Here is a 115,343-nt window from a genome sequence, read left to right on the forward strand (position 1 = left end):
TTAGACGCGACAGGAAATCCAAATGGAACGACAAGTTTCAATGGAGATACAGAAGCTGTGATCTGTTTAGATTCACAAGCTGATCCAATAGTTGTGGTACACGAGAATGATGCACCAAACTTATCATACAGATATGTAATTACAGATGCAGCAACAGGATTGATCTTAAACGTAGTTGCTACCAACAGTATTGACTTAAACGGAGTAGCTGCTGGTGTATGCGAAATCTGGGGATGGTCTTACAGAGGTGTTCCTGGAAATGGATTAGATCAAATCGGTGAGCCACTTTCGGCGCTTGACGATTTAGATTGTTCAGATATTTCAGACAATGCAGTAACGATTATCAGAGAAGCTGCTGATGGAGGAACAGTATCAATAGATTTAGACGCGACAGGAAATCCAAATGGAACGACAAGTTTCAATGGAGATACAGAAGCTGTGATCTGTTTAGATTCACAAGCTGATCCAATAGTTGTAGTACACGAGAATGATGCACCAAACTTATCATACAGATATGTAATTACAGATGCAGCAACAGGATTGATCTTAAACGTAGTTGCTACCAATAGTATTGACTTAAACGGAGTAGCTGCTGGTGTATGCGAAATCTGGGGATGGTCTTACAGAGGTGTTCCAGGAAACGGATTAGATCAAATCGGGGAGCCACTTTCGGCACTTGACGATTTAGATTGTTCAGATATTTCAGACAATGCAGTAACGATTATCAGAGAAGCTGCCGATGGAGGAACAGTATCAATAGATTTAGACGCAACAGGAAATCCAAATGGAACGACAAGTTTCAATGGAGATACAGAAGCTGTGATCTGTTTAGATTCACAAGCTGATCCAATAGTTGTAGTACACGAGAATGATGCACCAAACTTATCGTACAGATATGTAATTACAGATGCAGCAACAGGCTTAATCTTAAACGTAGTTGCTACTAACAGTATTGACTTAAACGGAGTAGCTGCTGGTGTATGCGAAATCTGGGGATGGTCTTATAGAGGTGTTCCAGGAAACGGATTAGATCAAATTGGAGAGCCACTTTCGGCACTAGATGATTTAGATTGTTCAGATATTTCAGACAATGCAGTAACGATTATCAGAGAAGCTGCAGATGGCGGAACAGTAAACGTTGACATAGATGCTACAAATGAAATTGGAGAAGATACAACTATCATAACAGGAGAAAATTCTGTAACTATTTTAGTTGATGATGGTGTTGCAAACCCAATCGTAGTAGCACACGAAAATGAATCTCCAAACTTATCATACAGATATGTAATTACCGATGCAGAAACTGGATTAATATTGAATGTGGTTAACACAAACACCATTGATCTTGAAGGAGCAGGAGTAGGTACTTGCGAAATCTGGGGATGGTCTTACAGAGGTGTGCCAGGAAACGGATTAGATCAAATTGGAGAACCACTTTCGGCACTTGATGACTTAGATTGTTCAGATATCTCTGAAGATTTTATAGAAGTAATACGTACCGATGTACTTTCAGTAGAGGATAATCAAATTGATGTTGAGTTAAATATGTATCCAAACCCTACAACTTCGTTCTTAAATATCTCTTTAGGAGGTGTGAATAATGGATATGCTATAAATGTATATTCTATCACAGGACAAGTGGTAATGAGTGAGACATACACTACTCAAGATAACACATTAGATGTGTCAAGACTAAGTAATGGAATGTATTTACTGGAAGTGATTGATGAAGCTTCAAGCACAAGAACAGTAAAGCGTTTTATAAAGAGATAACGAATTAAACGTAATAAGGATTCGTAATGAATTCTTGTTTATGATTGGTTGGGGAAAGGTCGTCAAGAAATTGGCGACCTTTTTATATCAGAATAATTGTAAATTAGAGAATCTTAAATAAATTTCTATGAAAAAGAATATAGTAAATATTGATGTGCAGGCATTACCAAAAAAAACTTTGAAAATAATTTTGGGAGGCAGTACTGGGAGTGTAAATGGTTCTACTGATGGTACTATTGATGGCTCTACTGAAGGTTATGATATTGGATACGATGAAGGTTTTGATGATGGATATGACGCAGGTCTAGGAGGATAGGAAAATATCCCTTAAGTATTGTTTTGTATACTTAGAAAGTATATAATAACGATTATATTATTTAGCAAATAGTTGGCTGTCGTCTTTAAAGGCTTTGAATTCAAGCGCATTTCCACAAGGGTCATAAAAAAACATAGTGGCTTGCTCACCTACTAATCCTTCAAATCGAATATAAGGTTCAATCACAAAAGTGATATGAGGTGTTATCGCTTTCGCGAAAGCGTGAAAATCATCCCACCCAAGTACAACACCGAAATGAGGTACGGGTACAGCCTTACCATCTACTTCATTGTGATGGTTTTCTTCTGTTTTGTTTTTCTCTTTATAATGAATAACAAGTTGGTGACCGAAAAAATTAAAGTCAACCCAATGGTCACTACTTCTTCCTTCTTCTAGTTGTAGAATATCTCTATAAAATACTCTGGCTTTTTCTACATGATCCACTGGAATTGCTAAGTGGAAGGGTCTTACGTTGCTCATAGGTTTTATGTTATAAATTCGATAATGTGATTACGTACTTCATCTTGGTATAACGAATGTCCAAGACCAGAAGTTTCTATATAGGTGCTGTCTTTCCAATTTTTATGAATCCCTCTAGAGGCTTCTACTGGAGTGATTTTGTCATAAACATCATGTATAATAAGCCCTGGAATGTCTATTGATTGTGCAAAACTATATCCAGAAAACTCTTTAATAGCAAATCCAAAACGTTGTTGGATTAAGCTGTCTAGCCCTCTCATCACCATATTATTCATACTAAGAATCTTTTGGTAGTCTTTCATAATTTCCGAAAGCTCGGAAGGAGCGCCTAGGCTTACTAGCTTTTTTATATAGGTAGGTTGGTGTTTATAATAGTGGAAAATGGTGGTTAATGCTCCTACAGAATGCCCAATATGAAATTTAGGTTGATAATGTTGCGAGACTATTTCTAAACTTTCTGTGTATAAAGGAACATTTAAAATCTTACCCGTAGAATTTCCATGAGCAGGGGCATCAAAACTAACAATATTGTAATGATGACTTTGTAATACTTCTATAAGACGCCACCATCTATGAGCATTACTTTCCCAACCGTGTATTAATAAAACGGTAGGACCAGAGCCTTCCCATTTATAGGTTTGAACAGTTACCGTGTCATTGATTTTTAATTGTTCGTCTTTAGCAGCGTTTAAGAATTCCTTTTGATCTTCTTTAATACGTCCTCCTCTAGGAGTACAAAATATTAAAAAAGCTTTGCGTGCGGCAGCTTTTTTTGACCATAAAGACATGGCATTAATTTGAGTGCCTATAATCTTAGGTAATAATTTAATAAGGATTTTTTTCAAACCTAATCTTCTCTATGAACAGTATCTGGTGAAAAAGCAGGTGTGCAAATAGCTATGTATTCACAAGCTTCATCAAAAGGATTACTGTATTGAATTCTTGTATTTTTATTAATCTTGATAGACTGACCTGCTTCTAATATAACGGTGTCTCCATCAATAATAAACTGCTTTTTCCCTTTAATGATGTATGTGTACTCATCAAATTCTGGCGTTTGGAAGGGTTCGCTCCATCCTGAAGGAGCAACCATATGTGCAATACTAATTTCTTGATTACCATCTGTAGCACGACCCCAATGTTCTTCTATAACTTTTCCATCTGTAGTAGGTACAACAAAGGGAGCATTTTGTATGTGATATGATTTTTTCATCTGGTTTTGAGATGTCTAGTATATGAAATATGCAGTAATCAAATCATTATTTCAAAGGCCATGTAAACATAAAATGCTTAATAGGAGCTTCTCCAGGTACTTGTACAGGTTCTAATTTACTTGATGTGCTAAATCGTACTTCTGACGATAAGTGTTTCTTATCTATGATAAAGTAGACCTCACTCTCTTCAACAAAAACAATAATAAAGTCAATCATATTGCTAATCTTCTTAATGGTATACGCATTTTTGATATCCTCAAATGTGCTTTTTAAAGAAATACCATTCTCAGTAGTATAGCGATCATCAAAAAACTGAATATGATCAATGATATCGTTATCATTTTTTTTAGGAGATAGTTTCATTAATTTATTTCCTCCTTTTTCATATAGCACATAATTTGCAGATGCTGTTTTTACTAAACTATCATTAGGTCCTTTAAACAAGGCATCTAAGTCACTTGTTTTAGTTGCTTTTGTAATAGCTCCTACCGCTTCATTGGTTACTGAAAAAGTAGTGTCTTTTTCAGTACAAGAAGTAATACATAAGGTAAGTATGAGTAATGTGATATAAATACGATTCATGGGTATAGGTATATTTTAATATGATTATTTAAGCATTTTTCCTAAGATTCCAAACACACCACGTATAACTGTTGCGCTGGTAAGGACTTTAATAATTGCTTTTGATGTAGCACTTTGTGCAGGTTTTCTTGAAGAACCTCGTCTACTACTAGAGCTTGATCTTGAAGCTTTAGCACGCTCTTCTTTTGCTTTTGCTTTGACCTCCTCTTCGTTTGCTTTTTCTATTTTTTTATTTAGTAATTCATAAGCACTATCTCTATCTACAGTTTCGCTATATTTTTTAACGAGTTTTGAACTTGTATTAATACTATCAAGTTCTTCTTGCGTTAAAATATCCATACGTGACATGGGAGCTCTAAGCATTGTAGCTGCTAGTGGTGTAGGACGTCCTTTTTCATCTAGAGCAGAAACTAGCGCTTCTCCTATTCCTAACGAAGTTAATACTGTTTTGGTATCATAATAAGGAGAGTCAGGATAATTTTCGGCAGTCAATTTTATGGCTTTACGATCCTTAGCTGTAAAAGCACGTAAAGCATGTTGAATTTTTAATCCTAACTGACTTAAAACACCTTCAGGAATATCGGTAGGGTTTTGAGTTACAAAATATAATCCTACTCCTTTCGAACGAATTAGTTTTACAATACTTTCTATTTGATTGTGAAGTGCTTTTGATGCTTCTTTAAATATAAGATGTGCTTCATCCAAAAAGATCACTAATTCTGGACGATCACTATCCCCTTGCTCTGGGAATGTACCATATATTTCGGCTAATAAACTCAACATAAAAGTTGAGAATAATCCAGGTCGATCTTGAATATCAGTAAGGCGTACAATATTAATAATACCACGGCCATCATCTGTAATACGTGTTAAATCTTCTGTGTCAAATGATTTTTCTCCAAAAAAGATATCGGCCCCTTGTTGTTCTAGCTCAACTATTTTACGAAGTATAGATCCTGATGAAGCCGGTGAGATACGACCGTAACTTTCTTCAATCTCTTTTTTCCCTTCACGGGTTGCATATTGCAAAATCTTTTTAAAATCCTTAAGATCTAATAGCGGCAATTTATTGTCATCACTATACTTAAATAATATAGACACAATTCCTGCTTGCGCTACCGTAGCATCAATAATACGAGAAAATAATACAGGTCCAAACTCGCTTACAGTAGCTCTTAAACGTACCCCATCTTGCTCAGACAGTGTCAGAATTTCTACTGGGAAGTCCTTGGCTTCAAAAGGTATCCCAATTTTTTCGTGACGTTCGTCTATTTTAGGATGTCCGGGACTTGCTTTTGCAATCCCTGAAAGGTCTCCTTTCATATCCATCATCAAAACAGGAATACCTTGGTCAGAAAGGTTTTCTGCAAGTACTTGCAATGTTTTTGTCTTTCCGGTACCAGTAGCTCCCGCTATTAATCCGTGGCGATTTAAGGTTTTTAAGGGTACTTTTACATGAGCATTTGTTATAGTTTCTCCTTCTAGCATAGCTGCTCCCATCGTAATAAAGTCTCCTTTAAACGTATTTCCAGCATTTATAAAATCAAAAAATTCTTGTTTAGTATCCATAATATATTGGTTGTAAAGCGTATGTGTTATATTGGGTATTTGTAAGCATACGCTTTCGCGAAAGCATAAAAATAAACAATCCCTTAAAAAAGCGACAATTATCTGTTACATTTATCTTCTCTAAAACAATGTATCTATGAAAACGAACCTTTTATCTGCACTTTTACTAACTATTTTCTTTTTTTCATGCGAAACAAAAGTAACTACTTCGGTGGGTGGAGAAGATGAAAAAGCAACTGCAAAAGCTCCTATTGAAGTCACATACCATGCCTCTCATGAACCTAAGAAAGCAAATGCTCCTTTTTCTGATGCTGTACAAGTAGGGGATCTATATTTTTTATCTGGACAAATAGGGATGGACCAAAGCACCAGAACATTAGTAGAAGGTGGTATTGAAGCCGAGACAAAACAAACATTAGAAAATATCAAAGCCGTTTTGGCGCAGCATGATATGGATATGAGTCATGTAGTAAAATCTCTTGTTGTTCTTGATAATATTGAAGACTTTGCTGCTTTTAATGAAATTTATAAAACGTATTTACCTCAGAAACCTGCACGTACTACATTTGCTGCCGAAGCTCTAGCGGCGGGCGCAAAAATTGAAATTGAAGTGATTGCTGTAAAGCGTTAATGGTATAAAACTAAAAAGAGCTACCTAGGTAGCTCTTTTATATATTATTTGTAATTTAATTATTTTACCACTTTTATATCTGTAAAATAGAGTTTTAAATCTCCTACTTTATCCGTATGCGATGTGGAGATATTAAGACCTTCAAATTTTTGATAGTCAGAAAATGTAGTCATCATAGAAGGTTCCGGCGCATTACTTTTTCTAAAAACCCACTCATCTATAATGTAATCATCGGCATCATAATAAAAGTCATAAGCATCACCAGGTGTGTACCCGCCTTCATTACCGTAAAGGATCGTTAATTTTTTAGTTTTCTTTTGTGAAATAGGCGCTGTAGCAGTATCCTGAACGGTTATGCTAGTGCCTTCATCCCATACTAATTGATAAGGTGCTAATAACCAAAACTTATCATTAATAAAACCTTCGTCAGTGCCTGGAGGGACACTATCCATAGAAGCTCTATTGTATGCTATTACTTGCTCTCCAAGAGTCATCGTCACATCATTTGTTTTGGGTTTCCATGACCAAGAGCGTTTTGCTACATTTTGTCCTTGACGATCTACATTAAACGTAAAATCTATTTGAGAAACAGCGTCCCAATTTCCAAATCCGTTTGCATTTGCAATTTTTTCAGCTTCGGTAAGTTCTTTCTTTTCTGTTTGATTTTCTGCATTTACTTCGGGTAATTCAGACTCTTTTTGCTGTGGTGTTTCATTTTTACAACTTAGTGATAGAAACGCTATACAGGCAATTAAATAGATGGTTTTCATTGTCTTTTATTTTGTGTCAAAAGTACTGAAAGTATCATAAATATCTTGTGTATATACATAAAAAGACCGCCTATATAGGCGGTCTTTTTAGAGTGTAAGTAGCAATGTGAGTTGTTACTTTACAATAAGGACATTATCTGTCGAAGTTGGGTTAAGCGGACAGAAGTATACATATTCTCCTTTTGCTAGTTTTGTAGGGTTTGAATGCCCTGTTGTATTGTTTTCTACAGCTGCAGTTACATAAGCAGTTTTGATATGGTTTTCAGGATTAGAAACATCTTTTCCTTTTTGTACTAATACAAATCCTACCTTGTGTCCTACATTGTTATTATCAATTTCAAAAACGTATGTTCCTTCAGAAACAGTGATTTGTTTTTGAGTAAATTCGCCTTTAGTTTGCTCTAGTGTGATTTTTTTTGCTGGAGCATCTTTCATCATTTTGTCTTGTGCTTGTGCTGCGAATGATACTGTGAATACTAATACGAATAATGCAATTACTTTTTTCATTTTTTTAATTTTTAGTGTGTTGTTTATATAGATTTTGAATTAAGCTACTACGCTGTTTAATGGTTGTGCTACTGGAAAATCAATAGGCACTTGAGTTGTGTTGTGGATGTAGTTTGAAATTGTTTTCTCTCCTACTAATACGATGGTGTCTATTAAGTTTTCGTTAGTCCATCCTGCATTTAAGAAGTTGTCTACTACTGTTTCTTCTGCACGTCCTCTATTTTCTGTAATGTTTTTTGCAAGTTTTGCAAGTGCATCAAGTTTAGCATCAAAAGGAGCATTTCCAGCTCTTAATTCTAAAATTTGATCATCGGTAAAACCGTTCATTTTTCCAATAGCTGTGTGAGCAGAAAGACAGTAATTACATGCGTTTACTTCGCTTACTGCAAGGTTTACTACTTCTTTTTCTTTTGCTTTAAGTGACGTTGGAGCATTTGCAAATGTTAAGTAGTTTGCTAGTGCATTATCAGAATGTGCATAGGTTGCATATAAATTAGGTACAAATCCTAACATACCTTCTAATTTGTCAAATATTGCTTTGTTTGTATCGTTTACTTGGTCTTTTGTTGGAACATTGAATGTGCTCATAATTTCTATTTTTTATTTGTTTGATGTTTTGTTTTGAATTTATATTGGGTGTACTCAGTGTACGTGATTTTTAAAGTTTAGAAGGAAGCTTCTTGGTCACAATAGTAATCGTGTAAATGTTTTTGAGAACAATACATTTTTGGATTCATCGATTCTATGAATTTTGCTTTCCCTTTTCTGAAAATCTCTATAAGATTTAATACGGATATATGTTGTTTTGCCATCGTTGATTTTAATTTTATTTGATGACTTTGTCTTAGGAGAAGCGATGATCTTACAGCAAATGAGTTGCCATATATTCCTGAGTAGATGTCAATATTACCTATTTGAGATAAAAATGACTGTTTTTTGTATAAAACCGAAAAAAAATAAACAGATAACATCTAAAAATCATATCTGTACGTATATGATTATATGTAGACTTTCTAGTAAATGGTTAAGTTAAATATATATAAGTCTACAAAGCATATTACTCTTGATATGTCTTTCCCCCAATTTGATGCTGGGAAACCCTAGAAAGTTATTTTTAGGGTTTTCTTTTTTTAGGGATGTTTCCTATGAGAGGGCTTCCTGATTTTAGTAGTGTTACAAGAGTATGTGCATCTTCTTCAAATGCATCGTGATTTTCAGGAAGTACAAGCCATGTTTTTATACCTATAGATATGAGAGGTCTTATGCTTGTGAGTTGGTGTTTTAATTTTTGATGATGTTCTTTTTTTGTGGCAATCCAAATACCATAGTCTTTATGATACTTTTCGTTTTTACATAAAGCAAATACAATACGTTCTTCTAGATAAAACGCATCGATACCAAACATTTTTTTATGTCTTAGATGTAATGGATACAACCATTCTATAAAAAACTCAAAGGGCATATTACTTTTTTAAAATCGTCCTACAATACCCATGCTTCCAACACCAAAATTAATATTCCAAGTAATCCCTTTTTTACGATCGTCTTCACCTGGGTATCGTTTTTTTGCATTTAAGTAATTATCTATAGCATCTACAGTAACAACACTTATAGCAATACTCAATGCTACATCTGTAAGCCAGTGAGCTCCATTTACGATACGTGATATTGGTGATATCATCCCCACAGTATAGATACCCGCTTTTACCCACGGGTTATCAAATTGTTTTGAAATAGCATATGCTGTTGTAAATGATAATATAGTATGTCCAGATGGAAAAGATCTAAAACCTGCTTCACCACTAAAGGGTTTAAAAGCAAACTTACCTTCGTTATTTTGAGGTCTGGATCTTCCGACTGTAGTTTTTAGTACTGTTTGAATTAGGCCTACCGCTGTTGCCGAAGAAATTAATAATACACCGGTTTCTCGTACTGGCTCATTTTTGGTAAATAACCCAAATAGATATACAGATCCTGTTATACCATAGGTTACTTGAGGACTTCCAAAACGTTCTCCAAATTCTTTTAAAATAGTAGGAGATGAATCTTCTTGGTTTCTAAAAAACTCACTGGTCTCATCATCTACAAAATATAATAAAGCTGTTCCTCCCGCTACAAATCCAAAGGTTGCCCAATCATCCCCATCCCAATGTATGGGTCTGCTATAAGCATGAAACAACCCTCCTAAAGCCGAGGCTCCGTCATATTTTGCAAGTTGCCAAATGTTTAAACTATCCTGTTCTTGAGATGTTAAAGACTGTCTTTGACTATAGGACGTTAGTGTTAATAAACAACATGCGATAAGGAATATATACTTTTTCAAAATGTATGAATGTTTAGTGTTAAATATGAAGCTGTTTTTGCAATATACATTATTTGCCAAAACTGGGTGGTTTTGGTAATGGTACATATGATGTGTCATTAGGAACTTTAGGGAATAAACCAGTTTTCCAAGCTTCTTTTGCATGTTCAATTTTTTCTTTAGAATGGCTTACAAAATTCCAGAAAATATGACGTTCTTCAGGAAAAGGCTCACCTCCAAATATAAGTATATGACTATCAGGAGAAATCTGTACTGTACATACATCTTCAATTTTACTTACGAGCATATTGCCAGCAGTGATGGTTTGATCACAAGCTGTAATACTACCACTTACAATGCAGATGCCTATTTCACCTTTTATATTTCCTTTTGCTACAAAAGTATGCGCTGTTGTAGTGGTAATAGCAATCATAAATAAATCTGAGTGAACAGGAACGGGTGACATTTTATTAAAAGCTTGACCAGCTACAAGGGTATATTGAGCGCCTTGATCTGACCAACGGGGAAGCGAAGTAGCTTCAATATGGTGAAACTCTGGAGTAATATCTTCAAGGTCTTTTGGAAGTGCTACCCATATCTGATAGCCATGCATTGTAAAAACTTCTTTATGGAGCCTCGCTTCTTGTGGTGTACGCTCTGTATGGGTACATCCTTTTCCTGCGACCATCCAGTTTACAGATCCAGGCCGTATTACTTGATGCGTACCCATACTGTCCTCATGGGTTATTTTTCCTTCTAAAAGATAAGTCAGTGTCGCAAGTCCTATATGTGGATGCTGATCTACATCCATATAATGATTTGGACCTAATTCTGTAGGTCCCATATGATCTATAAAAATAAAAGGACCCACCATTCTTTTTTTGCGAAATGGTATTAAACGTCCTACTAAGAAGTCACCTATATCTCGACTTCGTTCTTCTATGATCAACCCTGTATTTGACATATATATGCATATTTCTTTGTACTAGAAAAATACAAAGAAATATGATATAAAATAGAAACCAGTATACTTATGCAGTAACGAGTTGTTTTGTTTTATTTTTAAATGCAGATGGAGATTCTCCTGTTTGCTTTTTGAAGAGTCTGCTTAAATGCGATGCATCTTGAAAGCCTACTTCAAAAGCAATTTCTTTTGCAGATTTATCTGTATATGTAAGTAGCCTTTTGGCCTCAAGCACAATTCTATCATGGATAATCTGTAAAGGAGTCTTATCAAATTTTGAAAAATAATTTGAAATTGTTTTTGGAGATTTATTGAGTTGGGCAGCATAAAAAGATACAGAATGCTCTTTTCTAAAATGCCATTCAACTAAGAATGTAAACATACGTATGATCTCTAATTTTTCATCATGTACTTGCCCATAATGTCCTTGAGATTTTATGAGACGTGTAATTTTGATAATAAAACGAGCCATTAGTAAGCGTAGCATTTCTGCCTGAATACTATCCTTTGTCTCTAATTCCTCTAAGAAAACTTCATGTAACATTTGAAGTTTACGTTTTTGATCTTCTTCTAAGGTCACTACAGGTAATTCTGAGTTTCCATAAAACAAAATCCCAACACAACCTACTTCTTTATCATGATCTTTAATACAGTAAAATTCTCTATTAAATTGATACACTACAGCATTTCCTTCAATATATTGTAGATGATGTAGTGGTGTAAGAGCTATGATTTGACCAGGTTCAAGTGTAAAATCAACTTGATCTAGTTTTAAAGAAACAGGATTTTTTTGTGCCCAAATAAATGTAAATAATGATAAGGGCTTAGATTCTAAATAGGGGGATAGGATTTCTTCATCGCCATAATAAAAGACGGCACTAGTAGTAAATTCTGAAAATTGCTTCTTCATAACAACAATTGTCTATTTTTCTTTTAATAACTTACAGTAAACTTCATTTTTTTATAACATTATTTTTGCAGACTGTATAAAATGTGAAATTATATGTCACTGTATATAACTTCTTTTTACAAGTCGTATATGATATTCTAACAAAATCAATTTCTATAATGCATTGATATGTTAGCTTTTATAAAATTAAAGTGGGAGGGTAAGCAAGTGTCAATTTTGCTGTGTGATAGCAATATTCCATTGTCTATACATCTTCTTAAATTTTAAAATTTCTGAAGATAATACACGCATATGTTCCCTATTGCGCTTTGAGATTTTTCGAAGCTTTTTGCAATTAGCACGTATTCTATCTATATGATGTATAATACTATTGGTAGAGTCTAGTCGTAGACCTATGTTTTTTGTAGTCTGTGCAATGGCTATTTTTGATGGTAATGTCACTGCACTAATTACAATTTCTTCTAAGGTATTTTCAGATTCATTGTCAGATGCATATAAGGTACTTACAGTCTTATTTTCTGTTAAGTGTGATGTAATAGACCTAGATAAGGTATAAATATCTAATGCCTTGTTATAGAGTAAAGTATCTTTAACAGGTATTTCAGGTTGTGATATGTGATTATATGCTTTTGCCATTTCTTATGAAAACAAAGTTACAATCATAAAAGGAGAGTCTAACTTTTGATTTTAAAGCAAAAAAGAGTTTTGTCTTTAAAAATGATGTATTTTTGAAAATAAAATTTAAAATTTATGGTAGATGAGCTAAACCTCAAAATTTTAAAATGTTTGCAAGAAAATGCAAGACAATCTAATGCCGAAATAGGGCGTAAAGTTGGAATTACATCACCTGCAGTTTCAGAGCGTATTAGGAAGATGGAAGATATGGGAGTGATTACGGGTTTTAAAGCTATCATCTCTCCCTTAGAAATGGGATATCAATTTAAAGCCATTATAACCCTTCGCGCATTTATGGGAAAACTAAAACCATTCCTAGAAAAAGTAAAAACTTTTGAAGAAGTTGTGAATTGTTATCGTATTACAGGGAATGAAAATATTGTGATGGAAGTAGTTTTAAATAATCAATACCACTTAGAAAGATTTATAGATCAAATTATAAGCTATGGAGAATCTAAGACACAAATTGTACTCTCTCAGGTAGTGCAATTTAATCCTATTTTAAAATTGAATAAGTAATAAGATGTATACGCTTTAACGCTACGCTCTCCCTTTGGTCGTGAATCTCACAAGTTCGATTTCGCGAAAGCGTATATCTAAAAAACATTATCTAACCTTATAGTGTGATTAATCTTCATCACTATCAAAATCTTCATACAGGTGATTATTGTCATAAGGCAAATCATCTCCTGGCATTTTATCATTATAATCTACACCCGGAGGATTAAAGAGTCCCCAACGATCTATAATATAATTATAAGGATTAAAGGTTTTAACCCACTCTGCAAATAACGGGCGTAATACTTCGATTTCTCTACGTAATAATTCTAGATATTCTATTTCTCTAAAGCCTGCAATTTGTAAACCTCTTAAATTTGTAATGATTTCTTGTGCAGCTTTTCTTATAATGACTGCATTTTCCATTTTTATATCATAGAGCTCTACACCATGAATTCCAGCAATCTTAGCAGGGATAATAAGTGCATTTTCCATCATACTAGCCGTATGGTAGTCAAATAGCGAATGTTCATACACAGAAGAAGCATTGCTTTCTTCTTTCGGAATACAATCTACTATATGCTCTACTAATTTTAAGATAACCTCAGCCTGAATGAAAACAGGTAACTGCCTCCAAGAGTCTATATCATAATTGTGGTTATCATCATCGTCATCATACATATTAAGTCGGGTTTTACTTTTTAAAACTAACTATTCGGGCATATAGTTATTATAAAAGTATACTATTTATAACGGTACACATACATTTTACGTATATGATTTTGATATATTCGACAAGTGATATAAAAGTCTCGATGTTTGGCTTTCATTTCCCAATTCTTTTATCAAAAAAAATCCTTTTCGAATTGAATATTGTAAAAAAATGAATCATTTCGTAATAAAAACAAACGGTTCTGTTTAAAAATAATTAGGAATACTATTATATGGCTAGTTACAAATTGGATGAGTATGGTTATAACCTCTCTAAGATTTATTATTTTAGACCTTTTATAATAGTGTAATCATTAGATCAAAAATTATGAAGTACATAAACCTATGCATCGTATTGTTTTTAAGTAACTTACTCTTTGCACAAGAATACAAAGCTTTTGAAGCGTTAGATGTTTTTGAATTAGAGTATGCAGGTGATCCTCAAATATCACCAGATGGCACAAAAGTAATATACAGACGTACGGGTTTTGATATTATGAAAGATAGGAGTAGAGGTAATTTATGGATGATTCACTCAGATGGAACAAACCATCGTAAACTCACACAATTTGACGGCAATGAATTCCAGGCACGTTGGTCTCCAGATGGGACAAAGATTGCCTATATTGCGAGTACTTCCGAAGGAAGCGAACTTTTTATTTATTGGGTAGCTTCAGGAGCTACAGCCCGATTGAGTCAATTAGAAAATAGTCCATCTGGACTAAGCTGGTCACCCGATGGAAAATGGCTTTCCTTTAGTGCAATGGAATATGTGGCACCTCCAGTCATAGCAAAAATGCCTAAGAAACCAAAAGGAGCTAAATGGGCAGCAACTCCTAGAATTACAGATCGTTTTAAGCATGAAGCAGATGGTCAAGGTTATTTAAAGCCTGGATATCGTCATATATATATGATCCCGTCAGAAGGAGGTACAGCACGTAAAATTACTTCTGGTGATTTTAATCATGGAGGTTCATTAAGTTGGTCTCGTGATGCACAGTATATTTATTTTTCAGCAAACCGAAATGAAGACTGGGAATATGATTTTCGCAATAGCGAGATCTATAGTGTACATACGCAAACAGGAGCAATAACAGCATTAACAGATCGCAATGGTCCCGATAGAAATCCTATCGTATCACCCGATGGGAAAAAGATTGCTTATCTAGGGTTTGATGATAAAGTTCAAACCTATCAAGTAACTCGTTTATATATGATGAATATTGATGGGACAAATAAGAAAGAAATAAAAACCAATTTAGATCGCAGTCTTTCTAACATTCAATGGACATCAGATAGTAAATCATTCTATTGTACGTATGATGATAAAGGGAATTCTAAAATAGCACAGGTTACCCTTTCGGGAAAAGTAACGAAGCTTGCAGACGATCTTGGAGGAACCACATTAGGGCGTCCGTATGCGAGTGGCAGTTATACAGCCTCTACCAATGGAACGATTGCATTTACCTATTCTCAACCCGATCGCCCAGCAGATCTCGGTATTCTATATCAAAAACAAAAAGAACCTAAGATTCGTACCCAACTTAATGAAGACCTTTTAGGATATCGTACTTTAGGAAAGGTTGAAGAACTATGGTACACCTCTTCTTATGATGGACGTGATATACAAGGATGGATTGTATACCCTCCATTTTATGAAAAAGGAAAGCAATACCCATTATTGGTTGAAAATCATGGAGGCCCTATTTTAAATTACGGAGATCGTTTTTCTGCAGAAATACAACTCTATGCGGCTGCGGGATATATTGTATTTTATCCTAACCCTAGAGGCAGTACTAGTTATGGAGAAGCATTTGGGAACCTACTATACAATAACTATCCGGGACAAGATTATGATGATGTGATGGATGGAGTAGATGCATGCCTGGCTAAAGGAATCACTTCTGAAGATCAATTATATGTAACTGGAGGAAGTGCAGGAGGTATTATGACCGCTTGGATGATTGGAAAAAATAATCGATTTGAAGCGGCTGTAGTTGCAAAACCTGTGATGAATTGGATCTCAAAAACATTAGTAGCCGATAATTATTATGGGTATGCAAATTCTAGATATCCAGGACAACCTTGGGAAAATTTTGAAGGTTATTGGAAATTCTCTCCTTTATCATTAGTAGGAAATATAGAAACACCTACCATGGTAATGGTTGGGATGAACGATTTGCGTACCCCTCCTAGTGAAGCCAAACAATTATACCACGCCCTAAAAATTAGAAAAAAAGAAACCGTACTCGTAGAAATTCCTGAAGCCTCACACGGAATTGCTGCCAGACCAAGTAACCTTATTACAAAAGTGAACCATACGTTAGCTTGGTTTAAAAAGTTTACCAAATAATCATTTTTAGCGAAACTTTATGAAAGAATGTTAATTGTATTTTAAATGTGACTACATTCGTAAAATAGTAAACACCATAATCCAAATACGGTCGTTATACGTATAACCATTAAATATAAATTTTAAAACCATGGAAAACGAGAAGAATAATAACGGAATAAAAATCATTACGGGAATTCTCGCTGTATTATTAGTAGTTGCTGGAGCATTTGCTGTAAAATTATATAACCAAGAAAAAGACACTAAAGCAGAGCTTACGAAAGAAAAGAATCTAGTGATTGCTAACCTTAGAGAAATGAATGACAAATATGATGTTGTTATTGAAGAAAATAATCTAAAGGATACAGAACTTAATGAAGCACGTGATAGAATTCAAGCATTAATAGATGATATTAATGAGAAAGAAGTAACTATTACAAGTTTAAGTAGGTATAGAGGTGAGGTATTTAAACTCCGTAAAGAGCGTGATTTCTTATTTGCACAAAACGATTCATTACGAGGTAGTAATAGATTATTAGCTATGCGTGTAGATAGTACTAGTTATGAATTAGAAGTACAGCGTGGGGTAGGAGACTCTTTATCTTTAGAGAATGACAAATTAGCAGAACGTGTAGAAATAGGAGCCGCTCTTGCAGCAAATAAGCTTAAAGCAGTTGGTGTTATTGAGCGTTCTTCTGGAAAACTTGTAGAAAATGCACGTGCACGTAGAGTAGATAAAGTAAGAGCTTGTTTTACAGTACCTCAAAATAGACTTGCCGAAGCAGGAGATAGAGTATTATATGTACAAGTAGTAGATCCTTCAAATAATATTTTAGGCGCAAATGAACGAGTTACATTTGAAGAAGAAACAATCACCTATAGTAAGGTTTCTAAATTTTACTATGAAAATACCGCCTTAGACATTTGTGAAAATATACCTCCAATAGGCGATAGCTTTGAGGCGGGTGTATATAAAGTAAATGTATACGATCAGGCGACGCTTATAGCTCAAACCAGCTTTACACTTAAGTAAAGAAAGAAACACTTTAAGTAGGAAAGATTCCGTGATGTGATTTGTAAAAATCCTCACGGAATTTTTTGGTTCATAGTGTATCCTGTTTTTGAGATATGTTTATTTTGAGAACCATTTTTTCTTGCAGTATCTTTGAAAGAAATGGCTAGAATCACAAAAAGAGTTCTTATTGTCTTGTGCTGTATCATTTCCTTTGATGCGGTATATGGTCAATTGGGTTTTTGTGAAGGTGATCTAGGAGACCCTATATTTACAGAAGACTTTGGAACGGGTACTACCAATGGCCCTCCTTTAGATCCTAGTGTCACTACATATACCTATGTAGATAGTGGTCCAGAAGACGGATTCTATACCATATCATCACAGTTGCAACAACTAGGTGCTTTTCATTCGGGATTAGATAATACCCCTGGCGATGTGAATGGGAGAGCATTTATTGTAAATGCTAGTTTTACAGCAGATCAGTTTTATAACAGAACCATAGAAGGGCTTTGTGAAAATACTTCCTATGAGTTTTCTGCTTTTCTTCAAAACCTATATGATATTGATTCTGGCGTGTGTGATAATACAGGGATTCCTGTAAATGTTAGGTTTCAAATATGGGATAGCACAGATACGATATTATTAGCCTCTGGAGATACTGGCGATATCGATGGAACATCTACACCCATTTGGACACAATATGGATTGGTTTTTGAAACAGGTGCAGGACAAACAGAGGTGATTCTAAAAATGATCAATAATGGTAATGGTGGTTGCGGAAATGATCTAGCAATAGATGATATTGTTTTTAGGGCTTGTGGCGATATTACAACCATAAGCTCAGATGTTTCTGGAGAAGATGATATCATTGTATGTAATAATCAAACAGCTTTAAATACAACACTTACCGTATCTGTTGCATCTAATATTTTTATACAATGGCAAGAGAGTACAGATGGTGAAAACTGGAATAATATTCCTGGAGCAACTTCAGTAACCTATGTCACTCCAGGGATTTCAACCTCCACTTTTTATAGAGTAAATACTGCTACAGATACCGATAATTTAGGAAATGTATTTTGTTCTTTCTTTTCTAATTCTTACAGCATTGAATTTATTGAAGGTCCAGATGCTCCAGTAAGTGATGGAGATATCATGTCTTGTGATAATGAAAGTGTCCCGGCACTTACTGTAATGTCTTCTCCTGATGTAGAAATACGATGGTATGCTAGTGAGTCAAGTACAGAGGTACTAGCTACGGGATCTAGTTATACCCCTGAAGAGGCAGGAACATTTTATGCACAATCATTTGTAACAGGAACCGATTGTGGTAGTACTTCTAGAACCCCAATAACACTTAGTTTTCTAGAAGCACCTTTCTTTACAAATCCTCTAGAAACCTTAGAGATTTGTAATGGGCAAGAGATGAAAACCTTATCTGCTGGAATATCAAATGTACAATACGCATGGTCTACGGGAGAAATTACATCTTCTATACAAATAGAAATAGGAGGTGTATATACCGTTACAGTTACTAATGATGTAGGATGCAGCGCTACCAAGACATTTCAAGTTGAAGGATTAGCTCCACCCGTAATTTCCAATATCTTTTCTGAAGGAGAAAGTATTATTATCGAAACAGAAAACGAAGGGAATTTTGAATATTCATTAGATGGTATTTTTTATAGAAGCACTCCAGTTTTTAGAAATGTACCAGGTGGGTTAAAGGTCATATTTGCTAGAAATGATACAGGATGTCCTCCTATACTTACAGAGTTTTATCATTTTAATATTCCTACGTTTTTCACACCGAATAACGATGGGATTAATGATTTTTTTAGACTCCCAGATGCTTCGTTCTTTTCGTCCAGTTTTATCAGAGTATTTGATCGTTTTGGGAAGTTGCTCATAAGTGGTAATGGAGCTTCATTTCAATGGAATGGTGTGTACAATGGAGAAGAATTACCTCCTGATGACTATTGGTATGAAATCACTATAGAAGATCGTATAGTGATAGGACACATCTCTTTGTTAAGGTGATATACGCTTTCGCGAAATCGAACTTGTGAGATTCACGACCGGAGGGAGAATGAAATGGTAAATCGAGCCTGCGAGACCTGCCTACCGGCAGGCAGGTTCACGACCAGAGGGAGAGCGTAGCGTTAAAGCGTATAATTATTTTATTAATTCATACGTGATAATTTGTAACCCATTTTCATATAAAGTACTTTCTGTTAGATTCATGCGTGCATTGGTTTTTGAATTTCCAAAAAGGGAAATTCCATCTCCAAGAATAATAGGGTTTATTTTTAGCTTTAGAATATCAATTTGCCCATGGTCTAAAAGCCAACCTGCAAACTCTCCACCACCACATAGATATACATCAGTGGAAGAATGCTCTTTGATCTCTTGTATACGTCCAATGTTTAGCTTTTCAATATGTAATAGATCATGTGTACTGTCTAAGTGTAACGAATCTGAAAAAATATAGTGTTGCATATGGGGATATGCAAGTTGTCCAGGCTGAAGACCAAATTGATATCCAAATTCGTAGGTTCTACGACCCATGATTACCGTTTTGAAACTTTGCAAATCAGATAGATACTTTTCTACACCCTCTCCGTCTGGTATAAACATACTTATATCATCATTGACGCCAGCAATATAACCATCTAGAGAAATTGCTACATAGTAAACTATCTTTTTCATTTTATGAAGACTAATTATACGTGTTTTATAATAGGAAGATACGTAAACGATAGTACTTTAGAAGATTCAATCCCAAACAAATCGCCAAGTACCATCAGCTTGTCTACGCCATACGGTATGAAAAATACCTTTATTTATCTTTTTAGTACCTAATGAATCTAGGGATGTAAATGTATAATCACCATAGGTAAATGCCATGTCGCCTGCATTGCTTACCTCAATATAGGTAGGAATCCAAGTAAGTGTCTCATTAGGTCGTACATCTTTTTTATACCAATCTGCAATAGCTTTTTTCCCTTTGATGACTTTCTTACCACGTCGTATTACACCATCTTCAGCAGCATAAAATTCAAAAGCTTTGATAAGACCTTCTTTTTGAGCCATATCATTGAATGCTTTTTCAACATTCATAACCTCAGCTTTCCATTTTTCAACATCTTGTGACGTGTCAGCATGTTGACATCCTATCATGCAGAAAGTGAATACCAGTAGAAAAACACCTGTTCTCATAATTTACTTTTTAGCATACCAATCTAATTGCACCACATTAATAGCAGGATTTCCTTTATTGACAATGGTTTTAAAATTGGCGACATCACTCAACCCTTCAGTACCTCTGTAGTGATATGGATACATAGTTTTGGGAGCGAATTCTAGAACCGCATCGGCAGCGCTTACTTCGGTCATCGTGTATGGTAAATTCATACATACAAAAGCAGCATCTATATTTTTAAGAGCACGCATTTCAGGAATGTCTTCAGTATCTCCAGAGATATACACTCGGGTGCCATCTTTTTCAATCACATAGCCATTACCACGTCCTTTGGTATGAAATTTTAATGCCTCTTCTCGTAAGTTGTACATTGGGATGGCTTCTACAGAAAAGCCAAAACGCTCTTTACTATCCCCATTATTTAATACATCCAGTTGAGGAACAAAAGCTTCAGGCATCTTATCGGCTACGGCTTGTGGCACCATGATTTTTGCCTTTGAAGTATCAAGTCCTTCAATAGTTTTGACGTTTAAATGATCTCCGTGTATATCGGTTACTAGGATTAAGTCTGGTTGTGGGTACGCTGCAAATACCTCAGCACCACCTACAGGATCAATATATATGGTAGTATCTCCCCATTGTAAAACCATGGTCGCATGGCTTATAGGATGTATTTTAAATGGAAGTTCCTTGTTAGTTGGTGGTGTTACAACCTCTGCTGTTTCTGGTAGTGCAGTAGCAGTTTCAGTTTGTTTTTCTTTACAACTTATAAAAGTGATGCAGGCGAATACTAAGATACCAAGATGTCTCATGTCTAATTTTATTTTAAGATTAATTCCATTTTTATATTAGCTCTGTCGTAATTTGATGTGGTCTCTAGCGGGATTTCAACAAATCCCCATTTTTTATATATATAAATAGCGTTTTCAAGAAGGGTATTGGAGTATAAAACAAGTTTTGGAGCATTTTCTGCTTTCGCGAAAGCAATACAATGCGCCATCAATTTTTGCCCAATTCCTTTACCACGTATGGTCGTATTTACCGCCATTTTTGTGAGTTCGTAGACGTTTGCTTCTTGCATAGGCATTAACGCTACAGTACCCACAACATTTCCATCAATAAGCGCGAAAAAAATATGACCTCCTTTTGAAATAATATATTTTTCAGGATTACTTAATACTTCATTATCATAAGGTTCTACATAAAAGAAGGTTTCAAGCCACTCGATATTAAGTGCTTTAAAATCGGAAGCATATATAGGATCATAAGTACTAATCTGCATGATGGGAACGTATAAAATCGGTGACAAAATAACTAATGGCTTTTCCTACCTGTCCAGCTTTTTTTCTTCCAGGGGATGCTTCACAGATATGGAAATAGCGACAATTTTTTTGAGAAGCTGTATGCATAATAAACTGCCTCACATCATTTAAATATAAACCACTAGGCGTGCGAGCACTACTTGGGAAATTGGTAATAGCATCACAATCTAACTCTAAACCAAAAGTCTCTTGAGAAACAAATTGTAATGCCTTAGCATATTGTTGGGCGATAGGAGTATCTACTTCCCATGTATCTTCTAGAAAGTGATATTGTAATCTGTTTTTGTGTTTTTTGAAAAGATCGAAAATATATTGTGGTGTATAGTTTTTATGCAATCCAAAAACAGTGTATTTATTTAAAGACGCATTTTCGGGTGTATCTAAAGAAAGTGCGTATGAAAACCCATTGCCACTATGTCTATAATCTGTTGTGCGTAAATCTGTATGTGCATCTATATTCATTACATTAATAGTGCTTCCTAATGCTTGACTTGTGCCTGTAATATTTCCATAGGCATTATTATGGCCGCCACCAATGATAATAGGTATTTTACCAGTAGCAACAATAGCCTGTACGATATAAGCAACCTTTTTGTCAATACGTTTTACGACGTCTCCTAAAATAGGTTTTGGTGTGGTGTATTTAATATCATCAGGAGTGACAGAAATATATCCTAATAATAACATGTCTTCTCCTTTGTTATAGTCGTTTTCTTGAATATTGACAAAGGTTTTTAAGAATGCATCCCAAGCATTTGCAGTACCTCGTTTTCCATAATTTGCACGAACTCCATAGTCTTCGGCTATTCCAAAAATGACATACTTGGCTGAACTTTGTTCAATAGCTTCTAAACTATAACAATACTGTAATTTTTCTCCAATTTTTGTTTCACCATCTCTTTTTGAAATGATTTCTTCTAGCGTTTCTTGCGATTGGATATGAAGCTGAATCATCGGATTTATTTTTTTGCTAAAGCCTGAATACAAGCTTCCCGAATATGCCACATTTTATCAAGTGTATAAGGGATATTATCTCGTTGTATCCAATCTTTAAGAATAGATTTATGATAAGAAACTTTATAATCAAGAATTTGATCAGGATCGATGGTTGTCTCAATAAGAATATCTGGTTCCCATAATTTTTCAGAATTCCCAGGAAATGTAAAATCATACCGTTCATTATCATAGCTTAAGAAGGTATGTGCTTCTAGAATATAGGGTAGTGCATATGCATCAAGTATTCTTCCTACACCTGGTGTATTTTGCTCGGTCATTGAGAAAATACAAAGATTAAGGCTTATGCTATGAATCTCATTTTCTTCAGCTAGTGTTTTTAAGCATGCATTTTTTGTAGAGCAGGTTCCTACACCTTCTCGTATAATGCTCGCAATATTACGCGGGTTTTTGTTACGTCCATATGGAAGGTTATGGATATAACGTACCGCATCATGAAAGGTTTTAATCTTTTTGATTAAAAATTGATCTGAAACGGGATTTCCTCCTGTTAAGTTAAAGTTTGGTAAACTCATAGTCTTTTTCCGTTTAGGATGAGTTGTTCAATTTGATGGTGTCCAAACCGATATGGAATGGTGTTGTAAGACTTTTGAGGTGTTGTAATGATGAGGTTTGCTTTCTTTCCTTTGGTGATACTTCCAGTTTCTGAGGCAATATCCATAGCAAATGCGCCATTAATAGTAGCTGCAGTAATTGCTTCTTCGGGTGTCATATTTAATTGTATACAGGCTTGCGCCACTACAAAATTCATATTACCGCTAGGTGCAGATCCAGGGTTGTAATCTGTAGCAATAGCTAGGGGAAGTCCTGCATCTATAAGTTGTCTAGCTGGGGTATAGGGAATACTTAAGAAGAAGGAACACCCTGGTAATGCTACAGGTATAGTATTGCTGCCTTTAAGAGCATCAATATCTTCAGTCACCAATTCTTCAAGGTGATCTACAGAAAGAGCGTCGTATTTTACAGCAGCAGCAATGCCTCCAATAGCATTAAATTGATTTACGTGAACTTTAGGGCGTAAACCATGCGCTTTACCGGCTTCAAGAATAGCTTCCATTTCTGCGACTGTAAAATAACCCGATTCACAGAATACATCTATAAAATCACATAAATTGTCTTTCGCGAAAGCGGGAATCATCTCTTTTATAATAAGTTGTATATATGCCTTTCGATCATCTTTATACTCAGTAGGAATAGCATGTGCTCCTAATAAAGTTGCCTTTATAGGGATGTCAAAATGTGTTTTAAGTCGTGCAATGACAGAAAGCATTTTCTTTTCTGCGGCTACCGAAAGTCCATAACCACTTTTAATTTCGATGGCGCCTGTTCCCAATGAAATAAGATGTTCTAATCGCTTTGTAGCATCTTCAAATAAAGCATCTTCACTCATAGCTCGTAAACGCGCAACGGAGTTTAAAATACCACCACCACGCTTAGCAATTTCTTCATAAGACAACCCATTAATACGGTCTACAAACTCATCTTCACGCCCTGTAGCATATACAAGATGCGTGTGTGAATCACACCACATGGGGAGTACAATCTTACCCGTGGCATCTATAATTTCTACATTGGTAATAGCAGGAATATCTTGCATAGCCCCATAGTCATGAATACGATCTTCTTTAATAAGAAGATATGCATTTGAGATGTACGGCATTTGGGACATGGCTTTCCCGCGTACTGGTGCCTTATATTCACCAGTAACTAATAATTGGTGTATGTTGGTGATGAGTTTCATTAAAAATTAAAGGTAGTTACTTTATTGCTTATATAATAAAATAAGGAATTGTTTTTTGTACTTTTATGTGATAAAAAATAAGGCAAATGAATAATCAGAAGAAAGGAGTAAATACCATCTGCACGCATGTAGGTGAAGTAAAAGACGAACAGTTTCAAGGAGCCGTGTCTCCTATTTATATGTCTTCATCTTATGCTTTTATGGATGTAGATGTAAAGCGATACCCAAGGTATTTTAATACCCCAAACCAAGAGGCATTATGTAAGAAAATTGCAGCCCTTGAAGGAACGGAATCAGCTATGATTTTTGGAAGTGGTATGGCAGCTGTCAGTACTACATTACTTGCTTTTTTAAGACATGGGGATCATATTGTACTTCAAAAAACCTTATACGGAGGAACTTATAATCTAGTGGTAGAAGAGTTTGAGAAATACGGAATAGACTATACGTTTACAGATGGTTTGGATAAGCACGCTTTCGCGAAAGCGATTACACCTAAAACAAAAGTACTCTACATAGAAACACCATCCAATCCTTTAATGACCATCACGGATATGCAAATGGTTTCTGATCTAGCAAAAGAAAAAGGAATTGTCACAATGATTGATAATACGTTTGCATCTCCAATTAATCAAAATCCATTGAAATTTGGAATAGATATTATGATTCATAGTGCGACCAAGTATATGGGAGGACATAGTGATATTTGTGCTGGAGCTGTTGCTGCGAGTGAAGAACATATAGATCGTATCTGGAATTTAGGGAAGAACTTGGGAGGAAGTTTAAGTGATATGACCGTATGGTTATTAGAACGTAGTATGAAAACGATGGCTATACGTGTAAAAGCACAGAATAAGAATGCAAGAAAACTAGCTAAGTGGCTTGATAAGAATGAGCATATCAATCGTGTGTATTATCCAGGATTAAAATCGCATCCAGATTATTTATTGGCAAAAGCACAAATGCGAGGATACGGAGGAATGCTTTCTTTTGAACTAGCCGAAGGATTAGATCCAGAACTTTTTCAGAAATCACTACAACTTGTAAAACCATCTATGAGTCTTGCAGGGGTAGAGAGTACCATGCTTTCACCAGCGCAGACATCTCATTTATTATTAGGAGAAGAAGAAAGAGCACGCCAAGGAATTGCCGAAGGATTGATTCGTTTTTCTGTAGGTATTGAAGATAAAAAAGACATTATTGCAGATATAGAGCAAGCACTACAAGTAGTTACTGCTCGAGTAAAAGTTCCCGTGTTATAAAACAACAATTATTACGACATAGAACGCAACGACTAAAAAATCATTAATGAAATTAGACATACTCGCCATAGGCGCACATCCTGATGATGTAGAATTAGGATGCGGTGCAACCATCGCTAAAGAAATAGCAAGAGGTAAAAAAGTTGGAATTTTAGATTTAACCCGAGGAGAATTAGGAACTAGAGGAACCGCAGCAACTAGAAAAGAAGAAGCGGCTAATGCTGCTAAAATTTTAGGAGTGAGTGTACGTGAAAACATAGGTCTCGCCGATGGGTTTTTTCAAAATGATAAAGAAAGTCAGCTAAAGATTATCGAAGTGATACGAGCATATCAACCAGAAATAGTCTTGTGTAATGCGATAGAGGATAGACATATAGATCATAGCAAGGGAAGTAAACTAGCTAGTGATGCGTGCTTTTTAAGTGGTCTTGTCAAAATTGAAACTAAAAGAGATGGGGTTGTTCAAGAAAAATGGCGACCAAAAACCGTATATCATTATGAGCAATGGGCACATCTCAAGCCAGATATTGTAGTCGATGTAAGTGGTTTTATAGATAAAAAATGTGAAGCAGTATTTGCTTACAAAACACAATTTCACGATCCAACTTCTGACGAAGGAAGTACACCTATTTCTAGTCTGACATTTAAAGAAAGTGTGAGTTATAGAGCAAGAGACTTAGGGCGCTTAATAGGTACAGACTATGCAGAAGGCTTTAATGTAGAGCGTTACCCAGCAGTAGACAGTCTTTTTGATTTGATATAGATTCTTTTGGACCTTTTATGGATGAAACTATTGAGGTAGAAGATTTAGATGACTTAGTTAAAACACGGTTTAAAGAAGTTTTGGATACGTTAAGTCCAAATGAAAAGAAATATTTTAACCCTGAATCCATCAAAAATATTATTTATCATCTGATAGATAATCCTCAAATACATCCAAAAGGCAATAAAAGATTACAAGAGCTTGGAGAAATTAGAATGAAAAAGCATTTATTAGAGTATTTTGAAGCGATACATAAGAATGAATTAAATAAAGATACTTCTGCTAATTTTTATAAAGAATATTTTATAAAAATAGAAAGTTTTATGGGGCGGTATTATGGATTTTCTGGAGGAGGAAGTGTATCTATTCTTATAAGTGTCTTTTTTATATTCTTTACTGGAATTATTCTTGACCTTATTTTAAATGCAATTAATTGGACAAATTTCCCTTTAATGACATCTATGTTATTTACCTTATTTATAGTAAGAAAATTAATTAAGTATAATCATCGAAGAGTGAGTGGAATGTTTTATTAAAAGTCAATGCTCTAAATTGTTAAAAAACATTCCTTTAACATTATTATAAGTGACAACCTTCTATCTTTAGGACTATGAAAATGACACTAACTCTTTTACTACTGTGTTTTTGTACATCTCTTTTTGCCCAGAATAGCGATTCAAAAAAAGATGAAGGCTCTACCTTTGCTCCTTTTGCATGGTATACAGAACAAGAGGAAAGAAAAGAGGCTTTTTTGAAAGATTATTTTAAAAGTAATTTAGAAGACTTTGGTATACTTCCTAAAGTTACTAGTGAAACAGAAGAGGAAGTAGTAGCTCCAAAAATGCCCATATACCCAGTGCCAAAATCGAGATTATCACCTATGCCAATTATACCTTCTGATACAGTTATAAAACAATATTTAAAAGTATATCCAGTAAAAGAAGAGTAACATAATCAGTTGTGCATTTTGAATGGATTTCTTGATTTTTCCCCCTCCCTGAAGGGTGAATCGAAGAAATCTTCATTACTTCCTTTAGGATCTGAGGAAAATAATGAAGATTGATAGTATATATAACAGTTGTTTGTCAAAATGCAAAACGGGTAAACATACTATTTTACGATACGAATTACTAAATAGTAGTTAAGGTGATTGAGTGATTTGCTGGAAGCAAATTGTATCGAAATCACTTCAACTCATAAAATAACAAACGGCTCTGCTTATTCATAGGTAATAACAATAAGTTTTTCTCTTTGATATAAGCAATGTCGCCTACACTTTGTCCTACAGTAACCACTTCTTGTGTTGTACCGTCAAAATTCATGAGATGTACTTTTCCACTACGCCAATCTGAAATGATGAGATGGTTTTTATCATAAGGACGAATACCATCAAGATTACCAATAATATCAGTCACAGAAGTAATTTTCTTTGTATTCATATCAAATTTTGAAACTCGTCCTCCTTCTGGAGCACCTCCCCAAGAAGCAACATACATAGTGTCTCCCTGAATTAACAACCCATTTGGATTATCCAATTTTGGATCGGCGAGCCAAAAATCAAAATTCCCATCTTGATCTAATCTATATATTTTTGAAGTACGTGTATCTGACACATAAATAGCACCATCTGGCGCTATCGCTACGTCATTTAAAAACTCGATACCTTCAGCAGTATACGTATTTAAAACTTTCCCAGTTTTAAGATCAGCCTCTACGAGTTCAGTTACATCAGAAACATACAATTTATCTTTTGTAATCGCAATACCTTTAGGGTCATTGAGACCAGCTACAAATTGTGCATTGATTAATTTTCCATCAACACCTACCGTAGCAATAGATCCATTTCCTGGTTTTCTATTTCCTATTAGAGAAGCATAAATCACATCATTGTTTTTGTCATATACCGCAGACTCGCAATGTGTTAATTCTAAAGTTTCTGTTATAAAAGTTGCTTTAGAAGGTGTCGCTATTTCAACAACCTCAGCAACAGCAATTTCTTTTTGGGCAGTGTCTTCTTTTTTAGTATTACAAGAGATACATAATATACTTAGTACAAATAGTGATAATAAAGTTTTCATAGTATGATTGATTAATGAATATTAAAAATAACAAATGGTCTACAAAAGCTTTCCTATGGAAGTGTTAAATAAGTCTTTGTTTATTGGCACCGTCAAAAGGTTTACTATCCCGAGGCTTGCTTCGAAATTAAAATTTGTTTTGTTTGAATGCCGAGAGGTATTGCTCCAAGGTAATTTTCTAGAGACTTTCTATAGTTTTGATAAGTTTTTCTTGTATGCTTACAAAATGCCAATTATTAGCACTGTTATCTAGGAGTACCAAACAGGTTTTTGAAGCTGTATTTCTGTATATAAAGGTACGTGCTGCGAGCCAACCTCCAGGATGCTGCATCACATCTCCTTGTAATGACCAACCAAAACCATATTCAGACAAGGTGTTATTTGTAAGCGTAGGTGCTTTAAAAGCTTCTTGTATCTTTTCCTGAGGGAGTAGCGTAGTACCATTACCATACCAAGCAGCATCCCAAATAACAAAATCTTCTATACTGGCAAAGACACCTCCATCTCCAGAAACTCCATCTATAAATGTAGGATACATAGGGATATATTGATCTCCTTGTTTTTCAAAACCAAGCGTTTTATTGGGGAAACTTTTTGTTACTGAAAGTAAATTCCATACCCGTGCATTATGCATTTCTAAAGGATCAAAAATGGCTTCTTGCATATAGTTTTCAAAAGATGTTCCAGATACATTCTCAATAATACCCGCTAATAAAATATAATTAGAATTAGAGTAGTTAAACCAGCTGTTGGCTGGTGCTGCTTTTGAGGGATACTCGCAAAGTAAAGTAACCGCTTCTTGAATGCTTAATTCGGTTCCTAACTCGGCTTTATGTTTTTCGGCGAGTTGTAAGTAACCATCAGGAATACCTGAAGTCATATTGAGTAAATGTCTTACGGTGACACCATCATATGGAAATGACGTGATATAGGTCGTAACAGGTGCGTCATAATCCAAAAGCCCTTTATGTTCTAATAACATAATACCCATCGCGGTAAACTGTTTTGATACGGACGCAAGTCTAAATGATGATTGTGTAGTGAGGCGTTTTGTGCGTGTATGATCTGTATACCCATAGGTACTCATAAAAATGGGTTTCCCTTCCTTTATGAGTAAAACCCCTCCATTAAACTTACCTTCAGATTCTAATGTAGATAACCAAGTGTCTAAAGCTTCATTGCCTTCAGGAGAAGTAACAGAAGTTGTAATTTCGAGATCAGGAACAGCCGTTTTTGTAGCTATTACTATTTTGAGCGTTCCCCAGATGAGTAGTCCAGCGATGACTACAATACTTGTGATTTTAAGAAATGTATTCTTCATAAGTACCTGCAAGATATTTATTTTTTTAATGCCATGTAAATAACAAGCAGGTCCTCTTTTGTGAACTATTCTTTATACGCTTTAACGCTACGCTCTCCCTCTGGTCGTGAATCTCGCAGGCTTGATTTACCATTTCATTCTCCCTCCGGTCGTGAATCTCACAAGTTCGATTTCGCGAAAGCGTATAGAGCAAGAAACCTATTTAAAACTAATCATAGGTGTTTGTTCTAACGGAGCTATTTTATGCCTAGTGTGGTATATAAATAGGTCTCCTTGAGCGTATTCTATATCTGTCATCTGAAGATATAGTATCCCGGCTTTAGTGATTGCTACATAATGTTGGTTTCCTATATAATAGATTGGAGCAGACGAAATAAAACCAATGGTATCTACAGTTAACATTCCTTGATTTCCTTGATATCTAAATTCTCCAGAGTGTTGCGTCACCTCATTATTAAGTCTTGATGTTAGGGAAACTTTTTTATGGACATCAAGAGGCAAATCTGTTGAGGTATTGTGATTCCGAATTAAATAAGCGAGCAAATGTGCGGTCTCCTCAATAAGAATTTGACTATCTGCATTAATCATAATAGCAATATTTAAATTGTCTTTTGGATAATGCACCACAACCGTTCGTGTACCTCGCCAACTTCCAGCATGTTCTATTACTTTATAGCCAAAAGCATCTACAGAAGATCGCCAGGTAATGCCCACTTGTGTAGTCGTCCCATCTTTAAGTTGGTGACTTTTAAATAACGTCTCCTTTGCTTGAGGTGTAATAAAACCATTGGTGTATCCATGCATCATCTTGACAAGATCTGTGGGCGTACTTCTAAACCCAGCTCCAGCTAGTTTATAACTAGCATTGGTAAGTTTTTCTTTCACTAGTTTTTCCTTTTTATGATAATACAATTGCGCATCTTTTTCAGAAAGTTGTTTAATGTTTTCAGGAAACGTCTGTTGCATTCCTAAAGGGGTAAAAACATGTTCCTCTAAATACGTATCAAAAGGTTGTCCGGAAGAACCTTCTATTGCGGCAGCTACCAAATTAAAAGCATGTGTAGAGTATTGATACTGTGTGTCAGGTTCAAAAAGCAACGGTGCTTTTAGTAACTGAGTACTCTCTTTAATACTTGTGTATTGCTTTTTCTTATACGCATTTCCTTTAGGACGATGCGCCATACCAGAAGTATGACCTGTAAGTTGTCGTAAGATGAGATGCTCGTATTGTGTATCTATATATGGCACATAGGTTTTAATAGGAACATCCAGGTCTATTGCACCTTCAGAAAGTAATTTTCCCAGCGCTGTTGTTGTAATAACTTTAGCAACAGATGCAGTACGTAATTGCATATGAGGTGTCATAGGGATCTTATTTTCAAGATCGGCATACCCATATCCTTTAGCATAGATAAGTTGCTCATCTTGGCTCACAGCTATAGAGATGCCAGGAAGATTAGCCGTTTCTAAAAAAGATGTGACTATAGTATCTAGTAGCGGGTATGCTTGCTGCGCCTGTAGGGTAGTTGTACCGCTTATAAGAAGTATGAGGAATATATGGAAAGCTATTATTGATTTCATAACAGAAGTATTGATGTATACAGTGATTATTCTTGTGCGCCTATACTTTTAAGATAGGCTACGACGTCAGTGTGCTGACCTCTTATGGCCATTTTGAGAGCATTTCGTTTTTCGGAAGAGAGGTAATACCCATCGCGAACAGTTTTATTAACCTCGGCTCCTTGACCCACTAAATATGTGACGACATCAAGATGTCCATTCCAAGCAGCTTGTATTAGTGGTGTTTCATCGCCTTTTATATGCGCATTTACATCGGCGCCAGATGCTACAAGAAATTGAACAATCGGGAGGTTTCCTATTTTAGATGCTGCAATTAATGGATTCCCATCTCCACGACTACTTTTATTCACATCGGCTCCAGCTTGAACCATAGCTTTGACCATCGCTAGATTTCCTCTAGATACTGCTTGAATGAGCCCTGTGCCATCGCCTAAAGATTCCTTATCCATAGTAGGATTGTATTGTAGCAATAGTTGTAGTATCGCTGGATTTCCAGATTTTCCAGCCATAATTATTGCATTTCCATCTCCTTTTACATTGGTATTAGGGTTGGCTCCTTTTTCTAATAATAATTTTATAATACGTAAGTCTCCGCCTTGTATGGCTGCCATAAGCGGTGTTCCGTCGCCATCAATTGCTGCATTGATATCAGCTCCTTTTTCGATAAGATAGGTAGCAACATCAAGATGCCCTTGTTGTGTAGCAATCATTAAAGCACTGGCATCGCCACGACTTTTGTAATTCACTCGAACGCCAGCCACAAATAATAATTGAACGATTTCTAGATTTCCTACATAAGATGCAACACCTAATGGAGATCGTGGTTCGCCATTGCCTCGATAAGAGCAATTAGGATTGGTGTTTTTTAAGAGTTGCGTAACCGTAGTTACTTGTTCGTTTTTAATAGCTTGTAATAAAGCTTCGCATGAGGTTGATTGCGCTTTCGCGAAAGCGGAAACACATAGCATAACTAGTAAAAAGATTCGTTTTTTCATGATGTGATGAATTTTAAATTTGACTCAAAAGTATGGGCAAGAAGGAAGCAATCTGTAAAATATAGACCAACATAGGTTTGTGGAAGACAGAAGGAGGTTTGTTTGTGAATTTCTATTTTGTAGGTAGGAAATAGATGTTTAGATGTTGGTATATGAGATTCGTCTACTTGAAGAAAGAAACGAATAGATATTGTGTATTTTAGATTCGAATTATGAGTACTAATCTTCCATTTGTAGATAGAATTGTCCAAAACAGTGTGTTATCACATATATTGTTTTGGTGTTCATTTTTACTCATATTTACGTTGTTAGGGTCTCTTAACTCAGGATCTTTTTCAAGCCATTTAATTAATTATTTGGCATTATTACCTTCACAATTAGCAGCAGCTTATTTTCTAAACTACTACCAGATTCCTGTATTGTTTTTAAAGAAACGATATGTGCGTTTTGTGATTTCTTTTTTAGTGTCAGGCTATGTATTTGTAGTCTTTGCAAGAATATGTACGGTACATATCGCAGAGCCATTAACCAGAGAAGGAATGTTTGAAAAAGAAACATTCTTAGAGATTTTAGCCGATCCTTTTTATTTGTTTTATGTCTATTTTCCTGCAGTGTATGTGATTGTCTTTTTAATGATGGCGATCAAAAGTATTAAAAGAGGTTTTGAAGAAAAACACCAATTAGAAGTATTGCAAAAAGAAAAAGCCAAAACAGAATTACAGTTTTTAAAAGCACAAATCCACCCACATTTTTTATTTAATACCCTTAATAGTATTTATGCATTAACCCTTACCAAGTCTGATGCTGCTCCAGAAGTAGTTTTAAAACTCTCTGAGATGCTGGATTATATATTATATCAATGTAATGAACCTACCATCGCACTTCACAAGGAAATTACACTTATTCAAGGGTATATTGATTTAGAAAAAATAAGATATGGAGATCAACTAGATTTAGAATTTATACACGAACTGTCAGATAAACAAAGACCCATAGCTCCTCTCATATTATTAGGATTTATAGAAAATGCCTTTAAGCATGGAGCAAGTAAAAACCCTATAAACCCTAAAATACATATACAGCTTCAAGAAAAGGAATCGCAGTTATATTTACGCGTATACAATACCAAAATCTCTGTCAAAAGTGATGTAACTTCAGAACAAACGAAAGGCATAGGGATTACTAATGTAAGTCGTCAATTAGAATTGCATTACCCCAACGCACATACCTTAAAAATTGAGGACACCGAGACAAGTTATGAAGTGCAACTTACGATAGATTTAACAAATAAATAATGAAGATACCTTGTATTATTATAGACGATGAACCCCTTGCTATTCAAGTAATACAAAGCCATGTAGCACAAATACCAGACTTACAACTTGTAGCTACATTTCAAAATCCTGTAGCAGCATTTGAGTTACTTAAAAAAGAAACGATAGCCCTTATTTTTTTAGATATCGAAATGCCACTGCTTACAGGAATAGACTTCGCAAAAGAGCTACAGGGAACACCTAAAATTATTTTCACGACGGCCTATCGTAATTACGCTATAGAGAGTTATGAACTTGATGTGGTAGATTATTTATTAAAACCGATCTCCTTTACTCGCTTTTTTAAAGCAGTAAATAAGTATAAATCGTTATCAAATCTTTCTCCAGTGATAGATATTCCTGAAAAAAAGGAATTTGTAAATGATCATATCTATGTAAATGCAAATAAGAAGTATATCAAAGTTTTATTTGCAGATATACTATATGTAGAGAGTGTCAAAGATTATATACGTATTCACACTGCTGAAGAACGAGTGATAACGAAAGATACCCTTAGTGACTTTGAAGCAAAACTTCCTGCGTTCTTTCTGAGAATACATCGCTCTTATATTGTAAATACCTCTAAAATTACGGCGTTTACAGCAGTAGATGTAGAAATAGCAACCAAAGAAATTCCAATAGGCGCTAGTTATAAAGAGCACGTACTTGCATTTTTAAAACAGTAACTAATAATACTTCTTTATGTACTATTAAGTTTCCCTTCTTTTGGTTCGGTTTTCTTTGGACAAGCAAAGAAAATGAACAAGATGATTGATTATTTATTTCACTAATAAGATATAATAAAGACTATCTATTTATATATTCTGAACTCGAATTAATTCTTATCTCTTTTGTAAGTTTTATATGCTTTAACGCTACGCTCTCCCTCTGGTCGTGAATCTAATAAGTTCGCTTTCGCGAACCTGCCTGCCGGCAGGCAGGAGCGTATATAGTCTTTACCAATATTATTTAGGTAAGGCTATAAGCTTTATCAATGCGTTGATAAATCAAATAGATAAACTTTATACTAGTTTTATGTATGATAATGGTAATTTTACGTACAGATACTTTAATAAACCTAAAAGCATACATATAATGGATAATCATCATCAAGGAGGCGACATCAGTCAATGCCCAGTAATGGGAGGCGCTCATAAGAAAACCGCTGGAAATGGTACAACCAATAGAGATTGGTGGCCTAACGAATTAAAGCTAAATATACTAAGACAAAATGCAGCAAAATCAAACCCAGTAGGGGAAGACTTTGATTATGCAGCTGCATTTAATAGTATTGATTATGCTGAGTTAAAGAAGGACTTGACAAATTTTATGACAGAGTCACAAGATTGGTGGCCTGCAGATTATGGACATTACGGAGGATTGATTATACGTATGGCATGGCACAGTGCAGGTACGTATCGTGCAGGTGATGGTAGAGGAGGAGCTAGCTCAGGAACATTGCGTTTTGCGCCATTAAATAGCTGGCCAGATAATGGAAACCTTGATAAGGCACGTTTGTTATTATGGCCTATCAAAAAGAAATATGGAAATAAAATTTCTTGGGCAGATCTTATGATCTTAGCAGGAAATGTTGCTATTGAATCTATGGGGCTTAAAACTTTTGGTTTTGGTGCCGGTAGAGAAGATGTATGGGAACCAGAACAAGATATCTATTGGGGATCAGAAAAAGAATGGTTAGGAAATGATGCACGTTTTTCTGAAGGACGAGATACATTGGAAGCACCATTAGGAGCGGTACATATGGGACTTATTTATGTAAATCCTGAAGGGCCAGATGGGAAGTCAAATCCATTAGGATCTGCATATGATATGAGAATTACCTTTGGTCGTATGGCAATGAATGATGAAGAGATTGTAGCACTTACAGCTGGAGGACATACTTTTGGTAAAGCACACGGTGCTGCAAATCCAGATGAGTATGTAGGAGTAGAACCACACGGAGCTCCTATTGAGCAAATGAGTACAGGTTGGAAAAATACCTATGCTACAGGTGTATTAGATGATACTATTACAAGTGGATTAGAAGGGGCATGGACACCAAATCCAGACAAGTGGGATCATGATTTTTTCAAGGTATTACTAGATTTTGAATGGGAACTAACAAAAAGCCCAGCGGGAGCAAGTCAATGGACTCCTAAAGCTGATTCTGGAGCGCCTACAGCACCTACCGCTGGAGATGCGAGTAAGAGACAAGCCTTGATGATGACAGATGCTGATATGGCATTAAAAGTAGATCCAGAGTTCAGAAAAATATCTGAGCACTTTAAAGCAAACCCAGATGCATTTGAAGATGCATTTGCACGTGCATGGTACAAACTTACACACCGTGATATGGGACCTATATCACGTTACTTAGGACCAGAGGTGCCAAGTGAAGAATTAATCTGGCAAGATGGCGTTCCAGCGGGGCATACACTAAGTGATACTGAAGTAGCAACGCTTAAAAGCGCGATTACAGCTTCAGGACTTACCGTATCTCAATTGGTATCTACTGCTTGGGCATCGGCATCTACATTTAGACATACCGATAAAAGAGGAGGAGCAAACGGAGCACGTATTCGTTTAGAGCCACAAAGAAGCTGGGAAGTAAATAATCCAGAAGAATTAGCAAAAGTGCTAACGGCTTATGAAAAAATTCAAGGTGATTTTGCAGGTACCGTTTCTATAGCAGACCTTATCGTTTTAGGAGGTAGTGTAGGAGTAGAGGCAGCTGCTAAAAATGCGGGTCACGATATTACCGTTCCTTTTACAAGTGGTCGAGGAGATGCTTCACAAGAACAGACAGAAGTAGAATCCTTTAAATTCTTAGAACCACAAGCAGATGGGTTTAGAAACTTTGCAAAAAGTAATCAAACAGCTGCTGCCGAAGAATTATTAATAGACAGGGCGCAATTATTAGATCTTTCTATTCCAGAAATGACAGCGCTTGTAGGTGGACTTCGTGTATTAGGAGCCAACTATAATGGTTCTAAAGTGGGTGTGTTTACAGATAGAGCTGGACAATTAACAAATGATTTCTTCGTAAATCTTTTAGATTTCACATATACATGGGATGCACTTTCTTCTGATGATACACTATTCTCAGGAACAGATCGTCGTACAGGAAATATGACCTTTACAGGATCACGTGCAGATCTTATCTTCGGATCAAATACAGAACTAAGAGCTGTATCTGAAGTATATGCTGCCAATGATGGTGAAACTCGTTTTGTAAATGACTTTGTAAAAGCATTTGTAAAAGTGATGAATGCAGATCGTTTTGATATCGCATAATATATAATTCCCCCTATGGTTTTATAGGAAGCACCCTAACCGTTATGGCTAGGGTGTTTTTTTATAAGTATAATTCTATATTTTGATTGTGATCCTTATGAAGTTCGCTTTCGCGAAATCGAACTTGTGAGATTCACGACCGGAGGGAGAGCGTAGCGCTAAAGCGTATAAAGAAACATTCGCGGTATGTGTAATAGTTTTAGTGTCTATACATCTTAATGTATGCTCTTTAATGAGCTTATCAGTGTTTTTGTAACCAAAGCGTTTTTTTTGTTATCTCCAGCTTTTTTCCCTTCTTCTTTTTATAATACACGGTCAATACAATAATGAATGCTACGGTTAGTAATCGAAATACATTTGAATACATACCTCCAAATGCATTGTCGCTTACAGAAAACAATTCCCAAGACAGATTCATAAGCATATGCAAGAAAATAGGAACCCATATATTAAAGTTCCATTCGGCATATACCCAGGCAAATAAAACACTTCCTAAAAAGGTAACTAAGAAAATTCCTAATAATTCGGCAAGTTCAGTACTTTGATATAAGTGTAAAAAACCAAAATAAATTGAACCAAATAAAACAGAAAGAATAAACCCAAGCTTGGTCTTTTTAAATAACAATCCAAATAAGAATCCTCTAAAAAATAATTCTTCAAAAAAACCTGCCGAAACTACTGAAATCAAAAATGTGTTAAGCGATATTTCTGAGTTGAAATTAAAAACAATACTAAAACCAATATACATAGGTAGAGTACAAATAAGCGCAAATAGGAAGCCTTTGGTGATTGACTTGTCAAGTCCTAAGTTTTGAAAAAAATCAGTTTTACGTCCTATAAAGAGCACTCCTATAAAAAGTGGGATTCCAGAAATTATATATGTTACTATGTGACTTACTCCTAATTGATTTGTTACTTCAAACAACCATTTTCTAAGAGTCTTGAAGTATAGATCATCAAAAACAAAATAGGTTCCAAATGCTATGATAATAATGAGCAACACTTTGATTGAATTCTTCATATATACGTAATTGTTGGTTTCTATATATAAAGACGTTCATTTCTGACAAATGGTTGCCTTAGGTACATACATTAAGTTTAGAAGGGTATTTTTTTATGTTCTAACCTACTGGTAGACTCGCTTTCGCGAAATCGAACTTGTGAGACCTGCCTGCCGGCAGGCAGGTTCACGACCGGAGGAAGAGCGTAGCGCTAAAGCGTACTCAAGAATATAATTAGTAGAAATAAGGCTAAGTACCCTATTTTATAGAAATTGCTCTCCAAACACCTCCATAAATCTCATCTTCAGTACCAAATGAAAGGGTCGCATTTATGTTTTTACTTGGTCCAGAAAGGGCTTCAATTTTAAATCCAGAAACGGGAACCCATTTCGAGAAATCGCTATAAATGGTGAATGGCTGTTCTTTATTAGAATCGTTTACGTGTCCTAATTGATAAATAACCGAATAAAATGGCCCTACATCACTCGTGTCTTCAGAAGCTGCGGCCCATATGTTGCCTTCAGCATCAATATGAAGGTCTGTAATATCTCTTTTGTTTTTTAGATATGTCCAATGACCAGGCGCATTTACAGTAATTCCTTTTATCCCAGCATCACTAAATTGTAGTTGGTGTGTCATTAAATTATAGATGCCCCATTTGATATTCCCTCTTGGATTTATCTCGGATCCTCCACGTTCTCCCAAAATCAAGATCCTTTCTGTTTCACTGTATGGCAAACATGCCATAGACTCGTATTGATCCCCAACAAGTTCTGGCGTATTGAGATTCTTAAATGGAAGTTTTGTAATCCCTAAAATAGTAGCAGAATGTTGTGTTGTATCTATTCTGATATGAAAAATACGACCTAAATTTCCTTTCCAATTCCCAGATTCTGCGATAACATATTCATTTGTTTTTCCAGGTATTTTACAAATACTCTCTAAATCACTTGAGATGCCTTCATCTCCCCATCCAGAAATTGCTATTGGAGTCACTTGGATGGTTTCATCGGTAACATGTATCAAGGCGAGTCGTGTACCTTCCTTAAAGTTTTTTATATCATATACCACGACATACGATTGATCATCTAATTGTTCCATGCCGCTGGAACCACCACTTAATTTTAAAGGATCAATGTCTTGCTGCGTACTAGCTACTAAAGATTGGGATGTCTTACACGAACTCATTTGAAAAATGATCATGGACATCAAGAGGAAGCGCACTAATTTTTGTAAACGTATCATGCTGAGGTATTATGGATGTAGTTGGGAAGTTAACGCTTTATTTCCAGTACCTACTAATCGTTGGTTATATAAAAAACACCCTAACTGTTTATAGTTAAGGTGTTTTTTATACTTTAATTTTAGGAGTGAACCTTCCGACAGGCAGGCAGGTTCACAGGTTTGATTTACCATTTCATTCTCCCTCCGGTCGTGAATCTCACAAGTTCGCTTTCGCGAAAGTTTACTCAAGAATTAATTCAGTAGCTCCTGAAACCAAATTAATATGACAGCAATCTGTAGCGACCATATAATTGCTAGTGATGACTTCTACATCATTGATAAAGCCTCTTATTTGTAGTTCAGCTTCTTGATTTACAGGAAATGTGCCATCACCAGCTATAGGATATACGCCTGTTTGTTGTGCTGCTTCAAAATCGGCATCAGAAGAGAACGTAGGGAGATTTTCTCCATTTTCTAAATTAATGACCTCATAGGCATCTAATGCCACAGGATTCCCATCTGCATCTTGTATAAACACCGTAATAGATCTAAGCTCTAATGTGCAGAATCTCTCACCACACTCTGAACTATCGTCACCGTTACAAGCTACCTGTAGAATAGATAGCGATAGTAGCAAAAGAAATGCAAGTTTGGATATATGTTTCATAGGCTTTAAAATGAATATCAAAATTTAATTTAAACGCCAACCTGAACTCGTTTCAGGTTCTCATTCTCTATGGTTATAAGGTGATGAGATCCCGAAATACATTCGGAATGACTATACTGTTTATTATATAGACACTAAAACAATGATTAGGTTGCGCTATGTGATGTTAAGAAAGTGTTATCTGTAAAATTATTCTTGATCTAGGAGAAGAATAGTTTGTAATAACACATTGGCGCCATTTGCCATGTCTTCAGCAGAAGTATATTCCTTTGGAGAATGGCTAATCCCATTTTTGCTAGGAACAAAAATCATTCCCGTAGGTGCGATGAGTGCCATATCCTGTGCATCATGTCCTGCGCCACTTTGCATTTGTATTTGTGATAACCCTAAAGCTTTTGTGGCTTTTGCAATTTGTTGTTGAATACGTGTATCTGTAAGTGCTGGCTTTCCAGTAGTAGAAAGTGCTGTAAAGGTGATTTTGGTATTCGTTTCTTTGGCAATTTCTTGACCTCTCTTTTCAATAGCGGCATATACCTCTTTAATTTTTTTCGCCGAAAGGTCACGTATTTCCAAACTTAAGGTTACTTTTCCAGGAATTACATTGGGAGCGCCAGGTGCTGCGTTGATACGACCTACCGTACCGACTTGCTTCCCTTCAAAGCTATTGGTTGTTTCATTGACCGCAATGATAAATTGTGCTGCTGTTAAAAGCGCATCTTGGCGTGCATTCATTGGGGTTGTTCCCGCATGATTGGCAAATCCTTCTATCGTAACATCCCACCAGTTTAAACCTACAATTCCTTCTACGACTCCAATATTGACTTGCTCCTGATCCAGAATGCCACCTTGTTCAATATGTAATTCTAAAAAGGCAGCAAGCGATCCTTTTTTACGAATCACCTCTTTAAGTTTTGTAGGATCTCCTCCTAACACCTTGATTCCGTCTCCCATAGATATTCCTGTGCTATTGATAATCGTTAAAGCATCAGCCGGTAATTCTCCTGCCAAGGCACGACTTCCCATCACACCGCCTTCTTCATTAGAAAAAATAATCAATTCTAAAGGATGTTGTGTTGTGATATTGTTGTCTTGTAAGGTCTTCACCACTTCAATAGCCGCCATAGATCCTACACAACCATCATAATTCCCACCATCAGGAACTGTATCAGTATGTGAACCAAAGGCAATGGGTTTTTTGGATGGGTCTGATCCCGCTTTTCTACCAATAATATTCCCTGCATAATCAATACTCACTTCAAGTCCAACATCTTTCATTAGTGCTATCAAATAAGTACGGCTTTCAATATCAGCTTGGCTAAAAGCAACACGACTGGTTTCTCCATTTTCCTTTTTTCCAAACTCAGCCAGCTCAAAAATGGATTTCTCCAAACGGTCTTGATTTACTTTTGGTGTTTGTGCATACGTAATGGATAGAATCAAAAAGAAGGAGAAAAAAGAGAGTGTTGTCTTCATGGGATGGTTGGTTTGCTATAACTACGATCGTTATTGTGTTATGAAGAAAAAGGTACGATAAAAAATAATAGCTACTTTATTTAATGCTCATCCAATAATTTTTGAAATCGCCAATATGCCACTTTTCGGATACGCATCATTCTGTCTGCTATTTCAGGATTATAGGAACATCTAGATTCATCAAACCCTATCCAGTTGGGAAAATATTTTTTAGCCATTTCAAAAATATGCTTATCAAATTTTTTAGAACGCATCACCCCAACATCGTTTTCAGGTCCCACAACTAATGTCATACGATGATGAATTACATATTTAAATGCATCTATCAGATGATGACTCCTAACCTCCCACAAGCCTTCATCTTCCCAAATAAAGGCTCCAGACATACCTTCATGCTCCATTTTTGGATGAATGATTTTAGATTTTGTAGGTAATGAATTTTTGTTCTTTAAGAATGTTATCCATATCCATATTTTTAAAATCAAATTCATAATCATTTAGTGAGACTTGGTAAATGTTAACGGAGGGTGGATGGGTTCGTACAACCGAAGGGAGTATGACGTCATCCATAATGTTGTATGCCGTTTTTATTTTATTCATTTCATTTTTTAGCGTTTGTGCAAGCATACTCTTTGACAAGTTTTGGCTCGTGCCGTTGGTTATTGAACCACTTGACAATGTTTATGATTGCTTGCGTCAGGTGTTCTTGGTGTTAATAACTCCTTTTAATTCTTCTTTGTCAAAATAGTAAGCTCCACTGATTTCTAATCTTCCTAGATAGTCAGTTCCAAAAGATCGTCCTCCAATTATTTGCTTTTCTCCCAATACTGTCCAAACAACTTTTAAATTATTTTCATTAAGAAACTTCAAAAAAGAAGTCTTTCGGACAAGCAGATATGATTTCGAATTATGATAAACATTTGGTGCAAAGCATTGTACTACTTTAGAGTCGTCAACAAATTCCCCTTCTCTTGGACTATATTTTAAATCCATACCCTTATGAACAACGGTACTTGGTTTTAAAAAACTAATGGTTTCTTCTTTTGATTTATCAAACTCTTCCTCCCATAAAAAACCTTGTGCAGTTACATTGACTTCTGCTACATACTCCCCTGATTTCCTGTCATGAACTTCTGTCCATTCAGTGCCTCCATAATAATCAGACATAAAATAGTCCTGAGCTGGTGACCAATAATATTCTCTGCTGAACATTTCGTATCTGTCACCACTTTCAGGCATCCAACGCCCCATGAATTCCTGTTCGATAGCCCAATCTTTAAATGAGTCATATTCATCATCTTTAACTAGATAACTTCTAATGTGACACCAAAGCTTTTTATGTGGTTGATCCCATTTTTCTTCACCAATTTTTTTCGGTTCTGACCAAGATGGATATCCCTCCAATACCAACCATTCTTCTCCCAGACCATCTTTAACCTGGATGATTTCTTCCATTTTAGGCAATTCATTTGAGTCATTTACCCAGCTTTCGTTTGTACAGTCCCAATTAAATATTTTGTTGTTAACCCACCAGAAATCTTGAGGCTCGTCATCATCATAACTTCCTGTTTCACTAATAACCAATGTTGGATCAATATCTCTTATGTAAGGATCCCAAGGGCCTAGGTATGGCACTTCTTTTTCCTTTTCAAAACTCCATCTTTCATATTTCTTGAAATTGTCCGAAACTCGCGCTACCATTTCGTAAAGAGCAATCCACTGGTACTTTTTGCCAATTCTTTCAATCGTAGAAGCTCGCCTATTATATGAATTAGTGTTTCTGTCATATTCTCCATGTTTTTCTACGTCATAACCATATTTTTCAAAAATCCACTCAATAGCAAGATTACTTAGCTGGTTTGTATTAACATCCCATGACCTTAAAGCACTTTCAAAAGTGTATCTTCCAAAATCTCCGTATCCACCAGTACCTCGACCGTATTCGGTTGTCATTGAACTAAGAATCGAATTCTGAGACCAATAATGCTTTTTGAAATCCTTGGCGTCATAATCGAATTTGTATTTTTTATCGATTTCCTTATTAGTCATGGTTTTGTGAGGAAATAAACTTTTGTACGGAGGTCTTACATCTTCAATATCAAAAGGTAATTCAATACCCGAGAAACTTGTAAACTCAATTACCCCTCTAGCATAATCACGGAGTAGAACATGCGGATAAACTTCATCTTTATCCTTAAATATGGTTTCGTATATATAATTACTTAGGACTGCTAATTCCTCTTTCTTATTTGTTCTCACTGCACAACCGTAAGCAACTGCAAACAAACGATCATAAACGTAAGGGTCATTTACCGTTTCAAACTTTTGAAGGAGTTCAATAAGTACCTGAACTCTGTCTTGAAGCAAGCAAATCATTGCTTTTGTGGAACAGTCTCGAAGTTCTCTATTTGTAGAAGTATGAAACCATGATAAGGTAATGCTCGAAAGTAAAACTGATTCATCCGAGATGTGCGATTTGTCTGTTTCATTCCATGCCCAATCAATAAGCCGTTTTACTGATGATTCATTATCATATTTGTATTTCAGCAATTGAGTCCAATTTGTATCTCGGTCAGCAAGTGAGAACTTGAGTAAATGATTATGTAAAGAGTGGGCATTGAAGAAATGGTTAGGTATTGCTGTAACCGCAAGAATAGTTTCCCAGAAATAATCATGTGTACCTTGGTAGGATAATACATGTTCATTTACATATTTCTTTGACTCTTCATTAATGGTATCTACCTTTCTCCAAAGTAAACTTTCAACAAAAGACTCAACAATTGGATATTTATCCTTTAAGTCAGGAATAAGACTATAAAACTCATAACCTTTGATTTCAGGAATCTGAATTGAAAAGGCCTCAATTAGTCCTTTATACCTATAAACTGCGTTTTCATTTTCTACATATTTGTACAGTTTGCCATTTTCTTTGAAATCTTTCTCAAATTCAGGATATTGTTCAAGCAAGCATTGAACAGCTAAATGGTCTTCAAATCGCTCGTAGGTTAAATAAACTCCCTCTTCATAATCATCCGCTTCTTTCCAAAAGAGGTTTTTTGATAGTACACCTTCTGTAATTAATTCATCTATAAATCCTTTTTTGTTGATAAAACTTGAAATAGATTCATTGACGACTTCATAAGCTTGTTCATATGGCACATACCTAAGTTCATTGTCAACTTTGCACTTTATTAAAGCATTAATGGATTTTTGTACTAGGTTTAAACTATCAGAGTACCCAACTCTTTTTGGTTTCGATAAAACAATATTAACGTTTTTGACGAAAAAGTTAATAATTGAAGTTATGCCTTGAAGACCATCTGGGATACGGGTTAATCCTGCTTTGTTTATTCCTTCACAAAATAATTTTAAGAAGAGTGGGTTTTGAAATTCTGGGTGCAACAGAGGTACATTAGGCAGTTCAATGCTGTAATTGTCAAAAAACAATTTGCTTGCTTCATATTCGATATTCCTAAATCCATAATGATGATGTTCTACTATTTTTAGACTAGATCTTTCTTCTTTAGGAAAAATTAAGTTTTTGTAGGAAGTTCTTATAGTGAATACAAGCCCAAGCCATTCATATTTCTTTATCTCATTAATGAAACTTTTTACAAACTCGTTCCAGAAGTAGTTTCCTTTTCCTTCATTAATCGCATCAATAAAAAGAACTATTCTCTTTCCGGATTCTTCAGCTTTTTGATTTAATTTTCTAAGAAAATCTGAAGACTTAGAATTGATTTGAAGTCTTTTAAAAATTTGTGTCCACGGGTCTTCCTCCGTAACAAAATGCTGCCCCAGAAGAAAAACACTTTCATGTTCTTTTTTAATTCTCCTTGAAACTATATCTCCAATCAAATGTGATTTCCCAATGCCAGCTTCACCATCTAGTAATAAAAAAGGATTATTAACAAGTTTAAATGAAGAGCTATGAATTAAATTTTGAAAAGTAGAAAGCTCGTGTTCAAACTCTCTAATATTTCTTAATTCAGTACCGTGTTTATGATAATATTGGTAGTCATTTTTTTCTTTTTGTACTTTACGTTCTTCTGTTATATAGTAGTCATAAACACCTTGAACAGAGCTTTGAGACTTGTTCAATAAGTCTTCAAAGTCATTTACTGGAATTGATGCAGTTCCTAAGAAATCAGTATTATGAAACAAAGTCTGTAATTCATCAAAGGCATTTTCTAAACTCTCAAGACCTTCTTTAACTTCAGGTTGATTCTTTAATACTTTTTTTCCTTTTATCAGAAACTGATCAAATTGCTTTGTTACTTTCCTTTTAAATTGTTCGGTTCTTCCTAGGCCTTCGAATATTTCAGATACTTCAAGTTTTACATTTAGCTCAGGAGTGTACCTTTTTCCAAGGTCATCAATTGATGATTTACATTGCTCCTTGAACCAATCTTGATCTGGTTGAAATGTCGTTTCGGAGTGAAGAGTTTGGACAGTAGAACCTATTGTGTCAAGTTTTCTTTCTATCCTATTGATACTTTCACCTAAATCAAAGATTTTGCCCTTATAATTTTCTTCAATAAATAACTTCTTGAGTTTACTGTCATAGCTCATCTTTTCTGTGAAAATCCCATAAAATGCTTCCAATTCACTAGTGCTAGGAATCAAAATGTTGGAGTTAGTTTTCAATAATTCAATGACAGATCCATAATCGATTTGTGAATTGTTGAATAGAATATACTTGTTTAGTTCATCAAATAATATTTGGGAATGATAAAAAGAGAACTTGTCGGAAGCGATATCTGCTGTGTTTTTTTTCTCATATTCCTCAACTGTTTCATATATTACTTTAACTAGTCTATTTTGATACTTTTTTGTAGGAAAGAAAAGTTTTTTAAGCCTTCCGTAACCTTGTTCTTTTATAAATTGATCAACAAACTTTAGAGATACGTATGTTATTATTGTAATTGATACTGGCTCCATATTTTAATAAATATTGTCATTTCCTAGCTAAGAATAGCTCTTTGGGTTTGCGTGGTGACAAAAGCCAAATGTGCTATTTGTGCGGTGGCTTTTTCATTTTCCAATGGCATACAACGGTTAATATATGAAAAGTAGGCGATTTCTAGGTACTAAACTTTTGGTTAAGCACAAAGTTTGAAGTGAGCCAAAACCTCCGAATTTATCACTTTTCCGTCTGTTTTTTATATACATTGTTATGTTTTCGTACTTTATTTCACTTTGTCTATTAGGTTTTTCAACTTACTATGATACTCTTCATTTCCAAAGTTTATTATTATCAAATTCGCTCTACTTCTAGTAATTCCTGTATACAAAATTTCATCAAAAGTCATTTGCATTTGGGAATACTTCTTTTCAAGAATTAGGAAAAGTGTTTCACTTTCCCAACCTTTAAAGCTGTGAACTGTAGATATTTTAACAGTTCCACTATTCATATAGAAATGTATTTTTTTATTATTTCTAATCATTTTCAGATTACTGGTCTGTCTCTTTGGACCAAAATCCTTTATAAAATCATTGATTTCTGATTCATACTTTTCTCTAAATGCTAGATAATCTTTTGTTGTTGTCTTAAATTTTGTGGAATAATAATCAAGTTTGTCTTTGAACTTATCGCCATATTCTTTATAAAGGTCATAGATTGTAAACAAAACACTTAATTGATTAAAAGCATTGTCTGCCTTATAATCATTTTGACGTTTTATTAATAGTATTCCATCTTTTAACCAAGTTGGTTGATTGTTTTTCTTTATGTAATTCAGTCCCATTCTGTAAACCATTTCAAATGTTTCAAACATTGTATTTGTTTTTTCATTTGAAGAATATCGGTAATAGGCATCAAACTTTTTAAGCAATGAAATTGAATGACCTAAAATGGTTATGTCATTTGGTGGAATATCCTTATTTATTGCGTTTGCGTGTATTATTGTATAAAGACTGGTTACATTATCTGTATTTGTTAAATGAATATAATTTAGAGTGCCTTGTTGATTTCTTCCAAAATCAAACTCCAAATTATTCTGTTTAGCATTAAAATTGTCTATTTCATACTTGTCTTTAAAAATGTCTCTTTGATAATGTATCGCCAAGTCCTTTATTTTAAAGTCTGAACGGAAACAATTTTTTAATTCTGTCACACCTCTAACATTTGTAGAAACATCTTTTCCGTCTGTTGTATTATTGTATATATTTTGCTTTACGTCTCCGAATAGTACATATTCTCCATTTTCACTTAAAAAACATTCTTTTACTATTTCCATCCAAGCTCTTTTGTAATCTTGAATTTCATCAATTAGAATTACATCATAGGTTTTAATATCGTCTTTTCGTTCTAGAAAAAGTTTCTTGTTTGAATAGTATTTATTTTCAAAAAAAGCATCCTTGTCAACATCACTTAATTCGTTAAAATCTTTAGGTACTTCAACTGGAATACCAAGGTTGTTCAATTGAGAATTAATAAATAAGTGATAATTTAATATTACAAAGTTTTCCCAAGGAAATTCTTCTCTAACATCACTAATTTTGTCTTTAATGTAGTTTCGTAACGTAATATTGAAAGTCAAGATTAAGACATTTCCATTTGTTCGTTTATGTGCTTGAACTGCTCTTGCAGCAAGAATTGTAGTTTTACCTGAACCTACAACACCTTTAATTCTTTGTTCTTTTCTTGTGGAATCATAAATGATTTCCATTTGTTTTTTGCTGTACTTAATTTCTTTTCCTTGTTCTTTTATATGGATTGGTGGTTTTAAAAAACGCTTAAAACTTTCATAAATATCGTCTGTAAATAGAAAAGAAGTTCTGTCCGATTTTAAATATCTTTTTTTGAGGATTTTGTTAAAATCAAGTTCATTAAGATTATCTCGCCCGATTAGGTCAATGTTATATTTTAAGAATTTTTGATAATTGAAATTTTCTTCAAATGGATTAATCATTAACTCCTTTATTTTCTCTGAGTTAGCCTTATGAAAGTAAACAGCAGAAGTTACAATATTGAAGTTTCTAATGTCCTTTATCTTTTTCTCTAATAATTTGTCAATGTGTAACTCGTAAAGGTTGTCTTTGTACTTTAATACTTGTGAAATTGGTGATTTATAAGTTTTTGCCTTATTACTTTTAACAACAAAGTTTTTTCTGTCATCAAGTTCGTACAAGTCCAAATTATAGTCTTTGACCTCAATAATCATTACTCCATACCCTTTCCGCATAATTACTATGTCTGGTCTATCTCCATTCATATATGGATTGAAGTAAATCTCAAATGATGAATCTAGTTCTTTGTCTAAAAATTTTAACAGATATAATTCTCCTTCTTCTGGTTTGACTTTCATTGTCAAAACTTTTTCATAAGAAGGAATCAATGTCGCCATTTATATTTTTAGTTTGAAGTTGTTTTTGTATGAAACATAACAACAATATATAATACATATATCCTTTACGTCTCTTATACGCTTATTCACAAATCTAACGAAATATAAATGATATACTATTGATATTTTGAGAGTTAAGTATTTTTTGTTTCCGTTAAATACTATTCCTAAACCTACCCATTCCCAAGCATTCTACGTTACGGTTTCCCGTAGACCCAAAAAATAATACACCCATAGTACACATTAGAAAATCTATTCCACCTTTGTACTACTGCAAATACGAACGCTATGCTGTATTTTTTAATTTCATCATAGCGATGCTATGCAGAAATTAAGAAAATCCTAGTATTTATTGTATTTCAAATGCTCATAACGAAGTTCTAATGTATACTCTGGGTTACACAAAAAAAAGCCAGACACGTACACATATGTCTGACTTTTCAAGAAACCTAGCATTGCTGCTATGGCTAAAACTATTTTTAGATAATCGTGCTTTGTCCCACAAATATGTTTTCAAAATTTCTATTTGGATCTTCAGGATTCATGATAAAATCAGCAATAAAATCACCTACTTTTGAGGTGCCAAATGGATTTTCAGCATTCAGATCTTCAGTTGTAAAACCGAGTTCTAACGATTTTTCAACGGCCTTTTCTACCAGCGCGGCTTCTTTGTGCAAATTCAAATGACGTAATAATAGCGCGGCACTCAAAATACTTGCTAACGGATTGGCAATATCCTTCCCGGTCGCTTGCGGGAAACTCCCATGAATAGGTTCAAATAGTGCATTGTCTGTCCCAATAGATGCCGAAGCTAATAACCCGATAGAACCGCCTATCACGCTCGCTTCATCAGAGATAATATCACCAAATAAATTCTCTGTTAAAATCACATCAAACTGCTTCGGATTGAGGATCATTTGCATGGCCGCATTATCAACAAATAGAAAATCCAATTCCACATCTGGATACTCTTTTGCTATTTCTGTCACGGTTTTACGCCATAAACGCGATGTTTCCAACACATTTGCCTTATCGACAAGGGTGAGTTTACGTTTTCGCGAAAGCGCTTCCTTAAACGCCAAATGCGCAATACGACTAATCTCTTCTACCGAATAGGAACACCCATCGGATGCTACTTGACCATCGTCACTTAAGTGTTTTTCTCCAAAATAAATACCCCCTGTGAGTTCGCGATATATAGAAATATCGGTTCCTACAATACGATCCTTTTTCAAAGGCGAACGTTCAATAAGTTGATCATAGGCTTTTACAGGTCTGATATTACAGAAAAGTCCTAGTGATTTACGAAGACGTAATAACCCTAGCTCAGGACGCACCTTTGCATTCGGATCATTATCATATTTTGGATGTCCAATAGCACCAAATAGAATAGCATCTGCGGCTTCACAAATATCAATAGTCTCTTCTGGTAATGGATTTCCTGTCGCATCAATAGCACAAGCACCCATTAATGCAGGTGTATATGTAAAATGATGATCAAACATATCTGCAATAGCATCTAACGCTTTTTGAGCCTGTGCTGTCACTTCTGGTCCTATCCCGTCTCCAGGAATTATTGCGATGTTATAGTTCATAATTCATGCCTCGTCTATGTACGAGGATCTTTTTTAATTCGTTATATACTTCCTTTTAATAAGGATTGTTTTTAACACCTCCCTCATTCCCTCACTTCGACAAGCTCAGTATGACACCTTTCTAGGAGGAGGTAATTTTTCTTATTCAGAAATAGAGTAACACTCTATTTTAGAGTAGTACTCTATTTTGATTTTCGTATTTCGTATTTCCAACTTCGTATTTCAAAACACCATTCGTTCTTTTTCAAATGCTTCGATGGTATCTTTTTTACTCACTAAAAAGTCAATATCATCATATCCATTAATCAGGCATACTTTCTTGTACGGGTCTATCTCAAATTCCGATTTCGTACTTCGACCTTGCTCAGTATAAACTCCAGCATATTCTACCACCTGATTTTCCAAATCGACTGTGATTTTTGTTGCTGGATTTTCTTGAACACTCGTAAGTAATTGTTTTAAAAAATCGGGAGATACCTGAATAGGAAGCAGTCCGTTATTGAGTGCATTTCCTTTAAAGATATCGGCAAAAAAGCTTGAAATCACCACCTTTAAACCGTATCCAGCAATCGCCCATGCGGCATGCTCACGACTCGAACCACAGCCAAAGTTGTCACCAGCAACGAGGATTTGAGCCTCTTTGTATTGCGGTGCATTTAATGGGAAATCCATATTGAGATTTCCATCACTATCATAGCGCCAATCTCTAAATACATTGTCTCCAAATCCCTTCTTATCGGTTGCTTTTAAGAAACGCGCAGGAATGATCTGATCGGTATCTATATTTTCAATAGGTAACGGAATGGCTGTTGTCGTTAATTTTGTAAATCTTTCCATTACGTAAGTATAGTTTTAGTGATATCTACTATTTTTCCTTCTATGGCAGTAGCTGCTGCTACCAGCGGACTTGCCAGTATGGTACGAGAACCTTGTCCTTGACGTCCTTCAAAGTTTCTGTTGGACGTAGAGACACAATACTCTCCTGCAGGAATTTTATCGTCATTCATCGCTAGACATGCAGAACATCCCGGTTCTCTAAGCGTAAACCCTGCATTTTTAAACACCTCATCAAGACCTTCTTCTTTCAGTTGTTTTACAACCTGTTGTGATCCTGGTACCAACCAAGCGTTTACATTGGGTGCTTTTTGTTTTCCTTTTACATAGCTGGCTGCGACTCTAAAATCTTCAATACGAGAATTGGTACAACTTCCTATAAATACATAATTAATTGTGGTGTCTAGTAATTGAGACCCGCCTTTAAAATCCATGTATTCTAATGCTTTTTCAAAGGTCATATCACCTGTTTCTGGAATATGCTCATTTATTTTGATGCCCATACCAGGGTTGGTTCCATAGGTAAGCATCGGTGCAATAGCTGCCGCATCAAAGTGATATTCTTTATCAAATGTAGCATCGGGATCGGTAGGAAGTGTTTTCCAGTAGGAGACCGCTTTCGCGAAAGCGTCCCCTTGCGGCGCAAATTTCTTTCCTTCTATATAATCAAATGTTGTTTGGTCTGGTGCAATCATGCCGCCACGAGCCCCCATTTCGATACTCATATTACAAACGGTCATACGGCCTTCCATAGACATTTCTTCAAAGACATTTCCTGCATATTCGCAGAAATAACCCGTACCTGCATTGGTGCCTATTTGTGAGATGATATATAAGATCACATCTTTAGGCAATACACCAGGCGCTAAGGTTCCATTGACGCTAACGCGTAGACTTTTTGGTTTTTTAAGAAGCAGACTTTGACTCGCAAATACTTGTGCTACTTGGCTGGTGCCAATTCCAAAAGCGATACTTCCAAAAGCACCATGAGTACTGGTGTGACTATCACCACATACCATAGTCATACCGGGTTGTGTGATGCCCAATTCTGGAGCCATCACGTGTACAATACCATTGTATTGATGTCCTAACCCATATAGTGTAATGCCGTGTTTGTCACAGTTTTTAGTGAGCTGCTCTAATTGGTTTCGCGAAAGCGGATCCTGAACAGGCAAATGCTGATTTACGGTAGGTGTATTATGATCTGCTGTGGCTACGATTTGATCTGGACGTGCAATAGGAATTCCTCTTGCTTCCAGCTCATTAAAGGCCTGCGGACTTGTGACTTCGTGAATTAAATGTTTGTCGATATATAAAATCTGAGGCCCATCGGGTATGGTATCTACCACGTGTGCATCCCAAACTTTATCAAATAATGTTTTTCCCATGTGTACGCCGTTAAAGCTGGTATTAAAATTTGATATTTAACTGATATAAAATTAGATATTTCTAAACGTATCTAATAGATTTTTAATTGTTTATACTGAAATGACTGAATTTTGATTTCGATACAATTTAAATACTTCGTTATCACTTTGTATTTAAATCACTCAATCATCTGTTTTTATTGTTATGTTTTAATACTCGGTGATTTCGATATTATTTTAAACCTTCATTTCATTACGTTTTAAAATCACTCAATCACCTGATCTTATTTATTTATTTATTTATTACTATTACTTTAAGGTCACTGAGTGATTTTATAAGATTTTTAAACGTTTAGTGAAAAGATCTTGTAAAATTGTATCGAAGTGCCCATGTTTATGCTAAAACCCCCGCCTGAATATTAACGGTTTCCATAATTTTATGAATGTCCTGATCTTGCACTTCTTTTTGACGATCGGCAATCGATAGGAAATTAGTATACGCAATATCTAATTGGTCTTTCGTCAATTCATATCCTATTTTTTTAGAACGATACGCAAGTGCAGCACGACCACTACGCGCGGTCAATACAATAGCACTTTCGGTGACGCCTACATCTGCCGGGTCAATAATTTCATAGGTCTCACGATTTTTAATAACCCCATCTTGGTGAATCCCAGAACTATGGGCAAATGCATTGGCACCTACAATCGCTTTATTAGGTTGTACAGGCATTCCCATTTTTTCACTCACCATCTGGCTTGTGTCGTATAATAATTGGGTGTTGATCGTGGTATCTAGGTTTAAATACGGGTGTTGTTTTAGTACCATGACCACTTCTTCTAAGGAAGTATTTCCTGCCCGCTCTCCGATACCATTAATGGTGCATTCTATCTGTCGGGCACCATTTTGTACGCCAGCAATAGAATTTGCGGTAGCCAATCCTAAATCATTATGACAATGACATGATAAGATGACGTTTTCAATGCCTTTAACGTTCTCACGTAGGTATTTCATTTTTGCACCATACTCATCAGGTAAACAATATCCTGTTGTATCTGGAATATTTAAAACAGTAGCTCCAGCTTTGATGACAGCTTCTAGTACTCGGGCTAAATATTCATTGTCTGTACGTCCAGCATCTTCTGCATAGAATTCTACATCTTCTACAAAGCTTTTTGCATAGGCAGTTGCTTTTACAGCACGCTCTATGATCTTTTCTGGTGTACTATTAAATTTATGTTTGATGTGTGAAGCACTAGTTCCGATACCTGTATGAATACGTGGGTATTTAGCATACTTTAAGGCTTGTGCAGCAACTTCAATATCTTTTTCGACGGCTCTAGTAAGACCGCATACGGTTGCATTCTTAACAAGTTTTGCAATTTCTTCTACAGATGTGAAATCACCTGGACTAGAAATTGGAAATCCAGCTTCAATGACATTAACGCCCAGAAGGTCCAGACGCTCAGCAATAATTAATTTTTCTTTTGTTGCTAGTTTGCATCCTGGTACTTGCTCTCCATCTCGAAGGGTAGTATCAAATATTTGAATTTTATCTCTGGACATGATTTGTTTTTAATTACGAATATATATATTGGAGACAGCTAAGCGATGTCGAAAACATGGATTATTACGATGTTAAATTGCTTTTTAATTATTTTAAGTATCTGTATTATAGATTTTTATGAGAAAAATCATTACAACGCCAAATGAAGAAAGTGACGCTCTTTTTGTGTTGGTAAAATCGTTATCTAAAAGCGAGAAACGACAATTCAAGTTGTATGTAGGAAGATTAGAACGAAATACAGATGCAAAATTTATGGCACTTTTTGACGTACTTGATAAAATGTCATCTTATGACGAACAAGTCATTATTAAAAAAGGCGTTGTTACCAAATTACAGTTATCAAATCTCAAAGCCCATTTGTACAGACAAATTCTTGTAAGTCTTAGACTCACGCCATTGCATAGAAATATTAGAGTACAAATACGAGAGCAGTTAGATTTTGCAACCATATTATATCAAAAAGGCCTCTACAAACAAAGTCTTAAAGTATTGGATAAAGCCAAACTCATGGCGATTGAAAATGAAGAAAAGAATATAGCGTATGAAATCGTAGAGTTAGAAAAAGTAATTGAAACACAGTATATCACAAGAAGTATATTATCGCGTGCTGATGAGCTTTCTACACAGTCTAAGGAATTGAGTGAAGCCAATGTGATGACAAGCAAACTTTCTAATATATCGCTAGAATTATATGGAATGATGTTACGTACAGGCTATGTAAGAAGTGATGAAGAACGACAAGAAATCAAAGATTATTTTGATAAAACAATGCCTGATTATGACTATGATAGTTTAGGGTTTAGAGAAAAACTTTGGTTATATAAAGCACATTTGTGGTATAATTTTCTAATACAAGATTTTGTATCCTGTTATAAATATTCAAAACGATGGGTATTGCTATTTGAAGATAACCCTACGATGATACAACGGAATCCAGTATTCTTTTTAAAAGGGCAACATTACTTATTAGAGTCTTTGTTTTATTTGAAGTTGAGCGCCAAATTTGATGAAGCATTACAACGTCTGGAAGGGCTTCAAGAAGATTCAAATTTCCCGAAAGGGGATAACTTAGACACCTTACTATTCTTATATATCTACAGCAATAAGTTGAATCATCGCTTTATGGTGGGTGATTATGAAGATTTTGAAGGATTAATTACCGAGGTGATGGACGGGATTGCCTCTCCAAAATACCGTATAGATGAACATCATATTATGGTATTTTACTATAAAATAGCCTGTCTTTATTTTGGATCAGAAAATTATACGAAATGTATTGAATACCTTTCTAAGATTATTAATGCAAAGAGCTTAAAAACACGACAGGATTTGATGTGTTTTGCGAGGTTATTAAATCTTATTGCACATTATGAAGCGGCAAAAGATTATCATTTAGAATCCTTACTTCGCAGTACCTATAAGTTTTTATTAAAGATGGATGATCTCCATGAGGTGCAGAAAGAGATGATCAATTTTGTACAAGAACTCAAGAATATTTATCCGCATGAACTCAAAGGAGCTTTCAAGAGATTGTATAAGAAACTAAAGGTCTATGAAGATGATCCATATGAGCGTAGAGCCTTTTTATATCTGGATGTATTGTCATGGCTGGAAAGTAAAATTCAAGACAGGCCTGTTGCCGAGGTAATTAAAGAAAAAGCAAAAGCCTTGATGCGATAAATCATTGTTTTTCCGCTTTCGCGAAAATACACTTCGTTTCAAAACAATCCCTATACTTCTAGTTACCTAATCGATATCTAATGTTTACTCATTGGTTGTTTTTTGAAAATAATAGTGCTTTTATTTTTGAGAAGAATAATCAATCCATGAAATTGCACTATGAGAATTTTACTAGTAGCCATTACAATGTTAGTTACCACAACTTGTTTTGGGCAGAAAAAGAAAATCAAACGTTTAAAAAAAGAAACCATGGCCATTGCTATGGAACTCTATAAATCTGAATTGGCATCTTGGCATAGTACAGACGTATTAGGAGATGAATTGCGTGCTACTCCTAATCTTGGTGGATACTTATCATACACAGATGGTGATGAGACAATAGCTATCTATTACGATCAGTCTGAAGATATAAATATACTTTATGAGTTGAAGTATTCTCAAATTTTAGAATTAAAAGAGGTATATACACTGGATACAGTACCTAGAAAGGCGACAGTACTAGAAAAGCGATTGTTAAAAACTAGAAATCAAGCAAGAGATTTAGTTCAGAATAATGAAGACCAATTTTTTAGTTTCTATGAAAATGTAGGTTGGAATTTTGTTCCTATACTAATCGATAATAAAGTAACAGTGTATAGTATAGCAGGGCCTCAATTATCTGGTCAAGTACTTATAGGAAACGATTACAAATTTGAATTTGATAAAAAAGATACATTAATCTCAAAATCAAAAGTTCATAATTCATTACTTGTTTATTCTTATGGGAGTGAAGAAAATAAGACAGAACAAGTAATGCATAATCATATTGTAGAAGAATATCCTATTATTTCAGAAACCGATATTTGTACTCTAATGCTTTATGAACCTTATGTGACTTGGAAGCAACATACCGTTATTTCTGATTCTTATGTGAGTATATTTATCCTGAAGGAAAAGCAATTAATAGTTATGACTAGAAAAGCATGGGATAAAATATATGCATCTGATAAAGATTAAATTTATAGAAATGAGTTTTTTTCCGCTTTCGCGAAATCGAACTAGTGAGACCTGTCTACCAACAGGCATATTCACGACCGTATGGGAGAGCGAAGCGATGCATAAAAAGTGAATAAAATACGACAGAGTAGTTGATGACTAAAAAAACAACCTTAGGTCCTATACTAGAAATTAATCTGGCCATGCTATTTATTAGTACGTCAGGTGTTTTAGGACGATACATACAACTCCCTCCAGAACTTACGATTGCCTTACGGGGTATTTTTGCAGCAGTATTTTTAGGGCTCTTTATTTTGTGGCGTAAATCTTCATGGCATATTGATACTAAGGATCGTAAAGCCATTTTGATTGGAGGTATATTATTAGGAGCACATTGGGTTTTATATTTCTATGCCTTACAGTTATCTAACGTAGCGATAGGTATGCTTTCCATATTTACCTATCCCGTCATTACAAGTTTATTAGAACCGTTAGTTCTCAAAACAAAATTTCACCCCATACATATTTTTCTAGCCATTTTAGTATTGTTTGGATTGTACTTATTGGCCCCCGAATTCAGTTTAGAAAGTGATGCAACATTGGCTATTATTTTGGGAGTGATTTCAGCGCTTTGTTATGCTTTGCGTAACCTGATTATGAAAACCAAAGTACAGAAATATGAAGGCACTATTTTAATGTGGTACCAAATTATGATAGTATCGGTGTTATTGATTCCTGCACTATTTATGGATGTCAATTGGCCTTCGGTACAAGAACAATTGCCATATCTAGCATTACTAGGGTTACTTACCACGACCATCGGGCATACCTTATTTCTATCTAGTTTTAAACATTTTTCAGTCACTACGGCTAGTTTAATGAGTAGTGCGCAACCTATTTATGGAATCATATTGGGTATTTTCTTTTTACAAGAAATACCAGGCATCCGAACCATTATTGGTGGTGCACTTATTTTAGTGAGTGTAGTAGTAGAGAGCCGAAGAGCTGTGAAATGACTTTTGAATTTTAATTATCTACTGAAATTATTGAAAAATAGGTGTATATACGCTGTTTTTCAACGGAATAGTGGTGTAGTTTAGTCTTCTAAACTATATAACCATGGAAATTTGGCAGTACATTCTAATGCTTATTGGAGTTATTACAGTAATTTTTATAGGATATTATCTTATAAAAAAACTAGTAAAAGAAATTGAAAAAGTACATCATTTACCCATTAGAGAAAAAGGATTAACGGCAATGCCGGCAGTTCCTTTTATCATTTCTGAAACCATCGAATCCATCATAAATTTAGGATTACGAGGAGAACAATTTAAAATGGCAAAAGCGGGATTGAGTAATGATTATACCATACAAGGTGTGACGCAAAGCGCCTATACCTTTATGTATGATACTCAAGAAATAGATGTCTCAAAAGAAGATAGAGAAGAGCTTTTAGAACGATTACGAAGTTCTGATGAAAAAGAGTTTTTAAATAAAACACTTCTAGATGCTCATTTAGAAAAAGCATCTTTCCCTAAACATGCTACTAAAGAAGAAGCCTTCACTTCTTTTTTCTTAGACAAACCGGAAGATTTCAGTCTCTCTTGGACGAACTATTACAATGTCCATAGAGAAGGGCTTAAAAATCACCAAAAAGAATATGCTGCTATTTTAAAAGATGCTAAAACCGCCACAAAACAGTTTTGGCCTATGATTGCCGAAAATGGATTGGCTTATAATTTATTAATTCTTCAAAAGGTAGCAGGAGCTACTTTAGAAAAAGTAAAGCGCGTATTCTCTAATCAATGGGATGATCTTTTAGAACCTATTCATGCAGATGGATTATTATACGCAATAGACTTAACGATTTTTAATCAGTTTGAGGCAAGTCAAGTAGAAGGGTTTGATAGATGGACCCCTGGCGCTTTTGTACTTTTAAAACAAGATAAAAACACGAAGGAATTAACACCTGTTTGTGTTCAAATCTCAAAGAAAGACACAAGTGCTTCGCAAATATATACACAAGAAAACACTACAGATGCCACGTGGATTTATGCACTGTCTGCAGCAAGAACAGCGGTGACGGTTTATGGTATATGGTTAGGCCATGTATACCATTGGCATATTGTATCTGCCTCTATGCAAATGACTATGTTTAATAATGTATCCAAAGATCATGATCTTAGAAAATTACTAGATCCGCAGTCTAATTATCTCATAGGTTTTAATGATGCGTTGTTCTTATTATGGAAAAAAATAGGACCTCCTACGTCATTTGCAACCACCGATTCTTTTTTACAACTCACCAATGCTTTTGCTACAGGAAGAGAATTTTTTGATGATGATCCTAAAGTGACGCTAGCGAAGTTTGGAATTCATAAAGAAGACTTTTCTGATAAAGAAGATTGGGACCGTTTTCCAATTGCAGGTTTATTATTAGAATTGTGGGAGACTTCAGATAAAATGGCAACTGTATTTGTAGAGACTACCTATGCTACCGATGAAGATGTTTCTAACGATCAAGAACTTCAAAATTGGATAGAAGCTGCTTCAGATCCTGAAGAAGGAAATATAAGAGGTTTACCCATGATGAGTAGTAAAAGAGAACTAAAAGCAGTACTCGTTAGTTTAATATATAGAGTAGTAGCCCATGGAAACTCTAGACAAATGAGATCATTAGGACCTGCCTTATCTTTTGTATCAAATTATCCGCCTTGTCTTCAAAAAACAGCTATCGTTGCACCAGATGATAAGAAATTTACCACAGAAGATGTATTACGTTATTTGCCTAATACAGGCACCATAGGTTCTATGATGACCTTCTATTACATTTTTATTTTTTCTGCTCCTTATGAACCATTATTACCATTATTTGGAAATGATACCAACCTATATTTTCCAGATAAAGATGACCCTAGAAATAAAGCACTAGAAGCATTTAGAGGTGATATCGGTGAGTTTATTGTAGATTATAGTGATGGAAATTCACCTTTAATTCATCAATGGCCTGCTAGTATAGAAACGTGATATTATAACGTAACTACATAGCAATGGCTACATGCTAATGTTTTTTATACGCTTTCGCGAAATCGAGCCTGTGAGATCCATGACCAAAGGGAGAGTGAAACGTTAAAGCGTATACTTGTAACACTTCATTTTATAACTTAAGAAGAGAATTTTTGTAAAAAACTATAAAATGAAGCAGAATGTTGTATTCATGTATAGGTAGATTTTAAGGGAAACGGGTGCTATTATTGTATCTTTCTCCTTCAGTAATTGAGATGCTATGAAAACCTTTATTCTTCTATTTTTTATAAGTTGTATGAGTCTACCTATGTTTGCACAAGGAGGCAATTACGAATTGGTATGGTCTGATGAGTTTAATGTTGCGGGACCTATTGAGGCAACAAAATGGCACCATCAAACTCTGTTACCTAATGGTAATAGTTGGTATAACGGAGAGATACAACACTACACCAATCGTATAGAGAATTCTTTTGTGAGTGATGGTACTTTAAAAATAGTTGCCAAAAAAGAAATATTTACAGATCAAGGATCTACCAAAACCCATACCTCAGCACGATTAAACTCTAAGTTTGCATTTACCTATGGTTATGTAGAAATACGTGCAAAACTACCTATAGGCATCGGTACATGGCCTGCCATGTGGACTTTAGGACAGAATATTACAGAACCTGGTGGTTACTGGTATGAAACCAATGGAGAAGTATCCTGGCCAGCTTGTGGAGAGATCGATATCATGGAGCATTGGGGAACTAATCAAAACTATGTGCAAAGTGCTATGCATACGCCTTCTAGCTTCGGAGATACGGTAAATAAAGGAGGACAAACGATTGCTACCGCTTCCTCTGCATTTCATATTTATGGATTAGAATGGACTCCAGATCGTATGGTATTTAGTGTAGATGGTACAACGCATTATATCTATGAACCGTCCGTGCAAAATGCCAATACGTGGCCTTTTGATGCCCCTCAATATCTTTTATTGAATGTTGCGATATTACCAGAAATTCTAGACTCTTTTACAGAAAGTGCTTTAGAAATAGATTATGTACGTGTCTTTCAAGATCCTACCTTGTCTATAACAGAAGAAGCAATAACGACGCGTATACAACTTTCTCCAAACCCAGTAAGAGATACATTATCATTACAGGTTGCACCTACTATTATAGGCGCCAAAGCCACTGTATATAGTATGACAGGACAAAAAGTATATACAGCTACTATAGAAAGCGGAAATACGTTGGTAGATGTATCTGGCTATACAAAAGGAGTGTATTTTGTAACCATAGAAACTGGACAAACTAGCGTTACAAGACGTGTGATTAAACGATAATTAGCGTTTACAAAATGTATTCTTTATATCTTTATGAAGATGGTACGAATCTTTATAGATGCTTAAAAAGTATATTTCTTTACATATATATCCAAAACTGGCTTTATGGATCTTACTTGGATTTATAGGGTTTACGATTGTTGGTACGCTTACGCATGAGTTGGGTCATATCGCTTTCGCGAAAGCGTTTGATTATAAAACCCATTTGGGATATGGGTATATGAATTATTACGATAGTCCTTTCTCTATAGAATTTGATACTATTGCAGCTCGGAATCAGGAGGCGATCGCATCTAATCGTGATTTTCCAGAGAAAGAACGCTTAGATACACTTGTTGAAAAACTTAAAATCAGTTCATTTCTCATTACCCTTGGAGGTCCTTTACAAACTACTATTTCAGGGACTGTTGGTTTTGCTTTTCTATGTAGTTGGAGAAGGCGTATAAGAGAATATGGAATGAAATTAAAGGACTGGATCTTTGTATTTATTTCTTTGTTCTGGTTGCGACAACTCGCAAATCCTGTGACTGGTTTGATGCGATCTATAGCTAAAGGCGGTTTTAATCCTTTTGGAGGTCATAGTGATGAACTTGTACTTTCCAGATATTTAGGTTGGTGGGAAGGAAGCATTTCTTTACCATTAGCGCTTATTGCTTTAGGAATTGCCACCTATGTAATTTTTAAAATACTTCCTACACCCGTACGATTCACTTTTATAAGCGCAGGATTTATAGGAGGTGTATTAGGCTATATGATTTGGTTAGTTTGGATTGGGCCCGTTTTAATGCCTTAACCTTCACACGCTTCCCAAACGACATCATCTTTAGGTACAGGAGCTACAAATGTCATTTCTTCTTTTTGTACGGGATGTACAAACGTAAGTTTACGTGCATGTAAACTAATACTTCCGTCTTTATTAGAACGATCAAAACCATATTTCAAATCTCCCCGTATGGGACTTCCTATAGCTGTCAGTTGACTTCGTATTTGATGATGTCTTCCAGTGTGTAAATCAATTTCAAGAAGCGTAAAAGTTTTTAGTTTTTTGAGCACTCGATAGGTAAGACTTGCTTCTTTTGAATCTGGCACCGCTTTCGCGAAAGCGTAACTTTTATTCTGCTTTGTATTGCGTTTTAAATAATGAGTCAGCGTTGCTTTTTCAGGCGAAGGGTGCTTTTTGACCAATGCCCAATAGGTTTTTTGTGTCTTTCGTTCGGAGAATAATTTATTGAGACGTGTGAGTGCTTTACTGGTGCGAGCAAACACCACAATTCCACTCGTAGGACGATCTAACCGATGTACAACTCCTAAAAAAACAGCGCCAGGTTTGTTATATTTTTTGGCAATATATTGCTTGACAACCTCGCTTAATGGTGCATCACCCGTTTTGTCACCTTGTACAATATCTCCCGCTCGTTTATTAATCACAATCAGATGATTGTCTTCATAAATCACTTGTAAATTTGTAGGTGTAGAATGCGTATGTGTCATAAAGTATTAAACTGAGGTTCCTGTAGGTTTTACTTCATATTCAGGACAATCTAAACGAATTTCGTGATGTTCTAGAGGCTGTTTTAGATAGTTACAATAATGCCCCTTTCCTTTTTTCTCATAAAAAGCACAGCTATGGCAATTACGTTGTACACTAAGAATCCCCGTTTTATTAAGTCCGTAAATTAATTTGGTAATGGTATGGTACAGTTGTTTTACCTCATCCTCATCTATATGCTCTAGTTGATGCTTAACAGGAAGTGCAAAATTTTCTATTTGCAGGAGTAGTTCGTTTCCTTTTTTAGTGAGCGCAATGGCATAACTTCTACTATCTGTAGAGGCCGTTTTCTTTTGAATGAGCTCCTTTTTGAGTAAGGCTTTTACGGCATCACTCACTGTAGGTTTTGTAATATTAAACTCTTGCGCAAGATAACTTACGGTACACATCTCTAACTTGTGATGTGCGACAAACAGTACGATTTGTATTTGAATAGGGCTTAAGCCTACTACTTTTGCGTGTTCCCAAAGCAATACTTTAAATGCTTCAGAAATACGTTCTAATCCTACCACGACCTTATTAGCAATGTCGTCTTGATATGCGGTGTTAAATATTGTTTTTTTCATAAGCAAACTTTGCCTATAATGATGTATGTGTTATAGGCAAAGTTAGTAATCCTAATTATATGATGCGATATTAATCACAATTTTGTAATTCTATAATGTGATATCCCTTTTCTTGAATAGAAGTGATCACTTGAGGCGGTGCTGTTTCCATATGACATAAACGACACTCTGAAGCACTCAATGATTGGATATGCACATTTTTGTCACTTAGATAGTCATCACCATATTGGAAGACGGTATCTTCTTCTGAGGTTTCTATGGGAACCAGAATATCAAAATGCATTAAGGTTCCATTTTTTTTAAGGACATAGGTATCCCAAACGTTTACTTTCATACGATTAATTTTGAGTTACTTTATAAGGTAAAGAGAGATCTCCGCTGGCGACACCATATACTTCATATACCCCTAATAAAGGTTTGTCTTCTATACTGGTGTTTACCTTCATAAGGGAAGTAACGCCATCATATGAAAATGTAGTAGTACCGATTCTATAATCAGGAATCATTACTTTGATGGTATTTCCGGTAGTGATTACTTGATAGCCTGGCGAATCCATATACATAGGCATTCCTGGATTGGTAAGAGGGAGGATCACACTCGTATCTCCTTTTTTAAATTGTTTTACAGCGAGACCACCTTCTACACGATCGTCTGGAACTAAGACTACCCAATGTGGATGCCATATAATTCCGTCATTATCAAAAATTTTATCTTTATTTTCATCCCATAAAGGGGTGTCATCAAAATCAGGATGTGAGGTAAGACCTAGTGCTACAATCCCTTCGGTGTCATTAAAACCAACATCAGTTGGCTTTAATGTAGTAGGAAATACATAGGCTAATACAGGAGCTCCGTCCAATTGTCCCACAGGAATAGGAGTGGTATGCCCAGCTTTTCCTTTTACCGTAATTTCCCATACAGTCATTTGTAAATCGGTATGATGTGTGACAGCTACGTTAGTAATTGCAAAATCATCATTTTTATAAGGTTCTTTTTTATCTGTACATGCAAATACAGATATGCCGACAAAGAATAAGGCAATACATACTGAAGTTGTTGTTTTCATAATGATACATATTCATAGTTAGGATTCTTTTAGGTAGGAATCCTAACTATATAGTTTAAAAATTAACCAATTACATCGGCCATAGAAGCACCAAAATTGATGTGTAATACATTTCCATTAGAAGTTACTAATGCAGGTACAGACTGTACACCTGCGGTTTCTGCTTCTGGAATTCTACTTCTGTCTTGAGCGATATCTACAATATTTAGATTTTCTTCTCCAATTAAGTTAATAACATCGCTCTCTGCACTAACGCATACAGAACATCCTGCGTGATAAAAAGTGGCTTTACTCATTTGTATTTTAGTTTTATAATTAATAATGGTACAAAGATATATTATTTAATTAGGATTCCTAACTAAATGATATAAAAAATAAGATATTAATAAGATTTTATATACACCCAGGCTTCTTTTCCTGAGTGTAATGTTGTTTTTATGCGCTTATAATCAGCTACTTCATACGTATCTGCATGCTCAAGTTCTTGTACAGATATTTTAAAACAAAGACCATGGATAAGATCTTTTTTAGTTCCTGTAGGTATTGCAATAGGGTGATAAGGTTCATTACTTAGAGCAACAACGTTAGGATCTTTAATCAGTACTTTTTCTAATCGAAACCCTACGAGTGCATCTTCAGTTCCGTGTAATAATCTCCCAAACGTTTCTAATTGGACCTGTTCTTTTTGAAGGGTTCCGTAAGAAAATAGATAGTGATTCATAAGTAATTATAAATACTCTTGGTTCTTGCATCTTTTGAATCTTGTTTCTTTTTCGCGTAAGCGGAAAAAAATCAATATTGTTCAGATTCATTAGGGAAGTCTTGCGACTTGACATCGGTAGCATATTGTTTGAAAGCCTTTGTCATTTCTGCATGCATGTCTAAGTATCTTCTTAAAAAACGAGGATTAAATTCGTGAGTCATTCCAAGCATATCATGCGTAACAAGTACTTGTCCATCTACACCACCACCAGCACCTATTCCTATAATAGGAATGGTTAAACTTTCTGCAACTTCTTTTGCAAGTTTTGCAGGCACCTTTTCAAGTACAATAGCAAAACATCCTGCTTTTTCAAGCATTAAGGCATCTTCTTTCAATTTTGCAGCTTCAGCCTCTTCTTTTGCACGAACGGTATAGGTTCCAAACTTATAAATAGATTGCGGCGTTAATCCTAGATGTCCCATTACAGGAATCCCAGCATGTAAAATACGCTTTACACTTTCTTTAATTTCTTTACCTCCTTCTACTTTGATAGCATGACCACCACTTTCTTTCATAATACGTATAGCAGAGCGTAATGCTTCTTTCGGATCACTTTGATAACTACCAAAAGGAAGATCTACAACCACCAGCGCACGATCTATAGCACGTATTACAGATGAAGCATGATAAATCATTTGATCTAGTGTAATAGGAAGCGTAGTTTCATGACCTGCCATTACATTAGACGCACTGTCACCCACGAGTATGACATCAATTCCAGCACCATCTACAATCTTTGCCATGGTATAATCATAGGCAGTAAGCATGGATATCTTTTCCCCACGATTTTTCATCTCTGTAAGAGATTTAACAGTAATACGTTTATATTCTTTTTTTGCGACAGACATTTAGTTATGTTTTATCCTACAAAAGTAGTAAATTACATAGCTATATTAATCATGATTCTTATGAGGGGGAAATATATTATTGGAGGAATGATTTTTGGGCTTGTTTTTTTCGCTTTCGCGAAAATTACCATAGCGCAAAATCAATCACTTACAACAGAAGAGACAAAAGTAAAACATCTGGTAGAACGTTTTTTTGAAGGTTTTCATAAACAAGACTCTATTATTATTAAAAGTGTCGTTCATGAAAAAATACTTATGCAATCTATTGGAAAGAATAGAACTGGCGAAGTTGTATTAAGCAAACAAGACTTTAGTGGCTTCTTAGCATCTATCTGTTCTATTCCAGATGAAACTCAATTTGAAGAGCGTATTAAAAGTTACAAAGTGCAAATTGACGATAATATGGCCATGGCAAATGTATGGACACCCTATTCCTTTTACGTAAATGGAGAATTAAGCCATTGTGGGACCAATAGTTTTCAGCTTTTTAAACGAGATGGCGTTTGGAAGATCTTTTATATCGTAGATACAAGAGATCGGGAAGGCTGTGGTATTAAACGTGGCTAAAACATCACTTTTTCTTATTCTTGTATATAGATTATCTATAAAATTGACGTTGCTGTTTTAATTTCTGTAAGATAGCTTACACAACTTCATGAAGCTTTTACACCTTTAAATTGTTAAAATGTGTTAAATTTTTATTTTAAAAATGTCAATACGTCATTTCTTAATGACTTCATTTTATTTTTCATTTAATTGTAAACACTTGGTTATTAGTATTTTATATAAATTTTAAACTGATCTAATCTCATAAATAGTATTTTTTCATTTTTTGATACCGTAAGTAGGAAAATCTTCTTAACACTAATTTAAGAGCAAGAGACAAACGTTTTCTTGTGAATGTTTTATAGTAGTTCTGGCCAAATTTTACTGTAAAATAAATCAACAAATCAAAAATTAAAATACTAAGAAAATGAAAAAGATCAATATAATGCTTATTGCATTTTTAGCACTATCTATCACTTTTGTTTCATGTAATTCTGACGATGATAATACTCCTATTGTTATTGGAGAAGATGATAATGATGATGACAATGATGATACAGCAAACTTTGTAGGAGCCGTCTATGCAATGACTAATGGTGATGGGCAAGTAGCAGGAAATGTACAAGGCCCTAATACAATTATAGCCTATGGAAGAGCAGATGATGGTTCGCTTACACCTATTGGACCCTTTGCTACAGGAGGTAATGGAGGTGATTATGATGGAGGGGAAGGACTCGATCCATTAATTTCTGCTTATGCACTTACCAAAACAGATGATAATGAAAATTTACTTGCTGTAAATGCAGGGAGTAACACAATTACTTCTTTTAATATCGCAGCCGATTTTTCTTTAGAAGCAGCAGGCGATCCTTTAGATACGGGAGCTATAGGACCTAATAGTATTGCAACAACAGGACAAGTAACAGTTGCGGGAACCAAAGGACTCGTGTATGTTTCTAATATTACACGTCCAGAGTTTTTAGCTGGAGGAGAACCTATGCATCAAGGTACTGTAACTGGATATTGGTTATTAGAAGATGGATCATTACAAGCGATACCAGGATCGACTAGAGATCTTCCTGTACGCCCATCTGCAGTTCAGTTTTCACCAGATGGACAATGGTTATTAGTAGCGGCGATCAACTCAGGAGCTTCAGCCTTAGGATCAGGAAGTGAAGATGAATTAACAGTATACAGTGTAGGAGGAGATGGAACATTAAGTGCATCTTCGGTAGCGACAGCTACTTCTACATTACGAAATAATACAGAAGGTAGAAATTTACCATCTGCTATTGGGTTCCAAATCGTAGGAAACAATTATGTGGTAGTTACAGAAGCAAGAGAGTTTCAACCAGATGGAACACCACCTGCATTCCCAGCATTACAAGATGGCTCAGTATCTACCTGGCAAATACAAGGTGATGGTAGCTTAACACCTATAAGTCTTGATGTAGCATCTGGAGAAAATAATACAGGAAGAACTGCTTGTTGGTTAGACTTTACAGCCGATGGAAATACGTTCTTTGTATCTAATGCGATTGAAGCAGGTCTAGCAGCATATAGTTTTGATAATGGAGTAGTGACGTTACTAGATCAAACGGCAGCACAAGGAACAGGAACTGGAGGAGCAGATAATGGCCCAGATGCATTTGCAGTTACAGAAGGATGGATTGATATGTGGATTTCTGATGATGGACAGTTCTTATACCAACTCTACGGATTAGATGGAACCATTGGAATCTATAGAATTAATGGGCAATCGTTAGAACTTATATCAGAAGAGTCAAACAATTTGCCTGATACAAATACACAAGGTATTGTAGCAATATAATATTTTGAAGTTTGTTTGATTTTGATAGAAAGCTAAGGAGTGTATATTCCTTAGCTTTTGTCTTTTTTACGCGTTGTAAAGTATAGTCTAAATGAGAGATGAACTTCTGCGCCTACAGATACGCCTTCTTTAAGAAAATATGGAGTTACAAAGCTATCAGAATCATTAGATTGGGGATTCAAGATATTCGAATATTGATTGTCTTTTATACGTATCCCAATACCTGCACTAGAGCGTAATCCTATCCTATCTGAAAATCGAATATAATCCCCGTAGTTTATGGTGAATCCATATTTTATTCTTCTATAATCTGCTTGATCAAAACCAATAGTATTTTCATCAAAACTTGGACCTATACCTATAAGTGGAAAATCACTTTCAGGTCTAAACCTACTATTCTCTCTAGTTTCTGTATGGTTAATGTAAAAGAGTTCTAAAGAGAAAAATGCTTTAACACGCGTACCTCTTTTTAAGTGATAAATAAGTTGAGGTCGTATTTCCCATAAGCGATAATCATCTTTTCTAACCTCACTATAAATAGAAAATTGCTTTGCTCCGTACCCTACAGAAGTACCAATACGCCATCGGTCAGATTTTGAAATGGGCATAAAATACCCCACATTAAGCCTAGGTAAGGGAACAGGAACAAAGGTATTTATAGGGTCAAATGTAAAATAAGCATCGGGATACGTAAATTTACTAGAAGTGTCTTTTGTATCTTCAATATCTTCTGTTTGAGCAATTAATGAGTTACTCAATAGGATGGTGAGTACAATGGTGAAAAATGTAGTTTTCAAATGGTGTGTTTATCTCTAGATGTCGAATAGATAAATGGGTTGCGCCATCTAGATATAAATTAACAATTTAGCAATCTGCCATTCCTACATTAATAGCAAGTCCTCCTTCACTAGTTTCTTTATATTTTGTATTCATATCCTGTGCAGTTTGCCACATAGTTTCTATGACTTTATCAAGAGGTACTTTAGCATTGGCAGCATCTGTATCTAATGCCATTTCACAGGCATTAATCGCTTTAATAGCTCCCATGGCATTACGTTCTATACAAGGTATTTGTACAAGACCTCCTATAGGATCACAGGTAAGACCTAAGTGATGTTCCATGGCAATTTCTGCAGCCATGAGTACTTGCTCTGGTGTTCCTCCCATCAATTCTGTAAGCGCTCCTGCTGCCATAGCACTAGAAACGCCTATTTCTGCTTGACATCCACCCATAGCGGCAGAGATGGTAGCTCCTTTTTTAAAGAGACTTCCTATTTCTCCAGCAACAAGTAAAAACTTACGAATGTCTTCAAAGTTGGCATCGTGATTTTCAATCACCATATAATACATCATTACAGCTGGAATAACACCTGCACTTCCATTGGTAGGCGCTGTGACAACACGTCCTAAGGAGGCGTTTACCTCATTTACAGCTAAAGCAAAGCAAGACACCCATTTTAAAATTTCGCGAAAGCGTACTTCTGTACCACGAATGGCTTCGATCCATTCATATTTATCAGTATATGAAATACCTTTTTGTAATTTTTGATGACTGTCATAAGCGCGACGGCGTACATTGAGTCCGCCTGGAAGGGTTCCTTCTGTATGACATCCTGTATACATAGAATCTAACATTACATCCCATATCTGTTTGAGACGTTCGTTAATTTCTTCTTCGGTGTTGAGATATAATTCGTTTTCAAAAACAATTTCTGAAATCGATTTGTTTTCATTTTTACAATAAGCGAGAAGATCTGTTGCTAGCTCGACAGGTCTGGGAAAGCATTGGAATTGATGTGTTTTTAATTCGGAACGTTTTCGTTCTTCTTGTACAACAAAACCACCTCCAATAGAGTAAAAAGTCTCTTCTATGATTTGTGTTCCTATATATGCTTTAAATGTAATTCCATTGGGATGAAATGGTAAAAATTCACGATTGAATTTTATAGATTCAGAGGGATCAAAAGGAATGACGTGTTCTCCATTAAAAGCAATTTCTTTTGTGGTCTTGATGTTCTCAATCGTTGTAGGAATGGCATCAATAGCACACGTTTGCGGGTCGGTTCCCAGAAGCCCCATCATTACCGCAACATCTGTGGCGTGTCCTTTTCCTGTTAAGGACAAAGACCCATATAAATCTATATGTAAACGATCTACACTGTCAAACAGTTGCTCTTCCTTGAGCTTTTTTATAAAGCGACGTCCTGCACGCCAAGGGCCTAATGTATGAGAACTGGAAGGACCTACGCCTATTTTTAGCATATCAAATACAGAGATACACTCTATTTCTTTTTCTTTCATGTAAGATCATATTGCATGATGTAATCTGTCTGAATTTCGGCAATCATATCATATTGATGTGTGCCAGTGATCTTAAAACCACACCTTTTATAAAATCGAATTGCATCTGGGTTTTCTTCCCAAACGCCTAACCAAATGTAGTTTTTTTCCAGTTTAAGTGCTTCAGAAATCGAAAAATCTATTGCTTTTTTTCCAAATCCCTTACTTATGTATGGAGAATCTATATAAATACGTTCAATTTCAAGTCCGTTTTTATCCTGAAATTCTGTTTGTGCATTCCCTACATTTAGTTTGAGATAGCCAACAATCGTATCTTTTTGTTTCAAAAAATACCAATAAGAATCTGGTGCTAAAAGTTGTTTTTCTAAATGCGCTTTCGCGAAAGCGTATACCACATATTTCTCTAACACACCAGGTTTGTTTTTATGAGCAAAAGCGTCTGTATATGTACGTATAGCTAATGAACGTAGGGTATCAATATCTTGTAAATGGATAGCGTGAAATTGCATCTTATAAAGATAAGGCAACCTGAGATAATAGACTTGTTTTTTCACTTGCCCATATCCCGATTCCTACTACAAAGGCATTGTTCATAAAATGGAGCCCCATAGACCAAATGAGTCCTTGATTCTTAATCTTGATCCAACCCATCATAAATCCTGAAATGATACGTGGTACAATAAGAACAAATAAGGCTAGATCAATCACAAAAGTGTCTACATAATTATTAATATGTACAAGCCCAAAAATGATAGAGACAAACACTAACATGACGGTTAGGTGTTTATGAAGAAAATTACGTAATCGTACTGTTTTTTGCTCTGTAATCAGGTGTTTTAAAATATAGTATATCGTAAAGAGAAGTACGGCCCCAAAGGCAAGTATGATTCCCCAATGGATATCTTTAGGAAGAAAACGAAGTCCTATAAAAACGGGCCACGAGCTTATAAATAATATAAGATCTGTATGCGTAGGTTTAATGAGTGTGCGGAACATCATTTCTTCTACGATGGGCGCAAAAATACAGGCCAACACAAAAAGTTTAAAAGGGTTGTTTTGTAAAAGATCATTTAGGGTTGAATCTTCATAAGTATCTGTTTTGAGCTCAGGAATCCAAAAGCTACATACGCCAATAATGATAAAAAAGAGGATGTATAATCCCCACATTTTTAAAAATGTTTTAAAAAGAAGACGTGTTTTTTGGCTAGAGGTCATATAGTTACTTTGATTGTAGCATTAGTATACGAAAGTATCAAAATGTTACTAATGGAATTATTCTTTATTATTGGAAAATTTCCATATTTTTACATCATGGAAATTGGAGCATCAGGAAAAGTTAAGCCTACGAAAGATCGTCATGAGGCAGAAGTGTCAAAACAGACAGGATTTCCTAGTGCAGCTACTCATTATATGGAAGCTCCTATTGATCTTAATGAAGAACTTTCTATTCATAAAGATGCAACATTTTATGTACGTGTACGTGGAGATGCTTGGAAAACGTTTTCCATTTTAGATAAAGATGTACTTATTATAGATAGATCATTACTACCCAATTTTGATGATTTGGCATTAGTTGTACAAGACGGAGGGTTTAAGGTGATACGTATTCCTTTTGATAAAACACAAGAGACGTTTGTTTTATGGGGTGTCATCACGTATATAATACATCATGTACGATGATAGCGATGGTAGATTGTAATAGCTTTTATGCTTCATGTGAGCAGGTGTTTAGGCCTGATTTATGGGGAAAACCAGTCGTTGTATTAAGTAATAATGACGGGTGTATTATTGCAGCAAATAAAGAGGCAAAACAACTGGCTCATATTCCTATGTTTGAAGCCGTTTATAAAATCAAACATATTCTCATAGAAAATAAGGTAACTTTTTTTTCTTCCAATTATACCTTGTATGGAGAAATGTCACAACGAGTCATGAATATATTAGAGACATTTTCTCCTTCTGTAGAGGTCTATAGTATTGATGAGGCTTTTCTGGATGTAAAAGGATTATCATATATAGATATGCGTATGTATGGATTTGAGATTAAAGAGCGTATCTATAGGTATACTGGTTTGCCGGTAGGTGTAGGGATTGCTCCTACCAAAGTATTAGCTAAACTGGCCAATCGTATGGCAAAAAAAATTCCTAAACATGAGCATGTGTATGTTATGGATACCGATGCTAAACGTATAGCAGCATTGGAGTGGGCAGATATAGGTGATATATGGGGAATTGGAAGAAAACATGTAAAACGATTGCAAGCCATAGGTGTTTTTAAAGCGATAGATTTTGTCAAATTACCACTAGCTTGGGTACGTAAAGAAATGACTGTAGTTGGAGAACGGTTATGGAAAGAGCTAAGAGGGGAGTCCTGTTTGGAGTTTATGGCAGTTCCTAATCCTAAAAAAGCGATTGGCACCGCAAAGTCCTTTGGTCAAAAATTGCCTGATTTAGGAAGAATAGAAGAGGCGTGTGCGTATTATATCACAGAAGTAGCAGAAGTATTACGAGCACAAAAATCATGCGCTACCTATATACATGTAGCTGTGTATACAAATTATCATAGTACTATAGATAAGCAATATTCTAATCGTATCACAGTAACGATGCCTATTCCTACTAATGATACATTTGCACTGATTGCACAAGCACGTAAGGCATTACATCATATTTACAAACCAGGATTTCGATATAAAAAAGTTGCTGTAAACTTGACAGGATTAATTCCAGAACATTATGTACAGGGAAATCTTTTTGAAAAGCGTTCTAAGATTTCAGACAGTAATCTGATGCATACGCTAGATGTATTGAATAGAAAATTTGGGAAGACAACGGTTTCTTCTGCCATGATTGGAACCCGTGTCGAAGAGTGGGAACTGATTAAAAAGGAGCGAAGTCCTAGATATACGACACAGTGGCGAGAACTGATGAAAATAGGCGTATAAAGGGATAAAACGATTTTTAAGATTGTTTTTTCTGCTTTCGCGAAAGCAAAAAATGACAGCTTGTCAGCTTATAAGCAGTGGCATAATGATTGACTATTGTGTAGTGTAGAAAAATTTAAATAACACTTAAACACTATAATATAATGAGTAAAATCATAGGAATTGACTTAGGAACTACCAATTCGTGCGTCGCTGTTATGGAAGGTAACGAGCCTACAGTGATCCCTAATGCTGAGGGTAAACGTACGACACCATCTGTAATTGCGTTTGTAGAAGGAGGAGAAATTAAAGTAGGAGATCCAGCAAAAAGACAAGCTGTAACAAACCCAACAAAAACCATCGCTTCTATCAAGCGTTTTATGGGAAATAAATACAGTGAAAGCTCAAAAGAAGCAGAACGTTCTGCTTATAAAGTAGTAAAAGGAGATAACGATACACCTAGAGTAGATATAGATGGTCGTTTATATACACCACAAGAATTGTCTGCAATGACACTTCAGAAAATGAAGAAAACTGCAGAAGATTACTTAGGACAAGATGTAACACGTGCCGTAATTACAGTACCAGCTTACTTTAATGACAGTCAACGTCAAGCAACAAAAGAAGCTGGAGAGATTGCAGGTCTTAAAGTAGAGCGTATTATTAACGAGCCTACAGCAGCAGCACTAGCATATGGACTTGATAAAAAAGATAGCGATCAAAAGATTGTAGTATTTGACTTTGGAGGAGGAACACATGATGTATCTATTCTAGAATTAGGAGATGGTGTATTTGAAGTACTTGCTACCGATGGAGATACACACTTAGGAGGAGATGATGTAGATCAAAAAATCATTAATTGGTTAGCAGAAGAGTTTAAAGCAGATGAAAGTATGGACCTACGTGAAGACCCAATGGCTTTACAACGTCTTAAAGAAGCTGCTGAGAAAGCAAAAATTGAACTTTCTTCTTCTACACAAACAGAGATTAATTTACCATACGTAACAGCTACGGCAAGCGGGCCAAAGCACTTAGTACGTACATTAAGCCGTGCAAAGTTTGAAGCACTTATTGATGATTTAGTAAAAAGAACCATAGAGCCTTGCCAAACAGCACTTAAAGCGGCAGGATTAAGTACAGGAGATATTGATGAGATCATTCTAGTAGGAGGATCTACTCGTATCCCAGCAGTACAAGAAGCTGTAGAAAAATTCTTTGGAAAAGCACCTTCAAAAGGAGTAAACCCAGATGAGGTTGTAGCGGTAGGAGCTGCTATACAAGGGGGAGTACTTACAGGAGATGTGAAAGATGTATTACTTCTTGATGTAACACCACTTTCATTAGGTATTGAGACAATGGGGAATGTATTTACAAAACTTATTGAAGCAAATACAACGATTCCTACTAAGAAATCACAAGTATTCTCAACAGCAGCAGATAATCAGCCATCAGTAGAGATCCATGTATTACAAGGAGAACGCGCTATGGCAGCAGATAATAAAACTATTGGACGTTTTCACCTTGATGGAATTCCACCAGCACAACGTGGTACACCACAAATTGAAGTAACATTTGATATTGATGCAAACGGAATTATCAAAGTAAGTGCTACAGATAAAGCGACAAACAAGTCTCAGGATATTCGTATTGAAGCATCATCAGGACTTACTGAAGATGAAATCGCTAAGATGAAAGCAGAGGCTGAAGCAAATGCCGATGCAGATGCAAAAGCAAAAGAAACTGCAGATAAGATCAATGAAGCTGATGGAATGATTTTCCAAACAGAAAAGCAGTTAAAAGAATTTGGTGATAAATTATCTGATGATAAGAAAAAACCAATTGAAGATGCTCTTGCTGAATTAAAAACAGCTTTTGAAACAAAAGATGTAGATACTATTCAACCAAAGCTAGATGCTATCAATGAAGCATGGAAAGCAGCTTCTGAAGAAATGTATAAAGCACAAGCAGAAGCGCAAGGAGGAGATCAAGCGCAACCAGGACCTGATGCACAAGCAGGAGGAAATGCTGGAGCAGGAGATGAATCTAGCGATGTAGAAGATGTAGATTTTGAAGAAGTGAAGTAAGTAGAGAACCACTTTCGCTTTAAGCGAAAGTGTGTGAATCACTTATACCCACGTAGGTGGGTATCTTCACAGATTATGTATATAAAGCCTCTAGGTAGTATTAAACTATCTGGAGGTTTTTGTTTTCGCTTTAAGCGAAAATAAATGAATTGATCTCCCATGTGTGGGCTGATCTTTGTAAGCTATAATACCTCTAGGAAATATTTTTCTGGAGGTATTTTTTGTTTTCAGCTTTCGCGAAATGGTATACTTTGATTTTACCTCTCTAGAGTGACAATGTGCTTCTTTATTTTCGCGCTAAGCAAAATTCTTTTTTATCAAAAAAACTTTGTGTAAATATCTAGCGTTTTTTATTTTTTTTATTAATTTAACTGTCTAGTTTGCTGATAACTAATCCTACTAAATAAAATTATGAAAGTACATGATTTGGAAGTTTAATCATGGAAATATGATTTAATAGGATAGATTTATGAAGTATTCTTACACTACTTTTTTATTTTGTTTGTTATCGTCTTTATTCGGATATAGTCAAGTACTTTTTGAGGAGGTTTCGGAAGATGTAAATTTTAATTTTTCAAATGCTGTCTTTTTTGGAACTGGAGTTTCTTTTTGTGATTTTGATAATGATGGATGGGATGATATCACAGTATCTGGAGATAATGGAGATTCTATAGGTTTTTTCAAAAATATAAATGGAATCTTTGAAGAAGTTACCTATGAATTAGATCAGCTCCCTATGTCTTTAAAACAAGCTGTTTGGATTGATTTTGATAATGACGGAGATAAAGATCTTTTTGTAGCTAGTGAAGAATATAAAAATAGACTCTACAGAAATGATGATTTTATCTTTACCGATATTACAGTAACGGCAGGCCTTCCTGATGTTGTTCTTCAAACAAATAGCGGTTCTTGGGGGGACTATGATAATGATGGTGATTTGGATCTTTTTTTGAGTAATAGAGATTTAGATCAGGTCATACCAAATATGTTATTTAGAAATAATGGAGATGAAACCTTTGAAAATGTCAATGGACTATCTGGAATTGGAGATGTAAGTATGATTACGTTTCAAGGGACATTTTTTGATTATAATAATGATGGATGGTTAGATATTTTCCTTATAAATGACAGAAAAGTTACTCCTAATATTTTATATCATAATAATGGTGATGGAACATTTACAGATATGACCCTACAGGCAGAAGCAGGATATGTAATGGATGCTATGTCTGTAGGATTAGACGATTATAATGCAGATGGCTTTATAGATGTATATATAACGAATACTGCTTATGATTCTAATTTTCCTGTTCCTGCAAATGCATTGATGAAGAATGACGGTGATGGTTCTTTTTCAGAAATAGCAACTTCATCGGGGGTAAGTTTTGATAGAATATCTTGGGGAGCAAGTTTTATAGATATGGATAATAATGGAAGGCTTGATTTATATGTAAGTGGTGTTGATGATACAAATGACAATGGAGAGGTGTCAGCTGCTTTTTATTATCAAAATGAAAGTGAGTTATTTACAAGAGTCTTAAGCTATGGTTTTGAAACAGATTTAGCGCATTCTTTTGGAAATGCTTCAGGCGATTATAATAATGATGGATATTTAGATCTTGTGGTAGCTAATAGAGAACCGTATACGTTTGACTTATGGAATAATAGGTATCATGAACTGGTACCTAATAATTGGTTAAAAGTACATCTTGAAGGAGTAGAGAGTAATCGTGATGGGTATGGATCTAGAATCGAGATTAGTGTAAATGGAGAAAAACAATATAGAGTCACTGCTAGTGTAGAAAGCTATTTAAGTCAAAATTCAGATACAGAGTCTTTTGGTGTGGAAGAGGCTAGTGTTATTGATTATGTAAAAATCACATGGTTAAGTGGTCATGTAGATTTTATAGAAGATGTAGAGGTAAATCAAACACTTACGATTACAGAAGGAGAGTTTCCTTTGTCTTTAGAAGACCTAGAAAATAATTTTAAATTACAAGTATATCCGAATCCTACAAGTGATATGGTTACTATAAAAGTTCCTAAAATTATTGGAGATCGTGATGAGATTAAAGTATATAATATCCTTGGGCAATTAATAGCATCATACCCTATACAAAGTAATGAGATACAAGTATCTACTGACAACTTATATAAAGGGACTTACTTTGTATCCTACTTCACTAATAATCAACTTACGCAAACTACAAAGTTGATTAAATTATAATGAATTATACACTATACTAGCCCCATGAATACATACTAATACGTATATAATACGTGCTAGTACGTATTTCGAATAAAATAAATGCAGAGTAATTTTACAGTTTGAAAATATGTCATCAAAATACATATTTAACAACAAACTAATAAATTATGAAATTAGCTAAATTTTTTACATCTCTCTTTTTATTGGGAGTACTTTTTTCTTGCTCAAAGGAAGAGTTAGTAGTTGAAGATTCTTTGATAAATGAAAATACAGATCTTGCAACAGATTTTGGTAGATATCAAGGAACATCTTTAGGAATGTATAAAGGAGTTTTTTCCACTTCTGATAGTGAAGAACGTGGTGTCGTTGAGATTAAAATTATAAATTCTCAATATGCAAAAGCTACCTTAGAAAAAATAGATGGAACTGTAGAGGAATACAAAGGTATTATTCATGGGACAAGAGCATTAGGAGGAATGGATATCTCTTTTTCTTCTGATCATTCTTCATTTAATTTTAGGGTTGATGAAGATGGAAGTAACCCTATAATAACAGATGCCATTGATGAGGACAAAGCAGCACTTATTAAAGTAGTAAAAGAAGATGTTAGAGGAGCAGTAGTTCCTCTCACTGGAAGTTTTACTTCTGCAATAGGAGGATCAGGTACTTGGAGTATTATTTTTAATACAGGTGATGGATCAGGAAATGATACAGACATTACGACACAGTCTATATTTGATACTGTAGATTATGGATCTGCAACGGGTAATGAGCAAAGCGGATGTAATACAGTAGATGATGTAACTACTTGTACAATAGGAGGTGCATATATGTCACAAGGAGTTGCTATTACTTGGACAGGATCTCATACGTATTTAGATATTTCAAATTGTTCTGCTGCATCTGGAACTTGGACGGCAGGAGTATCTTCTGGAACATGGACAACAGATAATGTATGTACGACTCCGGGGGATTACATACAAACAGCAATTCCTATTACACCAACAGCAGAAGGAACAGCTGCGAATTGTATTTCGCCAAATTTCACACTAGATATTTCGGAATTTACAGATAGTGGTCTTACTGGAGACACAACGTGTTCTTCAACGACAACAGTAAGAGATGTTTTCTATAGTTGGACAGCAACTTCTGATGCTTTAGTATTTAGAGCTGAGCAAATAAGTAACGAAGCCAATGAAGATATCATTATTAGAGATAGTACAGGAGCATTTATTGCATGTGCAGAAGGAAGTTTCTTTGGAGGAACAACCCTTTCAGGATGGTCAATAGGAGATGACTTAATTATCCAAATTATCAATAATATTTTTGATGAAAGTACAGGTTTCTGTCTTGCAGAAGCTTCTGTACCGACTGTTCCTGGAAATGATTTATGTGAAAATGCATTTGCTATAACTTGTGGTGAATCCGTTTCAGGAAATACATTATTAGCTACAGATACCACAATGAATGATGGACCTGATGTATTCTATACATTTACAGGAACTGTAGAAGGTCAAGCAGTAACAGTTTCTACGTGTGGTTCTGGATTTGATACTCGTATACGAATTTTTGATTCTTGTGACGGTGCAGAAATTACTCAAAATGATGACAACGCTGCTGCATGTGGACCAGGAGGGAACTCACAACTTATATTTATAGCATCATTGGGAGTAGAATATATTATCTTAATAGAAGGATTTTCTGATGATGATTTAGGACCCTTTGAGCTTGCTGTTTCCTGTGTAGATCCCGCACCAGTATGTGGTGGTACAATAACCGATTTTGCTGGAGCATCAGGTGATGTAGGTAATTGCCCAACAGGGAATGACTTTGTGGCTACATCTACGGCAACAGGTACTATAGGAACAGATGCAGATATTGATAATGTGAGTGTTGTATATATAGAAAGTGCTTTTTCTAGCCCTTCTGTAAATATAACATTAACATCACCAGAAGGTACTTCTTTACAACTAGCTAGCGCTGCAGATGCGTCCAATGGAATTAATGCTGTATTTCGTGACGGAGGAGATCCAATAAATGTAAATGCTCTCGAAACACAGCCTTTTGGTGGTACATTTGCAGCTGCTTTTGACGGAGAAACGGTGACTGGTGACTGGACACTTTCTATTTGTGATGAGAATAATACGGCTGGTAGCTTAAATTCATGGTCTATTGGTTTCTGTGATGGAGATATTCCGCCTCCTACATTTATGCCAGTATCAAATGATGCCGCTACTAGAAGCAGCATTATTAGTGATGAAAGAAATCTTCGTATGTTGAAAAAAGAACGTTTATATGAAAAACGTAAACGCAGATGGATAGAAGAGAATGAAAAATAATAATTAAGGTAATGATGAAATTTAAGCCTTGGCATATATGTCAAGGCTTTTTCTATTTATTATACGTGTTATTACTTATAGAATACGTAGTACTACGTATTCTATCCTATGTTAAAAACAGAGTACTTTTATTATTATAAAATCGCTAGGATATTTAAAGATAATCCTTCACAATACAAAATAAATATCTTTCATATGAAATGTAAAAATGTAATTATTCTGTTATGTGGTCTGTTTCTGATAGTATCTTGTTCAGAAAACCAAAGTGCTGTCCTTAAGGATGGTACATATACAGATGGAGCAAAGACGTTATATACTAAAGTAGAAACAACTACGAGTAACATATCTTTTAAAAATATAATAAGAGAAGATTTAGGATATAACTTTTTAAACTACCCATATTTATATACTGGAGCGGGTGTCGCAGTAGGAGATGTAGATAATGATGGCTTAGATGATATTTATTTAACTGCAAATTTTGGACCTAATAAATTATATAAAAATAAAGGGAATTTTCAATTTGAAGATATTACAAGTCATGCGCAATTAACAGATGAAATGGGATTTACTACAGGGGCAACCATGTTGGATATTAATAATGATGGCTGGTTAGATATTTATGTGTCAAAAGCAGGTTCCCTTGACAATGATGATGCAAGAAGAAATAAACTCTATGTAAATCAAGGAAATGGAATCTTTAAAGAAGAAGCAAGCAAATGGGGAGTTGATGATCCTGGTTATAGCACGCAAGCCTATTCCTTAGATTATGATAATGATGGAGATCTAGATTTATATGTTTTAAATTATAGATATGATTTTAAGAATAATGTAGCAATCAGTGGAGCGATTCAAAGAGCCAAAGAAGAGATTACTAGTGATCAATTATATCGTAATGATGGAACTCACTTTATAAAAGTTACCCACCAAGCAGGGATTTATAATAAAACATGGGGCCTCTCTGGTGCTGTAGGAGATTTTAATAACGATGGTTGGGATGATATTTATGTGTCTAATGATTATTTAGAGCCTGATATGATGTACATCAATCAAAAGGATGGAACATTTAAGAATGAAGCGACTATAAGAGTAAATCATATTTCTTTTAATAGTATGGGATCAGATTATGCCGATTTAAATAATGATGGTTTTGAAGATCTTGTAACTGTTGATATGCTTGCCGAAAACTATGCAAGAAGTAAAGAGAATATGAAGTCTATGAGTACTGAAAATTTTAATACGCTAGTTCGTGTCGGCTATCATCATGCCTATATGGCTAATATGCTTCATTTTAATGAAGGAAATGGGAAATTTAAAGAAACAGGACAATTAAGTGGTGTTGTAAAAACAGATTGGAGTTGGGCTCCATTACTCGCCGATTTTGATAATGATGGCCTGAAAGATATTTTTGTGTCTAATGGTGTCTATAAAGATTATCATAATCAGGATTTTAGAAATCAGTTAGAGGCATTAGACCAAGAAGGAAAACCAGTGTCTTTACAATCAGTCTTAGATATGATGCCTTCTGAAAAGTTGGACAATTATATTTATAAGAATAATGGAGATCTTACATTCCAAAAAGTGATTAAAGAATGGGGATTAGAAGATCCAAATTTTTCAAACGGAGCGGCTTATGCCGATTTTGATAATGATGGGGATTTAGATCTTATCGTTAATAATATAAATGATGAGATAGGTCTTTATAGAAATAATGCCAATGTAAATGCAATCCAAATTATATTAGATGGACCAGCTACAAATAAGCAAGGAATAGGAGCTGAGGTATACGTGAAAAATGGTGAGCGTGTACAGCATCAAAAAAAATACATCACTAGAGGATTTCAATCTTCAGTGACCCCAACCTTGCATTTTGGTTTGGATGATTATACTATAGTAGATGAGATTGTAGTACAATGGCCAGATGGTAAAAAAACAACCTTGAATCAGGTAGATGCCAATAAAAAAATTACAATTGCATATGCAGGTGCGATTCTTGATGATGCTCCCTTAAAGCAATATGAGTCTATTACTGCAAAAAAAGATGCTTCCTCATTAGGACTTAATTACAAACACATTGAAAATAATTTTAACGACTACGATAAACAGTTGTTACTTCCTCAAAAACAATCAACAAAAGGTACTGGAATTGCCAAAGGAGATATTAATAATGACGGATTAGAAGACGTGTTTGTGGGAAATGCACTAGGAGCAGAAGCTGCTCTTTTTGTGCAAAATAATAATGGCACTTTCGTGAAAACAAACCAAGCCTTATGGCAAAAAGAAGCAAGGTATGAAGATGCTAATGCACTTTTTGTAGATATAGATGGAGATCAAGATCAAGATTTGTATGTAGTAAGTGCTGGGTATGAGTTATCAGAAAATAGTCCCTTATTACAAGACCGTTTGTATATTAATGACGGGAACGGAAACTTTAAAAAAAATTCGCAAGCCTTACCTACAATGCGTACTTCTGGTAAAAGTATTATTGCAGGTGATTATGACAATGATGGAGATCAAGATTTATTTGTAGGAGGAAATGTTATTCCAGGGAAATATCCTGTATCTCCAGAGTCATATCTTCTTAAAAATACCAATGGGAAATTTACAAAAGACGCAAATGCAAGTATTGCTTTGTCTGAAATAGGAATGGTGTCTGAAGCTATTTTTACAGATTATGACAATGATCAAGATTTAGATTTACTTGTTGCAGGAGAATGGATGCAACCTACATTCTTTACAAATAATAACGGCAATTTTGATAAAGACATAACCATAGATGGGTTAGAAAATACTGAAGGTTGGTGGTTTAGTGTTGTAGCAAACGATTTTGATAATGACGGAGATCAAGATTATGTACTTGGTAATATTGGGAAGAACAATAAATTTCACCCTAGTTCTAAAAAACCGATCACGATTTATGGAAAAGATTTTGATGATAATGGAAGCTTTGATGTAGCACTTAGTAAAATAGCAAATGGTAAAGTAGTTCCTGTACGAGGAAAAGAATGTAGTTCAGAACAAAACCCTTTTTTATTAGAGAAAATAGGGAGTTACAAAGAATTTGCAAATTTAGGAATCAAAGATATATATGGAGAAGATAGACTCAAAGGAGCATATGAATTAAAAGCTCATATATTTGAATCTGTTTATCTTCAAAATAATGGGAATGGGTATTTTGATGTAAAAGTACTACCTAACCAAGCTCAAGTTGGACCTACATTATCTATGCTAAGTAAAGATTTCAATAACGATGGATTTCTAGATATTATAGGAGTAGGTGCTATTTATGATGCAGAGGTAGAAACCATACGTTATGATAGTAACTATGGCTATGTATTATTAGGTGATGGAAAAGGAAATTTTAAACATACCAAAAAGTATGATCCTTTTATAGATAGAGATTCTAAGGACATTGAAACTGTTATAATAAATGGTAAAGAGCATTATATCGTTGTAAGTAATAATGCATCGCTTGATGTATTTACTTTCTAAAGAAAACAATAGTTAAGAACTAAAAAGGCTATCACCATTTGTGATAGCCTTTTTGATGTTATATAACGCAACCTTTTTTTATTTTAGAGACATAAAGGTGTATTCATTTATGAAATCAAAACATCTTTTTATGAGAACAACTACTACCTATCTATCGTATGTGCTTCTAGCTTTATTTGTATTAATTCCTTTGTCTAATAAAGCGCAAAGTGTTTTTATAAAAAGAGAATCAACACTCATTACGGGTGATGGTGCTATTTATGGAGATGATACTACCTATGGTGCTGGAATATCTTTTTATGATTTTGATAACGATGGTTGGGATGATATTACACTACCAGCATCAACCAATAAAGATTTTCAGTTTTTTAGAAATATAAATGGAATCTTTACTGCTATTGAATTACCTATTACGAGTAATGGTATCCCTGCAAAGCAAGCTATTTGGGTAGACTTTGATAATGATAATGACGCAGATTTTTTTGGAGTCAGTGAGGAAGGTGCTATTTGGTTTTATAGGAATGATGGAAATTTCAATTTTACGAATATTATAAATACTGCTGGTTTTACTGGAGTTGCACAAGAAGGATTATGGAGCTCTTCTTGGGGGGATTATGATAATGATGGCTTTTTAGATGTATTTCTTAGTATGATGAGCAGTACATTACCCAGTATGTTATTTCATAATAATGGAGATGGAACGTTTACTGATGTGAGTATGGAAGCAGGTCTAGAAACAGAAGGCTATAATACGTTTTGTGCTTCTTTTTTTGACTATGATAATGATGGGGATCTGGATATTTATTTAGCAAATAATTTTTGCCCCTGGGAAAATATTCTTTATAGTAATGATGGTGATGGATCATTCATAAATGTTAGTAATGAAGCGGGTGTAGCTTTAGAAATGCTAGCTATGTCTACAACCATTGATGACTATAATGATGATGGCTATTTAGATATTTTTGTTACTAATTGGAATGGAACCTGTGAAGGATATAATACGGTGCCAGGGAGTGCTTTTTTGACTAATAATGGGAATAATACTTTTAATGAAGTTTCGGTAGAAAAAGGAGTGAGTTTTCAAGGGGTAAGTTGGGGAGCTACTTTTTTAGATGCTGATAATGATGGGGATAAAGATTTATTTGTAGCATCTAATGGAACTCTTTCTAACAGTTCTCAAATCACTACATATTATGAACAAAATACAAATGGTTCTTATTCTATTCCTAGTGATACAGGCTTAGAAAATGATCAAGAATGGAGTTATGGTAATGCTATAGGAGATATTAATAATGACGGTTATCCAGATGTAATTGTTCTTAATGCAGTAAATGATCCTATTTATTTGTTACAAAATATAGTTGCTAATGATAATTCTTGGCTTAAGGTTAAATTACAAGGGACAGTGAGTAATACCATGGGAATTGGCGCCGTAATTAAAGTGACTGCAAATGGTGAGGAGCATTATAATTATACGCTTTGTGGAGAAGGATATATAAGCCAAAATAGTGGTACAGAGTTTTTTGGATTGGGAAGCGCTACAAATATTGATGCAGTAGAAGTGTATTGGCCAAGTGGTATTATTGATCGTGTTGAGAATATAACTATTAATCAGGCTATCGAGATAGAAGAAGGACAACATCCTTTAGCAATAGAAGAAGAATCTATTTCCCATATAAAAGCGTACCCTAATCCAGTAGATGATTATCTTAAAGTTTCTAATATGCAAGAATTTATAAATGGGAAGTATGAACTATTTGATAGTTCAGGAAGACTTATACACAAAGACATTATTAATACGATACATATAGATATTAATTTCTCATCATTTGAGTCTGGGTTATATTTTGTAAAATTTACTAATGGAAGTAGTCAATTTGTTCAAAAAGTTATAAAAAGTTAAGGTGCATTTTTAAAAATTAGAGTTTATAAACGTTTCATTCACTTCATGTATCCCATCAAAAACTTCCACTTGAAGTCTATCTCCAAAAAGTGCAGTTCCTTTTAATTGTTGTTCTGTTTTACGAGCCTCATTGATATATTCATCTTTATCTCCATAGAGATACGTAACCGTAGCAGTAGGAGAGAGGTATTCAAAATCTGATGGTATTAATTCATGTGGAATCGCACCAGAGTGTAACAAAAGATGTTTACAATCTATATTTCTACTACTAGCCCATCGTGTGACAATAGAAACTCCTTGAGAGTATCCCATAAGGATGAGGTTTACTGCTTGTCCTTCCCACTTTTTAGATTCAGCTTCCCAAACCGCATCTATATAATTGAGAATATTTTCTTTTTCTAGTGCTGTATTTTCTTTGGTGAGCCAGCTAGCACCTACATATTTAAAACGCTTGTCTTGGTAGTATTTGCTAGGTGCCTGGGGAGCAATTATATAATTCTCTTCTTTATCCAGACCTTCAAAATGTTTTATAAAATACTTGGTAAGATATCCCATGCCATGAAAAACCAACCAAACATTTTTGGTTGCGGCCGTAAAGGAGTTAAGTGTTGTGTACGTGTTTGTATGTGTGTATGAAATTTGATTTTCTGTCATTCTGTATACATTTTCGCGAAAGCGAATAAACCATTATAAATAGTATATATAAAGGCTTATTTTTTCTTAATATCTTTAAAAATAGTGTCTTTGATAGTAGGCCATTCCTCCCGTAAAATCCCATAACAAGCAGAACTACGCCTAAAATCTTCTTTTGTAATAATATTCTTGCGTAAGATGCCTTCCAGAACACCTCCTATTTTTTCGACAGCACGCCTAGAGCGTGTGTTACGTTCATCAATTCGGAATTCTACCTTTTCATAATATAGTTTTTCAAAGGCATAATGAAGCATTAAATATTTGATATGATGGTTTAAACCGCTTCCGCGAAAATCGTCTCCCAACCACGTCCATCCTATATGTAATACTTTGTTCTTTTTATCTACATTTCCAAAACGAGTACTGCCTGCAAAACGTTCAAGCTTTTTATCATATATAATAAAAGGTAACGCAAGTCCTTGTTCCTTTTTATCAAAGGCTTCCTTCATATATTTTTTTAATTTTTTGGGCGTAGAAATATCTGATGATCCAAATTGGTATAAATCTACTTCTTTAGAAAGAGGGAGCAAATCTCTATAATGAAAAGGTTCAAGAGGGAGTAATTTTGCACGCGTATTTTCTAAGGTCTTTGCTTTCATATATCGTATCTTCGTTGTATAAAAATACGGCAATGAATTTGACTAAAGAACAAATACTTGAAAGACTTGCTCAAAGTTGTAAAAACACGTTGATGGAAACACTAGAAATCAAGTATATTGATTTTGGTGAAGACTATCTTGTAGCACAAATGCCTGTTACTCCTAGAGTACATCAGCCAGATGGGGTATTACATGGCGGTGCTATGGTTGCACTGGCAGAAAGTGTAGGTAGTGCCGCAAGCTTTATGTTTTTAGATGGAGAAAATATGTATGTAAGAGGTATTGAAATTTCTGCAAATCATGTAAAAAGTAAGCGAGATGGGATGGTATATGCCAAGGCTACCTTTATTCATAAAGGGCGTACAACACAGGTATGGAATATAGATGTTGTAGATGAAAATGAGACCTTAATTTCTAAAGTAAAACTTACTACAATTGCATTACCTAAAAAATAATGACGGACGTTTCTTTTTTTGAACATATTACACAACAATTTGATGATGCGCTTCCTTTTGTAGCTTATAGAAAGCCTAATAGCAAACAATTACGAGCTTTCTATCAAGAAGAAAATAGCATACATTACAACAAAGATTTTACCGAAAGTGGTTTTGTATTTGCTCCTTTTGATAACACCCAAAAAAGTATCATTATTCCCGATACGCATAGCATAGATTGTAACTTTAGTACAGTTGGAGTCACGCATAATTTATCAGAAGTGATACTTCCAGATGAAGATACTCTTGAGAAGGAGAAGCATCTTGAATTAGTTCAAAAAGGAATATTAAAAATAAATGAAGGGGGTTTAAAGAAGGTTGTGCTTTCGCGAAAGCGTACTTTTCCAGATACCTTGACAAATCCTATTACAATTTTTAAAAAACTATTACAAAGATATACCACCGCTTTTGTCTATATATGGTATCACCCTAGTATTGGATTATGGTTAGGCGCTACTCCAGAAACTTTATTGGAAATAAAGAATAGAACTTTGTATACAATGTCTCTTGCAGGCACGCAACGATATACTCAGGATGATAAAATCATTTGGGGAGCAAAAGAAAAAGAAGAGCAGCAACTAGTAACAGATACAATCGTTACTCGATTACAGCCACTTACCAAGAATCTTTCGGTTGGAGCTGTAGAAAATCACAAAGCTGGTAACTTATTACATTTAAAGACTCCTATTTCTGCAACATTAGATGAGACAGAAGTATCTTTAAAAGAAGTGATCAATGCATTACATCCTACGCCTGCTGTATGCGGACTTCCCGTAGAAAAAGCAAAAGCGTTTATTATAGATCATGAAAACTATGACCGTTCTTATTATACAGGTTTTTTAGGTGAACTTAATTTAAAAAACGAAACTCATCGTTCTACATCTAGACGTAATGTAGAAAATCTAGCCTATAGAAGTGTCAAAAAAGGCACTCATCTTTTTGTGAATTTGCGTTGTATGGAACAAACGGTAAAAGGAATGCAAGTCTATATAGGAGGTGGTATTACGAGTGCTAGCATCCCGGAAGCAGAGTGGGAAGAAACTAGACACAAACTGGAAACCATGGGGAGTGTGTTGTTTTAACATATTATGTTGAATTATCACTAGAGAGTCGTATTTTTACAATACCAAATGAAGCACTCTAAAATACCAGTTGCACAATCTATTGTTAGTCTTTGCTTAAGTAAAGGAATAACACAAGTTGTGATCTCTCCAGGATCACGTAATGCTCCATTAACAATAGAGTTTACTAAAAATCCAGCTATAAAAGCATATAGCATTGTTGATGAGCGTTGTGCTGCTTTTTTCGGATTAGGGATTGCACAACAAATACAAAAACCTGTAGCTCTTGTATGTACTTCAGGAAGTGCATTACTTAACTATTATCCCGCAATAGCCGAAGCTTTTTATAGTGATATCCCATTAGTAGTAATAAGTGCAGATAGGCCTGTAGAGCGCATTGATATAGGCGATGGACAAACAATACGCCAAAAGAATGTGTTTGAAAATCACATTATGTATTCGGCAAATTTATACTCTGAAATTGTTCCTGTGGAGACAATTACTGACAAACACCTCAAACAGAAAATAGTAGAGAGTAGACGTCATAATGAACAAGAGATTAATAAAGCGCTCAATATGGCAATAGCGTATAATGGTCCCGTACATATTAATGTGCCTTTTTATGAGCCATTATATGAAATGGTTGCAGAAAAAACAGTAACTCCGATACAAGTAGCGCCACGACCAGTTGAGCAAGAAATCAACGAAGCAGCATTAGAACCTTTTGCAGATATTTGGAATAAAGCAGCGCGTAAAATAGTTTTAGTAGGCGTTAATCCACCTCATGTATTAGATCAAGAAATTATCAATTGGTTAGGAGCAGATCCTTCTGTAATTGTTTTTACAGAAACAACCTCAAATATTGAACATCCTGATTTTGTTACACGTATAGATAATATGATAGGATCTTTGGATGATGAAGGTTTTAAACAATTGCAACCAGATATTTTACTTACGTTTGGAGGGATGGTTATTTCAAAAAAGATAAAAGCCTTTTTACGAAATTATCAACCAAAACACCACTGGCATGTAGATGTTAAAAAAGCATACGACACTTATTTTTGTTTGAATAAACATTTTGAATTCTCTCCAAATACTTTTTTTTCGTGTATTATTCCCAAATTAAAACAAGGAGTTAGTGATTATAAAAAGCACTGGTTATCTATACGTACTAAGCGTAATAAATTACACATATCATATATAGAACAAATGCCATGGTGCGATTTTAAAGCATTTGATCATATACTTACAGCAATTCCTAATAACTCTATGTTGCAAATAGGAAATAGTAGTGCTGTACGTTATGCGCAATTATTTGATGTAAATAAGACCCTCTCTATATATTGTAACAGAGGTACAAGCGGCATAGATGGAAGCACTAGTACAGCTATTGGAGCTGCTGTAGCTACGCAACAACCTACTACATTTATCACAGGAGATTTGAGCTTCTTTTACGATAGTAATGCGTTATGGAATGATTATATCCCTAAAGATTTTAAAATTATAGTCATTAATAATAGTGGTGGAGGTATTTTTAGAATTCTACCTAATAGAGATAAAAACACTGATAATTTTGATGCATTTTTTGAGACAACACATCAATTAACGGCAAAAGAATTGTGTAAGATGTATGGATTTAACTACCTAACAGCTAATAATGAAGCAGAATGCCTTATAGCTAAAGATAAATTATATGCATTGAATGATCAACCTTCACTGCTGGAAATCTTTACACCGCGCAAAATCAACGATGAAGTGCTTTTAAATTACTTTAAACACATCAAATAAAAAAATATTCGTTAAGTATTAGAAAATATTTTATCTTTAAGAACAATAAATTTTTAAACCAAATAAGTAACTTTATCATTATGAGCAAAAGAGACGATCTCATCGCAAAATATGCAGATGACTTAAAAAACAAGTGTGGAATGACTCCTGACATGGATCTTCTTACAAAAGTAACTATCGGTTGTGGACCATCTATTTATAACGCTGATGCAGCAACTGTATCTGGAAGTGATGAGAGTGAACTCGCTACGGTAAAAAATAATTTTTTAGTAAAAAAATTAGGACTTAGTGACGGACCAGAATTAGATAGTGCTATTGCTAGTGTACTTGAAACTTACGGAAAATCTAACCGCAATAAATACCGTGCAGTTGTATATTACATGCTAACAAAGCATTTCAAAAAAGAATCAGCATATAATTAATATATAGGCTACTTAACTAACCAATCATTTAAACGCTTTAACTATAATACTTAGTTAAAGCGTTTTTTTGGTATAAGTAATTGTATTTTTGCAACTTTATATATAGCGTATGTTAGAAATTGGAAAATATCATAAAATGAGAATAGATAGAGAGACAGAACCAGGTCTCTTTTTATCTAATGAAGCTGGAGACGATGTGTTATTACCTAATAAATATGTCCCGTCTGAATATAAGATATGGGATGAATTAGATGTATACGTATATCTAGATCACGAAGAACGTCCAGTCGCAACAACCTTAAAACCATATATTGAATTAAATAGTTTTGGGTATTTGCGATGTACTACAGTTTCAAAAATAGGTGCTTTTTTAGATTGGGGGTTAGAAAAAGAACTCTTTGTTCCTTTTGCTCAACAGGCTAGACCTATGAAAGTTGGGAGCTGGTATATTGTATACATGTACCTAGATGAAAAAACAAATAGATTAGCAGCAACAAGTAAGACTATAAAGTATTTGTCTAATGAGGGAATAGAAGTTAAAAAGTACGACAAAGTAGATTTACTGATCTCTCATATTACAGACCGTGGAGCAAATGCTATTGTGAATTCTAAACATAAGGGACTTATTTATAAAGAAGATATTTTTGAAGATATACGAACAGGAGATCAATTAGAAGGCTGGGTAAAAAAAATTCGTCCTGATGGTAAAATTGATATAGTACTTCAGGAAGAAGGATATAAGAGTATAGAACCTAATGCACAGTATATTTATGAAGAATTAACTGCAAATGACGGGTTTTTACCATTACATGATAAATCCGACCCAGATGATATCCAATCACAATTAGGTCTTAGTAAAAAGAGTTTCAAAAAGGCAATAGGTACTTTATATAGAGATCGTAAAATTCTTATCAAAGAAGATGGTATCTATACCATAGCTTAAATAAAATACTAATTTCGAGCATTATTAGCCGCATAAACACCTGCACAATATGTAGAAAAAATATTACCTCCATTAGAAGGTTTATACGCTATATTTTTTACTGCAGTACCATTATCTCCAAATGCATATTGATTATTTTCACTTAATGGAGCTATAGTTATTACTGGGTTTTTAACATTAGTCGTTATAAAATTACTCCGTACTACATCATAGATAAATGATTGACTTGCATTATAGATTTCTTGTCTAGAACGAGTGTCAAACTTTTTAATTCTGGTAGGAATTTGTTCATTTTCAAGATCATATGAAAGTAAAGCTCTAGTTCTATTTGTAAGTGTTACAGCTTTAATTTCAAAACTAATGGTCTCAAAATCTAATCCCTGAGCAAAACCTGCTATTGGAAGAAAAAGCAATAAAAAAAGTATTTTTTTCATAGGATGTAGTTTTATTAGCAATCTAATAAATTACATCAAAAATCACACCATCTTTAACATGCTTTTGTAAAAGATAAAAGCAATGTATGGATTTCTATTTTAAATTAGAAACTAGTTACATTAGGATATACTTACTAAGCGACCCGTAAGATGATTAATTGCTTTGTCTAAAGAGTCACATAAGAAAGCTTGGCAGTTATACACTTTTTTCTCAAACATAAATGTGTTTTTGCCTTCATCATCATAAGTAACGACAGCCGTCGGATATATTTTTTGAGTCAAAGATTTTGTCCTCATAAAATCTGTCACTTTTACAGTGTATTTATGAACCCTATTGGAAATATAGCCAAACGATTTTTTGTTTTCACTATAAGAATTAAGATAATGATAAAGCTGTACAAAACAATCAAAATCTATAATGGCATCTTCTTTAAATTCAGAAACCAAAAAATCATCAAAAACATAAATAGTGCCATTTGGAAGTTTATGGACTTTTTTCACTTCTCTGTTTATAGTCGAATTTTCTAAATACATACCCCAATATTTATTAGGATACAAAGGTACTATCTATTTATTTTATTATGCGCGCATAATAAAATAAAAACACCAAAATCGACAAAAAGCATTATATATCGATAAAATGCTTAAAATCAATATATTTTTTAGCAGGTTGTATTATTTTCTAATTTTTTTAGAAATATTTTTAGGCAAACCATCTCTATGCATAAGGACTGAAATAGCTTTTAATCGTATGTACGAAACACTCATATATACATAGCCATCATACGCAGTACGATCTGGGTTTGTTCCCCAAGAATTTTTTACTTTATAATAGACAGTCCCATTTTGATCTTTTGCTTTTCCTGTAATATGCATTAAATGATCATCGGTGGTATTATAATTTTCAAATTCGTCCTGACGGTATTGTTGTGTAATTACCTTTTCTTTTTCAGGGCCTAATACAGCTAGTTTTGCATTTTCTTTCTGGTCAGGAATAACAGCAACTCCTTGTTTTGAAGAAAATGATAACTCGCTCACATCGCAATCTAATGTAATTGTAAAACCATTTTCTAATGCATGGTCTATACTTTGAATAAACTCATCAAGAGAAACATTATAAAAAGAACCGTTTGAAAAATTGTCGGGTATATTTAAAATAAACGAACTGTAGCGTGGAGCATGTGTAAAGGAGGTAAGTGAGATATATTCACTAGGATGAATACGCATGGCCTTTGCAAATTCTTTTGGGGTATATTCATTATTTTCAAATGAAAAGCGTGTTACTTGCGCTCCTAAATAAGTGTCAAGTACAGCATTTACTGCAGGTTTCCATTTTTTACTTAACCTACGTCCAGGATTATCTATATAGGTGTTAAGCATAGCTTCTATAACAGCTACCATTTCTGCGTGATTATGCGTATTTTCTGTAGGTGCTAGTCCAGTATATGCATCTAAAGGTACAAGACCATATCTAGCCACACTATTGATTACATCATGCGCAAGTCCGCCTTCACTAAATTGTGCTTTCCCTTGTCGCATCACATAATTTTCAGCTTTCATAGGATACGTATTCCGTACTGTATACATTTCAGAAAGGTCTACTTTTTTACCAGTAATTCGTGTAATCTCACTCTCTAAAAATGATGAGGTAGAAAAACTCCAACATGTTCCTGTATTTCCTTGACTTATTACCGGAGTAGTTTCTAGATCAATGAGATCCGTAAAAATATATGAGGCATTTGTTTCCTGTGCTAATACCGCTTTCGCGAAAGCAAAAACAAGAATAATACTAAAGGTGAACTTTTTCATTTCTATGAATACGAATAAAGGGTTATTTTTACGCTAAAATAAGGTTTATGACACACCCTGAATGGAAAACTGCCAAAGAATATACAGATATAACGTATAAAAAAAGTAACGGAGTTGCTAGAATCGCTTTTAATAGGCCTAATGTGCGTAATGCATTTAGACCCAAAACCACGAGCGAATTATATGATGCATTTTATGATGCCAATGAAGATACTTCCATAGGAGTTGTATTACTTTCTGCAGAAGGTCCTTCTACAAAAGATGGTGTATATAGTTTCTGTAGTGGGGGCGATCAAAATGCCAGAGGTAAAGAAGGTTATGTCGGAGAAGATGGTTATCATAGACTTAATATACTAGAAGTGCAACGCTTAATACGTTTTATGCCTAAGGCAGTAATTGCTGTGGTACCTGGTTGGGCAGTAGGCGGAGGACACAGTTTACACGTAGTGTGTGATTTGACTCTTGCAAGTAAAGAACATGCTATTTTTAAACAAACAGATGCAGATGTAACGAGCTTTGATGGAGGTTATGGATCGGCATATTTAGCAAAAATGGTAGGGCAGAAAAAAGCGAGAGAAATATTCTTTTTAGGTCGTAATTATTCTGCACAAGATGCCTACGAAATGGGAATGGTCAATGCCGTAATTCCTCATGATGAATTAGAAGCTACGGCTTATGAATGGGCACAAGAAATATTAGCCAAATCTCCTATTTCTATTAAAATGCTCAAATTTGCCATGAATCTTACTGATGATGGAATGGTGGGACAACAGGTATTTGCTGGAGAAGCGACACGACTAGCCTATATGACTGATGAAGCAAAAGAAGGAAGGAATGCATTTTTAGAGAAACGTGCTCCAAACTTTGATAAAAAATGGATTCCTTGATTGGTACCGCCAAAGGGTTTAATACTTCGAGGCTTGCTCCGAAGTAGTTTACTATTCTAGCTCTTCTAGTATGGTATTAAGACGCTTGGTAAATTTTTCAGCACCTTGAGGACTTAAGTGGTTATGATCTCTATGATCTTTTAGCATATAATCATTAGCTGAATTGGCATCGACATAATGCACGTTATATGTTGATCTAATCATAGTCAAGATACTATCTTTTCTACGAAGCACTTCCGGGATTCTATGCTCTTTAAAACGTGTTGTAGTAGGTGTTTCTAATAGAATTACTCGATATTTTTGTTGTCCACAAAATGCTAATATATCTTCTAATTTTTGGATGTTTTCTATGATATATTCTGGGTGAGGAATCGTAGGTGTAATATGTACTGGTTGTTTGCTTATTGTCAAGCTATCATAGTCAAATGTGTAAAAAAGTGCTTTTTCTATATTTCTATTATAGCCATATTCATTACAATCAAGATGTAGTAATCCTTTTTTTTGCTCGTTGATCTTTACGGAATAATAATCTGGAAAGCTTATGTATAAGAAATTATCTTTAAAATAGGTAAACTTATCTGAGACGGTGGTTCCAAAGTAATGTCTATACATACTATTTTTCCAAGTATCTTTTTGATTTGGAGCTGTTTCAAAATGCCCATATGAAATAGGTATAATAACAGTCTTTAATAGTGGTAGCGTAGGCCCTACTTGTTCTAATAATTTAGAACTTACGTAATAATCTTGATCTGGATATGCAAGATTGAGAGCTTTGTGAGAAAGAAATTCAGGATTAATAGCATCTCTGTTTTGGGAAGCTCCTAATACTAAAACTTCAATATCCTGTATATTGTTTTTATAAAATTCAGATTTTATTTTTGGTGTAAGTGGCAAGTTGCGACTATAATTCTCAACAATAGCATACCCTATGATTACTGGAATCAAAAAAATACATACGTGTATGAGAAATTTTTTAATCATTAAAATTGAAAATAAATAAATGCTTCTTGAGGCCTTCCATATCTAATAATAGCAAATATCAAGAAATAATAAATACCCCATCGAACTACTTTTGGCAATATACCTTCTAAGTTCATAAAAGGGTGTGTGTATCGTTTTCTCCATACTTCTGCAATAATCATAATTACTAGAAATCCTATTTTTCTACCAATAATAAGATCAAAATTATAGAATGCAATATTTTGAGTAACAATTTCCTTAAGCATGATAACAGCTTTATCTAATGTACTTGCGCGAAAAAAGATCAAGGACACCACTAGAAATGTTACCGTATAAAATTTTGACCAAAACACACCTGTTTCTAACCACTGGTGTAATTTCATTTTCTTGCCCTTACTAGTCATAGTAGTTCCTTCTATGACTATTAGAACTCCGTGCAATAAACCAAAAGCAAGATACGTCCAATTTGCTCCATGCCATAAGCCAATTAATCCCATGGTAATGAGAAGACTTATTGCCTTTCTTGATGACTTAGAAAAAAAGCCTAATGCTTTTCCTCTAGCTAGTGGTACATATACATAATCTTGAAACCATTTTGATAAGGTAATATGCCACCTACGCCAGAAGCCAGTAACGCTATTTGCAAGGTATGGGAGTTTAAAGTTTGTACTTAAATCAAATCCGAATAGCTTGGCAGTTCCTATAGCAATATCTGAATATCCAGAAAAATCTGCATATAATTGAAATAAGAATAAAAAAGCTCCATAGATAATGGTAAGAGAGCCATACTCTTCGGGATGATTATATATGGCAAATACAGCAACCCCAATATTGTCTGCAACGACTATTTTCTTAAAAAGTCCCCAGAGTAATTGACGTAATCCATCTTTTGCTTTATCATAGGTAAAAGAACGTTCCCTGCTAAATTGAGGTAATAATTTACTTGCTCGCTCTATAGGGCCCGCTACGAGTTGTGGAAAGAAACTCACAAAACATAAGAATTTTAGGATGTCTTGAGTTGGCTCAATTTTTTTGCGATACACATCTATCGTATATCCTATTGTTTGAAAAGTGTAAAAACTGAGACCTACAGGAATAATAATATCTAGTGTTGTAAAAGTATTTTCTGGAAGCTCAAATAGTGTTTTTAAGTTTTCTAGAAAGAAATTGTAATACTTAAAGACAAATAAGACTCCGAGATTCCAACTAAGACTGCTATATAACCAGAGTCGTCTTTTTTGTTGTGTTTTGGCTTTACTGATATATTTTCCAGCATAAAAATCTACAAGAGAGCTTGCAATGATAAGTAGTAAGAAACGCCAATCCCAAACACCATAAAAAAAATAGCTAGCTATTAATAATATTGCATTTTGACCTTGTATGCGTTTACGGCCTACTATCCAATAGAGAATAAAGACAATAGGTAAAAACAATCCAAAATCAAAGGAATTAAATAACACAGGGGTTGTTTGAGTTTACAGGCGAAGATAAAAAATAGAATGCTAATGTCTATTTCTTATGTGAATAGTAATGACAAAAAATAAAGGCTATCAAATTTTTGATAGCCTTTATACATTTATAAATTATATGATTAGTTTCCAAATATTGTCAAACTATCTATAGCAATATCTTCTTCATTACTCGTTAATGCTTCAAAAATAACGCGCACACTTATGGTGTTAATACTACTTACATCTACATCAATAGAGGTATACTCTGTAAAGGAATTTGTGATTATTGCCCCATCTCCAACACCATCAAATGGAGAAGAATCTATTTGAGGAGCTGTATTAGAACCAGAAGATTCAATAGCTAAAATAGTAATCCAATTCACATTATCTGTAGAATATTCAATACGTGCAGAGCTTGTTGGGTCCCAAGTTTCTCCAGCTCCATTACTCTCTGCAAAAAATGCAGATACATTCATGGTTGATATCGAAGATACATCACGATTAAGCCAATTAATAGATTGATTATCAAAACCTGTACCATTTGGATTATCAAAACCAGGTTGGTTACTCTGATCAGGATCCTGTACTCCAAAGAAACGGGCACCTTGTATATTGTTAAAGAAGATAGGAGTAGCACTAGAATCATCACCATCAAGTTCGGCTAACGATACTCTACCAAAATAATCTGCAGAAGCACCAGGTCTATTAATATTAACTTCTACAGCACTAGTGTTCTCACTTTCATTACGTACTGTATATCCAGTAATAGGTGTAGTGCCTATGGCATTATTAAAATCTTCAAATAAAATTGTAGTAGGAGGAGGAGGGCAATCATTCATTGCATCACTAATAAATGAACCACCTACAGTACCTATTGTACTAGACGCCCATTGCCATGTACCTGACATCGTTGAGCAATCATTTGCTCCTGAAGGGCCATTGTCAAATGTATGAGTTCCGCTCCAAGTAACGTCTCCGCCACCAGGATTAAAAGCTACACCAGTTACTCCAAGCATAGTACCACTATTTAGATTACAAGTTGTTTGATCTCCACTTGCTACACATCCCGATTGTGTTGCCACTCCTGCATACATAGTTCCGTTTAATGTAGTTTGAGATGTCACACTAGTATCGTTTCCACCAGCGTTTGTAAACATAAGATTGAATGATTGTGTAGACATATTGTCTAAAGGTGCTGGACACATTGTACACGTAAAAGTTCCTGTAACTGTAGTTAAAGGAGCTCTATCTGTATTTCTTCCTGCTATAATAGAACTTTCAGAACCTCTAAAGTTTACAGCATCTATTTGCATTGTTTCTCCTTCTTGTCCAGTAGTCATGGTAAAAGAAAGATCATTTGATGTAAAAGTCATCTCTTTTACATTTCCTAAATCTGTTACTTGATCAGTAAAAATGTCTATGACTTCTCCAGTAGCTAATCTAAGACTTCCAATAGCAGAGCTATTATCTTCAGAAAGAGTTACTTCAAGTGTTCCTCTGTTTTGCCCGTCTAGAGTTGTAAATATCCCTTTGTAATTTTCTAGAACTACTTCAAGGTTTGTCCCTTCGTCGAGTGTTGTTTCTTCCTCTACACTACATGCTATAAATAGCATAAGAATAAAAGCAAATACGGATAATTTTTTCATGGTGAATTAAAAATAGGTTAATAGTTAAGCGCTAATGTACTTTTTTTTATTTATATATCATATTTTCAGTATTTTATAGTTCGTTGTTTCTTGTGTTTTTTGAAAAAACTAGCTATAAATTGAAAAAACATATAGTTGTAGTATATAAGAAGTGAAGAATTAGGGTATACGTATAAACCTCCCCCAAGGATTACACATTCCTATTACTGTAGCAAAAATAGAAAGGGAATACCAAAAAAAAACAGGTAGAAATACCTGTTTTGTGATGTGTGTTTATGATATGTGTTTTATCATAATATCTAATAGTCCGATGGCGGCTTCGCTTATTTTAGTACCTGGTCCAAAAACAGCAACGGCTCCTGCATCAAATAAAAACTGATAATCCTGTTGAGGAATTACACCTCCTACAATCACCATGATATCAGGGCGTCCTAGTTTCGTCAATTCTTCGATAACTTTTGGAACAAGTGTTTTGTGACCTGCAGCTAATGAAGAAACTCCTAAAATATGGACATCATTTTCCATGGCTTGTTTGGCAGCTTCTTTTGGGGTTTGAAATAAAGGACCAATATCTACATCAAAACCTATATCTGCATATCCTGTTGCGACTACTTTTGCACCACGGTCATGTCCGTCTTGCCCCATTTTTGCAATCATAATACGAGGACGACGACCATCTAATTCTGCAAATTGGTTTGCTAGTTGTTGCGCTTTCGCGAAAGCGGGATCTTTTTTAATTTCTTTACTATACACGCCACTAAATGATTTTATCGTCGCTTTATGCCTCCCGTACACTTTTTCTAGGGCATCAGAAATTTCACCTAGTGTAGCACGTTCACGGGCAGCGATTACAGCCAAAGCTAATAAATTATTTTTACCAGACCGAGCAGCTTCAGTGAGATCTGAAAGTGCTTTCGTTACCTTTTTTGTATCTCGTTTTTTCTTAATACTTTTTAACCTTTCTAATTGACCATCTCGAACTTTTGTGTTATCTACTTCAAGAATATCAAGAAACTCCTCTTCTGTAGGGCGATATTTATTGACGCCTACAATAATGTCCTGACCGCTATCAATACGAGCTTGTTTACGAGCGGCAGCTTCTTCTATACGTAATTTAGGAATACCTGCTTCTATGGCTTTGGTCATGCCTCCTAAATTTTCTACCTCTTGTATTAATTCCCAAGCTTTATGAGCAATAGCATCCGTAAGAGATTCTACATAATAACTACCAGCCCAGGGATCGACAGTACGTGTGATTTCGGTTTCTGTTTGTAGGTATATTTGTGTATTACGTGCAATACGAGCAGAAAAATCTGTAGGTAATGCAATAGCTTCATCTAATGCATTGGTGTGTAAACTTTGTGTGCCACCAAAAGCAGCCGCTGTCGCTTCTATACACGTACGAGCCACATTATTAAATGGATCTTGTTCTGTAAGACTCCATCCACTAGTTTGACAATGCGTTCGTAGTGCTAATGATTTTGGATTTTTAGGATTGAATTGAGCTACTAACTTTGACCATAACATACGAGCAGCACGCATTTTTGCTACTTCCATAAAATGATTCATTCCTATGGCCCAGAAAAAAGATAAACGAGGTGCAAATGTGTCTATGTCCATTCCTGCTTTTAGACCCGTACGAATATACTCAAGTCCATCGGCTAGGGTATAGGCGAGTTCTATATCACAGGTAGCTCCTGCTTCTTGCATATGGTAACCAGAGATAGAGATAGAATTAAATTTAGGCATCTCTTTAGAAGTATACTCAAAAATATCTGAGATAATACGCATGGAAGGTGTAGGAGGATAGATATAGGTGTTACGTACCATAAACTCCTTAAGGATGTCATTTTGTATGGTGCCAGATAGTGTTGAAGGTGCTACGCCTTGTTCTTCGGCAGCAACAATGTAAAATGCCATAATCGGAAGTACTGCTCCATTCATAGTCATAGAGACAGACATTTGATTTAATGGTATTTGATCAAATAGCATTTTCATGTCTTCTACAGAATCTATAGCCACACCAGCTTTTCCTACATCGCCTACTACACGTTCATGATCACTATCATATCCTCTGTGTGTAGCAAGATCAAAAGCTACAGAAAGCCCTTTTTGCCCAGCAGCAAGATTACGACGGTAAAAAGCATTACTTTCTTCGGCAGTAGAAAATCCAGCATATTGCCTTACTGTCCATGGTCTTCGTACATACATAGTACTGTAAGGACCTCTCAAGTTGGGTGCAATACCAGCTACAAAATCTAGATGTTCTAGGTTTTCAATATCTTCTTTGCTATATCGCTTTTTAAGGTCAATAGTTTCTGCTGTAGGCATTGTTTCTTTAGCTACTTCATGATTTGATGAAGTGGCTAAAGCATCTAAAGTAATATGGTCTAGTTTTTTTCTAGTCATTAGTACGTCGGTAAATCTTGAGGCATTATATTTACAATCTGTTGGTAATATCCTTCCAGTCCTATAAATAAAGCTAGGTAACGATCTCTATCTGCATTACGTCCAAAATTTCGGAATCTTGAGGTAAATAACTTTGGATTCATCGTCTTAGAATCAACAAGTGCTTTGATTGCAATTCTTAACTCTTCATCATTAATATTATCTACGATGCATTGTACTGCAGGGTGGTCATAATTAAGATGACTAGGTGCTTTATCTTTAATGAGAATATTTTCTTCGATAAGCATTTTTACGATAGGATACGTATTGGAAGTCATGATGCTTTCATATTTAGCAGATCCATCCATACCTCTATATATAAAGGCTCCGTATGCTTTTACATTGCTGTTATTAATAGAGTCGTATTTAGTATATAAATCGTTTTCAAAACTATATAATGCTTCATTTAATAAGGCGTTATTATTCCCAGAACAAGAAATTACTTGTTCCTTATTTGAAAATTTAAAATCGAATTTAGCTTCTTGTCCACAACTGGTAATGAGTATTGCTGTTAGAATTAAAAAAACAATTTTTTTCATGATATGCATTTTAGATTTTAATAAATTAAGCTTCTGTTTTAAGGCGTTCTTGTTCCATCTTTTCAGATAGACGTTGTTTTATGATAGGTTCAATAAGTGTTTTCCTAGGTTTGATCTTTACAAATGGGTATAACTCTAATGAGTCTTTCATACGATCACTTGGATTGGGATGTTTATTGGTTCCTAAAAGGATTTTTTCTTGTGTGTCAAATTGGGTTTGTTCTTTTTGAGCACTTTCTTTGATTTTACGTTGTATGGTTCCTTCTTTGAGTTGCTTTAGAAATCCGCCTTGTTGTTCTATATCTTTAAAAAGTGCTAATGCTTTTTCGGCTAATTGTTTTGTAATGGCTTCTATATAATAAGTTCCATCAGAAGGATTACTTACAGCATCAAAGTAGCTTTCTTTTTTAAGAATGATTAATTGGTTACGAGAAATACGTTGCCCAAAATCATTGGTTTTGTGATAAATGTAATCATAAGGCATATTAATTACTGTATCTGCTCCTCCTAATACAGCGCTCATAGCTTCGGTTGTAGTACGAAGCATATTGGTATTGTAATCATAGATGGTTTTATTACGGCGTGTTGGTCTGGCAATAATATGAGTGGTGGCCGCTTTCGCGAAAGCGTACTCATCTTTTAAAACAGTTATCAATTGACGTAAAGCGCGAAGCTTAGCGATTTCAAAGAAGTAATTAGATCCAATGGCTACTTGAAATGTAATGGAAGGTATTGAAACCTCCATCTCATTGAGATGAAGAAGGTATTCATTTGCATGCGCCAATCCATAGGCAAGCTGCTGTACCATGGTAGCTCCTGCATTTTGGTACAGGTCTATATCTATAGATATTGTATGTGTTTCTTTTTGTAAAATATTATCTAGCATACGGTGATCTTCTGCGAGGTTGTGATACCAGTTACCTTCTTCTGCTAGATGATGGATGAGGTCTATATTTAAATATACAGTACGATCTCCCGCTTCTTTAATGATTTCTTGATAGAAATTTTCATCAAGAAAATGTAATTTAAAATAAATTGGAGCGTAGGTTTTATCAAGTGTATTAAAAAATAGTCGCGCATCAAAAGGAGCATCTGCACTAAAATAAAGTGCTTCTGCACCTGAGGCGATATAGTTATTTGCTGTTTGAACTGCTAAACTAGTGTCGTGTATGAAAATATCTTCTCCTATATGCCAAGTAGCTGGGAGTCCAGGTACTTCTGGGAAATGTGTCGTTTCGTCTCTGTGATAGAAAGGCTTAATGTCAATACCTTCATTGGTATTCCATACCAAGGTATCATTATAGGAAGCGCCTTTAAGATCAAACTGTATTTTCTGTTTGAATGCTTTAGAAGACACAGGGTCAAAATTGGAAAAGAGTTTATTCTTTGTCATTCTTCGGGATACTATCTTCGTATTCTATGATATAAATTTCTTCGTCAGGCTTTTTCATTAAATACTCTTCACGGGCAAAACGTTCAAGGCCAGCGCTGTCTTCAAGTTTTTTGATTTGTTCTTGATCTTCTCTTATTTTGGTTTCAAAATGCTCTTGGTTGCCTTTCAATTTTTTGATATCTCCATTGAGTTCATTGTGAATAAGCCAAGAGTTGCCATCAAAAAAAAGCATCCAAATAATAAAAATAAGAAGGATAAGTACATATGGGCTAATGGCTACTAATAGTATTCCACCTAGTAACGCATTTTTCTTTTTTATTTTTTCAAAATAATGCTTCAATCCCATAATTACGAAGATACTAAAACCCTTACGATAAGCGCTCATTTATTATTGTGCGTACAATGTCTACTGCTACAGTATTATAACGATTATTTGGGATAATCATATCTGCATATTCTTTTGTAGGCTCAATAAATTGTTGATGCATGGGTTTAAGTGTACTTTGATATCGGTTTAAGACTTCTTCAAGGTCACGCCCACGCTCTGCTATATCTCGCTTTAAGCGACGTATTAAACGTTCATCACTATCTGCGTGTACAAATATTTTAATGTCAAATAAATCACGTATTGCAGGGTCAGTAAGAATTAAAATACCTTCTACAACAATTACTTTTTTAGGATGAGTAGTTACTGTTTCATCGGTTCTGTTATGCTCTACAAAAGAGTATACAGGTTGTTCTATAGATTTGCCTTCGCGTAATTGTGCTAGGTGACTACATAGTAGTTTAAAATCTATAGAGTTAGGATGATCAAAGTTTACTTTAGTTCTTGATTCATAATCTAGATGTGAAAGATCTTTGTAGTATGAATCTTGAGAGATAATAGCAACTTCACTTTGAGGGTTTTCAGAAATGATCTGATTTACAACTGTTGTTTTTCCACTTCCAGTACCGCCTCCAATTCCTATAATAAGCATGAATGAGATTATTTTGTATCAAAGGTAGAAAAAACAAATGCAGTCGTCAATAAGGACGTGTTTATTATTTTCTTTTTGTAATGCTTAAACAACAGCATTGATTTGTCTAACCTAATTATCTAGTTAGATCATAACGCAATCACTCAATAACAATTGTATTTTGAAATTCTTGTACAATGGCAAAATACCCCAATGCAAAACTATTAGGTCTATCTACATTGTCAAATATATTAATGTTATCAATTCCTTCTGCATTAAGAATATTACCTCTTACGGTAGACACAGGTACTTGAAAAGGTCCGTTATCTGTAAGATCGCTTTGAATAATAAGCTGTTCCATATAGGTGTATAGGTCTTCGTCTGCTCCTAAAATGCTAATATTAACTTCTTGACCTGGTTCTAATGTAAAGTCGTCTCCTTCATAAAAATATGAAAACTCAAACTCTTGCCCTTCAAAGAAGGTATCTTCTACCGTTAGGAACTCTCCAAAGTCAAAATCAAAAATATAAAAGTCTTCTCTATCGGGTTGATCTGTAAATGAGATGATTATTTCGGTATCATCTTCATCAAAGAGGGTATCTTCTCCTTGCACAATATTATCTATTGGTGTTGTGGGAACAAAAGAGGTTCTTGCTAAGTAGAGTTCATCTTGAAAAGTAACGCTTAAAATATATACAGGCTCTGGGTTAGTTAAAAAACTTGTCAAAATTTTATTATCTATTACGGGCGATACGGTTGTTGGAAACGGGCGATATAATCCAGGTTCGCCAGGAACGGGTTCATAAGGCACAAAGCTTCCATCTTCTTCATTTTGAATTTGCATGCTTTCTATCTCAGCAGGTTGTATGGCATCAAAAAATGGTGATGTAACTGATATTCTAATATTGGCTTCCGTTAAATCTTCAGAAGTGTCTACGCGTATTAATGCATCTACAACTAAGCGTGGCGGTTCAGAATTAAGGTCTACATCTACGACATCTTCACAGCTGGCAAATGCGCTTATGATTAGTAAATATAAAAGTGTCTTTTTCATAGGTATGCTTGTTTTATACGCTTTCGCGAAAGCGTATGTATATAACTATTCTATTGTAATACTGGTTTTGAACTCTTGAGATACTGCAAAATATCCAAGCACAAATTCTTGAGGTCTTCCTACATTATCAAAAATATTAATATTGTCTACGCCTTCTGCTTTTAAAATATTTCCGCGCACGGTGGTGACAGGAACTTGAAAAGGCCCATTATCTGTGAGATCACTTTGTTCTATAAGCAATCCCATATAGTTGTAAAATGTTTCATCTGCTCCTAAAATGCTAATATTAGCAACATCTCCAGCTTCTAAATCGGCATCATAGAAATAAGAAAAGTCAAATTGTTGATCTTGGAAAAAACGATCTTCAACGGTGAGGTATTCAGAAAAGTCAAAATCGAACACATAAAAATTGTCTTGTTCTGGGATATCGGTAAATGTGACAATCACTTCGGTGTCATCTTCATCAAATAAAGTTCCATCTCCCTGAACCACAGATTCTATAGGAGGCGCAGGAACAAAGCGTGTTTCGGCAAGATAGAGTTCATCTTCAAATCTAAATGTGAGGATGAGTCTTCCTTCTAAGAAGAAGCTATTATTTACAAGGCCGCTTGGGTCTGGACCCGCTTCATCAGATCCAGGAACATATTCATTAGGATTGTCTGGATCTTGCGTAAGGAAAACAACTCCCGCAATGGTGGTAATATCTTCGTTTTGAAGTTGCATACTTGTGAGCGGAGTAGGGGTAATTTCATCAAAAAAAGCTCCAGTAGTGGTTACCTTAATGCGCAATGGAGATGCTTCTTCTTCCAGATTAAGACGTATAAGTGCATCTACAACGAGCTTTGGTTGTTCTGGCGGTAGATCTACATCTACTACATCTTCACAACTAATGAATAGGATGAACAAAAGCAATATGTAGCTTAGCTGTTTCACTTAGAATTTGAAATTATATGTTACTGAAGGAATAGCGCCAAAAATAGAAGTACGGATGGCTTCATTCATTCTAGTATCTTGATTTTGTCTAAAATTAATAGAAGCTGCATTTCGTCTACTATATACATTATAAACACTAAATACCCATTCTGATTGCCATTTTCTACCTTTATTTTTCTTTGGTGTAAAGGTGGCAGATAGATCTATACGATGGAAATCAGGTAAGCGTTGCTCGTTTCTAAAACCATAGGTAGGGATCACGATTCCTTGAAATTCAAATTGCCCTACAGGGAAATTGGTAGGTTGTCCTGTTTGGTAAATAAAGTTACCGCCAAAACGCCATCTGTCATTAAGTTCATAACTTGCATTTACAGATATGTCATGGGTTTTATCATAAGGAGTGTTGTACCATTGCCCTAGGTTAATACCTACTTCATTTTCATTTCTACCTGGTGTGCGTTGTTCTGATTTTGATAGAGTATAGGCTAACCAACCTGTGAGTTTCCCTTCATTTTTACGAAATAAAAACTCAAGTCCGTAGGCTCTGGCTTCACCATTTAAAATTACTTGTTCTATTGCATCGTTTGCAATGAGATCTGCTCCGTCTATATAATCTATACGATTATCGATGGCTTTGAAAAAGGCTTCTGTTTCTATAGTATATGTGCCTTCTTTTAAATTCTTAAAAAAACCAATGGCATATTGATCTGATAATTGGGGATCTACAAATTGACCACTAGGTGTCCAGACATCTAGCGGTGTAGGCGAACTGGTATTAGATAGTAAATGGATATACTGCGCTAGGTAGGTATAACTCGCTTTTATTGACGTGTCATCATCAAAGGCATAGGATAATGCAAATCTTGGTTCTAGTGTATTAAATGTAGCGAGTCTATCACTACGACTAAATGAAGTATCTACATTATTAATTTCTGCTCCTTGATAGAGTAGGAGAAAAGGATCAAAAACTACAGGGTTGTCATCTACATATACGTTTACTTCATCTTGTCCTAAACGGATAAAATTACTCCAGCGCAATCCGTACTGTAGGTTTAATTTATCAGTAATCTTATGCTCTACATCTATATAGGCAGCAAATTCATTGGCAAATTGTTTAGTAAGTTGATCTTCTACAATACCGGACTCTTCGCTATTAGGCTCTATTTTTCCTGGATTAAAGGCATAATAGACATTGTTTATACCATAATTTACTTGAATTTTATCATTGATATAATGTTTTAAATCGTACTTGAGGTTTACATTGGTAATACCAGAATCCCATGTGAAACCTACAAAGTCAAGATCAAGACCATAAAAGTAGTCGCTATAAATGATAGAAAGGTTAGAGAATAGCTTGTCTGAAAAAAGATGGGTCCACCTAAAATTTCCAACGGCATTTCCATAATTATTTGAAAAGCTATCGCTAATGCTAAAATCATCTCTTCCAAAATACCCAGATAAGTAAATACTGTTATTGTCGTTTATCTTATAATTGAGTTTTGTGTTGAGGTCAAAAAAGGAAGCTCTATTGTCTATATCAAAAAGTGGTAAAAATAAATTGGCATAGGAAGAACGTCCTCCTACAAGGAAAGCGCCTTTTTCTTTTTTAATAGGCCCTTCTAGAAGTAATCTACTGGAAATAAGTCCTAAACCTCCATTAGCTTTAAATTTTTTGCTATTCCCTTCTTTTTGATAAATATCTAAAACAGAAGATACTCTACCTCCAAATCGAGCAGGAATTCCTCCTTTGTAAAGTTTTAAATCTTTAATAGCATCGGGATTAAATACAGAGAACAATCCAAATAAATGGGAAGAGTTAAAAATAATAGCTTCATCTAGGAGTATCAAGTTTTGGTCGGCAGCACCACCACGTACATTAAATCCTGAAGCAGCTTCTCCGGCACTAGTAACCCCTGGTAATAAAAGAATAGACTTTATAACATCTGCCTCACCAAGTACAACAGGAATTCGTTTAATAGTTTCTGCAGAGAGCGAGTTGACACTCATTTGTGGTTTTCTAATATTTACTCGTTCTACTTTTTCTTCAATGACTACTTCATCCAGTGATTCTGTAGCGAGTGTAAGCTGGATGTCTTTTCGGATATCCTTATCTAATACAATAGTCTCTGTGATTTCTTTATAGCCTAGGTAACTTACAATAATTTGATAGGTACCCTTGGGAAGTGTGATTGAATAAAAACCGTATGAGTTTGTAGCTGCACCATTGGAAAGTTCTGGAAATAAGACATTCACCCCTATGAGTGTTTCGTTACTTGAATTATCAGATATTGTACCGCTAAGTGTGAATTTTTCTTGACCGAAAGTAGTATTTATAACCAAATAGAATAGGAAAGCAAAGAGTAAACTTTTTTTCATAAAAAAGGATTTGTAGTAAATCTAACATCAATTTTTGAGACGGTATGTTAAAAAAACGAAAAGATTATTTGAGGTGATTATTTTTTAATTTTTCATAATATTTACGGTAAAAGCATCATTTTTTGATAAAAATTATAATTGTGAGATATACGCTTTCGCGAAAGCTATCAAATTCTCATTCGAATCCATCAAATTCTCATTGATACCCTATTAATAGAATACTAAATAGTACATTCGTTACGCAAGCCATCGCACATGAAATTAAAACTACTTCTATACATTCTATTTTTTGTACCTGTAATTGTGTTTAGCCAAACCACAGTACTAGATAGTCTAAAAGGACAATTAGAAAAAGCAGTAACTACCTCTGAAAAAGTAAGGTTATATAACGATATTTCCAATGAACTTAAATATAGTGACCCTAATCAAATGCTTGATTTTGGGAACAAAGCACTAGAACTTTCTCAGCGTACTTCTAATGCGTTAGGAGAAGGAAATGCATATCTAAATATTGGAACTGCTTATATCATTTTAGGGAATTATGAAAAAGCATTGGACCATTTTGTATGGGCAAAAACTATTTTTGAAGGTATCGAGCCTGCGGAAGCTACTAATGAAGTAGTGGGTCAAGGCATTGCTAGGACTTACGGAAGTATGGGCATTGTATTTTCAGAACAAAGTAATTATGCAAAAGCATTAGAGTATTATTTGAAATCTGCTACAATTTATGAAGAGCTACAAGATGAGAATCAAAGCTCAAAAATCTATAATAATATTGGAGTAGCTTATAAGTCACAATCTCTAGATGAAAAAGCATTGACTTATTTTTTAAAATCTTTAGAGATTCAGGAGAAGTTAAAGAATCCTAATATTGGTATTACACAAACAAATATTGCAAACATCTATTTTAAGCAACAACAGTTAGATCAGGCTTTTGCTTATTATACAGATGCAAAAAAGAGTATTGATACCTCTCCAAATCCTAGAGCATTAGGAGAGTGGTATAATAATATCGGCGCATATTATAATTCTAGAAATTATAAGGACTTAGCATTAGAAAATTGGGAAAAAGCAATTGTTGCTTTTGAAAGTATTAATGATAAGTTTGGACTAGCAGATACCTATCTTTATTTAGGACAGTTTTATTTACAAGATCTTAAAGAAACAAAAGCCTTACGAATGGCAAATAATGCATTGCGTCTTTCTAAAGAAATCAATGTTTTAGAACAGCAGTTAAATGCAGAAAAACTCTTGAGTGATATCTATGAAAAAAGTGGTAAAACCACATTGGCATTAAATCACTATAAATTTTATACAGCTATTAAAGATAGTTTGTTAAGAGAAAATGATATTCGAAAATCTGTAGAGGCTTCTATGAATTATGAGTTTGAAAAGAAAGAACTCATACAAAAAGAAGAAAATAAAAAGAGAGAATTGCTTTTAAAGGAAGAGGCAAAAAGCTCACGCATGAAATTGATTTTTGGAGCATTGATAGGTCTTTTATTAGTAGGAATAGGATTCTTGATTTACAATAGAAATCATCTTAAAAAAACATTGACCCTCCAAAAAGAACTTGCTGAATACGAGCAAAAAGCACTGCATTTGCAAATGAATCCTCATTTTGTTTTTAATTGTTTGGGATCTATTTCAAGCTTTATAGTTCAGAATGGAACAGACTCGGCTATCAAATACTTATCTAAGTTTTCTAAACTCATGCGATTAACGCTAGAGTATTCTAAAGAATCTCTGATTCCTATTGATAAGGAAATAGAAAGTTTAGAAAATTATTTACAACTAGAACAACTTCGTTTTAATGATAAGTTTAGTTTTTCGATATCTAAGAGTAATGATATAGAAGATGACGTTGCATTGCCACCTTTATTGATACAGCCATTTATAGAAAATGCCATCATACATGGAGTTATTCCTAAAAAAGAGAAAGGTGCTATTACAATAGATTTTTCTTTAAAAGATGAATCTTTGATTTGTATTATATTAGATGATGGGATAGGTATTAATACCTCAAAACTTAATAAAGAAAACTCAGTATTGGCCCATAAATCTATGGCGTTAGATATTATTAGAAAGCGGTTAGAAATGATTACAGCATCTACGTCAAAAAAAGCAACCATTGAGATAGAAGAACTAGGAGATGACACGAAGTCTAAAGGGACTAGAGTAACATTACAACTTCCATTGCGATATGTAAACGAGTAATATATGATAAAAGCTATTTTAATAGACGATGATAAAAACCTTCGGGAAGGGATGAAAGGATTGCTGGCCCGATTTGCTCCTACTATTAAAATTATAGGAGAAGCAGATAGTGTTGCTACAGGTATTGAGGTAATGGATACGTTAGAACCTCAAGTTGTCTTCTTGGATATTCAACTTAATGACGGGACTGGTTTTGATATTTTAGAAAAATTAGCAGAACGTAATAAAACAATTACATCTAATGTAGTTTTTATTACAGCACATGAGCAATATGCGATCAAAGCATTTCGATTTAGTGCCTTAGATTTTTTATTAAAACCGGTAGACCCTGAAGAATTACAAATCGTTATTGAAAAAATAGAAGCAGTCTTAGAAAGGAAAAATGATTATTCGCACATCGATTTATTACTTGAAAATATTAGAAAGAATGTAGATAACTTTAAGCGTATCGCGCTCTCTACTTCAGATGGTATTCATCTATTTGATATCAGTGATATTATACGATGTGAAAGTGCCGATAATTATACAAAGTTTTACATAAGAAATAATAAGCCTATTTTGATATCTAAGACATTAAAAGAGTATGAAGAGCTTCTTAAAGAACATAATTTTGAACGTATTCATCAGTCGCATCTTATCAATTTAAGTTATTTAAAATCCTATATAAAAAAAGATGGAGGTTATGTGGTGATGACTGATGAAAGTCGTTTGCCCATTTCTCAAAGAAAAAGAGAAAGATTACAAGAAGTTTTAAAATCTATGTAACGAATTCTAATTCGAATCCATCACTTACTCATTGACCCCTTAAAAAATGATAAATCAATAGTAAGTTTATTTAAAATTACAATACGATGAAAAAAATTACACTCTTATTACTGTTTATCACTAGCATAGCAAGCTCCCAAATAGTAAATATTCCTGATGCTAATTTTAAAAATAGATTAATTACTATAGGTGTTGATACAAATACCGATGGTGAAATTCAAGTTTCGGAAGCGATAGCAGTAACTGGTGTGCTTGATTTAGCTGGAAATAGCATTACAGATTTGACAGGAATAGAAGCATTTGTTAATATCACAATTCTGAATTGTAATCAAAATATGTTAACGTCACTCGATGTGTCTTCAAATACAGCATTACAGGAGTTACGATGTGCTCAAAACCAAATCACAACCTTAAACATATCTAATAATCTAAATTTAGAAGTATTATGGACATGGGTGAATCCTTTAGACGATTTAGATTTGTCGAATTGTCCTGCGCTACAAGAACTGGTGTTATCAGATACAAATCTTTTAACATTAGATTGTAGTAATAATATAAACTTAACAGCGATGTTTATAGCAGGAAATCAATTTTTAGAAACCGTTTTTATAAAGAATGGGAGTGATGAAAGTAGCGGAAATATAGATAGTGGAAGTTGGCAAGAAAATTGGGATTTTGGAAATAACCCAAACTTAGTTTATGTATGTGCAGATGCAGATCAGGTTGTAGAGATTCAGGGATTCGCAGGAACGAATTATGTCGTAAACTCCTATTGTAGTTTTCAACCAGGTGGAGATTTTAATACAATCACAGGGGTTGCACAATTTGACCTTGATGATGATGGGTGTGATGCGGGAGATTCTGTTATTCCATTTATGAGTTTTAATGTAGGCTTAGATCCAGATCCTGCAGACTCTTCTATATATACAGGGTCAATGGGTGATTATAGTTTATATGTAGGAGAAGTGGGTACCTATTCAATATTAGCAAATTTAGAAAATCCATCATACTTTACTGTAAGTCCCTCATCTGCAAATGTGGTAATTCCTGTCATAGACAATAGTACTACCATTCAAGATTTTTGTGTCACTGCAAATGGAGTTGTTGCAGATGCAGAGGTTGTGATTGCTCCTATTTTTCCAGCAAGACCTGGATTTGATGCAACGTATCAACTGGTATATAAAAATAAAGGAAATCAAATGCTATCAGGAACTGTAGATTTTGAATATGATGATACCGTGTTAGATTTTATTTCTGCGACTACAACACCAGACGGACAAAGCACAGGATTATTATCTTTTGACTTTACAGATTTGCAGCCCTTTGAAAGTAGATTTGTGGATATTACATTAAATGTAAATAGTCCTACAGAAACACCTCCTGTAAATATTGATGATATATTAGAGTTTACTAGTGTGATTACAATAGATCAAACGGAAGAAACACCAGAAGATAATGCATTTGATTATAGGGAGGTTGTGGTAGGTGCTTTTGATCCCAATGATATTACTTGCTTACAAGGAGATGTGGCACCATCTACTCATATCGGAGATTACCTACATTATGTTATAAATTTTGAGAATACAGGGAATGCACCAGCACAGAATGTAGTGGTTACTGCTCAAATTGATCCTACAGATTTTGATGTAAATACATTACAAGTTTTAAATGCTTCTCATGGGATGTCTCTTAGTGTTACTAATGATCTGGTTGAGTTTGTATTTGAGAATATTAATCTCTCTTCTGGAGGACATGGTAATATCTTATTAAAGATCAAAACAAATGCAAATTTATTGACGACAGATTTTGTAGCAGCAGAAGCAGATATTTACTTTGATTTTAATTTTCCAATTACTACCAATACCGCCAATACAACTTTTGAAACATTATCTGTAGATGAGTTTTCAGTAGAACAACAAATAATAGTATATCCAAATCCAAGTGATACGGTTGTAACAGTAGATGCTAATTCAACTATAGAATCTATAACCGTATATGATATGCAGGGAAGGGTTGTATTATCTAAAGAAGCAAATCATCAAACCGCTTCTATAGATATCTCTCCATACGCAAAAGGGATGTACTTTATAACCGTAGAGACTACTGTCGGAGAAGTAACAAAAAGAATACTTAAGAAGTAAAGATTTTTTAGTAGGTTAGGTTTACATGTAAAAAACGAGTGCTGTTATGGCACTCGTTTTTTTTATGAAGTATGATTGTTGCTTTATACGCTTTCGCGAAAGCGTACTATGCGTCTATAATTGTATTAAAAGTAGCACTTGGTCTCATTGCCGCAGTTGTCTTTTCAGAATCTACGTGATAGTAACCTCCTATATCCATAGGAGATCCTTGTGCATTATTTAATTCATCTATAATTGTTTGCTCTTGCGAAGCCATAGCTTCTGCTAATGGCGTAAACTCATTTTTAATATCTAGATCTTTATTTTGAGAAGCTAGCTCTTGCGCCCAATACATGGCTAAGTAAAAATGACTTCCTCTATTATCCAATTCATTTACTTTACGAGATGGAGATTTTCTATTTGCCAAGAACTTTATAGTAGCTTCGTCTAATGCTTCTGCAAGAACAGCAGCTCTATTATTTCCAGTAGCTTCTGCTGTATGTTCTAAAGAAACAGCTAAGGCTAAGAACTCTCCAAGAGAATCCCAACGTAAATGTCCTTCTTTTAGAAATTGTTGGATGTGTTTTGGAGCAGATCCTCCGGCGCCAGTTTCAAATAAACCACCTCCATTCATAAGAGGTACTATTGAAAGCATTTTTGCACTTGTTCCCAATTCTAAAATAGGGAAGAGGTCAGTATTATAATCTCTTAATACATTTCCAGTTACAGAAATGGTATCTTCTCCTTTCTTGATACGCTCTAACGTATAACGTGTTGCTTCAACAGGAGACATGATCTGGATATTTAGTCCGTTTGTATCGTGATCTTTTAAATATACCTGTACTTTTTCTATTAATTGCGCATCATGTGCTCTGGTTTTATCTAACCAAAAAATAGCAGGAGTTTGTGTTGCTCTTGCTCTATTTACTGCAAGTTTTACCCAATCCTGAATAGGAGCATCTTTTACTTGACACATTCTCCAGATATCTCCAGCAGAAACAGTATGTTCTAATAGTGTATTCCCTTGATCATCTATAACGGCTACAGTTCCATCACTTTCAATTTCAAAAGTTTTGTCATGCGATCCATATTCTTCAGCTTTTTGAGCCATAAGACCAACATTAGGAACAGTTCCCATAGTGGTAGGATCAAAAGCACCATGTTTTTTACAAAAATCAATAGTTTCCTGGTAAATTCCAGCATAACTACTATCTGGAATAACAGCTTTTGCATCTTGTAATTCTCCAGCGGTGTTCCACATTTTTCCAGAAGTACGAATCATTGCTGGCATAGATGCGTCAATAATAACGTCACTTGGTACGTGTAAATTTGTAATTCCTTTGTCAGAATTTACCATAGCTACACTTGGACGATCTGCATAACATGCCTCAATAGCTTTTTCTATTTCTGTACGCTGTGCATCTGGCAATTCTTGTATTTTAGAAAGGATATTTCCAAAACCATTATTTTCTTCTACTCCTAATTCATCAAATACTGCGTGGTACTTTTCAAATACAGGCGCAAAAAATACACGAATGGCGTGTCCAAAGATGATAGGGTCTGATACTTTCATCATCGTTGCTTTCATATGTAATGAAAACAAAATTCCTTTATCTTTTGCATCAGCTACTTGCTCTTCTAAGAAAGTAATCAAAGCTTTCTTATTCATGACCGTAGCATCAATAATCTCATCTTTTAATACAGGAACAGC

General features: G+C 34.8%; 102 protein-coding genes (1 of these 102 running past the window's edge). 38 read left to right on the plus strand and 64 right to left on the minus strand.

Annotated elements, in window-relative coordinates:
* Together CHB80_RS10040 and CHB80_RS10045 are read left to right on the plus strand one after the other, a co-directional pair.
* The coding region (locus tag CHB80_RS10040) for a T9SS type A sorting domain-containing protein (RefSeq protein WP_089371341.1) at window positions 1-1,773 on the plus strand (1,773 nt) is incomplete at its 5' end.
* Between the two features lie 127 nt (window positions 1,774-1,900).
* The gene (locus CHB80_RS10045; protein WP_089371342.1) at window positions 1,901-2,089 is read left to right on the plus strand and encodes a hypothetical protein; all 189 of its coding nucleotides are present in this window, start codon (window positions 1,901-1,903) and stop codon (window positions 2,087-2,089) included.
* A 57-nt stretch (window positions 2,090-2,146) separates the two neighbouring features.
* Here the strand turns inward: CHB80_RS10045 and CHB80_RS10050 are convergent, their stop codons facing one another.
* The 5 genes from CHB80_RS10050 to CHB80_RS10070 are packed head-to-tail and all read right to left on the minus strand — an operon-like array spanning window position 2,147 to window position 5,934.
* Window positions 2,147-2,569, minus strand: coding sequence for a VOC family protein (locus CHB80_RS10050; RefSeq protein WP_089371343.1), 423 nt, complete (start codon window positions 2,567-2,569; stop codon window positions 2,147-2,149).
* Between the two features lie 5 nt (window positions 2,570-2,574).
* Entirely contained in the window at window positions 2,575-3,414 is an 840-nt protein-coding gene (locus CHB80_RS10055; protein WP_089371344.1) for an alpha/beta fold hydrolase, read from the minus strand.
* Window positions 3,415-3,416: 2 nt separating this feature from the next.
* Window positions 3,417-3,782, minus strand: coding sequence for a cupin domain-containing protein (locus tag CHB80_RS10060; RefSeq protein WP_089371345.1), 366 nt, complete (start codon window positions 3,780-3,782; stop codon window positions 3,417-3,419).
* Between the two features lie 46 nt (window positions 3,783-3,828).
* A complete protein-coding gene (locus CHB80_RS10065) occupies window positions 3,829-4,365 on the minus strand; it encodes a hypothetical protein (RefSeq protein WP_089371346.1) in 537 nt (178 codons plus the stop codon).
* A gap of 24 nt (window positions 4,366-4,389) precedes the next feature.
* A complete protein-coding gene (locus CHB80_RS10070; protein ID WP_089371347.1) occupies window positions 4,390-5,934 on the minus strand; it encodes a helicase HerA-like domain-containing protein in 1,545 nt (514 codons plus the stop codon).
* Window positions 5,935-6,070: 136 nt separating this feature from the next.
* Here CHB80_RS10070 and CHB80_RS10075 point away from each other — a divergent pair, with 136 nt between their 5' ends.
* Window positions 6,071-6,565, plus strand: coding sequence for a RidA family protein (locus tag CHB80_RS10075; protein ID WP_089371348.1), 495 nt, complete (start codon window positions 6,071-6,073; stop codon window positions 6,563-6,565).
* A 59-nt stretch (window positions 6,566-6,624) separates the two neighbouring features.
* Here the strand turns inward: CHB80_RS10075 and CHB80_RS10080 are convergent, their stop codons facing one another.
* The 8 genes from CHB80_RS10080 to CHB80_RS10115 all read right to left on the minus strand — a co-directional run bounded on the left by CHB80_RS10080 (window position 6,625) and on the right by CHB80_RS10115 (window position 12,654).
* Entirely contained in the window at window positions 6,625-7,335 is a 711-nt protein-coding gene (locus tag CHB80_RS10080; RefSeq protein WP_089371349.1) for a hypothetical protein, read from the minus strand.
* Window positions 7,336-7,449: 114 nt separating this feature from the next.
* Entirely contained in the window at window positions 7,450-7,842 is a 393-nt protein-coding gene (locus tag CHB80_RS10085) for a hypothetical protein (RefSeq protein ID WP_089371350.1), read from the minus strand.
* Between the two features lie 39 nt (window positions 7,843-7,881).
* A complete protein-coding gene (locus CHB80_RS10090; RefSeq protein ID WP_089371351.1) occupies window positions 7,882-8,430 on the minus strand; it encodes a carboxymuconolactone decarboxylase family protein in 549 nt (182 codons plus the stop codon).
* A gap of 526 nt (window positions 8,431-8,956) precedes the next feature.
* Window positions 8,957-9,304: a hypothetical protein gene (locus CHB80_RS10095; protein ID WP_089371352.1), complete on the minus strand. Its 348-nt coding sequence runs from the start codon at window positions 9,302-9,304 to the stop codon at window positions 8,957-8,959.
* A gap of 9 nt (window positions 9,305-9,313) precedes the next feature.
* Window positions 9,314-10,165, minus strand: coding sequence for a phosphatase PAP2 family protein (locus tag CHB80_RS10100; protein WP_229746830.1), 852 nt, complete (start codon window positions 10,163-10,165; stop codon window positions 9,314-9,316).
* A 49-nt stretch (window positions 10,166-10,214) separates the two neighbouring features.
* Window positions 10,215-11,108 (minus strand): pirin family protein, encoded by an 894-nt coding sequence (locus CHB80_RS10105; RefSeq protein ID WP_089371353.1) that lies wholly within the window; start codon window positions 11,106-11,108, stop codon window positions 10,215-10,217.
* A gap of 67 nt (window positions 11,109-11,175) precedes the next feature.
* Complete coding sequence (locus tag CHB80_RS10110) at window positions 11,176-12,018, minus strand: helix-turn-helix domain-containing protein (RefSeq protein WP_089371354.1); 843 nt, start codon at window positions 12,016-12,018, stop codon at window positions 11,176-11,178.
* Between the two features lie 210 nt (window positions 12,019-12,228).
* Window positions 12,229-12,654, minus strand: coding sequence for a hypothetical protein (locus CHB80_RS10115; protein WP_089371355.1), 426 nt, complete (start codon window positions 12,652-12,654; stop codon window positions 12,229-12,231).
* Window positions 12,655-12,768: 114 nt separating this feature from the next.
* Between CHB80_RS10115 and CHB80_RS10120 the strand changes: the two genes are divergently transcribed.
* Window positions 12,769-13,212, plus strand: coding sequence for an Lrp/AsnC family transcriptional regulator (locus tag CHB80_RS10120; protein WP_089371356.1), 444 nt, complete (start codon window positions 12,769-12,771; stop codon window positions 13,210-13,212).
* A 108-nt stretch (window positions 13,213-13,320) separates the two neighbouring features.
* On the opposite strand, the gene CHB80_RS10125 is transcribed toward CHB80_RS10120, so the two are convergent.
* Window positions 13,321-13,872, minus strand: a complete 552-nt coding sequence (locus tag CHB80_RS10125; protein WP_089371357.1) for a hypothetical protein — start codon at window positions 13,870-13,872, stop codon at window positions 13,321-13,323.
* Window positions 13,873-14,230: 358 nt separating this feature from the next.
* Here CHB80_RS10125 and CHB80_RS10130 point away from each other — a divergent pair, with 358 nt between their 5' ends.
* From CHB80_RS10130 to CHB80_RS10140, 3 genes are all read left to right on the plus strand, one after another.
* Window positions 14,231-16,255, plus strand: coding sequence for a S9 family peptidase (locus tag CHB80_RS10130; protein WP_089371358.1), 2,025 nt, complete (start codon window positions 14,231-14,233; stop codon window positions 16,253-16,255).
* A 130-nt stretch (window positions 16,256-16,385) separates the two neighbouring features.
* The gene (locus CHB80_RS10135) at window positions 16,386-17,267 is read left to right on the plus strand and encodes a hypothetical protein (protein WP_089371359.1); all 882 of its coding nucleotides are present in this window, start codon (window positions 16,386-16,388) and stop codon (window positions 17,265-17,267) included.
* A gap of 141 nt (window positions 17,268-17,408) precedes the next feature.
* The gene (locus CHB80_RS10140; protein ID WP_089371360.1) at window positions 17,409-19,289 is read left to right on the plus strand and encodes a T9SS type B sorting domain-containing protein; all 1,881 of its coding nucleotides are present in this window, start codon (window positions 17,409-17,411) and stop codon (window positions 19,287-19,289) included.
* A 135-nt stretch (window positions 19,290-19,424) separates the two neighbouring features.
* On the opposite strand, the gene CHB80_RS10145 is transcribed toward CHB80_RS10140, so the two are convergent.
* The 7 genes from CHB80_RS10145 to hutI form a co-directional block, all read right to left on the minus strand.
* Window positions 19,425-19,958 carry a dihydrofolate reductase family protein gene (locus tag CHB80_RS10145; protein WP_089371361.1) on the minus strand — a complete coding sequence of 178 codons (534 nt, stop codon included), beginning with the start codon at window positions 19,956-19,958 and terminating at the stop codon, window positions 19,425-19,427.
* A 66-nt stretch (window positions 19,959-20,024) separates the two neighbouring features.
* Window positions 20,025-20,468: a YybH family protein gene (locus CHB80_RS10150; RefSeq protein WP_089371362.1), complete on the minus strand. Its 444-nt coding sequence runs from the start codon at window positions 20,466-20,468 to the stop codon at window positions 20,025-20,027.
* Between the two features lie 3 nt (window positions 20,469-20,471).
* On the minus strand, window positions 20,472-21,263 hold the full coding sequence (locus tag CHB80_RS10155) for an MBL fold metallo-hydrolase (protein ID WP_089371363.1): 792 nt from the start codon (window positions 21,261-21,263) through the stop codon (window positions 20,472-20,474).
* 8 nt (window positions 21,264-21,271) lie between these two features.
* On the minus strand, window positions 21,272-21,733 hold the full coding sequence (locus CHB80_RS10160) for a GNAT family N-acetyltransferase (RefSeq protein ID WP_089371364.1): 462 nt from the start codon (window positions 21,731-21,733) through the stop codon (window positions 21,272-21,274).
* Complete coding sequence (locus CHB80_RS10165; protein ID WP_089371365.1) at window positions 21,723-22,727, minus strand: formimidoylglutamase; 1,005 nt, start codon at window positions 22,725-22,727, stop codon at window positions 21,723-21,725. The genes CHB80_RS10160 and CHB80_RS10165 overlap by 11 nt, the downstream gene beginning before the upstream one ends.
* A gap of 5 nt (window positions 22,728-22,732) precedes the next feature.
* Entirely contained in the window at window positions 22,733-23,302 is a 570-nt protein-coding gene (locus CHB80_RS10170) for a hypothetical protein (RefSeq protein ID WP_089371366.1), read from the minus strand.
* Window positions 23,299-24,528: an imidazolonepropionase gene (gene hutI, locus CHB80_RS10175; protein ID WP_089371367.1), complete on the minus strand. Its 1,230-nt coding sequence runs from the start codon at window positions 24,526-24,528 to the stop codon at window positions 23,299-23,301. Before hutI ends, CHB80_RS10170 begins: the two co-directional genes overlap by 4 nt.
* 86 nt (window positions 24,529-24,614) lie before the next feature.
* Here hutI and CHB80_RS10180 point away from each other — a divergent pair, with 86 nt between their 5' ends.
* The 4 genes from CHB80_RS10180 (at window position 24,615) to CHB80_RS10195 (ending at window position 27,502) form a co-directional block, all read left to right on the plus strand.
* Window positions 24,615-25,790, plus strand: coding sequence for a trans-sulfuration enzyme family protein (locus tag CHB80_RS10180; RefSeq protein ID WP_089371368.1), 1,176 nt, complete (start codon window positions 24,615-24,617; stop codon window positions 25,788-25,790).
* A 46-nt stretch (window positions 25,791-25,836) separates the two neighbouring features.
* The gene (gene bshB1, locus CHB80_RS10185; protein WP_089371369.1) at window positions 25,837-26,553 is read left to right on the plus strand and encodes a bacillithiol biosynthesis deacetylase BshB1; all 717 of its coding nucleotides are present in this window, start codon (window positions 25,837-25,839) and stop codon (window positions 26,551-26,553) included.
* 17 nt (window positions 26,554-26,570) lie between these two features.
* Complete coding sequence (locus CHB80_RS10190; RefSeq protein WP_089371370.1) at window positions 26,571-27,089, plus strand: hypothetical protein; 519 nt, start codon at window positions 26,571-26,573, stop codon at window positions 27,087-27,089.
* A gap of 74 nt (window positions 27,090-27,163) precedes the next feature.
* Window positions 27,164-27,502, plus strand: a complete 339-nt coding sequence (locus CHB80_RS10195) for a hypothetical protein (RefSeq protein ID WP_143337096.1) — start codon at window positions 27,164-27,166, stop codon at window positions 27,500-27,502.
* Window positions 27,503-27,737: 235 nt separating this feature from the next.
* Here CHB80_RS10195 and CHB80_RS10200 read toward each other — a convergent pair whose 3' ends face one another.
* From CHB80_RS10200 to CHB80_RS10215, 4 genes are all read right to left on the minus strand, one after another.
* Window positions 27,738-28,631, minus strand: coding sequence for an SMP-30/gluconolactonase/LRE family protein (locus CHB80_RS10200; RefSeq protein WP_089371372.1), 894 nt, complete (start codon window positions 28,629-28,631; stop codon window positions 27,738-27,740).
* 178 nt (window positions 28,632-28,809) lie between these two features.
* Window positions 28,810-29,952 (minus strand): serine hydrolase domain-containing protein, encoded by a 1,143-nt coding sequence (locus CHB80_RS10205; protein ID WP_089371373.1) that lies wholly within the window; start codon window positions 29,950-29,952, stop codon window positions 28,810-28,812.
* Between the two features lie 198 nt (window positions 29,953-30,150).
* Window positions 30,151-31,533, minus strand: coding sequence for a serine hydrolase domain-containing protein (locus CHB80_RS10210; RefSeq protein WP_089371374.1), 1,383 nt, complete (start codon window positions 31,531-31,533; stop codon window positions 30,151-30,153).
* A gap of 26 nt (window positions 31,534-31,559) precedes the next feature.
* On the minus strand, window positions 31,560-32,528 hold the full coding sequence (locus CHB80_RS10215) for an ankyrin repeat domain-containing protein (protein WP_089371375.1): 969 nt from the start codon (window positions 32,526-32,528) through the stop codon (window positions 31,560-31,562).
* Between the two features lie 212 nt (window positions 32,529-32,740).
* Between CHB80_RS10215 and CHB80_RS10220 the strand changes: the two genes are divergently transcribed.
* The 3 genes from CHB80_RS10220 (at window position 32,741) to katG (ending at window position 37,135) form a co-directional block, all read left to right on the plus strand.
* Entirely contained in the window at window positions 32,741-33,823 is a 1,083-nt protein-coding gene (locus tag CHB80_RS10220; RefSeq protein WP_089371376.1) for a sensor histidine kinase, read from the plus strand.
* Entirely contained in the window at window positions 33,823-34,527 is a 705-nt protein-coding gene (locus CHB80_RS10225; RefSeq protein WP_089371377.1) for a LytR/AlgR family response regulator transcription factor, read from the plus strand. The genes CHB80_RS10220 and CHB80_RS10225 overlap by 1 nt, the downstream gene beginning before the upstream one ends.
* A 409-nt stretch (window positions 34,528-34,936) precedes the next feature.
* On the plus strand, window positions 34,937-37,135 hold the full coding sequence (gene katG, locus CHB80_RS10230) for a catalase/peroxidase HPI (protein ID WP_089371378.1): 2,199 nt from the start codon (window positions 34,937-34,939) through the stop codon (window positions 37,133-37,135).
* A gap of 241 nt (window positions 37,136-37,376) precedes the next feature.
* Here katG and CHB80_RS10235 read toward each other — a convergent pair whose 3' ends face one another.
* The 11 genes from CHB80_RS10235 to CHB80_RS10290 all read right to left on the minus strand — a co-directional run bounded on the left by CHB80_RS10235 (window position 37,377) and on the right by CHB80_RS10290 (window position 54,212).
* Window positions 37,377-38,156, minus strand: a complete 780-nt coding sequence (locus CHB80_RS10235; protein WP_089371379.1) for a CPBP family intramembrane glutamic endopeptidase — start codon at window positions 38,154-38,156, stop codon at window positions 37,377-37,379.
* Between the two features lie 238 nt (window positions 38,157-38,394).
* Window positions 38,395-39,324 (minus strand): hypothetical protein, encoded by a 930-nt coding sequence (locus tag CHB80_RS10240; RefSeq protein ID WP_143337097.1) that lies wholly within the window; start codon window positions 39,322-39,324, stop codon window positions 38,395-38,397.
* Window positions 39,325-39,601: 277 nt separating this feature from the next.
* On the minus strand, window positions 39,602-40,027 hold the full coding sequence (locus CHB80_RS10245) for a hypothetical protein (protein WP_089371381.1): 426 nt from the start codon (window positions 40,025-40,027) through the stop codon (window positions 39,602-39,604).
* A 189-nt stretch (window positions 40,028-40,216) separates the two neighbouring features.
* Window positions 40,217-41,500, minus strand: a complete 1,284-nt coding sequence (locus CHB80_RS10250) for a Zn-dependent hydrolase (protein WP_089371382.1) — start codon at window positions 41,498-41,500, stop codon at window positions 40,217-40,219.
* 80 nt (window positions 41,501-41,580) lie between these two features.
* On the minus strand, window positions 41,581-41,991 hold the full coding sequence (locus tag CHB80_RS10255; protein WP_143337098.1) for a hypothetical protein: 411 nt from the start codon (window positions 41,989-41,991) through the stop codon (window positions 41,581-41,583).
* 205 nt (window positions 41,992-42,196) lie between these two features.
* The gene (avs2, locus tag CHB80_RS10265) at window positions 42,197-46,441 is read right to left on the minus strand and encodes an AVAST type 2 anti-phage system protein Avs2 (protein WP_179218129.1); all 4,245 of its coding nucleotides are present in this window, start codon (window positions 46,439-46,441) and stop codon (window positions 42,197-42,199) included.
* Window positions 46,442-46,689: 248 nt separating this feature from the next.
* Window positions 46,690-48,849 (minus strand): nuclease-related domain-containing DEAD/DEAH box helicase, encoded by a 2,160-nt coding sequence (locus CHB80_RS10270; protein WP_089371385.1) that lies wholly within the window; start codon window positions 48,847-48,849, stop codon window positions 46,690-46,692.
* 479 nt (window positions 48,850-49,328) lie between these two features.
* Entirely contained in the window at window positions 49,329-50,444 is a 1,116-nt protein-coding gene (leuB, locus tag CHB80_RS10275; RefSeq protein WP_089371386.1) for a 3-isopropylmalate dehydrogenase, read from the minus strand.
* A 222-nt stretch (window positions 50,445-50,666) separates the two neighbouring features.
* On the minus strand, window positions 50,667-51,281 hold the full coding sequence (leuD, locus tag CHB80_RS10280; RefSeq protein ID WP_089371387.1) for a 3-isopropylmalate dehydratase small subunit: 615 nt from the start codon (window positions 51,279-51,281) through the stop codon (window positions 50,667-50,669).
* Window positions 51,281-52,666: a 3-isopropylmalate dehydratase large subunit gene (leuC, locus tag CHB80_RS10285; protein WP_089371388.1), complete on the minus strand. Its 1,386-nt coding sequence runs from the start codon at window positions 52,664-52,666 to the stop codon at window positions 51,281-51,283. The genes leuD and leuC overlap by 1 nt, the downstream gene beginning before the upstream one ends.
* A 373-nt stretch (window positions 52,667-53,039) precedes the next feature.
* Window positions 53,040-54,212 (minus strand): 2-isopropylmalate synthase, encoded by a 1,173-nt coding sequence (locus CHB80_RS10290; protein ID WP_089371389.1) that lies wholly within the window; start codon window positions 54,210-54,212, stop codon window positions 53,040-53,042.
* 118 nt (window positions 54,213-54,330) lie between these two features.
* On the opposite strand from CHB80_RS10290, the gene CHB80_RS10295 reads away from it, so the two are divergent.
* From CHB80_RS10295 to CHB80_RS10320, 6 genes are all read left to right on the plus strand, one after another.
* The gene (locus CHB80_RS10295) at window positions 54,331-55,893 is read left to right on the plus strand and encodes a hypothetical protein (RefSeq protein ID WP_089371390.1); all 1,563 of its coding nucleotides are present in this window, start codon (window positions 54,331-54,333) and stop codon (window positions 55,891-55,893) included.
* A 159-nt stretch (window positions 55,894-56,052) separates the two neighbouring features.
* Window positions 56,053-56,889, plus strand: a complete 837-nt coding sequence (locus CHB80_RS10300; protein ID WP_089371391.1) for a hypothetical protein — start codon at window positions 56,053-56,055, stop codon at window positions 56,887-56,889.
* Between the two features lie 134 nt (window positions 56,890-57,023).
* The gene (locus CHB80_RS10305) at window positions 57,024-57,884 is read left to right on the plus strand and encodes a DMT family transporter (RefSeq protein WP_229746831.1); all 861 of its coding nucleotides are present in this window, start codon (window positions 57,024-57,026) and stop codon (window positions 57,882-57,884) included.
* 103 nt (window positions 57,885-57,987) lie between these two features.
* Window positions 57,988-59,895 carry a lipoxygenase family protein gene (locus CHB80_RS10310; RefSeq protein ID WP_089371392.1) on the plus strand — a complete coding sequence of 636 codons (1,908 nt, stop codon included), beginning with the start codon at window positions 57,988-57,990 and terminating at the stop codon, window positions 59,893-59,895.
* A gap of 259 nt (window positions 59,896-60,154) precedes the next feature.
* Window positions 60,155-61,225: a family 16 glycosylhydrolase gene (locus tag CHB80_RS10315; RefSeq protein ID WP_089371393.1), complete on the plus strand. Its 1,071-nt coding sequence runs from the start codon at window positions 60,155-60,157 to the stop codon at window positions 61,223-61,225.
* 58 nt (window positions 61,226-61,283) lie between these two features.
* Complete coding sequence (locus CHB80_RS10320; RefSeq protein ID WP_089371394.1) at window positions 61,284-62,018, plus strand: hypothetical protein; 735 nt, start codon at window positions 61,284-61,286, stop codon at window positions 62,016-62,018.
* Here the strand turns inward: CHB80_RS10320 and CHB80_RS10325 are convergent.
* The 7 genes from CHB80_RS10325 to panB form a co-directional block, all read right to left on the minus strand.
* Window positions 62,015-62,716: an RluA family pseudouridine synthase gene (locus CHB80_RS10325; RefSeq protein WP_089371395.1), complete on the minus strand. Its 702-nt coding sequence runs from the start codon at window positions 62,714-62,716 to the stop codon at window positions 62,015-62,017. The genes CHB80_RS10320 and CHB80_RS10325 overlap by 4 nt on opposite strands.
* 6 nt (window positions 62,717-62,722) lie before the next feature.
* Window positions 62,723-63,340, minus strand: coding sequence for a MarR family winged helix-turn-helix transcriptional regulator (locus CHB80_RS10330; protein WP_089371396.1), 618 nt, complete (start codon window positions 63,338-63,340; stop codon window positions 62,723-62,725).
* Between the two features lie 70 nt (window positions 63,341-63,410).
* Window positions 63,411-63,674: a DUF2024 family protein gene (locus CHB80_RS10335; protein ID WP_089371397.1), complete on the minus strand. Its 264-nt coding sequence runs from the start codon at window positions 63,672-63,674 to the stop codon at window positions 63,411-63,413.
* Window positions 63,675-63,678: 4 nt separating this feature from the next.
* Window positions 63,679-64,407, minus strand: coding sequence for a hypothetical protein (locus tag CHB80_RS10340; protein WP_089371398.1), 729 nt, complete (start codon window positions 64,405-64,407; stop codon window positions 63,679-63,681).
* A gap of 62 nt (window positions 64,408-64,469) precedes the next feature.
* Window positions 64,470-64,703, minus strand: coding sequence for a thioredoxin family protein (locus CHB80_RS10345; protein WP_089371399.1), 234 nt, complete (start codon window positions 64,701-64,703; stop codon window positions 64,470-64,472).
* Between the two features lie 86 nt (window positions 64,704-64,789).
* Window positions 64,790-65,128 (minus strand): gamma-glutamylcyclotransferase family protein, encoded by a 339-nt coding sequence (locus tag CHB80_RS10350; protein ID WP_089371400.1) that lies wholly within the window; start codon window positions 65,126-65,128, stop codon window positions 64,790-64,792.
* 71 nt (window positions 65,129-65,199) lie between these two features.
* Window positions 65,200-66,018, minus strand: coding sequence for a 3-methyl-2-oxobutanoate hydroxymethyltransferase (panB, locus tag CHB80_RS10355; protein WP_089371401.1), 819 nt, complete (start codon window positions 66,016-66,018; stop codon window positions 65,200-65,202).
* Between the two features lie 60 nt (window positions 66,019-66,078).
* On the opposite strand from panB, the gene CHB80_RS10360 reads away from it, so the two are divergent.
* Window positions 66,079-66,585, plus strand: coding sequence for a nuclear transport factor 2 family protein (locus CHB80_RS10360; protein WP_229746833.1), 507 nt, complete (start codon window positions 66,079-66,081; stop codon window positions 66,583-66,585).
* 406 nt (window positions 66,586-66,991) lie between these two features.
* Complete coding sequence (locus CHB80_RS10365) at window positions 66,992-68,395, plus strand: lactonase family protein (protein WP_143337099.1); 1,404 nt, start codon at window positions 66,992-66,994, stop codon at window positions 68,393-68,395.
* Window positions 68,396-68,445: 50 nt separating this feature from the next.
* Here the strand turns inward: CHB80_RS10365 and CHB80_RS10370 are convergent, their stop codons facing one another.
* The 4 genes from CHB80_RS10370 to CHB80_RS10385 all read right to left on the minus strand — a co-directional run bounded on the left by CHB80_RS10370 (window position 68,446) and on the right by CHB80_RS10385 (window position 71,911).
* A complete protein-coding gene (locus CHB80_RS10370) occupies window positions 68,446-69,192 on the minus strand; it encodes a hypothetical protein (RefSeq protein WP_089371403.1) in 747 nt (248 codons plus the stop codon).
* Between the two features lie 67 nt (window positions 69,193-69,259).
* Window positions 69,260-70,696, minus strand: a complete 1,437-nt coding sequence (locus tag CHB80_RS10375; RefSeq protein ID WP_089371404.1) for an L-serine ammonia-lyase — start codon at window positions 70,694-70,696, stop codon at window positions 69,260-69,262.
* Entirely contained in the window at window positions 70,693-71,205 is a 513-nt protein-coding gene (locus tag CHB80_RS10380; protein ID WP_089371405.1) for a GNAT family N-acetyltransferase, read from the minus strand. Before CHB80_RS10380 ends, CHB80_RS10375 begins: the two co-directional genes overlap by 4 nt.
* 1 nt (window position 71,206) lies before the next feature.
* Complete coding sequence (locus CHB80_RS10385) at window positions 71,207-71,911, minus strand: CPBP family intramembrane glutamic endopeptidase (RefSeq protein WP_089371406.1); 705 nt, start codon at window positions 71,909-71,911, stop codon at window positions 71,207-71,209.
* 51 nt (window positions 71,912-71,962) lie between these two features.
* On the opposite strand from CHB80_RS10385, the gene CHB80_RS10390 reads away from it, so the two are divergent.
* From CHB80_RS10390 to CHB80_RS10420, 7 genes are all read left to right on the plus strand, one after another.
* Window positions 71,963-72,376 (plus strand): S24 family peptidase, encoded by a 414-nt coding sequence (locus CHB80_RS10390; protein ID WP_229746834.1) that lies wholly within the window; start codon window positions 71,963-71,965, stop codon window positions 72,374-72,376.
* Complete coding sequence (locus tag CHB80_RS10395) at window positions 72,337-73,641, plus strand: Y-family DNA polymerase (RefSeq protein WP_229746835.1); 1,305 nt, start codon at window positions 72,337-72,339, stop codon at window positions 73,639-73,641. Before CHB80_RS10390 ends, CHB80_RS10395 begins: the two co-directional genes overlap by 40 nt.
* A gap of 143 nt (window positions 73,642-73,784) precedes the next feature.
* Window positions 73,785-75,704, plus strand: coding sequence for a molecular chaperone DnaK (gene dnaK, locus CHB80_RS10400; RefSeq protein ID WP_089371408.1), 1,920 nt, complete (start codon window positions 73,785-73,787; stop codon window positions 75,702-75,704).
* A 469-nt stretch (window positions 75,705-76,173) separates the two neighbouring features.
* Window positions 76,174-77,931, plus strand: a complete 1,758-nt coding sequence (locus tag CHB80_RS10405; protein WP_089371409.1) for an FG-GAP-like repeat-containing protein — start codon at window positions 76,174-76,176, stop codon at window positions 77,929-77,931.
* A gap of 149 nt (window positions 77,932-78,080) precedes the next feature.
* Window positions 78,081-80,252 carry a proprotein convertase P-domain-containing protein gene (locus CHB80_RS10410; RefSeq protein ID WP_089371410.1) on the plus strand — a complete coding sequence of 724 codons (2,172 nt, stop codon included), beginning with the start codon at window positions 78,081-78,083 and terminating at the stop codon, window positions 80,250-80,252.
* Window positions 80,253-80,447: 195 nt separating this feature from the next.
* Window positions 80,448-83,741: a VCBS repeat-containing protein gene (locus CHB80_RS10415; RefSeq protein WP_089371411.1), complete on the plus strand. Its 3,294-nt coding sequence runs from the start codon at window positions 80,448-80,450 to the stop codon at window positions 83,739-83,741.
* Between the two features lie 130 nt (window positions 83,742-83,871).
* Entirely contained in the window at window positions 83,872-85,644 is a 1,773-nt protein-coding gene (locus tag CHB80_RS10420; protein ID WP_179218130.1) for an FG-GAP-like repeat-containing protein, read from the plus strand.
* A gap of 9 nt (window positions 85,645-85,653) precedes the next feature.
* Here CHB80_RS10420 and CHB80_RS10425 read toward each other — a convergent pair whose 3' ends face one another.
* Both CHB80_RS10425 and CHB80_RS10430 read right to left on the minus strand, forming a co-directional pair.
* Window positions 85,654-86,298, minus strand: a complete 645-nt coding sequence (locus CHB80_RS10425) for an alpha/beta hydrolase (protein WP_089371413.1) — start codon at window positions 86,296-86,298, stop codon at window positions 85,654-85,656.
* A gap of 56 nt (window positions 86,299-86,354) precedes the next feature.
* Complete coding sequence (locus tag CHB80_RS10430; protein ID WP_089371414.1) at window positions 86,355-86,936, minus strand: GNAT family N-acetyltransferase; 582 nt, start codon at window positions 86,934-86,936, stop codon at window positions 86,355-86,357.
* Window positions 86,937-86,968: 32 nt separating this feature from the next.
* Here CHB80_RS10430 and CHB80_RS10435 point away from each other — a divergent pair, with 32 nt between their 5' ends.
* From CHB80_RS10435 to CHB80_RS10455, 5 genes are all read left to right on the plus strand, one after another.
* Entirely contained in the window at window positions 86,969-87,391 is a 423-nt protein-coding gene (locus CHB80_RS10435) for a PaaI family thioesterase (protein ID WP_089371415.1), read from the plus strand.
* Window positions 87,391-88,512 (plus strand): chorismate-binding protein, encoded by a 1,122-nt coding sequence (locus CHB80_RS10440; RefSeq protein ID WP_089371416.1) that lies wholly within the window; start codon window positions 87,391-87,393, stop codon window positions 88,510-88,512. The genes CHB80_RS10435 and CHB80_RS10440 overlap by 1 nt, the downstream gene beginning before the upstream one ends.
* 48 nt (window positions 88,513-88,560) lie before the next feature.
* Window positions 88,561-90,279, plus strand: a complete 1,719-nt coding sequence (gene menD / locus CHB80_RS10445; protein ID WP_089371417.1) for a 2-succinyl-5-enolpyruvyl-6-hydroxy-3-cyclohexene-1-carboxylic-acid synthase — start codon at window positions 88,561-88,563, stop codon at window positions 90,277-90,279.
* Window positions 90,280-90,359: 80 nt separating this feature from the next.
* Complete coding sequence (locus CHB80_RS10450) at window positions 90,360-90,701, plus strand: DUF2853 family protein (protein WP_089371418.1); 342 nt, start codon at window positions 90,360-90,362, stop codon at window positions 90,699-90,701.
* Between the two features lie 109 nt (window positions 90,702-90,810).
* Complete coding sequence (locus tag CHB80_RS10455; protein ID WP_089371419.1) at window positions 90,811-91,644, plus strand: CvfB family protein; 834 nt, start codon at window positions 90,811-90,813, stop codon at window positions 91,642-91,644.
* Between the two features lie 8 nt (window positions 91,645-91,652).
* Here the strand turns inward: CHB80_RS10455 and CHB80_RS10460 are convergent, their stop codons facing one another.
* The 3 genes from CHB80_RS10460 to CHB80_RS10470 form a co-directional block, all read right to left on the minus strand.
* Window positions 91,653-92,078, minus strand: a complete 426-nt coding sequence (locus CHB80_RS10460) for a hypothetical protein (protein WP_089371420.1) — start codon at window positions 92,076-92,078, stop codon at window positions 91,653-91,655.
* 120 nt (window positions 92,079-92,198) lie between these two features.
* Window positions 92,199-92,579, minus strand: a complete 381-nt coding sequence (locus tag CHB80_RS10465) for a hypothetical protein (RefSeq protein WP_143337100.1) — start codon at window positions 92,577-92,579, stop codon at window positions 92,199-92,201.
* A 174-nt stretch (window positions 92,580-92,753) separates the two neighbouring features.
* Complete coding sequence (locus CHB80_RS10470; protein ID WP_089371422.1) at window positions 92,754-93,887, minus strand: C1 family peptidase; 1,134 nt, start codon at window positions 93,885-93,887, stop codon at window positions 92,754-92,756.
* A gap of 47 nt (window positions 93,888-93,934) precedes the next feature.
* Between CHB80_RS10470 and CHB80_RS10475 the strand changes: the two genes are divergently transcribed.
* Complete coding sequence (locus CHB80_RS10475) at window positions 93,935-94,774, plus strand: 1,4-dihydroxy-2-naphthoyl-CoA synthase (RefSeq protein ID WP_089371423.1); 840 nt, start codon at window positions 93,935-93,937, stop codon at window positions 94,772-94,774.
* A gap of 51 nt (window positions 94,775-94,825) precedes the next feature.
* Here CHB80_RS10475 and CHB80_RS10480 read toward each other — a convergent pair whose 3' ends face one another.
* From CHB80_RS10480 to CHB80_RS10530, 11 genes are all read right to left on the minus strand, one after another.
* Window positions 94,826-95,755, minus strand: a complete 930-nt coding sequence (locus tag CHB80_RS10480; protein ID WP_089371424.1) for a hypothetical protein — start codon at window positions 95,753-95,755, stop codon at window positions 94,826-94,828.
* Entirely contained in the window at window positions 95,755-97,194 is a 1,440-nt protein-coding gene (locus tag CHB80_RS10485; RefSeq protein ID WP_089371425.1) for an MBOAT family O-acyltransferase, read from the minus strand. The genes CHB80_RS10480 and CHB80_RS10485 overlap by 1 nt, the downstream gene beginning before the upstream one ends.
* A 131-nt stretch (window positions 97,195-97,325) precedes the next feature.
* Window positions 97,326-98,831: a hypothetical protein gene (locus CHB80_RS10490; RefSeq protein ID WP_143337101.1), complete on the minus strand. Its 1,506-nt coding sequence runs from the start codon at window positions 98,829-98,831 to the stop codon at window positions 97,326-97,328.
* 273 nt (window positions 98,832-99,104) lie between these two features.
* Window positions 99,105-101,240, minus strand: a complete 2,136-nt coding sequence (gene scpA / locus CHB80_RS10495) for a methylmalonyl-CoA mutase (protein ID WP_089371427.1) — start codon at window positions 101,238-101,240, stop codon at window positions 99,105-99,107.
* Window positions 101,240-101,818, minus strand: coding sequence for a hypothetical protein (locus CHB80_RS10500; RefSeq protein ID WP_089371428.1), 579 nt, complete (start codon window positions 101,816-101,818; stop codon window positions 101,240-101,242). The genes scpA and CHB80_RS10500 overlap by 1 nt, the downstream gene beginning before the upstream one ends.
* 25 nt (window positions 101,819-101,843) lie before the next feature.
* A complete protein-coding gene (locus CHB80_RS10505) occupies window positions 101,844-103,211 on the minus strand; it encodes a methylmalonyl-CoA mutase subunit beta (protein ID WP_089371429.1) in 1,368 nt (455 codons plus the stop codon).
* Entirely contained in the window at window positions 103,198-103,443 is a 246-nt protein-coding gene (locus CHB80_RS10510; RefSeq protein WP_371874964.1) for an FtsB family cell division protein, read from the minus strand. The genes CHB80_RS10505 and CHB80_RS10510 overlap by 14 nt, the downstream gene beginning before the upstream one ends.
* 136 nt (window positions 103,444-103,579) lie before the next feature.
* Window positions 103,580-104,188, minus strand: a complete 609-nt coding sequence (gene udk, locus CHB80_RS10515) for a uridine kinase (RefSeq protein ID WP_089371430.1) — start codon at window positions 104,186-104,188, stop codon at window positions 103,580-103,582.
* Window positions 104,189-104,327: 139 nt separating this feature from the next.
* Window positions 104,328-105,221 carry a DUF4249 family protein gene (locus CHB80_RS10520; protein WP_089371431.1) on the minus strand — a complete coding sequence of 298 codons (894 nt, stop codon included), beginning with the start codon at window positions 105,219-105,221 and terminating at the stop codon, window positions 104,328-104,330.
* Window positions 105,222-105,266: 45 nt separating this feature from the next.
* A complete protein-coding gene (locus CHB80_RS10525) occupies window positions 105,267-106,127 on the minus strand; it encodes a DUF4249 family protein (RefSeq protein WP_179218131.1) in 861 nt (286 codons plus the stop codon).
* Window positions 106,128-106,154: 27 nt separating this feature from the next.
* A complete protein-coding gene (locus CHB80_RS10530) occupies window positions 106,155-108,530 on the minus strand; it encodes a TonB-dependent receptor (RefSeq protein ID WP_089371433.1) in 2,376 nt (791 codons plus the stop codon).
* A gap of 255 nt (window positions 108,531-108,785) precedes the next feature.
* On the opposite strand from CHB80_RS10530, the gene CHB80_RS10535 reads away from it, so the two are divergent.
* From CHB80_RS10535 to CHB80_RS10545, 3 genes are all read left to right on the plus strand, one after another.
* On the plus strand, window positions 108,786-110,747 hold the full coding sequence (locus CHB80_RS10535) for a tetratricopeptide repeat-containing sensor histidine kinase (RefSeq protein WP_089371434.1): 1,962 nt from the start codon (window positions 108,786-108,788) through the stop codon (window positions 110,745-110,747).
* A gap of 3 nt (window positions 110,748-110,750) precedes the next feature.
* Entirely contained in the window at window positions 110,751-111,512 is a 762-nt protein-coding gene (locus tag CHB80_RS10540) for a LytR/AlgR family response regulator transcription factor (protein WP_089371435.1), read from the plus strand.
* A gap of 86 nt (window positions 111,513-111,598) precedes the next feature.
* A complete protein-coding gene (locus tag CHB80_RS10545) occupies window positions 111,599-113,653 on the plus strand; it encodes a DUF7619 domain-containing protein (protein ID WP_089371436.1) in 2,055 nt (684 codons plus the stop codon).
* Between the two features lie 106 nt (window positions 113,654-113,759).
* Here the strand turns inward: CHB80_RS10545 and CHB80_RS10550 are convergent, their stop codons facing one another.
* Window positions 113,760-115,343: the 3' portion of an NADP-dependent isocitrate dehydrogenase gene (locus CHB80_RS10550; RefSeq protein ID WP_089371437.1), read on the minus strand. 642 nt of this gene lie beyond the right edge of the window; the window shows 1,584 of its 2,226 coding nt (coding positions 643-2,226); the start codon falls outside the window, past its right edge — the gene reads right to left on this strand; the stop codon is at window positions 113,760-113,762.

This window comes from Dokdonia pacifica, from assembly GCF_900188275.1.
Taxonomy (GTDB): domain Bacteria; phylum Bacteroidota; class Bacteroidia; order Flavobacteriales; family Flavobacteriaceae; genus Dokdonia; species Dokdonia pacifica.

Coding starts and splice junctions, on each gene's coding strand:
- CHB80_RS10455 (WP_089371419.1), top strand. CDS start 90,811: ATGTTAGAAATTGGAAAATATCATAAAATGAGAATAGATAGAGAGACA.
- CHB80_RS10195 (WP_143337096.1), top strand. CDS start 27,164: ATGAAAATGACACTAACTCTTTTACTACTGTGTTTTTGTACATCTCTT.
- CHB80_RS10360 (WP_229746833.1), top strand. CDS start 66,079: ATGAGGGGGAAATATATTATTGGAGGAATGATTTTTGGGCTTGTTTTT.
- CHB80_RS10350 (WP_089371400.1), bottom strand. CDS start 65,128: ATGAATCACTATCTATTTTCTTACGGAACCCTTCAAAAAGAACAGGTC.
- CHB80_RS10080 (WP_089371349.1), bottom strand. CDS start 7,335: ATGAAAACCATCTATTTAATTGCCTGTATAGCGTTTCTATCACTAAGT.
- leuC (WP_089371388.1), bottom strand. CDS start 52,666: ATGGGAAAAACATTATTTGATAAAGTTTGGGATGCACACGTGGTAGAT.
- CHB80_RS10110 (WP_089371354.1), bottom strand. CDS start 12,018: ATGAAGAAGCAATTTTCAGAATTTACTACTAGTGCCGTCTTTTATTAT.
- CHB80_RS10215 (WP_089371375.1), bottom strand. CDS start 32,528: ATGAAAAAACGAATCTTTTTACTAGTTATGCTATGTGTTTCCGCTTTC.
- CHB80_RS10410 (WP_089371410.1), top strand. CDS start 78,081: ATGAAATTAGCTAAATTTTTTACATCTCTCTTTTTATTGGGAGTACTT.
- CHB80_RS10205 (WP_089371373.1), bottom strand. CDS start 29,952: ATGAAGAATACATTTCTTAAAATCACAAGTATTGTAGTCATCGCTGGA.
- CHB80_RS10540 (WP_089371435.1), top strand. CDS start 110,751: ATGATAAAAGCTATTTTAATAGACGATGATAAAAACCTTCGGGAAGGG.
- CHB80_RS10420 (WP_179218130.1), top strand. CDS start 83,872: ATGAGAACAACTACTACCTATCTATCGTATGTGCTTCTAGCTTTATTT.
- CHB80_RS10375 (WP_089371404.1), bottom strand. CDS start 70,696: ATGAAAGAAAAAGAAATAGAGTGTATCTCTGTATTTGATATGCTAAAA.
- udk (WP_089371430.1), bottom strand. CDS start 104,188: ATGCTTATTATAGGAATTGGAGGCGGTACTGGAAGTGGAAAAACAACA.
- CHB80_RS10130 (WP_089371358.1), top strand. CDS start 14,231: ATGAAGTACATAAACCTATGCATCGTATTGTTTTTAAGTAACTTACTC.
- CHB80_RS10480 (WP_089371424.1), bottom strand. CDS start 95,755: ATGATTAAAAAATTTCTCATACACGTATGTATTTTTTTGATTCCAGTA.
- CHB80_RS10305 (WP_229746831.1), top strand. CDS start 57,024: ATGACTAAAAAAACAACCTTAGGTCCTATACTAGAAATTAATCTGGCC.
- CHB80_RS10295 (WP_089371390.1), top strand. CDS start 54,331: ATGAGAAAAATCATTACAACGCCAAATGAAGAAAGTGACGCTCTTTTT.
- avs2 (WP_179218129.1), bottom strand. CDS start 46,441: ATGGAGCCAGTATCAATTACAATAATAACATACGTATCTCTAAAGTTT.
- CHB80_RS10320 (WP_089371394.1), top strand. CDS start 61,284: ATGCTTAAAAAGTATATTTCTTTACATATATATCCAAAACTGGCTTTA.
- CHB80_RS10050 (WP_089371343.1), bottom strand. CDS start 2,569: ATGAGCAACGTAAGACCCTTCCACTTAGCAATTCCAGTGGATCATGTA.
- CHB80_RS10490 (WP_143337101.1), bottom strand. CDS start 98,831: ATGAAAAAATTATCCGTATTTGCTTTTATTCTTATGCTATTTATAGCA.
- panB (WP_089371401.1), bottom strand. CDS start 66,018: ATGTCTGTCGCAAAAAAAGAATATAAACGTATTACTGTTAAATCTCTT.
- CHB80_RS10135 (WP_089371359.1), top strand. CDS start 16,386: ATGGAAAACGAGAAGAATAATAACGGAATAAAAATCATTACGGGAATT.
- CHB80_RS10160 (WP_089371364.1), bottom strand. CDS start 21,733: ATGCAGATTAGTACTTATGATCCTATATATGCTTCCGATTTTAAAGCA.
- CHB80_RS10045 (WP_089371342.1), top strand. CDS start 1,901: ATGAAAAAGAATATAGTAAATATTGATGTGCAGGCATTACCAAAAAAA.
- CHB80_RS10315 (WP_089371393.1), top strand. CDS start 60,155: ATGAAAACCTTTATTCTTCTATTTTTTATAAGTTGTATGAGTCTACCT.
- CHB80_RS10145 (WP_089371361.1), bottom strand. CDS start 19,958: ATGAAAAAGATAGTTTACTATGTAGCAATTTCTCTAGATGGTTATATT.
- CHB80_RS10120 (WP_089371356.1), top strand. CDS start 12,769: ATGGTAGATGAGCTAAACCTCAAAATTTTAAAATGTTTGCAAGAAAAT.
- CHB80_RS10340 (WP_089371398.1), bottom strand. CDS start 64,407: ATGAAAACAACAACTTCAGTATGTATTGCCTTATTCTTTGTCGGCATA.
- CHB80_RS10365 (WP_143337099.1), top strand. CDS start 66,992: ATGAAAAAGATCAATATAATGCTTATTGCATTTTTAGCACTATCTATC.
- CHB80_RS10290 (WP_089371389.1), bottom strand. CDS start 54,212: ATGTCCAGAGATAAAATTCAAATATTTGATACTACCCTTCGAGATGGA.
- CHB80_RS10545 (WP_089371436.1), top strand. CDS start 111,599: ATGAAAAAAATTACACTCTTATTACTGTTTATCACTAGCATAGCAAGC.
- CHB80_RS10255 (WP_143337098.1), bottom strand. CDS start 41,991: ATGAATTTGATTTTAAAAATATGGATATGGATAACATTCTTAAAGAAC.
- CHB80_RS10105 (WP_089371353.1), bottom strand. CDS start 11,108: ATGTCAAATACAGGGTTGATCATAGAAGAACGAAGTCGAGATATAGGT.
- CHB80_RS10245 (WP_089371381.1), bottom strand. CDS start 40,027: ATGAAACATATATCCAAACTTGCATTTCTTTTGCTACTATCGCTATCT.
- CHB80_RS10460 (WP_089371420.1), bottom strand. CDS start 92,078: ATGAAAAAAATACTTTTTTTATTGCTTTTTCTTCCAATAGCAGGTTTT.
- menD (WP_089371417.1), top strand. CDS start 88,561: ATGAAGCACTCTAAAATACCAGTTGCACAATCTATTGTTAGTCTTTGC.
- CHB80_RS10190 (WP_089371370.1), top strand. CDS start 26,571: ATGGATGAAACTATTGAGGTAGAAGATTTAGATGACTTAGTTAAAACA.
- CHB80_RS10330 (WP_089371396.1), bottom strand. CDS start 63,340: ATGAAAAAAACAATATTTAACACCGCATATCAAGACGACATTGCTAAT.
- CHB80_RS10325 (WP_089371395.1), bottom strand. CDS start 62,716: ATGACACATACGCATTCTACACCTACAAATTTACAAGTGATTTATGAA.
- CHB80_RS10450 (WP_089371418.1), top strand. CDS start 90,360: ATGAGCAAAAGAGACGATCTCATCGCAAAATATGCAGATGACTTAAAA.
- CHB80_RS10415 (WP_089371411.1), top strand. CDS start 80,448: ATGAAATGTAAAAATGTAATTATTCTGTTATGTGGTCTGTTTCTGATA.
- CHB80_RS10270 (WP_089371385.1), bottom strand. CDS start 48,849: ATGGCGACATTGATTCCTTCTTATGAAAAAGTTTTGACAATGAAAGTC.
- CHB80_RS10210 (WP_089371374.1), bottom strand. CDS start 31,533: ATGAAATCAATAATAGCTTTCCATATATTCCTCATACTTCTTATAAGC.
- CHB80_RS10170 (WP_089371366.1), bottom strand. CDS start 23,302: ATGAGTTTACCAAACTTTAACTTAACAGGAGGAAATCCCGTTTCAGAT.
- CHB80_RS10535 (WP_089371434.1), top strand. CDS start 108,786: ATGAAATTAAAACTACTTCTATACATTCTATTTTTTGTACCTGTAATT.
- CHB80_RS10475 (WP_089371423.1), top strand. CDS start 93,935: ATGACACACCCTGAATGGAAAACTGCCAAAGAATATACAGATATAACG.
- CHB80_RS10090 (WP_089371351.1), bottom strand. CDS start 8,430: ATGAGCACATTCAATGTTCCAACAAAAGACCAAGTAAACGATACAAAC.
- CHB80_RS10240 (WP_143337097.1), bottom strand. CDS start 39,324: ATGAGTTCGTGTAAGACATCCCAATCTTTAGTAGCTAGTACGCAGCAA.
- CHB80_RS10225 (WP_089371377.1), top strand. CDS start 33,823: ATGAAGATACCTTGTATTATTATAGACGATGAACCCCTTGCTATTCAA.
- CHB80_RS10200 (WP_089371372.1), bottom strand. CDS start 28,631: ATGAAAACTTTATTATCACTATTTGTACTAAGTATATTATGTATCTCT.
- CHB80_RS10385 (WP_089371406.1), bottom strand. CDS start 71,911: ATGACCTCTAGCCAAAAAACACGTCTTCTTTTTAAAACATTTTTAAAA.
- CHB80_RS10405 (WP_089371409.1), top strand. CDS start 76,174: ATGAAGTATTCTTACACTACTTTTTTATTTTGTTTGTTATCGTCTTTA.
- CHB80_RS10520 (WP_089371431.1), bottom strand. CDS start 105,221: ATGAAAAAGACACTTTTATATTTACTAATCATAAGCGCATTTGCCAGC.
- CHB80_RS10470 (WP_089371422.1), bottom strand. CDS start 93,887: ATGAAAAAGTTCACCTTTAGTATTATTCTTGTTTTTGCTTTCGCGAAA.
- CHB80_RS10220 (WP_089371376.1), top strand. CDS start 32,741: ATGAGTACTAATCTTCCATTTGTAGATAGAATTGTCCAAAACAGTGTG.
- CHB80_RS10065 (WP_089371346.1), bottom strand. CDS start 4,365: ATGAATCGTATTTATATCACATTACTCATACTTACCTTATGTATTACT.
- CHB80_RS10165 (WP_089371365.1), bottom strand. CDS start 22,727: ATGATTCAGCTTCATATCCAATCGCAAGAAACGCTAGAAGAAATCATT.
- CHB80_RS10500 (WP_089371428.1), bottom strand. CDS start 101,818: ATGAAAAAAATTGTTTTTTTAATTCTAACAGCAATACTCATTACCAGT.
- CHB80_RS10125 (WP_089371357.1), bottom strand. CDS start 13,872: ATGTATGATGACGATGATGATAACCACAATTATGATATAGACTCTTGG.
- dnaK (WP_089371408.1), top strand. CDS start 73,785: ATGAGTAAAATCATAGGAATTGACTTAGGAACTACCAATTCGTGCGTC.
- katG (WP_089371378.1), top strand. CDS start 34,937: ATGGATAATCATCATCAAGGAGGCGACATCAGTCAATGCCCAGTAATG.
- CHB80_RS10095 (WP_089371352.1), bottom strand. CDS start 9,304: ATGCCCTTTGAGTTTTTTATAGAATGGTTGTATCCATTACATCTAAGA.
- CHB80_RS10440 (WP_089371416.1), top strand. CDS start 87,391: ATGACGGACGTTTCTTTTTTTGAACATATTACACAACAATTTGATGAT.
- hutI (WP_089371367.1), bottom strand. CDS start 24,528: ATGAAACTCATCACCAACATACACCAATTATTAGTTACTGGTGAATAT.
- CHB80_RS10345 (WP_089371399.1), bottom strand. CDS start 64,703: ATGAGTAAAGCCACTTTTTATCACGCAGGATGTTCTGTATGCGTTAGT.
- CHB80_RS10380 (WP_089371405.1), bottom strand. CDS start 71,205: ATGCAATTTCACGCTATCCATTTACAAGATATTGATACCCTACGTTCA.
- CHB80_RS10435 (WP_089371415.1), top strand. CDS start 86,969: ATGAATTTGACTAAAGAACAAATACTTGAAAGACTTGCTCAAAGTTGT.
- CHB80_RS10430 (WP_089371414.1), bottom strand. CDS start 86,936: ATGAAAGCAAAGACCTTAGAAAATACGCGTGCAAAATTACTCCCTCTT.
- CHB80_RS10395 (WP_229746835.1), top strand. CDS start 72,337: ATGGGGTGTCATCACGTATATAATACATCATGTACGATGATAGCGATG.
- CHB80_RS10250 (WP_089371382.1), bottom strand. CDS start 41,500: ATGAAGACAACACTCTCTTTTTTCTCCTTCTTTTTGATTCTATCCATT.
- CHB80_RS10310 (WP_089371392.1), top strand. CDS start 57,988: ATGGAAATTTGGCAGTACATTCTAATGCTTATTGGAGTTATTACAGTA.
- CHB80_RS10070 (WP_089371347.1), bottom strand. CDS start 5,934: ATGGATACTAAACAAGAATTTTTTGATTTTATAAATGCTGGAAATACG.
- CHB80_RS10510 (WP_371874964.1), bottom strand. CDS start 103,443: ATGCTTTTTTTTGATGGCAACTCTTGGCTTATTCACAATGAACTCAAT.
- leuD (WP_089371387.1), bottom strand. CDS start 51,281: ATGGAAAGATTTACAAAATTAACGACAACAGCCATTCCGTTACCTATT.
- CHB80_RS10150 (WP_089371362.1), bottom strand. CDS start 20,468: ATGAGAACAGGTGTTTTTCTACTGGTATTCACTTTCTGCATGATAGGA.
- CHB80_RS10235 (WP_089371379.1), bottom strand. CDS start 38,156: ATGAAGAATTCAATCAAAGTGTTGCTCATTATTATCATAGCATTTGGA.
- bshB1 (WP_089371369.1), top strand. CDS start 25,837: ATGAAATTAGACATACTCGCCATAGGCGCACATCCTGATGATGTAGAA.
- CHB80_RS10180 (WP_089371368.1), top strand. CDS start 24,615: ATGAATAATCAGAAGAAAGGAGTAAATACCATCTGCACGCATGTAGGT.
- CHB80_RS10155 (WP_089371363.1), bottom strand. CDS start 21,263: ATGAGACATCTTGGTATCTTAGTATTCGCCTGCATCACTTTTATAAGT.
- CHB80_RS10390 (WP_229746834.1), top strand. CDS start 71,963: ATGGAATTATTCTTTATTATTGGAAAATTTCCATATTTTTACATCATG.
- CHB80_RS10075 (WP_089371348.1), top strand. CDS start 6,071: ATGAAAACGAACCTTTTATCTGCACTTTTACTAACTATTTTCTTTTTT.
- CHB80_RS10115 (WP_089371355.1), bottom strand. CDS start 12,654: ATGGCAAAAGCATATAATCACATATCACAACCTGAAATACCTGTTAAA.
- CHB80_RS10085 (WP_089371350.1), bottom strand. CDS start 7,842: ATGAAAAAAGTAATTGCATTATTCGTATTAGTATTCACAGTATCATTC.
- CHB80_RS10300 (WP_089371391.1), top strand. CDS start 56,053: ATGAGAATTTTACTAGTAGCCATTACAATGTTAGTTACCACAACTTGT.
- CHB80_RS10140 (WP_089371360.1), top strand. CDS start 17,409: ATGGCTAGAATCACAAAAAGAGTTCTTATTGTCTTGTGCTGTATCATT.
- CHB80_RS10505 (WP_089371429.1), bottom strand. CDS start 103,211: ATGACAAAGAATAAACTCTTTTCCAATTTTGACCCTGTGTCTTCTAAA.
- CHB80_RS10530 (WP_089371433.1), bottom strand. CDS start 108,530: ATGAAAAAAAGTTTACTCTTTGCTTTCCTATTCTATTTGGTTATAAAT.
- CHB80_RS10335 (WP_089371397.1), bottom strand. CDS start 63,674: ATGAAAGTAAACGTTTGGGATACCTATGTCCTTAAAAAAAATGGAACC.
- CHB80_RS10425 (WP_089371413.1), bottom strand. CDS start 86,298: ATGACAGAAAATCAAATTTCATACACACATACAAACACGTACACAACA.
- scpA (WP_089371427.1), bottom strand. CDS start 101,240: ATGACTAGAAAAAAACTAGACCATATTACTTTAGATGCTTTAGCCACT.
- CHB80_RS10060 (WP_089371345.1), bottom strand. CDS start 3,782: ATGAAAAAATCATATCACATACAAAATGCTCCCTTTGTTGTACCTACT.
- leuB (WP_089371386.1), bottom strand. CDS start 50,444: ATGAACTATAACATCGCAATAATTCCTGGAGACGGGATAGGACCAGAA.